This window comes from Brachybacterium sp. J144, from assembly GCF_036321705.1.
In the GTDB taxonomy this organism is placed as follows: Bacteria; Actinomycetota; Actinomycetes; order Actinomycetales; family Dermabacteraceae; genus Brachybacterium.
Genome location: NZ_JAZDCG010000028.1, coordinates 57,546 through 172,888, shown reverse-complemented (window position 1 = coordinate 172,888; position 115,343 = coordinate 57,546). Strand labels below are relative to the sequence as shown.

Below are 115,343 nucleotides of genomic sequence, written 5' to 3'. Positions count from 1 at the left end.
GCCGGCTACCTCATCGACGTGCTCGGCCTCGACGAGGACCCCGCAGCGCTCACCTACCCCGTGCGCGACCCCGCCTCCCCGCCCGGCGAGGAGTCGATCGGGCTGAGGATCTGAACGGCTCGAGGATCTGAGCGGGGGACGGGAAGCGCCCGCACCCGCCCTACACTGGCCCGCGTGACCGACTCCCTCCGCGCCCGCCGCCCCGAACCCACCCTCGAGCGGCTCCTCGCGGATCTCGTGCCACCGCCCCGCTTCTCCGAGGCGCGCCTGGACAACTACGTGCCGGATCCGGCGCATCCCTCCCAGGAGCAGGCGAAGCAGCTGGTCTCCGCCTTCGGCGCGTCCCTCGGCCGCCCGGCCCCCGGCGGCGGCCTGCGCGCGCTGCTCCGCCGCCGCAGCGCCCCGGCCCGCGCCCGCGGCCTCTACCTCGACGGCGGTTTCGGGGTGGGCAAGACCCATCTGCTCACCTCGCTCTTCCACGCGGTCGAGGGACAGCGCGTGTACGGGACCTTCGTGGAGTACACCGATCTCGTCGGCGCCCTGGGGTTCCAGCGCGCCGTGGAACTGCTGGGCGACTCGGTGCTGGTGTGCATCGACGAGTTCGAGCTCGACGACCCGGGCGACACCCTGCTGATGACGCGCCTCATCCGGGAGCTGTCCGATCGGGGCGTCGCGGTCGCCGCGACCTCCAACACCCTGCCCGACGCCCTCGGCGAGGGGCGCTTCGCCGCCCAGGACTTCCTGCGGGAGATCCAGGCCATGGCCGAGCGCTTCGAGGTGCTCCGGATCGACGGCGAGGACTACCGCCGGCGCGACGGCGTGCGGGAGATCGCCGCCCTGCCGCGGACCGTGGTCGAGGGCCATGCCGGATCGCTCGACGGGGCGACCCTGGACGGTTTCGACGAGCTCCTCGCCCACCTGGTGACGGTGCACCCCTCGCGCTACGGCGCCCTCATCGACGAGGTCGCCGCCGCCCACCTCACGGACGTGCACGGACTCTCCCACCACCACGACGCGCTCCGTTTCGTGGTGCTCGTGGATCGACTCTACGACCGCGAGGTGCCGGTCCTCCTCTCCGCCCAGGGCGTTGGGGGAGGAGCCGGTCGCGAGGGCGAGCCGGCCGTCATCGAGGACCTGTTCTCCGCCGACCTGCTGCGCAGCGGCTATCGCAAGAAGTACTTCCGCGCCCTCTCCCGGCTCGCCTCCCTCGCCCGGGACGGCGCGGAGATGGTGGGGACGGCGGAGCGTTCCGCCGGCTGAGCCCTCCGCCGGCTGCGCTCTCCGCCGGCTGAGCTCTCGGCCGGGGGAGCCCCGCCCACCACTGACCCACCCCCGCCGACCAGGAGGTCGCCCCGCATGAGCACCCCCGGAACTCTCCACGTCGACCTCTCGGGGACGACCGCCGTCGTCACCGGCTCCACCCGGGGCATCGGCCGGGCCATCACCGAGGGTCTCCTCGCGAGCGGCGCCGAGGTGATCGGCCTGCAACGGGGCACCGACAGCCTCGGCGAGGGGCACCACCCCCTCTCCGTCGACCTCTCCGATCCCGTCGCTCGGGCGTCCGCGATCTCGCAGGTGCTCGCCGACCACGAGGTGAACCTGCTGGTCAACAATGCGGGCATCACCCGACGGCACTCCTTCGAGGACTTCCCCCTCGAGGAGTTCTCCGAGGTCATGGCCGTGAACCTCGACGCGCTCGTGCACCTCACCCAGGCCTTCGGCCGACCGATGCTCGCCCGGGGCGGCGGACGCATCGTCAACATCGCCTCGATGATGTCCTTCTTCGGCGGGGTGCAGAACGCCGCCTACTCCGCCTCGAAGGGCGCGGTCGCCCAGTTCACGCGGTCCGTCGCCAACGACTGGGCCGGCCGCGGCGTGGGCGTCAACGCCATCGCACCCGGTTACATCGCCACCGAGATCAACACCGCGCTCCGCGAGGACGAGGACCGCAACCGCGAGATCCTCGGCCGCATCCCCGCCGGACGCTGGGGCGATCCCGCGGACCTCGTCGGGATGGTCCTCTTCCTCGCCAGCTCCGCCGCGGACTACCTGCACGGGGCGGTGCTCCCGGTCGACGGCGGCTACCTGGCCCGCTGACGCCCCGCCGCGCCCTCAGCGCTCGGTGAGCCGGAGCACGGCCGCCCCGGCGCCCAGCAGCTCGATCTCGCCGTCGGCTCTGTGGTGGACCTCGCCGAACCGGGCGAGCAGCTCCCCGGCGCCCTGCTCCGGGGCGAGACGGAGCGGGCCCGGCCCGCGATGGGCGAGGACCCCGATCCCGCCGCGGCGAAGCAGCACCGCGGACTCCGAGAGCACCTCGACCGCGGTGCGGCGCAGATCTCCGCTGCCCAGATCGTCCTCCGCCCGGCGCAGGGAGAGGAGCGTGCGGTACCAGTCCAGGATCCGGGCGTGATCGCCGCGGTCCCGCTCCTGCCACCGCAGCTGCGAGGCGACGAAGGTGGCGCGGTCCTGCGGATCGGGCACCTGTTCGCTCCAGCCCATCGCGGCGAACTCCTCCGCCCGGCCCGCGCTCACCAGCGGGCCCAGTTCCGCGTCGTGATCGGTGAAGAAGGCGAAGGGCGTCGAGGCCGCCCACTCCTCGCCCTGGAACAGCATCGGCGTGCCGGGACCGAGCAGGACCAGCGCGGCGGCCGCCGCATGCTGCTCGGGGGAGAGGCGATGGTGGAGGCGATCTCCGGCCGCCCGATTGCCCACCTGGTCGTGGTCCTGGAGGAACACCACGAAAGAGTGGCCGTCGTAGTGCGGGGACGACGGATCCACCGGGGCACCCCACACCTGCTCCCGGAAGCTCGACCAGGTGCCGGCGTGCAGGAACATCCCCGTCAGCACCGTGCGCAGCACCTCGGCGTCCCCGAAGTCGGCGTAGTAGCCCGCGCGCTCGCCGGAGATCCAGGCGTGCACGCCGTGGTGGACGTCGTCGGCCCACTGCATGTCCATGCCGAGGCCGCCGGCCGCGGTGGGGGTGACGGTCGCGGGCTGGTTGCGATCCGACTCGGCGATCAGCGTGAGCGGACGCCCCGTCTCCGCCTCCCAGACCCGGACCGCATCCGACAGCTCGGCCAGCAGATGCCGCGGCGAGTCGTCGTGCAGCTCGTGCACGGCGTCGAGGCGGAGCCCGTCGAGACCGAGATCGACGAGCCACTGGCGGGCGCTGCCCAGCAGGAACGCCCGCACCTCGGCGGCGCCCGGCTGGTCGAGGTTGACCGCCTCGCCCCAGGGCGTGAGGTGCAGGGGCGTGAAGTAGGGGCCGAACATCCCCAGGTAGTTCCCGGAGGGGCCGAGGTGGTTGTGGACCACGTCGAGCACGACGGCGAGTCCGCGGGAGTGCGCCGCCGCGACGAAGCGCGCGAGCGCCGCCGGGCCACCGTAGGCGGCATGGACCGCGTACAGCCCCACCCCGTCGTACCCCCAGCCGCGGTCCCCGGGGAAGGTCGCCAGCGGCATCAGTTCGACCGCGTCGACGCCGAGGTCGACCAGCTCGTCGAGCCGCTCGATCGCGGAGTCCAGGGTGCCGGAGGCACCGTCCGGCCCGGACGCGAAGGTGCCCACGTGCAGCTCGTACAGCACGGCGCCGCGCAGGGAGCGTCCCTCCCACCCGTCGGCGGTGCGCAGCGCGGACGGATCGACGACCTCGCTCTCGCCGTGCACCCCGTCGGGCTGGGACAGGGATCGCGGGTCCGGCAGCCACAGCTCGCCGCCGTCGAGCCGGAAGGAGTAGCGGGCTCCGGGCACCGCAGGGACGCCCGGCAGCTCGAACCAGCCGTCCGCCGACGGGGTCATCGGATGGACCGCGCCGTCGACGCGCACCTCGACGCGCGCGGCGGCAGGAGCCCAGACGGCATAGCGGGAACGGTCCACGGAGAGGCTGCCGGCGCTCATGCGCGGGTCCCGCCCTCGATCGCCGCCCCCGCCTCCGGGCGCACCAGCAGCGCGACGGGCCAGGTGTCGAGCAGGTCGCCGAGCGGGGTGCGGCCGCCCGCCACGACGGTTCCCGAGAGGAGGTCCTGCCACTCGCCCTCGGGTAGCGAGATCCAGGCCTCGCCCCAGCCGCCGCGCTGGGCCAGGCCGTGCGCAAGGCGGGTGACGACGGTGACCGCCTCGACGGGGCCGTCGCCGACGGCCCGGCCGAAGGCCACCGCGTGCCCGGTCGTGGTCGCGAGCGGCAGATACGCCGCGTCCCGCCCGCGGAACAGCTCCGGCCGCTCGCGGCGCAAGCGCAGCGCCCGATGGGTCAGCCACAGCTTCTCGTCGTCGAGCCCGTCCGGCCCCGCGCCTGCGAGCATGCGCTCCAGCCGCTCGGCGTGCGCGCGGTGGTCGACCGGCCGACGGTTGTCGGGGTCGACGAGGGAGAGGTCGACCGTCTCGTTGCCCTGATAGACGTCCGGCACACCGGGCATGGTCAGCTGCACGAGCTTCTGGCCCAGGATCGCGGCGCGCTGGGCGGGGAGCGTGCGCCGAGTCCACTCGGTCAGGAGCGCCTCCACCTCCGCGCTCCCGAGCGCCGCCCGTCCCAGGGCGAGCACCTGCCGCTCGTACTCCTCGTCCTGCTCGGTCCAGGTGGTGTGGGTCTTCGCCTCCCGCATCGCCTTGGGGAGATAGCCGTCCAGGCGCTCGCCGTCGATCCGTGCGGCGCGCGAGCCCGGCAGGTCCCAGCAGGCGGCGAGTGTCTGGGCGAGCAGCAGTCCGATCGCCCCGTCCACCCGGTCGCCGCGCTCGCCGGCGAGGGCCCGCTCCAGATCGAGCACGAGGAGGGACCACTCCCGGGGTGCCTCGGTCAGCACCGCGAGACGCGCCCGCACGTCCTCGCTGCGCTTCGTGTCATGCGTGGACAGGGTGGTCATCGAATCCGGCCGCTCGCGGACCATCGCGAGGGCGTGGTCGTGCAGCTCATCCGGCTCGACCCCGATCCGTTCCGGATCCGCGCCCACCTCGGTGACGGGCAGGAAGCGCGGGTAACGGTAGAAGGCGGTGTCCTCGTGGGCCTTGGCATGGACCGGTCCGCAGGTCTGCGCGAAGCGGATCACCACCTCCGCCCGATCGGCCTCGGCGCGGCGACCCGCGCTGCCCACCTCGTCCCCGCAGACCAGGGCGACGACCGTCTCGAGGGTGCCGCGCACGTCCTCGTCCTCGCCCAGCTCGAGCAGGGCCCGCTCGGCGGCGGCCTCGATCACGGCCCGCTCGGCACCGGGCGCGGCCTCGCCGGGGACGATGTACGCACGGTAGCGGTCCATCGCGCCGAGCAGCGCGATCACCACCCGCTGGATGTGTCGCCGGGTCGTGTCCCGCAGCCGGATGTCCTCCTGGCAGATGCGGTGGATGAGCGAGGTCAGCCGCTCGATCTCCGCCCACAGGCTCGTGGTGATCACGAGATCCGTCGCCTCGCGGGCGACCTCCTCGAAGGGGCGCAGGTCGCCGGTGCGGCGCTGCCAGAGGTGGGTGAGCGCGGGGGCGCCGTGTGGGTCATGGAACAGCCCGCCCACCCGCCACAGAGCGTCGTATCCGGTGGTGCCCGCGCACGGGAAGTCGCCCGGCAGCCGCTCCTCGCCCTCGAGGATCTTCTCCACCACGGTCCAGGCGCCGTCCGTCGCCCGGTCGAGATCGCGCAGGTAGCCGCGCGGATCGGCGAGCCCGTCGGGATGATCGATGCGATAGCCGTCGATCACGCCCTCGCCCTGCAGCCGCAGCAGCGTCGCATGGGTCGCGGTGAAGACCTCCGGCAGCTCGACCCGCACGGCGGCGAGGGTGTTCACGTCGAAGAAGCGGCGGTAGTTCAGCTCGTCGTCGGAGACCTTCCAGTACGCGAGGCGGTACCACTGCCGATCCAGCAGGTCGGCGAGGCCCAGGTGCTCGGTGCCGGTGGCGACCGGCAGCACGTGGTCGAAGTAGCGCAGCACCGTCTCCTCGCGCAGCGAGCCGTCGGCCTGCGGGATCTCGTCGGTGGCGACGGTGATCTCGCCGTCGGCGAGCACGGCCCCGATCGGTCGGCCCAGCACCGGCATGAGGATCGAGCGCTCCGCCGTCGGATCCACGTCGAACCAGGACGCGAAGGGGGAGTCGGCCCCGTCCCGGAGCACCGACCACAGGGCGTGGTTGTGGTGGATCGGGGTGGGGATCGCCATGTGGTTGGGGACCACGTCGACGATCAGGCCCATCCCGTGCTCGTGGGCGGCCGCTGCGAGGCGGCGCAGTGCCTCCTCCCCGCCGATGTCCGCGGAGATCCGACCGTGGTCGACCACGTCGTAGCCGTGCATCGAGCCGGGCGCCGCCTGCAGGACGGGGGAGCAGAACACGTGGCCGACGCCCAGCCGGGCCAGATACGGGACCAGAGCCGCTGCATCGTCGGCCGTGAAGCCGGCGTGCAGCTGCAGCCGGTAGGTCGAGGTCGGGACGGGGCGGGCTCCGCGCGGGATGGGACCCCGCTCCCGCGTCGAGGGTCGGGGGCGGTGCTCACGGTCCGTGCTCACGATCGCTGCTCTCCTGGAACGCTGGGGGACGGGGCCGGTGGGGTCAGGCGCGGATCGAGAGGCCCGGATTCTCGCCCGGACCCGCCTCCTCCTCGGCCGCCATCGGGGGCCGCAGGAGGATCAGCAGCGAATGGCTGGGCCGGGAGACGCTCTGCCCCGCCTCCAGGGTGGTGCCCATCTCGATGGTGTCGCCCGTGCCGAGGGCGACCTCCCAGCTCGTCCCGTACTCCGCCGGCGGGAGCACGAAATCGACCTCGTTGCCGGAGGCGTTGAACATGACCAGCGCCGAGTCGTCCTCGATCCGCTCGCCGCGGCCGTTGGGCTCGGGGATCGCCGAGCCGTTGAGGAACATGGTCAGGCACTTGTTCTGCGCATCGCCCCACTCCTCGTCGGACATCGGCGCGCCGTCCGTCCCCAGCCAGTCCACGTCCTTCAGCACCGAGTCGGCGTCGTCCCGCACCACACCCTGCAGGAAGCGGCGGCGGCGGAAGATCGGGTGCTCGCGGCGCAGGGCGATCATGTGCCGGGTGAACCAGAGCATCTCCTCCTGGTGAGGGTCGAGGTCCCAGTCGACCCATGACAGCTCGTCGTCCTGGCAGTAGGTGTTGTTGTTGCCCTGCTGCGTGCGGCCCATCTCGTCCCCGTGCAGCAGCATCGGCACGCCCTGACTGAGCAGCAGGGTAGCCATGAGGTTCTTCGCGCGGCGCTTGCGCAGCGCGAGGATCTGCGGATCGTCGGTCTCGCCCTCGACACCCGAGTTCCAGGAGCGGTTGTGGCTCTCGCCGTCGTTGCCGCCTTCCTGGTTCGCCTCGTTGTGGCGCTCGTTGTAGGAGACCAGGTCGCGCATCGTGAAGCCGTCGTGCGCGGTGACGAAGTTGATCGAGGCGATCGGGGTGCGGCCCGTGTGCTGGTACAGGTCGGAGCTGCCCGCGAGGCGCGAGGTGAAGTCGCCGATCTTGCCCGGCTCGGAGCGGTGGAAGTCGCGGACCGTATCGCGGTAGCGGCCGTTCCACTCCGACCACAGGGGCGGGAAGCCGCCCACCTGGTAGCCGCCCTCGCCGAGGTCCCACGGCTCGGCGATCAGCTTGACCTGGGAGATGACCGGATCCTGCTGGATGATGTCGAAGAAGGCCGAGAGCCGGTCCACCTCATGCAGCTCGCGCGCGAGGGTCGAGGCGAGGTCGAACCGGAATCCGTCCACGTGCATCTCGGCGACCCAGTAGCGCAGCGAGTCCATGATCAGCTGGAGCACGTGCGGAGTTCGCATCAGCAGCGAGTTCCCGGTGCCGGTGGTGTCGTAGTAGTGCGCCTGGTCGTCCTCGACGAGGCGGTAGTACGCCCGGTTGTCGATGCCGCGGAAGCAGAGGGTGGGGCCGAGCTGGTTGCCCTCGGCGGTGTGGTTGTAGACCACGTCGAGGATCACCTCGATGTCGGCCTCGTGGAGGTTCTTCACCATCTGCTTGAACTCCTGGACCTGCTGGCCCAGGTCCCCCGCGTACGAGTACTCGTTGTGCGGGGCGAAGAAGCCGATGGTGTTGTAGCCCCAGTAGTTCCGCAGGCCCTTCTCCACCAGGTGGCCGTCCTGCACGAACTGGTGGACCGGCATCAGCTCGACCGCCGTCACCCCGAGGTTTTTCAGGTGCTGGATGATCGCCGGATGGCCCATCGCGACGTAGGTGCCGCGGATCGACTCGTCGATCTCCGGGTGCTGCATCGTCAGGCCCTTGACGTGGGCCTCGTAGATCACGGTGTCGTGGTACTGGTGGGCCGGGGGATGGTCGTTGCCCCAGTCGAAGTAGGGCGAGACCACCACGGAGTGCATCGTGTGCTCGGCGGAGTCGTCGCTGTTGCGCAACTCCGGGTTGTCGAACTCGTAGCTGTACAGCGAGGGGTGGTTGCTGGCCATGCCCGCGATCGCCTTCGCGTACGGGTCCAGCAGCAGCTTCGAGGGATCGCAGCGGTGGCCGCTCGCGGGGTCGAAGGGGCCGTGCACGCGGTAGCCGTACTTCTGGCCGGGCTGCACGGCGGGGAGGTAGACGTGCCACACGAAGGCGTCGACCTCGGTGACCTCGATCCTCGTCTCGGTCCCGTCCGTGTCGAACAGGCACAGCTCGACCCGCTCGGCGACCTCCGAGAACAGGGCGAAGTTGGTGCCGGAGCCATCGAAGGTGGCGCCGAGCGGGTAGGGCTGACCGGTCCAGATCTGCATGGGCTCAGGGTACTGGCAGGCAGGGCCTCGACAAGTACGCGCGGGTCACGGTGCGGGAACGACGACGGCCCCGGATCCGTGAGGGATCCGAGGCCGGGTGGTGGGCGATACTGGGATCGAACCAGTGACCTCTTCCGTGTCAGGGAAGCGCGCTACCGCTGCGCCAATCGCCCATGCGCCGTGAGGCGGGGAGGAATGGAGCGGACGACGGGACTCGAACCCGCGACCCTCACCTTGGCAAGGTGATGCTCTACCAACTGAGCCACGTCCGCATATCGGCTGAGCCGACGAGGGACGACTGTAGTGCCGGATCGGTCACCGGCGCAAACCGATCGGGGTCGAGGTGGCCGACGTCACCGCCGGGGTCGGGGCCGGTTCGTGGATGGCGATGTTCGGGGGGAGCCGGGGGAGCGAGTCAGGGGTGGGTCGAGGGTCGGTAGGGCGCCGGTCGGAGGTTGGTCGGCGAGGGGTCTAGGGTCGCGAGCGGGAGGGTGCGGGATGCCCGGAAGCACCTCGGATGTACGTCACATCCCAGGTGGCGCTACCCTCGGTGAACCTCGTGTAGGCTTCTTCGAGTTCGCCCCGCGGGGCGGCATCAGGGCGATTGGCGCAGGGGTAGCGCGCTTCCTTCACACGGAAGAGGTCACTGGTTCGATCCCAGTATCGCCCACGCAGGATCCTCGGATCCCTGTATGCGGACGTGGCTCAGTTGGTAGAGCATCACCTTGCCAAGGTGAGGGTCGCGGGTTCGAGTCCCGTCGTCCGCTCTCCGGGACGGCGCGCCCGACGTTCTCGTCGGACGCGCCTTTCTCGTCGAGGGGTGCATCGCACTCCGCGGTGGGTTGGCCGAGAGGCGAGGCAACGGCCTGCAAAGCCGTGTACACGGGTTCGAATCCCGTACCCACCTCCACCGCGTCCCCCGGGTCGCGGCGCGGGCGATTGGCGCAGCGGTAGCGCGCTTCCCTGACACGGAAGAGGTCACTGGTTCGATCCCAGTATCGCCCACCATCGATGCGAGCCCCGGTCCTCGGACCGGGGCTCGCGTGCTATCCGCTGCTGGTCCGTGCTGTCGGGTGCTGTTCGGGGTTCCGAGCGATCCGCTCCCGATAAGATGCCTGGCGGAGCCGGCATCGTCGGCCGGCTCGACCCGCACAGCAAGGAGCATTCCGTGGCACAGATCGCCATCACCCTCGACGGATTCCCCCAGCGGATCGAGGAGGGGACCACGGGCACCGAGCTCTTCGCGGGGACCACCACGATCATCGCCCTCCGCGTCGACGGCGAGCTGCGCGACCTCGCGACCGCGCTCACGGACGGGCAGGGCGTCGAGGGCGTGGACATCTCGAGCCCCGACGGCCTCTCGATCCTGCGCCACTCGACCGCGCACGTGCTCGCCCAGGCGGTGCAGAAGATCAACCCCAACGCGAAGCTGGGCATCGGACCGCCCATCACCGACGGCTTCTACTACGACTTCGACGTGGCCGAGCCCTTCACCCCCGAGTCGATCAAGGCGCTCGAGAAGGAGATGGGCCGGATCGTCAAGGAGGGGCAGCGCTTCGTGCGTCGCGAGATCAGCGACGACGCCGCCCGCGCCGAGGAGGCCGGCGAGCCGTACAAGCTCGAGCTGATCGGCCTGAAGTCCACCGCCGCGGACGCCGGCGAGGGCGCGAGCGTCGAGGTCGGCGAGGGCGGGCTGACGATGTACGACAACGTCAACCGGCGCGACGAGGTGGTCTGGACCGACCTGTGCCGTGGCCCCCACCTGCCCTCCACCAAGCTCATCGGCAACGGCTTCGCCCTGACCCGCTCCGCCGCCGCCTACTGGCGCGGGAGCGAGAAGAACCCGATGCTGCAGCGCGTCTACGGCACCGCCTGGCCCTCGAAGGAGGAGCTGCGCGCCCATCAGGAGCGGATCGCCGAGGCCGAGCGCCGCGACCACCGCCGCTTGGGCAGCGAGCTCGACCTCTTCTCCTTCCCGGACGAGATCGGCTCGGGCCTGCCGGTGTTCCATCCCAAGGGCGCCATGATCAAGATGGAGATGGAGGACTACTCGCGCCGCCGCCACGTCGAGGCCGGCTACTCCTTCGTCTCCACCCCGCACATCACCAAGAAGAACCTCTTCGAGACCTCGCGGCACCTCGAGTGGTACGCCGACGGGATGTACCCGCCCATGCACATGGACGAGGAGGTGGACGCGGAGGGCAACGTCACCAAGCAGGGCCAGGACTACTACCTCAAGCCCATGAACTGCCCCATGCACAACCTCGTCTACCGCTCCCGCGGGCGCTCCTATCGCGAGCTGCCGCTGCGGCTGTTCGAGTTCGGCAGCGTCTACCGCTACGAGAAGTCCGGCGTGGTCCACGGCCTGACCCGCGCCCGCGGCTTCACCCAGGACGACGCCCACATCTACACCACCCGCGAGCAGATGAAGGAGGAGCTCGCGAGCCTGCTGCAGTTCGTGCTGGACCTCCTGCGCGACTACGGGCTCGACGACTTCTACCTCGAGCTGTCCACCCGCGATCCCGAGAAGTCCGTCGGCGACGACGCGACCTGGGAGGAGGCGACCCGCACCCTCGAGGAGGTCGCCACCGCCTCCGGCCTCGAGCTGGTCCCCGATCCGGGCGGCGCCGCCTTCTACGGCCCCAAGATCTCCGTCCAGGCCAAGGACGCGATCGGCCGCACCTGGCAGCTGTCCACCATCCAGCTGGACTTCTTCGAGCCCGAGCTGTTCGAGCTCGAGTACACCGCGTCCGACGGCACGCGGCAGCGTCCGGTGATGATCCACCGCGCCCTGTTCGGCTCGATCGAGCGCTTCTTCGGCGTGCTGCTCGAGCACTACGCCGGGGCCTTCCCCGTGTGGCTCGCCCCGGTGCAGGTCGTGGGCATCCCGGTCGCCGCCGAGTACGCGCCCTATCTCGAGGAGGTCGCCCAGAGGCTGCGCGCCCGCGGCGTGCGCGTGGTGGTCGACGACTCCGACGACCGGATGCAGAAGAAGATCCGCACCCACACCAAGGAGAAGGTCCCCTACCTGCTGATCGCCGGCGGCGAGGACCAGGCCGCCGGCGCCGTCTCCTTCCGGATGCGGGACGGCAGCCAGGACAACGGCATCGCCGTCGACGAGGCCGTCGAGCGGATCGTCGCGGCGATCCGCGACAAGGCGCAGGTGTGACGGGGTCCGCCGAGCAGGGCGACGAGCCCGTCGTGATCGAGGACGCCCGCGCCTTCGCGGGCGTCCCCGACACCACCCAGCGCCTGTGGACGCCGCACCGCATGGCGTACATCGGCGGGCAGGACAAGCCCGAGGACCCCGACGACGCCGCGCAGTGCCCCTTCTGCGCCGGACCGGCGCGCGACGACGAGGACGCCCTGATCGTGCACCGCGGTCGGGTCGCCTACGCGATCCTGAACCTGTACCCGTACAACTCCGGCCATCTGCTGGTGTGCCCCTACCGGCACGTCTCGGACTACACGGAGCTCACCGACGACGAGGTCGCCGAGGTCGCCGAGATCACCCGCACCGCCATGCGCGTGATCCGCGAGGTCTCCTCCCCGGCGGGCTTCAACCTGGGCATGAACCAGGGCGAGGTCGCCGGTGCCGGGATCGCGGCCCACCTCCATCAGCACGTCGTGCCGCGCTGGCCGGGGGATGCGAACTTCCTGCCCGTGGTGGGTCGGACCAAGGCCCTCCCGATCCTGCTCTCGGACACGCGGCGCCTCTACGCCGAGGCGTGGCCGACGTGACCTGGGCTACCATCGGACGGTCCGGTCGGGGGAGCGGGAGGAACAGGGCGGCATGAGCATCACCGGGGCACCCAGCGTGCCGAGCGCACCGCTCCCGCAGGGGGCACCGTCGCAGCGGACCGGCCCGTCCGGTCCGGGATCCAGCGGGTACGGCTACGACATCGAGCGCAGCGACCCGCGCGCCCCGGGGCGCCTCGGGTCGGGCCGCGAGCCCCGACGGAAGCGATCCCGCCTCTGGCGGATCATCTACTGGGCGCTGGTCTTCCTGGGACTCGCCGCCACCGCGGTGGTCCTCTATCTCCTGGTGATCCTGCCGCTCGGCTTCGGCACCTCACTCGTCGCCTTCACCGCGGCGCTCGTCCCGGTCGCCCTGGTGTTCTCCGCCGTGTGGTGGCTGGACCGCTACACCCCGCAGCCCCGCACCTCGCTCGTCTACGCCTTCGTGTGGGGTGCGATCGGCTCGGTGGGACTGACCTTCATGATCGGCGGCGCCTTCCAGAACTGGATCAGCCCTGAGGAGCCTGCGGACATCGTCGCGAGCTTCCTCGGCGCGGTCATCCAGGCGCCGGTGATCGAGGAGGCGATGAAGTCGCTCGGACTCGTCGCCCTGCTGATCTGGGGACGCAAGTACATCGCAGGACCGATCGACGGCGTCGTCTACGCCTCGCTCATCGCGGGCGGCTTCGCCTTCACCGAGAACATCCTCTACTTCGGCAGCTCCTTCCATCAGTCGCAGGCCGCGGGCGAGGTCGCCGTCTTCTGGCAGACCTTCTTCCTGCGCGGGCTGCTCTCGCCCTTCGCCCACGTCTCCTTCACCGCGCTGTGCGGACTGGGTCTGGGTATCGCCGCCGAGCGCCGCTCGCTGATGCTGTACTTCGGCCTCGGCATCGGGGGACTGTCCTTGGGCATGCTGCTGCATGCGCTGTGGAACGGCTCGAGCTTCTTCCTCCCCGTCGATCCCGAGGCCCCGCTCGCCGGCTTCCTGCGGTACTACGTCACGGTGCAGGTGCCGATCTTCGCGCTTCTGGTCGGCATCGCCCTGTTCCTGCGGCTGCGGGAGCGCCGCATCCTGCGCCGGCGGCTGTCCGACTACGGCCGTGCCGGCTGGTTCTCCCCCGAGGAGGTCGACCTGCTCGTCGCGATGGGCAGGCGCCGCCGCGCCGAGCGCTGGGCCGCCCGGCACGGTGCCATCGCCCGGATGGCGATGCGGGACTTCCTGCGCACCGCGATCGCGCTGGGCATGGAGCGGCACAGCGTGCTCCACGGGCGTCCGACGGCGCGCACGCGGGCGATGGAGCGCGAGCGGCTCGAGCGGCTCACCGCCGACCGTCGGCTGATCGGCGCTCTCACGTCCCCCGTCGTCCGCGGCTGAGGCGTCCCGTCGGCAGGCCGCCGACACCCGCCGGACCGGCACCCTCGGCCCTGCCCCTAGAATGGGGCGGCATTCCGCCGGCACGTGGCGGGAGATGTCGGAGGGAGAGACATGTCAGGGCATTCCAAGTGGGCGACCACGAAGCACAAGAAGGCCGCCATCGATGCGAAGCGCGCGAAGTCGTTCGCGAAGCTGATCAAGAACATCGAGGTCGCCGCGCGTATTGGAGGCCCTGATCCCGCCGGCAATCCGACGCTCTTCGACGCCATCCAGAAGGCGAAGAAGACCTCCGTGCCCAACGACAACATCGATCGCGCGGTCAAGCGCGGCGGCGGGCTCGACGGCGGCGGCGTCGACTACGAGACCCTCATGTACGAGGGCTATGCACCGGGCGGCGTCGCAGTCCTCGTCGAGTGCCTCACCGACAACAAGAACCGCGCGGTCTCGGAGGTGCGGCTGGCCTTCAACCGCAACGGCGGCAACATGGCGGACTCCGGCTCGGTGTCCTACCTGTTCTCCCGTCGCGGTGTCGTGACGGTCCCCAAGGGTGACCTGACCGAGGACACGCTGCTCGAGGTGGTTCTCGATGCGGGCGCCGAGGAGATCACCGACGAGGGCGACTCCTTCGAGATCCTCTCCGAGGCGACCGACGTGGTCGCCGTGCGCACAGCGCTCCAGGAGGCCGGGATCGACTACGACTCGGCCGAGGCGCAGTTCGTGCCCACGATGCGCACACCGGTGGACCTCGAGGGAGCGCAGAAGGCGCTGCGCCTCATCGACGCCCTCGAGGACAGCGACGACGTGCAGAACGTCTACTCGAACCTCGACATCCCGGACGACGTCGCGGCGCAGCTCGACGACTCCGAGTGACCATGCTGCGGGTGCTCGGCGTGGACCCGGGTCTGACCCGGTGCGGGATCGGCGTGATCGACGCCCTCGGCGGGCGCCGAGCCCGCCTGGTCCACGCCGGCGTCATCCGCTCCGCCCCGGGCGACCCGATCGACCAGCGCCTGCTCGCCATCGCCCGGGGCCTGCGGGCCGCGCTCGACGAGCACGGCCCAGACGCCGTCGCCGTGGAGCGCGTGTTCAGCCAGAACAACACCTCCACGGTCATGGGCACCGCGCAGGTCTCGGGGATCGCGATCCTCGAGGCCGCAGAGCGCGGCATCCCGGTTGCGATGCACACCCCCTCGGAGGTCAAGGCGGCGGTGACCGGCAGCGGCCGCGCGGACAAGGCGCAGATCCAGACCGTGCTCGTGAAACTGCTCGGCCTGGACGCCCCGCCGCAGCCCGCCGACGCCGCCGACGCGGTCGCGATCGCCCTCACGCAGCTGTGGCGCGGCGGGGGAGGGGTCGCGCTCGACGCGACGGGCGCGGCACGGACCAGCGCCCAGGAGGTCTGGGCCCGTGCCGAGCGCGAGGCCCGACGCGCCCGGGAGCGCTCCACCTCCCGCCTCTGATCGAACACTCGTTCTATGGTGGTGGCGTGATCGCATCCCTGACCGGGCGGGTGGCCCGCCTCGACCTCGACGCCCTCGTGCTCGAGGTCGGCGGCGTCGGCTATCTCGTCCGCACCACGCCCCAGGCCCTGACCTCCACCCGGCACGGCGCCGAGCTGACCCTGCACACCGAGCTGGTGGTCCGCGAGGACTCGATGACCCTGTTCGGGTTCCCGAGCGCCGAGGAGGCGGAGACCTTCCGCATCGTCCAGTCCGTCTCCGGCATCGGCCCGCGCACCGCCCTCGCGGTCCTCGCCGTGCTCGACCCCGAGGAACTCCGCCGGGCGGTCGCCGAGCAGGATGCGAAGACCATCACCCGCACCCCGGGCATCGGGCCCAAGGTCGCCTCGCGCATGCTGCTCGAGCTGGGAGGGAAGCTGCCGGCCCCCGCAACCCAGGCCGCGACGGGCTCCGCCAGCGCGGAGCCGGGCGGCGCTGCCCGGCCCGGGGTGGACGCCGATGTCGTCGAGGCGCTACTCGGACTCGGCTGGCCCGAGAAGACGGCGACCGCCGCCGTGGACCGCGTGCGCGAGGGTGACGGCGGCGCCGATCTGGACGCCGCGGCGCTGCTGCGTGCCGCGCTGCGGCACCTGGGCGGCAGTCGATGACCGATCCGGGAGCCGATCCGTCGCTCACCAGCCCCGAGTCCCTCCCGCCCGAGCGCACCGCGGAGGCCGCGCTGCGTCCGCGCCGGCTCGAGGAGTTCGTGGGCCAGCAGGTCGTGCGCGAGCAGCTCTCGCTGGTCCTCGACGCGGCCGCCGCGCGCGGCCGAGCCCCCGAGCACATGCTGCTCTCGGGGCCGCCGGGTCTCGGCAAGACGACCCTCGCGATGATCATCGCCGCCGAGCTCGGTGCGGCGCTGCGCATCACCTCCGGTCCCGCGATCCAGCATGCCGGGGACCTCGCTGCCATCCTCTCCTCCCTCGACGAGGGCGAGGTGCTGTTCATCGACGAGATCCACCGCCTGGCCCGGCCCGCCGAGGAGATGCTCTACATCGCCATGGAGGATTTCCGGGTCGACGTGGTGGTCGGCAAGGGCGTGGGCGCGACCTCGATCCCGCTGGACCTGCCGCCCTTCACCGTCGTCGGCGCGACGACCCGCGCCGGGCTGCTGCCGGCCCCGCTGCGGGACCGCTTCGGCTTCATCGGCCACCTCGACTTCTACGCCCCGGGGGAGCTGCACGAGGTGGTGCGCCGCTCGGCGATCCGACTCGAGGTCGAGCTCGAGTACGAGGCGGCCGCGGAGATCGCCTCCCGCTCCCGGGGCACGCCGCGGATCGCCAACCGGCTGCTGCGGCGCGTGCGCGACTGGGCACAGGTCAAGGGGAGCGGAGCCCTCGACCTCGCCGCGGCGCGTGAGGCGCTGCGGGTCTACGAGGTCGACGAGCGGGGGCTGGACCGGCTGGATCGTGCGGTGCTCTCGGCGCTCTGCCATCGCTTCGCGGGAGGCCCGGTGGGCCTGTCCACCCTCGCCGTCGCGGTGGGGGAGGAGACCGAGACCGTCGAGACCATGGTCGAGCCCTATCTGGTGCGGGAGGGGTTCCTGCTCCGCACCCCGCGCGGTCGTGCGGCGGCCCCCGCCGCCTGGATCCATCTCGGGCTCGAGCCGCCCGCAGGTCCCGAGGGCGCGGTCCCCATGCTGGGCCGCTTCTGAGCGACGCGCCACCCCTGGGAGGGCGGCGCGGCGGTGGCGGGTACAGTGGGCGGGTCAGTCGCCCGCGGCAGGCGCACGTCCGGGACCGGGATCCCGACGGGGCGACCTCACCGCCGAAAGGAACCTCGTGGAACTCCTCCCCCTCCTGCTCATCTTCGCCGTCATGATGCTGCCCCTGATGTGGATGTCGAGCCGGCAGCGCAAGGCCCAGCAGAAGCAGCGAGATCTCGTCGGCGCGCTCGGCGTCGGCGACGAGGTGCGCACCCACTCCGGCTTCTACGGCCTGATCGTGGAGGCGTACGACGACGTCGTGGTGCTCGAGTCCGAGGATGGCACCCAGAGCAAGTGGGCGCGTCAGGCGATCGCCATGGCCGTCGAGGAGCCCGCCGCGGAGCCGACCGAGGACGAGGCCGGCACCGAGGACCAGGCCGTCGCCGCAGGCACCGTCGACGGCTCCGAGCAGGAGCGCACCGAGGGGTCCTCCGCCGCGAGCGAGGTGCCCGGCGTGACCGTCACCGAGGACGTCGCCCGCGACGCGGACCGTCGCGACCGCTGATCCCGACCGGATCCCCCTCCCACACCGCCGCACCCTGAGGATCGCCTCCCCATGCCCGCACGCCGCATCGCCCTCCTCGCCCTCGCGCTGCTGATCCTGCTGCTCGGCGGCGGGATCGGCGCCGGAGTCTGGAAGGGCGGCTGGGATCCGGCCCCGAAGCTCGCCCTCGACCTCGAGGGCGGGACCCAGATCATCCTGCAGGCGCAGTCCAGCGACGGCGCGGCGATCGATCCCACCGCCATGGAGCAGGCGCGGCAGATCATCGCCCAGCGCGTGAACGCCATGGGCGTGGCGGAGACCGAGATCACCGTGCAGGGCGGCACCAACATCGTCATCGACGTGCCGGGCCAGCTCGACGAGGCCACCTCGCAGGCGCTGCGCCAGACTGCGTCGATGTCCTTCCGCCCCGTGCTGGGGATCGTGGCGCCCGAGGGCACCGGTGATCCTGCGGCGTCCGACGGCGGAGGGGAGTCCGACGCGGGCGGCGCCTCCGACGCCGGCGGCGCGGGCGAGGCGTCGGAGGAGAGCTCCGCCCCGCCCGTCGACCCCGCGGAGCAGAAGTTCTCCGGCACCCTCGGCGAGGACGCCTCGCTCGCCCCGCCCGCCGAGGGCGAGCTGGCCTACCCCGCGTGGTCGCTCGACTGGCTCACCCCCGAGCTGCAGACCGAGCTGATGACCGCGGACTGCACCGATCCCCGTGCCCAGCAGGAGAAGATGGCGGACGCGGCCCCGGACGAGGCCGTCGTCGCCTGCGACCCGGACGGCACCCAGAAGTTCCTGCTCGGCCCCGAGGTGGTCGCCGGATCCTCGATCCAGAACGCCCAGGTCAGCTCCGAGACCACCCCCACCGGCCAGGCCACGGGGTACTTCGTGGTGAACATGTCCTTCCAAGACTCGGGTGCGCAGGCCTTCTCCGACATGACCTCCGCGCTGTACAACGGCGAGGGGGCGAGCCCGATGTTCGCCATCGTGCTCGACGGCCTGGTGATCTCCTCGCCCCAGGTGCAGGAGCCCTCCCCGAACGGTGAGGCCTCCATTTCCGGCAGCTTCACCCAGGAGCAGGCCAGCCAGCTCGCGGACCAGCTGCGCTTCGGTGCGCTCCCGCTCGAGTTCGAGGTCGCCTCGGAGCAGCAGATCTCCGCGACCCTCGGCAGCGACCAGCTCGAGATGGGCCTGATCGCGGGGCTCATCGGTCTCGCCCTCGTGGTCGTCTACGCCTTCTTCCAGTACCGCGTGCTCGCGATCGTGACCACCACGAGCCTGCTCGTCATGGGCGCCCTCACCTACGGCATCCTCACGGTCCTCTCGAACATCCCGGAGATCGGCTACCGGTTGTCCCTCGCGGGCGTGGTCGGCCTGATCGTCGCGATCGCCTTCACAGCCGACTCCTTCATCGTGTACTTCGAGAGGGTCCGCGACGAGATCCGCGAGGGGCGCGGGATCGTCGCCGCCGTCGACCATGGCTGGGACCGGGCCAAGCGGACCATCCTCGCCTCCGACGCGGTGAACCTGATCGCTGCCGTCGTGCTGTACGCACTGTCCACGGGTGGTGTGCGCGGCTTCGCCTTCGTGCTCGGCGTGACCACCATCCTCGACCTCGTGGTCGTGTTCCTGTTCACCCACCCGCTGCTGCAGTCCCTCGTGCGGACCCGCTTCTTCGGGAAGGGCCATCCGCTGAGCGGTCTCGATCCGGCGTTGCTGGGCCGGGACGTCCCCGCCTATGCGGGCCGCGGTCGGTTCCGCTCGGTCGCGGAGCGCCCCGCCCGTCGCGGACGGGTGGAGGAGGGGACCGTCGAGCGCGAGCCCCTCGCCGCCCGCAAGGCGCGGCTCGCCCGTGAGGCCGCCGAGACGCGGGCCGCGGGGGAGGATCCCGGCGGTCCGGCGCCGGACCCGGACAGCACCAGCGCCGACAGCGCCGAGACCACCGAGGAGGAGGGCCGATGACCGCCGTGTTGTCCCGTCTCGGGAACGACCTGCACGAGGGCCGACGCGTCGTCCCCATCGTGCGTCGACGCCGCACCTGGTACCTGATCAGCGTCATCGTCCTCGTGGTGCTCGGCTCCCTCGCCGGGCTCCGCGGCCCGAACCTGGGCATCGAGTTCACCGGCGGCTCCGAGTTCCAGGTCGCCGGGGTCGCCGACACCGAGCAGACCTCCGCCCGCGAGGTCGTGCGGGAGGTGCTCCCCGACTCCGAGCCGAAGATCACGGTGCTCGGCCAGAACACCCTCCGGGTCCAGACCGACCAGCTCGACTCGACCCAGACCGCGGAGCTCGCCGCCGACCTCGCTGACGCCTACGGGGTGGAGGTCGACGCCGTCTCCACCTCGTACATCGGTCCGGTGTGGAGCGGCGACATCACGCAGAAGATGCTGCGTAGCGTGGTCGTCTTCCTCGCTCTGGTCGCGATCACCATGGCGGTGTACTTCCGCAACCTGAAGTCCTCCGCGGCGGCGCTGATCGCCCTGGTCCATGACATGCTCGTCACGGCGGCCGTCTACCTGGTCAGCGGCTTCGAGATCACCCCGGCCGCGGTGATCGGCTTCCTCACCGTCATGGGCTACTCGCTCTACGACACCATCGTCGTGTTCGACAAGGTCCGCGAGAACACTTCGGGGCTCCTGCAGCAGACGCGCCACAGCTTCGCCGACCAGGTGGAGCGGGCGGCGAACCAGACCCTGGTGCGCTCGATCAACACCTCCGTGGTGGCGCTGCTGCCCGTCGGCTCGATCCTGGTGATCGGTGCCTTCCTGCTCGGTGCCGGCACGCTGAAGGACATCTCGCTGGCACTCTTCATCGGCATCCTCGCCGGCACCTACTCCTCGGTCTTCCTCGCTCCGGGCCTGCTCGTGGACCTCCGGCGCGGCGAGAGCGAGCTCCGGGCCCACACCGCTCGCGTCGAGCGGACACGTCGCTCCGGCACCGTCGTGGAGGCGGCGCCGCGGGTCGAGGACGCCGACGACGGCCTCGGGCGCGAGGACGTGCGGGACGAGGAAGACGACGCGGACGAGGTCGAGATCGCCGCGGCCGGTGGGGCCACCGGCTCGACCCGCGGATCCCGCCCCGCGGCTCCCCGCACCCAGCCCCGTCGGACCACCCGTCGGCGGCGCACCTCCGATCGACGAGGACAGCGATGACCGTCACCCCCGAGAACCCTGACATCCCTGAGGACTCGGAGGGCGCCGTGAACCCTGCGGTGATCGAGGAGCTCCGCCGCACCCACATCGCCGAGTACCCGGACTTCCCGCAGCCGGGAGTGCTCTTCCGCGACATCACGCCCCTGCTGCGCGACGGTGCGGCGCTGCGCGCGGTGATCCGCCACTGGGCGAGCAGGCTCCCCGAGGGGATCGAGTACGTCGTCGGCACCGAGGCCCGTGGCTTCGTGCTCGGCGCCCCGCTCGCCTACGAGATCGGCGCGGGGTTCGTCCCCGTGCGCAAGGCGGGCAAGCTGCCCGGGAACCCGGCGACCCTCGAGTACGACCTCGAGTACGGCAGCGCCGTGATCCAGATCCCCGAGGGGTCCCTCCCCGCGGGGGCGCGCACCCTCGTGGTCGACGACCTGCTGGCGACCGGCGGGACGGCCGCCGCGACCATGGCGCTCGCGGAGCAGTTCGGCGCGGAGATCCTGGGGGCCACGTTCCTCATCGAGCTCGAGGGCCTGAACGGGCGGGAGAAGCTCGGCGACGTGCCCGTCTCGGCGGTCTGGTCCTTCCCCAACTGATCCGCTGATCCGCCAGCGAGTTGTCGTGGACGCGACCACCCCGGGGCGTGCGTAGACTTGACCTCCCAGCAGGAGGTGCGCAGTGCAGGAGCAGAGCGGGACCACGAGGCCGGGTGCCGAGATCGAGGCGACCCGGGAGGGGACCGCGCCCGCCACTCCGGGAACACCGGTCTCGCCCGTTTCGTCCGCGCCCTCCGGGGCTGATCCGGGGAGCGCTCCCAGCACCCTGCCGCGCCGCGCCCGCTCGCGGCTGTCCTTCTTCGGCGGCCGCTCGGCTCCCGTGACCGACCCGCTCCTGGCTCCGCTGCTGGAGACCATGGCGGCGGCGAGCCCCAAGGAGTCCCTCGCCCTCGTGCAGCGGGCGTACACCGTCGCCGAGCAGGCCCACCGCGGCCAGATGCGCAAGAGCGGGGACCCGTACATCACCCATCCGGTGTCGGTCGCGACGATCCTCGCCGAGCTCGGCTCCCCGGCGGACGTCGTCGCCGCCGCGCTGCTGCACGACACGGTCGAGGACACCGACTACTCCCTCGACCGGCTCCGTGAGGAGTTCGGCGAGGTGATCGCGGTGATGGTCGACGGCGTCACCAAGCTCGACAAGGTCACCTACGGGGAGGCCGCCCAGGCCGAGACCGTCCGCAAGATGATCGTCGCGATGAGCCGCGACGTGCGGGTGCTGCTGATCAAGCTCGCCGACCGTCTCCACAACGCGCGCACCTGGAAGTACGTGCCGGCCGCCTCCGCGGAGCGCAAGGCCAAGGAGACTCTCGAGATCTACGCTCCGCTCGCGCACCGGCTCGGGCTGAACACCATGAAGTGGGAGCTCGAGGACCGCTCCTTCCAGGTGCTCTACCCCAAGGTCTACGAAGAGATCGTGGCCCTCGTCGCGCAGCACGCACCGGCCCGCGACCAGTACCTCCGCACCGTCTCCTCGCAGATCCTCGAGGACCTGCGCAAGGCGCGGATCAAGGCGGAGGTCACGGGGCGCCCCAAGCACTACTACTCGATCTATCAGAAGATGATCGTGCGCGGCCGGGACTTCGCGGACATCTACGACCTGGTGGGCGTGAGGGTCCTGGTCGACACGGTCCAGGACTGCTACGGGGTGCTCGGCACGTTGCATGCCCGCTGGTCCCCGGTGCAGGGCCGGTTCAAGGACTACATCGCGCTGCCGAAGTTCAACCTCTACCAGTCGCTGCACACCACGGTCATCGGACCCACCGGCAAGCCGGTGGAGATCCAGATCCGCACCTGGGAGATGCACCGCCGCGCCGAGTACGGGGTCGCCGCGCACTGGAAGTACAAGGCCATGGCCGGGCAGTCCAGCGGCGGCGAGACCCGACCGATCGGGAACGACGCCGCGTGGCTGCGTCAGCTGATGGACTGGCAGAAGGAGACGACCGACTCCGGGGAGTTCCTGGACTCGCTGCGCTTCGAGATCACCACGCAAGAGGTGTACGTCTTCACCCCGAAGGGGGACGTGCTCGCCCTCCCGCAGGGCTCCACCCCGGTCGACTTCGCGTACAGCGTCCACACCGAGGTCGGCCACCGCACCATCGGCGCCCGCGTCAACGGCCGCCTGGTATCTCTCGAGTCGACCCTGTCCACCGGTGACGTGGTCGAGGTGTTCACCTCGAAGTCCCCGGAGGCCGGGCCGAGCCAGGACTGGCTCGGGTTCGTGAAATCGCCGCGGGCGCGCAGCAAGATCCGCCAGTGGTTCTCGAAGGAGCGTCGCGAGGAGGCGCTCGAGCGGGGCAAGGACGAGCTCGCCAAGGCGCTCCGTCGGCAGGACCTGCCGATGCGGCGCCTGCTCACGCACGACACCCTCGCCACGGTCGCCTCGGATCTGAACCTGCCGTCCGTCGACTCGCTCTACACCGCGATCGGGGAGGGGCACACGAGCGCCCAGCACGTCGTGGAGCGTCTGCGCGCCTCCTTCGGCGGCACCATCGGCGCCGAGGAGGACGTCGCCGAGATGACGCTGCCCTCGCGGGCGAAGTCGCGGCCCTCGCGCTCGGCGCAGCACATCGCGGACACCGATCAGGGCGTCGTGGTCGACGGCCAGTCGGATCTGTGGGTGAAGCTCGCCAAGTGCTGCGCCCCGGTTCCGGGCGATCCGATCGTCGGCTTCGTCACCCGCGGATCGGGGATCTCCGTCCACCACGCGACCTGCACGAACGCCCTGCAGCTGCGGGAGCAGCAGCCGGATCGGATCGTCGCGGTGACCTGGTCGGGTCGGCACAGCACCGCCTATCTGGTGCACATCAAGGTCGAGGCGCTGGACCGGCCCCGGCTGCTCACCGATCTGGCCATGGTCGTCGCGGAGCAGCAGGTCAACCTGCAGTCCGCCTCGGCGCAGACCAACTCGGACCGGCTGGCCACGGCGTTCTTCTCCTTCGAGCTCGCGGATCCCTCGCATCTGCAGTCGGTCCTCTCGCAGGTGCGACGGGTCGAGGGCGTGTACGACGTGTATCGGGTCACGGCCGACGGCAAGGCCGTGAATGCGGGGGAGCCTCTCGCCGCGGGGTGAGTGCCGCCGCTCACGCCGCCGCTGTACCGGTCCGTTCCAGGGTTTCGAAGCGCAGCCGCGCCTGCGCCAGCCCGGGATGACGCGAGGAGATCCGCCCCAGACTGCCAGCGATCTCGGCCTCGGTGACGTGACCGCTCTCGAGCAGCGCGCCGACGAGCGCCGCCGCGCTCTCGGCCGGAGCGAAGCGCAGCAGATCCACGCAGGTGCGGGTCGGCACCGTCAGCGGCGCACCACCGAGAGTCTCCACCTCCCGGGGGAGCAGCCGGGCCGTGCGCACCACCACGCCGGAGAGGACCATCCGGTGCGCGGAGGAGAGCAGCTCCGCCGGGTGGGGCGGCGTGCCCCCGAGCAGCACCCAGGCGGCAGAGGCGCCCGCCACGACCTGCGTGGAGTGCAGGTGCTCGCCGAGCGCGCAGCCGAGGGCCAGGACCCGCGAGATCGCGCCGGAGAGGAGATCCGGGGGCATCAGCACGCCCGGCAGGATTCGGGTGAGCAAACCGTCCCGCACCATCGACTCCACGGCCGGACTCTCCGGCCAGCGCTCGAGCTGCGCCCCGAGCGGGACCGCGAGCTCAGCGGCATGGGAGGACCAGGCGGCGCAGAGACCCAGCCGGACGAACACCGGGGGATCCCATGCCGTCGGCGGATCCGGGGAGGCTGGAGCGACGGAGATCATGGACCGAGCGTGGCAAGCGACCCGGCGGACGGCAACGCCCCGCCCGTCACTGTGGACGGAGCGGGGCGGGGGAGGAAGGATCCCGGCCCGGGGACGCGACCGTGCGGGCGCGCCCCGGGCGAGGGGTCAGCCGAGGTCGCGAGCCGAGCGCTCAATCACGGCGAGCCACTCCTTGCGGGCCTCGAGGGCGGCCTCGGCCTCGGCGATCTTCTTCGGATCGCCGCCCGCGCGGGCCTTCTCGAGGGCCTCCTCGTACGAGGCGATCGCCGAGTGCAGCTGCGAGGACGCCCCCTCGACACGCGCCTTGGTACGCGGGTCGGTGCGTCGCCACTCGGCCTGCTCGGCGTCCTTCACGGCACGCTCCACGGCGCGGAGGCGGTCGTCGACGCGGCGCATGTCCGCGCGCGGCACCTTCCCCGCCTCCTCCCAGCGGTCCTGGATCGAGCGCAGCGCGGCCTTGGCGGCGTCGAGGTCCTTCACCGCGTCGATGGCCTCGGCCTCGACCAGCAGGGACTCCTTCACCTCGAGGTTCTTGCGCTGCTCGGCCTCGGTCTCGTGGAGATCCGCGTTGCGGGCGGCGAAGAAGGCGTCCTGGGCGGCCTTGAACCGCTTCCACTGCGCGTCGTCCTTCTTGCGGCTGCCACGTGGGGCGGCGCGCCACTCGTCCATCAGGTCCTTGTACGCGCGGACCGTCGGACCCCAATCGGTGGAGTCCTGCATGGCCTCGGCGCGGCTGATGAGCTGCTCCTTAACGGTGGCCGCCTCGGAGTGCCGCTCGTCGAGCTGCGAGAAGAACTGCTTGCGGAGGCGGTCGAAGGTCGCGCGCGCGGCGGAGAGCCGCTTCCACAGCGCCTCCTCGGTGGGACGGTCCAGGGAGACGTCCTCGGACTGCATCTGCTTCCAGGTCGGCACCATCTGGCGCATGGTGTCGCCGGCGTTCTTCCAGGAGATCTGCTCCGGATCGGTCGCGACGAGAGCCTCGATCGACTCGACGAACTCGGTGCGGCGCCGGGTCGCCTCTGCGCGCCCCTCGGCCCGCTTCGCCTCGAGCGCCTGGATCTTCTCCTTGGCGTTCTCGCGCAGCTCGTGGGCGCGCGCCCGCAGCGCCGGGATGTCGCCGACGACCTGCGGCTCCTTCATATTCTTGCGCAGGTTCTCCAGGAGCCGGTTGAGCTCGTTCTGGGTGTGCTCGGGGGCGTTGAGGGTCGACTGGGTGAGGTCCAGGAAGGCGACCAGGTCGAGGTAGGCATGGACGAAGGGCTCCAGCGCCTTCTCCGGATCGGACTCGGTGCTGGTCCCGACCGCGCGGACCTGCGTGCCGTCCTGCACGGAGACGGTGCCGTCCTCGCCGAGGGTGCCGAAGGCACGGGCGGCGGCGACGGCCTCGGGATCGTGCGTGGAGACCGGAGGAGCGATCGGGACCAGCGGCGCGGCGGCCCGTCGGCCGGCGAGCGCGGCGGGGGAGGGCAGGCCGGGCTTCGGGGCCGACGGACGCGGGGCGGCGGCGGGCGTCGCCGGGGCCTCGGGCGCGTCGGCAGCGGCAGCGTCGTCCGTCTCAGCGGTCACGGTCGGCTCGGCGGACTCGGTCTGCTCGGCCGACGGATCCGCGGGTGCGGCAGCGGCGGTCTCGTCCGCCGGAGCCTCGACGCTCGGGGCGGTCTCGCCCGGGGGCACGGTCTCCGGCGTCGTCGACTCCGCCGTGGGCGCGACCTCTGCGGCGGCGACCGGATCGGCGGGGGTGGAGGCGGGGACGGGAGTCTCGGACTCGCTCACGATTGAGCTCCTTCGAAGGGATCCGCTGCAGGGCGGGACACTGCCGTCGCGGGGACGGCCGGGCGGGTACGGGGTCCTGGCCCCGACCGGGGAGAACCACGTCACGGAACTCTACAGGGGTGCGGCCGCCTGCTCGGCACGGTCCGCGCGGTGCCCCCGGGAGGTCCGGGCGATAATGGGTGCTCCCGTCTTCCGCGACCGAGAAGGATGTGCCCCGCATGGCGAAGATCGCCGCCCTGTCCGGATTCCCCGAGTGGCTCCCCGCCGAGCGGCTCGTGGAGCAGCACGTGATGGACGTCTTCCGCGAGGTCGCCGAGCTGCACGGGTTCTCCGGCATCGAGACCCGGGCGGTCGAGCCGCTCGAGCAGATGCTGCGCAAGGGGGAGATCGACAAGGAGGTGTACGTCCTGCGTCGCCTCCACGCCGAGGACGACGGAGGCGACGACTCCGGCGCCGACGCTTCCCGCACCCTCGGGCTCCACTTCGACCTCACGGTGCCGCTGGCCCGCTACGTCCTCGAGCACCAGAACGATCTCTCCTTCCCCTTCCGACGCTTCCAGATCCAGAAGGTGTGGCGCGGGGAGCGCCCGCAGGACGGTCGCTTCCGCGAGTTCTACCAGGCCGATCTCGACGTGATCGGACAGGACTCCCTGCCCGGGCACGTCGAGGCGGAGGTCGCGATCGTGATGGCGGAGATCCTCTCCCGGCTGCCGCTGCCGCAGGTGAGCATCCACGCGAACACCCGCCGGCTCTCCGAGGGCTTCTTCCGCGCGATCGGCTTCGAGGACCACACCGCGGTGCTGCGCGCCCTCGACAAGCTCCCCAAGATCGGTGCCGAGGCGGTGCGGACGCTGCTCGTCGACGAGTCGGGCGCGAGCGCGGAGCAGGCAGACCGTGCCCTCGCCTTCGCCTCCATCCGCACCCGTGACGCCTCCTTCGGCGACCAGGTGCGCGATCTCGGCGGGACCGGCGAGATGGTCGAGCAGGGCATCGCCGAGCTGACTGCGGTGATCGAGCGGGTCGAGGCCGCCGTCCCCGGGATGATCCTCGCCGACCTGTCGATCGCCCGCGGGCTCGACTACTACACGGGGACCGTCTTCGAGAGCTTCCTCGAGGGCCACGAGTCGCTCGGCTCGATCTGCTCCGGCGGCCGCTATGACCGTCTCGCGGCGGACAACCGCCACACCTATCCCGGGGTGGGGCTGTCCATCGGACTGTCCCGGCTGGTCTCCCGGATGCTGTCGACGGGGATCGCCGTCCCCACCCGGTCGGTGCCCACCTGCGTGCTGGTCTCCGTCGGCGAGGAGGAGAGCCGCGGCCGGAGCGAGGCCGTGGCCCGGGCCCTGCGTGCCCGTGGCATCCCCTGCGAGGTCGCGCCCACCGCCGCGAAGTTCGGCAAGCAGATCCGCTACGCCGACCGCCGCGGCATCCCTTTCGTCTGGTTCCCCGGCGCCGACGGCGCCGCGGACGAGGTGAAGGACATCCGCAGCGGCGAGCAGGCCCCGGCCGACGCCGGCACCTGGGAGGCGCCCGCCGAGGACCGGCTGGTCCGCGTGGTCGCCGCCCCGTCCGCGGACGCCTGAGGAGTGGGTCTCCTCACCGCTGTCGATGACCTGGCCCACACCGTGAGAGAGTGGGAATGACTTCGAGCCCTACGACGTTGGAGCGCACATGGCTACCGTCACCCTGACCACCGAGAACCACGACACCACCGTCGAGGACGGCATCGTCCTGATCGACTTCTGGGCGGGCTGGTGCGTTCCCTGCCAGCGCTTCGCCCCGATCTACGACGAGGCGTCCGAGAAGCACGAGGACGTCACCTTCGCGAAGGTCGACACCGAGGACCAGCAGCAGCTGGCGATGCGCTACGGCGTCACCTCGATCCCGACCCTCGTCGCCTACCGCGAGGGCATCCCGGTCTTCTCCCAGGCCGGCGCGCTGCCCCAGTCGGCCCTCGAGGACCTCATCGGCCAGGTGAAGAACCTCGACATGGACGAGGTCCGCAAGGCCTACGCCGACGCCCAGGCCGAGCAGCAGGGCTGAGCCCGCCGCCTCGTCGGCGCACAGAGCGCAACGAACAGAGGACCCCGCACCGAACGGTGCGGGGCCCTCTGCGTCTCACCGGCCCGGCATCCCGAGGATGCCGGGCCGCGTGCTGGTCTCAGCCCTCGTGGGAGCGGCGGAAGCCCTTGCGCTTGGCGTCGAACTTCCCGCCGTCGCGGCGGGGGCGGTCCTCGAAGCGTCGGCCGCCCCGATCGCCCCGATCACCACGGTCGCCGCCCGAGCGGAAGCCGCCGCGGTCGGAGCTGCGGTCACCGCGATCGCCCCGGTCGCCCTTGCCGCCGCGGGGGCCGGAGTCCGGGCCGATGCGCAGCGCGCGGCCGCCCACGCGAGCCTTGCCGATGCGCCCCATCTGCTCGTCGTCGAGACCGCCGCGGATCTGGACCAGCGAGAAGCTGCCGAAGATCTGGATCTTGCCGACGTCCTTGCCGTCGAGGCCGCCCTCGCCGGTGATCGCGCCGACGATGGCCGGCGGGCGCGCCCCGTGGGAGTGGCCGATGCCGAGGCGGTAGGAGGTGTAGCCGGCCTCGGTGCGGGGCGAGGAGCCGCGGTCCCCGCGGTCGAACCGGTCCCCGCCGCGACGGTCGTCCCGGCGGTCGTCCCGCTCGAAGCGCCCGGTCTGCTGGGTGAACTCCTCGTCCTCGGTCGGGGCGCCGGGGCCCTCGTCGCCGACGGTCATCGCGCCGAGCACGGCGGCCAGCTCGAGCGGATCGATGCCCTGCTCGGCCACGAACTCGCCCACGAGCTCGCGGTAGAGCTCGAGACGGCCGCGCTCGCGGCGCTCGGGGACCTGGGTGAGCAGGGTCGCGAGGCGGTGCTTGGAGACATCCCGCGGCGTGGGGATGACCGCCTCCTCGAGCGTCTGCTTGGTGGCGCGCTCGATGTTCTTCAGCGCGCGACGCTCGTGGGGGCCGATGAAGGTCAGCGCCTCGCCGGAGCGCCCCGCACGGCCGGTCCGGCCGATGCGGTGGACGTAGGCCTCGGGCTCGCGGGGGACGTCGAAGTTGACGACCAGGCCGATGCGCTCGACGTCGAGGCCGCGGGCCGCGACGTCGGTCGCGACCAGGACCTGCAGGGAGCCGTCACGCAAGCGCTCGACGATCTTCTCGCGCTCCTTCTGGGGGACGTCGCCGCTGATCGACGCGGCGATCACGCCGCGGGCGACGAGCGCCGAGCCGACCTCCTCGGCGGCGGCACGGGTGCGGACGAAGACGATCGCCGCCTCGGCCTCCGAGGTCGCGAGCACCCGGGCGAGCGCGCCGGTGCGGTGCTTGAAGGGCACCACGGCGAAGGTCTGGTGGACGCTCTTGACCGTGGAGGACTGCGGGGTGACGCTCACCCGCACCGGGTCCTGCATGTGGTCGCGGGCGACCCGCTCGATCGCGGGCGGCATGGTCGCCGAGAACAGGGCGACCTGACGGGTCGCGGGGGAGTGGGAGAGGATCTCCTCGACGTCCTCCGCGAAGCCCATCCGGAGCATCTCGTCGGCCTCGTCGAGCACCGCGAAGCGCACGGTGTCCAGGCGCAGCGTGTTGCGGCGCATGTGGTCCATCACGCGGCCGGGGGTGCCGACGACCACCTGGGCGCCGCGGGCGAGGGCCCGCTCCTGCGGGTGGTACGGGGAACCGCCGTAGACGGCGACGACCTCGAGGCCGCCGATCGAGGTGGCGAACGAGGAGATCGCGTCGGCGACCTGCATCGCGAGCTCACGGGTGGGGGCCAGGACGAGGCCCTGGACCTCGCGGAGCGAGGGGTCGACCGCGGCGAGGAGGGGGAGGCCGAAGGCCGCGGTCTTGCCGGTACCGGTCTGGGCGACGCCGATCACGTCACGGCCCTCGAGCAGAGCGGGGATCGCGCGGGCCTGGATCGCGGAGGGGCGGGTGAAGCCCAGGTCATCGACCGCGCGACGCAGCGCCGGGGGCAGGTCGATGTCGTCGAACGTGGGTTCTGCCTCAGCCTCAGCCTTCGCGGGGGCCGCGGGCTCGGCGGGGGCCTCGAACGCCGACGGGGCGTCGCCCTCGGCGGAGTCCTGGGCGGGGGCGATCGGCTCGACGGGCGCGTCGCTCACCTGGTCGGCGGGGGCAGTGCTCTCCACGGGGGCGGCAGGCGTGCTCTCGTCCTCGACGGCAGGATTCTGGGCAGGGGAAACGTCGTTCATGGCGTCCTCGGATAGTGGGGGATGCGGTCCTCGCGAGATCGCGGGACATGAGCGCCCCGACACATCGCGAACGGCATCTCCCGCCTTCCAGGGCGGGGCACTAGCGACAAGGGGCGAACCAGACCTGCGTGATCGCAGGTCGCACGAGGGTCCACTGTACGGGGGCGCCCCCGGCGAGGGCCAGGCCGGCCCGGGCGAGATCGCTCACCCTCCACGGTAGGCTGGGCGCTCCACGCCGGCGGCGGCGTGGACCCCTGGACCCCATCGTGAAGGACACCTCGTGCTGCGCACCCATACCGCCGGCGAGCTCCGCTCGGAGCACATCGGACAGACCGTCACCCTCACCGGCTGGATCGGCCGTCGCCGTGACCACGGCGGCGTGACGTTCCTCGATCTGCGCGACGCGAGCGGCGTCGCTCAGGTCGTCGTGCGTGAGGACGAGGCGATGCACCTGCGCAACGAGTACGTGCTGAAGGTCGTCGGCAGCGTCGACCGGCGCCCCGAGGGCAACGAGAACCCGGCGCTGCCCACGGGCGAGGTCGAGGTGACCGCGTCCGAGGTCGAGGTGCTCTCCGCCTCGGCGGCGCTGCCCTTCCAGCTCGACGAGCACACCGAGGTCGGCGAGGAGACGCGACTGCGCTACCGCTACCTCGACCTGCGCCGTCAGGGCCCTGCCCGCGCGATGCGGCTGCGTTCGGCCGTGAACCGTGCCGCCCGTGACACCCTGCTGGACCAGGACTTCGTCGAGGTCGAGACCCCGACCCTGACCCGCTCCACCCCCGAGGGAGCCCGCGACTTCCTGGTCCCGGCGCGCCTCGCGCCCGGCTCCTGGTACGCGCTGCCCCAGTCCCCGCAGCTGTTCAAGCAGCTGCTGATGGTGGGCGGCATCGAGAAGTACTTCCAGCTCGCCCGCTGCTATCGCGATGAGGACTTCCGTGCGGACCGCCAGCCCGAGTTCACCCAGCTCGACATCGAGATGAGCTTCGTGGACCAGGAGGACGTGATCGCGCTCGCCGAGCAGATCCTCACCAACGTGTGGGCGACCGCCGGGCACGAGATCACGACTCCGATCCCGCGGATCACCTATGCGGAGTCGATGCGCCGCTACGGCTCGGACAAGCCCGACCTGCGCTTCGACCTCGAACTGGTCGAGATGACCGAGTACTTCGCCGAGACCCCGTTCCGGGTCTTCCAGGCGCCCTACGTCGGTGCGGTGGTGATGGCGGGCGGTGCCTCCCAGCCCCGTCGCCAGCTCGACGCCTGGCAGGAGTGGGCGAAGCAGCGCGGGGCGAAGGGACTCGCCTACGTCCTGGTGCAGGAGGACGGCTCCCTCACCGGCCCGGTCTCCAAGAACATCTCCGACGCGGAGAAGGCGGGACTGCTCGAGGCCACCGGCGCCGCGCCCGGCGACTGCGTCTTCTTCGCCGCGGGCGAGCCGAAGAGCTCCCGCGCCCTGCTCGGCGCGGCGCGCGGCGAGATCGCCGAGCGCCTCGGCCTCATCGACCACGACGCCTTCGCCTTCGTGTGGGTCGTCGACGCGCCGATGTTCGAGCCGGCGGCCGACGCCCGCGCGGCCGGGGACGTCGCCGTCGGCGGGGGTGCCTGGACCGCGGTGCACCACGCCTTCACCTCGCCGAAGCCCGAGTTCCTCGACACCTTCGACACCGATCCCGGCAGCGCCCTCGCCTACGCCTACGACATCGTCTGCAACGGCAACGAGATCGGCGGCGGGTCCATCCGTATCCACTCCCAGGACGTGCAGCAGCGCGTCTTCCAGGTGATGGGCATCGGGGAGCAGGACGCGCAGGAGAAGTTCGGCTTCCTGCTCGACGCCTTCCAGTTCGGCGCCCCGCCGCACGGCGGCATCGCCTTCGGCTGGGACCGCATCGTGGCCCTGCTCGCCGGGGAGGAGTCGATCCGCGAGGTCATCGCCTTCCCGAAGACCGGCAACGGCTACGACCCGCTCACCGCCGCTCCGGCGCCGATCACCCCGCAGCAGCGCAAGGAGGCGGGTGTCGACACCAAGCCCGCCGCGAAGGGCGAGAAGGCAGCCGAGGCGACGCCGGAGGCCGACGCCTGACCCCCGGGAGCCCCCGAACGAACTGCGGCCCGCACGTCGAACGTGCGGGCCGCAGTCTGTTCGCGGGGGAGGGGCGCGCTCAGCGCAGCGGCACCTCGCCGTGCTTCACCTGCGGACGGGGCAGACGGAAGCGGCGGATCTGGATCGCGCGCATGATCCCGTAGCCGACCAGACCCCGCTCGACGTCCGAGAACTCCGCCTCGAGCCGGCGCCGCAGCAGGCGGCGGATGAGGAAGCCGTCCACCACGCACAGGGCGATGCCGCCCCAGAGGACCACCAGCATCGCGGTGCTCATGACGGCCGTGAGATCGGGGCGCACCAACGGCAGCACCAGGGCGATCAGCATGATCACGAGCGCGACCGGGAAGAAGAACTCGCCGACGTTGCGCCGGGAATCGACGAGGTCGCGCACCAGGCGGCGCTGCGGACCGCGATGCTGCGCGGGCATCTTCTTCTCATCACCGGTCATCAGGGCCTGCTGGGACTCGATGCGCTGCTGGTTCGCCCGCTCCCGATCGCGACGACGGGCCTCCTTGCGGTCGTCGACCACGAGCGGGCGCCGCCGCGCCGCCTCGGCCTCCTTGCGGGACCGGGTGGGGCGGCCCTTGGAGCCGGGACGCACGGGAGGCGTCGGCTCGGAGGACTGCGAGGGCTGAGAGGAGTCGGACTTCCGGAAGATCACCGGGGCATTCTAGGCGGTCTGCCCGGGACCTCTCTGCACGAGCTGTCGGGCAGGACGGCGGTGCGCGGCCGTCGGCTCCGGAAGCACATTCGGGCGGCGGCGGTAGGTTGGGACCATGACGACTCCGCAGGACCCTCAGCACATCGCGCCCGTCGGCGCCGCGTCCGATCCCGACGCCCTCCGCACCCGCCTGGACGCGCTCCTCCCGCAGGCGATCAAGGATCTCGAGGCGCTCGTGCGCATCCCCTCGATCGCCTTCCCGGGCCACGACCGCGAGCCCGTGCAGCGCAGCGCCGAGGCCGTCGCCGAGCTGCTTCGCGGCGCGGGTCTGGAGCAGGTGAGCCTCGAGTCGGTCGCCGGTGGGGCCCCTGCCGTGATCGGTCGTCGACCCGCCGCCCCCGGCCGCCCCACCGTGCTGCTCTACGCGCACCACGACGTCCAGCCGACGGGTGACCCCGCGGAGTGGACCACGCCGCCCTTCGAGCCGACCCGCCGCGGCGAGCGCCTGTACGCCCGCGGCGCCGCCGACGACAAGGCGGGCGTCATGGCGCACGTGACCGCGCTGCGCCTGGTCGGCGAAGAGCTCTCCGCGGAGGGCATCGGCGTGACCGTCTTCGTCGAAGGGGAGGAGGAGGCGGGCTCGCCGACCTTCCGGCCCTTCATCGAGGCGCACCGGGACGCCCTCGCCGCCGACCTCATCGTGGTCGCCGACTCCGCGAACTGGGCCGTCGGCGTCCCGGCGCTGACCACGAGCCTGCGCGGCGTGGTCGACGCCATCGTCGAGGTGCGGGTGCTCGAGCAGGCGGTCCACTCCGGGCTCTTCGGGGGTCCGGTCCTCGATGCTCCGACCCAGCTCGCCCGGCTCCTCGCGACGCTCCACGACGAGAACGGCGAGGTCGCGATCCCCGGCCTGGTCCGCGCCGCGGACCCCGAGGTCGAGATGACCGAGGAGGACTACCGGCGCGATGCCGGCGTCCCCGCGGGGCTCCCGCTCTCCGGGACCGGATCGATCGCCGCCCGGCTGTGGACGAGGCCCGCGCTGTCCGTCATCGGGATCGACGCCCCGACGGTCCGCGACGCGTCCAACACGCTCGTCCCCGTGGCGAGGGCGAAGGTCTCCCTGCGCATCCCGCCCGGCCAGGAGCCCGCGGCCGCGATGGACGCGCTCGTCGCCCATCTCGAGGCGCACGCCCCCGCGGCCGCCCAGGTCACCGTGCACCGCGGCGAGCAGGGCCAGCCCTACAGCGCGCGCCAGGACTCCCCGGCGATGGAGCTCGCCCGCGGGGCGCTCGCCGATGCCTGGGGTCGTCCCGCGGTGGACACCGGTCTGGGCGGCTCGATCCCCTTCATCGCGGACCTGCTCGAGGTGTTCCCCGCCGCCGACGTGCTCGTCACCGGCGTGGAGGATCCCGAGTCCCGCGCCCATGGGATCGACGAGTCGCTGCACCTCGGCGAGTTCGCCAAGGTGTGCCTCGCCGAGGCGCTGCTGCTGCTCCGTGCGGGCGATCTCCGACGGGAGGACCGATGAGCCCCGCCGCGAGATCCGAGAAGGGGACCGAGCAGACGCCGGGAGGGTCGACCCCCGTTTCCCCGCTGACGATCCCGCTGCTCACTGGCACCCTCGTGCTCGGTTTCCTGTCCGGCTACTTCGGCCTCTGGTGGGGCCTGCTCGTCGTCGCCGCGGTGCTCCTGGGCGCCTTCTCCGCCGTGCTCGCCGGACGCAGCCGCGATGCCGCCACCGCCGCGGTCCTCGGCATCGTCCTCGGTTACGGGGGAGTGATGCTCCTCGCGGCCTTCCGCGGAGTGCTCTGAGGAACCGGGGTCGCCCGGAGCCGCAGACCTCGATCGCCCGCGTGGGCGGGCCCACTCCCCACGGCGAGGTGCCGAGGCGTATCCTGGCGGGACAAGAGCTTCGAGGAGGACCGCATGACCACCCCCACCACCGAGCGTCCCACCGCGGCGCACGGCGTCACCCTCACCGACGTCGCCGCCGGCAAGGTCTCGTCCCTGCTGGAGCAGGAGGGCCGCGACGACCTCCGCCTTCGGATCGCCGTGCAGCCCGGCGGCTGCTCGGGCCTCATCTACCAGCTGTACTTCGATGAGCGGACGATGGACGACGACCTGGTCGTCGACTTCTCCGGGGTCGAGGTCGTGGTGGACAAGATGTCCAGCCCGTACCTCACCGGCGCCGTGATCGACTTCGCGGACACCATCGAGAAGCAGGGCTTCACGATCGACAACCCGAACGCCCAGAGCTCCTGCGCCTGCGGCGACTCCTTCGCCTGAGACAACTCCGCAGCATCCGCCCCGCCGCCCACGGCGGAGGCGCCCGACGGGCCCGTCCCCGATGACTATCGCGTCACGGGAGCGGGCCCGTCGCGTGCGTCGGGAGCGAGGTGTCCCGATCACGGTGCGGTGACGGACCCGGAAAGGGGGCGCGCCGTGGGCGAAACCGCCGCTCGGAGGCCGTATGATGACGAGGTGCCGTCAAGAGTCGGACCCCTCGGTTCGGCCCGGCCCGCTCCCCGGAGCAGGTGCGGCACTGTGGGCATGTCCCCGCCCACATCAGTACCCACTCCGCTCCTCGGAGCCGGATCCGCCTGACGCGGAGCCGGTGTCGGAGGGCGGGGACGACGAGCGGAAGGTCATTCCCTGTGATCCCCCAGGTTCTCCAGCCTTCGCGGCACGGACGTCGCGCTCTGGCCGCCGGACTCGCCCTGGCCGTCCTGGTCCTCTCGGGCTGCACGGAGCAGCAGCTGCGAGGCTTCCTCCCCGGATACTCCGACGGCGAGGTCACCGACCGCACCGGGATGATCACCGACCTGTGGGTCGGCTCGTGGGCCGTGCTGATCATCGTGGGACTGATCATCTGGGGCTTGACCATCTGGTGCGCGGTCGCCTACCGCCGCCGCAAGAACGACACCGGCTTCCCGACGCAGCTGCGCTATCACGTGCCGCTCGAGCTGATGTTCACGCTCGTCCCCGTCGTCATGGTGCTCACCTTCTTCTACTTCACGCAGCGGGACGCGCGAGAGGTCGAGATGCACGTCGCCGAGCCCGACGTCACCGTGAACGTCGTCGCCAAGCAGTGGAGCTGGGACTTCAACTACGTCGAGGCCGACGTCCACGAGCCCGCGGGCGTGCAGTCCTTCGCCACCGGTGAGGAGGGGGCGGCCGAGACGCTGCCGACCCTGTACCTCCCGGTCGGCCAGACCGTCGAGTTCCGCCTGGACTCGCGCGACGTCATCCACTCGTTCTGGGTCGTGGACTTCCTCTACAAGAAGGACATGATCCCCGGGCGCACCACGACCTTCCAGGTGACCCCGACCCGTGAGGGCACCTACGCCGGTAAGTGCGCCGAGCTGTGCGGCGAGTACCACTCGGACATGCTCTTCAACATCGAGGTCGTCTCCCAGGAGGAGTTCGACGCCCACATGCAGGAACTGCGCGACCAGGGCTACGACGGCCAGCTGGGCGTGGACCTCAACCGCAATCAGGAGGACTGGAGCATGCGCGAGCGTCATGACGACGCGGGCCCCCGTTACTCTGAGTCCACCTCCACCGAGGGAGAGAACGAGTGAGCGCCGAGACCGTCACCGCGTCGCCCGCGCGCCCGGCGCGATTCGTCGAGCAGCGGAAGCACAGCCTGGGCAGCCAGTTCTTCCAGCTGCTGACTACCACCGATCACAAGCTGATCGGCAAGATGTACATGGGCTTGGCCTTCGCCTTCTTCGCCTTCGGCGGCCTGCTCGCGCTCGGCATCCGTACCGAGCTGTGGGAGCCCGGCCTCCAGGTCGTGGTCTCGAAGGACCAGTACAACCAGCTGTTCACCATGCACGGCACGATCATGCTGCTGATGTTCGGCACCCCGCTGTTCAACGGTTTCGCGAACTACCTGGTGCCGCTGCAGATCGGCGCCGTGGACATGGCGTTCCCGCGTCTGAACATGTTCGCCTTCTGGATCACCCTCTGGGGCTCCCTGATCGTGGTCGCCGGCTTCCTCACCCCGCAGGGGGCCGCATCCTTCGGCTGGTTCGCCTATGCGCCGCTGTCCGACACCACGTTCACCCCGGGACTGGGTGGTGATCTCTGGGTCTTCGGCCTCGCCTTGCAGGGCTTCGGCACGATCCTCGGCTCGGTCAACTTCATCACCACGATCCTGTGCATGCGCATGCCCGGCATGACCATGTTCCGTATGCCGATCTTCACGTGGAACGTGCTGATCACCGGTGTGCTGGTGCTGATGGCCTTCCCGCCCCTGGCCTCCGCCCTGCTGGCGCTCGGCGCCGACCGTCGCTTCGACGCGCAGGTCTTCAACCCGGAGAACGGCGGCCCGATCCTGTGGCAGCACCTCTTCTGGTTCTTCGGCCACCCCGAGGTGTACGTGCTCGCGCTGCCCTTCTTCGGCATCGCCTCGGAGATCATCCCGGTCTTCTCCCGCAAGCCGATCTTCGGCTACAAGACGCTGATCGGCGCGACCATCTCGATCGCCGCCCTCTCCGTCACCGTGTGGGCGCACCACATGTACACCACCGGTGCGGTCATGCTGGAATTCTTCGCCTTCATGACGATGCTCATCGCGGTGCCGACGGGTGTGAAGTTCTTCAACTGGATCGGGACCATGTGGCGAGGGTCGCTAACTTTCGAGACGCCGATGCTGTTCACCCTCGGCTTCCTCACCACCTTCATCTTCGGTGGTCTCACCGGCGTCATCCTCTCCTCGCCGGTGCTGGACTGGCCGCTGTCCGATACCTACTTCGTGGTCGCGCACTTCCACTACGTGATGGCCGGGACCGTGGTGTTCGAGATGTTCGCGGGCTTCTACTTCTGGTGGCCCAAGATGTTCGGCTACAAGCTCTCGGAGGGCATCGGCAAGCTGCACTTCTGGCTGCTGACCATCGGCTTCCACATGACGTTCCTGATCCAGCACTGGCTCGGCGTGCTCGGCGCTCCCCGCCGCTACGTGAACTACCTCGCCGAGGACGACTTCACCTGGCTGAACCAGATCTCGACCGTCGGTGCGTTCATCATGGGCGCCTCGACCCTGCCCTTCCTGCTCAACGTCGTCCTCACCCACATCAAGGGCAAGAAGATCGAGGTCGACGATCCGTGGGGCTACGGCGCCTCGCTCGAGTGGGCGACGTCGTGCCCGCCGCCGCGCCACAACTTCCACTCCCTGCCCCGTGTGCGTTCGGAGCGTCCCGCCTTCGACCTCCACCACCCGGAGGTCGGCCTGCAGGACCACATGCTGCACGCGGAGCCCATCGAGCACCCCAGGAGCAACTGACATGAAGGCCGCAGCCAAGATCTTCTACATCGTCGGCGTCTTCCTCCTCGTCGTCGGTGCCGCCTACGGCTATCTCACCTGGCGCTACGAGCCGATGGGCATCGAGGGCGCGGGCTTCCCGGCGATTCTCGCCACCTCGGGTCTGAGCTTCATGATCGCCGTGCTCATGACGATCACCCTGCGCAAGCATGACCAGGGTGCCGCCGGTGACGAGAACGCCGAGGTCTCCGACGAGGCCGGTGTGCAGGGCAGCTTCGCCCCGTACAGCTGGGCACCGCTGTGGCTGTCCATCGGTTGCGCGATGGCCTTCCTCGGCGTCGCCGCCGGCTGGTGGATCCTCGCCATCGGCGTCGTGTTCGTCATCTACGGCATCATCAGCTGGGTCCTCGAGTTCTCCGTCGGCCAGCACCAGCACTGAGTCGGCAGCTCGCTACACTCTCCTCGCACCCCCGCACTGGATCTCCGGTGCGGGGGTGCGGTGCATCTGGGCGGAGGAGCCGTGTCCCCCTCGGGGAGGCCGCTCCGCGGGGCACGCATGCTCGAAGGAGCACGTCCTGTCCACTGAGCACTCGCGGGCCACGGTGCACGCCCGCTCGGCGAAGCACGCTCCGCTCGGTGGAGCACGCCCGCTCGGCGAAGCACGCTCGGTCCAGTGAGCATTCGCGACCCGAGGGTGTACTGGCAGAAACTGTGCAATAACGCTGTATGAAGAGAGTCCTTCGTCCCGCACGTATGGCGCAACTGGCTGAGCGGTAGACGGACCGACGCATTCCTGCTGTCTCCCCGGGCCGAGGAGCACCCGGTGCTAGCGTGGGCGACGGAGCGGACACGCAGACCTGCTGTCCCTCCGAGCCGCGCGGCATCGCCCTGCATGCCGCTCATGACAGGAGGGGCCACGATGATCGGTGGCAGCATCGACCCGGCCGGGCGCGCAGAGCGCGAGGTCCGTGGACTGTTCGCGGACGACGACGCCATGGATCGCGCGGTGGCGTGGGCGCGCGAGATCCTCGCGGTCCGCGATCTCGATCCGTCCGCCCAGCAGTTGCGCTCCCTCCGGGAACTCCGACGAGCCGACCGCCGGCTCAGTCTCGTCGCGGCGCGGTTCCTCGTCGAGGCGGCTGCCGGACGCGGAGAGACGCCTCCGCGGCGGACCAGCCCCGTGCTGCGCTGAGGTCCCTCTGAATGCGTGGGGACGGTCCTGCGTCTCGCGCCCCGCAGTGCACTGACGTCCCCTCTGCGCTGGAGAGTGACGCTCGCCCGCCCGGAAGCTCCGTCCGTCGAGCGCCGACCCTGCGCCCTGCGAGTCCTGTCGCCGCGCGCTGTCCGACATGACGAGGGCCCAAGAGCAGAAGCTCTCGGGCCCTCGTCAGGGTGGGGGAGGGGATGGCCTCAGTGGCTGGCCTTCTCCGCCGGGGTCCGGTAGTCGCCGCCGGTGAGCTCGTCGATGACGTGGCGCTCGTGCCCGGCATGCTCCATGGCCTCACGCAGCTCGGCCGGGGAGACCGGCTCGATGCGGTCCTTGAAGAAGAAGCTCGTCGCCTTCGCGCGGAGCGAGGAGACGCCGTTCCCGGCCTGCAGCGGACGGTAATCGTCGTGCTGCACGAGGACCCAGCGGTCGTACTCGTTGAGCGGCGCGTGGATCTCGATCATGTCGCCGGTCTCGGTACGCACGATGCGGGAGGTCTCGCGGCCGTGCAGGACGAGCTCGCGCTTCTGGCGCTGCAGCGCCAGGCAGAGCCGCTTCGTCACGTAGAACAGCAGCACCGGGATCACGAAGATGCCGATCCGGAACGCCCAGGTGAGGTCGTTGATGGAGAGGTGCAGGGCGATCGCGATGAGGTCGTTGGACGCAGCCAACGCCAGGATCACGTACAGGCTGATCCACGCGACGCCGAGGCCGGTACGGACCGGGGCGTTGTACGGGAGGTCGTTGAGGTGGTGCTCTCGATCGTCACCGGTCACCCAGGCCTCGATGAACGGGTAGAGAGCCAGGACGGCCAGCATCCCGCCGTAGAGGGCCATCGGGATCAGCATGTTCAGCGAGATCACGTAGCCGAAGATGGTGAACTCCCAGCCCGGGATGAGGCGGAGGCCGCCGTCGGTCCAGAGCATGTACCAGTCAGGCTGCGAGCCGGCGGACACGGGGGAGGGGTCGTAGGGGCCGTACACCCACATGGCGTTGATCGAGGTCGTCGCCGAGATGAGAGTGATGATGCCGAAGACCAGGAAGAAGAAGCCGCCCGCCTTGGCCGCGTACACCGGGAAGACCGGGAAACCGACGACATTGCGCTCGGTGCGGCCGGGCCCGGGGTACTGGGTGTGCTTGTGCAGCACGAGCAGCACCATGTGGATCGCGATCAAGCCGAGGATCAGCGCGGGCACCAGCAGGATGTGCATGGTGAAGAAGCGCGGGATGATCTGCGTGCCGGGGAACTCGCCGCCGAACAGCAGCATCGAGATGTAGGTGCCGACCACCGGAATCGACTTCATCAGGCCGTCGACCACGCGCAGACCGTTGCCGGAGAGGACGTCGTCGGGCAGCGAGTAGCCGGTGAAGCCGGCGACCATGCCCAGGACCATGAGGGCGAAGCCGACCAGCCAGTTGAGCTCGCGCGGCTTGCGGAAGGCGCCGGTGAAGAACACGCGGAACATGTGCACGAAGATCGCGACCATGAACACCAGCGCGGACCAGTGGTGCATCTGGCGGAAGAGCAGGCCGCCCTTGACCTCGAAGGAGATCTGCATCGTCGACTCGAACGCGCGGGACACGTGAGCGCCCTGCAGCGGCTCGTACGGCCCGGTGTAGATGACCTCCTCCATGGAGGGGTCGAAGAACATCGTGAGGAAGACGCCCGAGATCAGCAGGATCACGAAGCTGTACAGCGCGACCTCGCCGAACATGAACGACCAGTGGTCGGGGAATATCTTGCGCGCGATGAAGCGGACGAAGCCGCCGCCGGAGGTGCGCTGGTCGAGCCAGTCGCCGCCGACCGCGCCGAGCTTCTGGATGCGCGAGGTGCCGTTCGCCGCCGGGGCGGTCTTCGGGGAGCGGGAGGTGGTGGTGGTCATGGGGGTCACCGGTCCTTGTGGATGTTCCAGAAGCTGGGACCGATGGGCGAGTTGAAGTCGCCGGGGGCGACGAGGTAGCCCTCGTCATCGACCTCGATCGGCAGCTGGGGGAGCGGGCGGTGGGCCGGGCCGAAGATCACCTTGGCGCCGTCGGTGACGTCGAAGGTGGACTGGTGGCAGGGGCACAGCATGTGGTGCGTCTGCTGCTCGTAGAGAGCGACGGGGCAGCCCACATGGGTGCAGATCTTGGAGAACGCGAGGACGCCCTGGACGCCCTGGCTCATGCTCTCCTCGTTCTTGGCGAGCTTCGGGTCGATGCGGACGATGACCGCCGCGGCCTTGGCGCGCTCCTCGAGGAAGTGCGGGGTCTCCTGGGTGAGCCCCTCCGGCATCACGTGGAAGATCGAGTTCATCGCCACGTCGGAGAGCTTGATCGGGGTGCCGTCGTGGTCCCGCGCCAGGCGCTGACCGGGGTTGTGGCCCCAGAAGGTGTGGTGGAGCTTGTTGCCCGGCAGCGGGCCGAGGGTCGACAGCGGCGCGAGGACCGCTATGGGGAGCGCGGCGAAGGCCGCGACCATCGCGGTGACGATCACGGGCCGACGGGCGATGCCCGACTCCGCGAAGCCGTCGGTGATGATGCCAGCGGCGACCTCGCGGGTCTCCTCGGAGCTGCGGATGTCGTGGCGCTCCTCGACCATCTCCTCGTCAGGCATGAGCGTCTTGGCCCAGTGCACGGCGGCGGCGCCGATGAAGAAGACGGCGATCGCGAGGCCGAGACCGGTGACCAGGTTCGACCACCACAGGGCGCTGGGGGTGCCCTCCTCGGCGAAGATGTTCCGCCCGGTCGGCGTGACCAGGAAGTAGGCGGCGATGAAGACCGCGGTCCCCAGCACCGACAGCAGGAACATGCCGGCGACGAGGCGCTCGGCGCGCTTCTCCGCAGTCTTGGAGTGGTCCGCCTGGCGGTGGACGTGCGGGGGCAGGCCCGGGTTCGGGAAACCGCCGTCCTCCTTGGGCGCGACGGCGCTCACGCCGCGCGCAGGGTTGGTGCCATCGAGGTTGGTGTTCATGCTCGCGTTCACTTGGCCTTCGCCCCCAGCCACACGGCGCAGGCGGTCAGCAGGGACAGGACGATGGTCCAGGCGTACAGACCCTCGGTGACGGGACCGAGGGAGCCCAGGGAGATGCCGCCGGGCGAGCCGACCTCATCGATCGCCTCGAGGTAGGCGATGACGTCGCGCTTGTCCTCGGGGGACAGGTTGGTGTCGTTGAACACCGGCATGTTCTGGGGGCCGGTCTCCATCGCCTCGTAGACGTGCTTGGCCTCGAGCCCGGTCACCTCCGGGGCGTACTTGCCGCGGGTGAGGGCGCCGCCGGCGCCGGCGGCGTTGTGGCACATGGCGCAGTTGATGCGGAAGATCTCGCCACCGCGCTCCGCGTCGCCGAGGGAGGCGTCGAGGTACTCCTCGTCGGGCACCGCGGGGCCGGGGCCCAGCGACGCGACGTAGGCGGCGAGCTGCCGGGTCTGCTCCTCGTTCATCTGCGCGGGCTTGCGCTGCGCCTGAGGACCGGAAGCTTGCATGGGCATGCGGCCGGTGCCGACCTGGAAGTCGACCGCGGCGGCGCCGACGCCGATGAGGGAGGGGCCGAGGGTCGAGCCGTCGGCCTCCTGGAGGCCCTCTGCGCTGCGGCCGTGGCAGGTCGCGCAGTTGGCGAGGAAGAGCGCCTCTCCGGCCTCCACATCGTCCTGCGTGTAGGCCTCGGCCTGCGCCGACTGCGGCTGGAAGGCGGCGTACAGCCCGCCGGTCGCAACGAGCGCGAGCAGCAGTATCACGAGGAGCGCCATCGGATGATGACGTCGGGCGGCGAGTGCCTTCACGGTTCGGACCTCGATTCGTGGAGGAAGAAGACGGGCGAGACGGGGGAGTCGGGGGAGGGAGGGGGCGCGGACTGCGGTCCGAGGGGAGGGATCCGACCGGGGATCAGAACAGCCTCCAGACGAAGTCGACCGGGACCATGTGGTCGCCGTTCAGCATCGTGGACAGCGGATCGAGCAGGTAGACGATGAAGAACAGCACGATCCACACCACGTCCACGAAGTGCCAGTAGTACGAGATGCAGATGGCCGAGACCTGCTCGTGCTGCGAGAAGGAGTCCGCGGCGAAGGCGCGCATCAGGACCATCAGGAAGGCGATCAGGCCGCCGAGGACGTGCAGCCCGTGGAAGCCGGTCGAGAGGTAGAACACCGAGCCGAAGGGCGAGGACGACAGCGTCACGCCCTTGCGCACCAGCTCCGCGTACTCGAAGGCCTGACCGGAGACGAAGACAGCGCCCATGGCGAAGGTGAGGATGTACCACTCGACCATGCCCCAGCCGGCGATGTTGAAGATCGAACCGGTGCGGTGCTTCCGCGGGGTGAAGGTGCGGCCGCCCGGGAGGCGGCCCTCGGCGATCCACACGCCCATCTGGCAGGTGAAGGAGCTCGCGACCAGGATCACGGTGTTCAGCAGGGCGAAGCCGTGCGTGAAGTGGGCCTGGCCGTCCGCGAAGGTCTCGGGGACCATCGAGCGGAGGGTGAAGATCATCGCGAACAGGCCGCCGAAGAACATCAGCTCGCTCGCGAGCCAGACGATCGTGCCGATCTGCGTCGGGTTGGGTCGGCCGACCGCCGGCAGGGCGGCGGCGGGGCGCTCAGGCAGGGTCGCAGTACTCACGTCACCATTATGTCGTGCGGTCAGAATCGGCGGCCCGGATCACGACGTCCGGGCACGCCGCGGGGAGCACCCCGGGCGGACCGTCCCAGCATAGCCCTCCTGACGAGGTGTCACGAACCGGGACACGCGCCCTCTGTGCAGGTGAGGGGTCGGGTCGCTCCGTCGTGACCGTTCCGTGACGCGCTCCGCCCGGGCGGGATGGAGCGGTTCGGTGGGCGGGCCGTCGTGCGCGCGGCACGGCGCAGGTGCGATCATCGGGAGCATGAGCGAGAACACCCCGACCTGGTCCCGGCTCACGGCGCGCCTCGTGCGCGGCGAGGATCTGGAGGCCGCACAGGCGGGGTGGGCGATGGACGAGGTCTTCTCCGGCAGCGCGTCCGCTGTGCAGCTCGCCGGCTTCCTGGTCGCCCTGCAGGCGAAGGGGGTCACGAGCGAGGAGCTCGGCGCCCTGGCCGACTCGATGGTCGCCCATGCCCGCCCGGTGCGCGCCACCGACCGTGCGATCGACATCGTCGGCACAGGCGGCGACCTCGCGCAGACCGTGAACATCTCCACGATGGCGTCCGTCGTCATCGCCTCGACCGGACGCACCGTCGTCAAGCACGGCAACCGGGCCTCGACCTCGAGGTCCGGCTCCGCCGATGTCCTCGAGGCGCTCGGAGTCCGCCTGGACCTCCCGGTCCCCGCCGTCGAGGCGCTCGTGGAGCAGGTCGGCATGACCTTCCTCTTCGCGCAGGTATTCCATCCCTCGATGCGGCACACCGCCGAGGCGCGCAAGGGGCTCGGGATCCCGACCGTGATGAACGTCCTCGGCCCGATCACGAACCCGGCACGGCCGCGGGCGAGCGCCGTCGGCGTCGCCGATCCCCAGATCGCGCCGATCGTCGCCGGGGTCTTCGCCTCCCGCGGGACGAGCGCCCTCGTGTTCCGCGGGCAGGACGGGCTCGACGAGCTCACCGTCACCGCCCCGTCGGACGTCTGGGAGGTGCGCGGTGGCGAGGTGCGCGAGCACGTCCTGGACCCCGAGGTGCTCCTCGGCATCCCCCGCAGCGGTCACGATGCGCTGCGCGGCGGGTCCGCGGAGGAGAACGCTCAGGTCGCCCGTGAGGTGTTCGCCGGGTCGTCCGAGGGCCGGCTGGGCCCGGTCCGCGATGCGGTGCTGCTGAACGCCGCGGCGGGGGTGGTGGCTTTCGACGGCATCGACCAGCCGGCGTCCGCGGACTTCGCCGAGCGCTTCGTCGCTGCCCATGCCGAGGTCACCGCGGCCCTCGACTCGGAGCGCCCCGCGGAGCTCGTCTCCCGCTGGGCGGAGGCCTCCCAGGCCGCAGTCGACAACCGGAGCTGAGTCCTCCCGCCTACGGGCGGCAGGCCCTCCGCCCGGGTCGGGCTTCAGCCCTCGTTGCCGAGGTCGAAGGCCGCGTCGAGATCACGGCCCGAGTAGGTCTTGAAGGCGATGTTGGTGGTGGTGTCCAGGACGCCGTCGACCTTCGAGATCCGATCGGCGATCACGTCGGCCAGCTCCTCGTGCTCGCGCACGCGCACCACCACGATCAGGTCCACGTCGCCGGTGACGGAGTAGACGTGGTCCACGCCGTCGAGGTCGACGATGGTCTCGGCGACCTCGGGGATGCGGGCGGACTCGACGAGGATCGAGACGATGGCGGTGATCATGGCTGCTCCTGGCGCGGTCGTCGGACGGGTGCGTGCTCCCGAGCCTATGCCCCGTCGGCCGCCGCGGTGCGGGCGAAGCGAGCGGCGAGATGCTCGGCGTCGAAGCGGGCCCGGGCGGGGACGGCCCAGGTCCCCTCGACGAGCACCGTCCTCACGCCCTCGCCCTCGAGCCATCCGAGCAGGATCTCCGCCTCCTGGTGATAGCCCTGGCAGAGCGGCGCGGCCAGCTCTGCCTCCCCGACCCCGATCAGGGCGAGCGACCGGGCGGCGGCGAGCGGATCCGCGCGCTGCGGCACCAGAGTCGTGCCCGCGAAGCGCCCGTGCCGCACCGACAGCAGCTCCCAGCCCCGCCCGCCGATCACGCCCTCGGTGCTCGGGCGGGCGGCGATCAGCAGCGGCACGGCGGCTAGGGCGCGCAGGCGACCGGCGCGGTGCGCGGCCTCCAGATACAGGTGGGCGAGCCGCCGCATCCGCTCCGCCTCCTCGTAGCGGCCGGCCGTGACCTGAGCCCGCAGACGGATGGCAACATGGTCGAGGACCTCGGTCGGGTCCTCCACCAGCGCGCGTCGCAGCCTCCCGCGAGCCCCGCTCCCGAGGACCTCCGGCCCGTCGGCCCCGTGCTCGAAGGCGGCCCCGCGCCCGAGGATCGCATCGTGGAGCAGGCCGCGCAGGGGCTCGACGTCGTGCCGGGATCGGAGCGGCCCGATCTGGGCGGAGCCGTCCGACTCCGCGCGGGCCAGGCGCGCCGCGCGCAGTCCCTCCCGGCCGGTGCCGAGCCGCAGCCAGTGAGCCTTCTCGGGGTGCAGTCCGTGCCGGTTCGAGGGCGGCTTCTCCGCGGCGATGATGCGCAGCTCGCGCACCGCGGCCTCCGTCGGCGTCGCGCACTCGAGCACCCGGATCTCCTCCGCGCGCGGCAGCATGTCCAGAACCTTGCGCCGGGTCTCGGCGGCGGTGAAGTAGGTCCGCACCCGGGTGCGGAGGTTGCGGGAGGTGCCGACGTAGAGCACCGCCCCGGCGGCGTCCAGGAACTGGTACACCCCGGGCACCGCGGGGATCGTCTCGGCGAGGTGCTTCTTCCGCAGCTGGACCGGGGTCGCCCGCCGGTGCGCCCCCGCGAGATCCTCGAGGGTCGCGGCGCCCTGCTCGCCGAGACGGGAGATGATCGCGTGGAGCACGTCCACGGTCGCGCGCGCATCGGAGAGAGCCCGGTGATCGGGGGTGATGCTGGCGCCGACGTGCGCGGCGAGGGTCGAGAGACGATGGTCGCGCACCTCGTCCCGCCGGTACACGCGCCGGGCGAGGGCGAGCGTGTCCAGCACCGTCGGCCGCGGCCATCCCACCCCGAGACGGGCGGCCTGCGCGGTGAGGAAACCGACGTCGAAGCGGGCGTTGTGCGCGACCAGCGCGGCGTCGCCCACGAAGTCCAGGAACATCGGCAGCACGGCACGGATCGACGGGGCGCCCGCCACCGTCGCGTCGGTGATCCCCGTGAGCGAGGCGATGTAGGCGGGGATCGGCCGCTCAGGATCCACGAAGCTGCGGAACTCGCCGAGGACCTCGCCGCCGCGGACCTTCACCGCACCGATCTCGGTGATCGCGTCGGCCGAGGGATCGGTCCCGGTCGTCTCGAGATCGACCACCACGAGGGTCGCCTCCGCGAGCGGGGTGCCGAGGTCCTCGAAGCTGAGCTGGCGGCGTGCGGGCATGGGGGCCAGGGTACGGCGCGGCCCCGACCCGCGAGATCCCGGACGCGGGCGTCGGGGAGGCGGATCGGGGCCGGGCCGGCGCCGCGGATCAGGAGGCGGGCTTGGAGCCTCCGTAGATGCGGTCGATGACCTCGGACATCTCCTGGACCACCACGTTGCGCTTGAGCTTGAGCGACGGGGTGAGGTAGCCGTTCTCCTCGGTGAAGTCGGTGTCGATGACCTCGAAGGCGCGGATGGACTCCGCCCGGGAGACCGAGTCGTTCGCGGAATCGACGACGGTCTGCAGCTCGGCGCGGATCCGCTCGTCCTGCGCGGCTTCGGCGATGGTCATCTCCCGCAGGCCGTTGTTCTTCAGCCAGGTGGGCAGCATCTCCGCGTCGAGGGTGAGGATCGCGGCGACGAACGGCTTCTGGTCGCCGACCACGATGCACTGGCTGATCAGAGGGTGCGCGCGCAGCTGGTCCTCGAGCTGCGCCGGGGAGATGTTCTTGCCGCCGGCGGTGACCAGCACCTCCTTGGAGCGGCCGGTGATGGTGAGCGAGCCGTCCGGGCCGAGCGAACCGAGGTCCCCGGTGTGGAACCAGCCGTCCTTGAGCGCCTCGGCGGTCGCCTCGGGGTTGTTGCGATAGCCCTTGAACACCATGACGCCCTTGACCAGGATCTCGCCGTTCTCGGCGATCGCGACGGTCGCGCCGGGCAGCGGCGGGCCGACGGTGCCGGGCTTGACCGCCCAGGGGAGGTTCACGCCCACGGGGGCGGTGGTCTCGGTGAGGCCGTACCCCTCGAGGATGGTCACGCCGATGCCGCGGAAGAAGTGGGCGAGCCGCTCGCCGAGCGGGGCGCCTCCGGAGACGGCCCACTTCACGTCCCCGCCCATCGCCGCACGGAGCTTCCCGTAGACCAGACGGTCGAAGAGGGCGTGCTTGGCCTTGAGCGTGAGCGGCACCCTCCCGGTCGAGACCGCCCGCGACCAGTCGATCGCGGTCTGCGCGGCCGCGGAGAAGATCTTGCCGCGTCCGCCCGCGATGGCCTTGGCCTCCGCGCCGTTGTAGACCTTCTCGAAGACGCGCGGCACCGCGAGCAGGAAGGTGGGCTTGAACTCCGCGAGATCGGGCAGGAGGTTCTTCGTGTCCGGGGTGAAGGCGGTGGTCACCGGCCAGGCTGCGGCGAGGACCGTGAGCAGGCGGGCGAAGACGTGCGCCATCGGCAGGAACATGAGCATTCGGGAGCCGGGCGGCAGCACGGACTCGCCGAGCAGGTTGACGGCGCTGCGCGTGGTGTCGACGAAGTTCGCGTGGGTGAGCTCGGCACCCTTGGGACGTCCGGTGGTGCCCGAGGTGTAGATGATGGTCGCGACGTCGGCCATCCCGCGCGAGGTGCGCCGCGCCTCGAGCTCCTCATCGCTCACGGAGGCCCCGCGCTCGGTCAGCTTCGCGAAGATGCCGTCCTCGATCACGCCGATGTGCTCGAGGGCCGGCAGCTCGCCCCGCACGGACTCCATGTCCTCGCGGTGACGCGCCTGCTCGACGAGGGCGAAGCGGGCGCCGGAGTCGGAGGCGATCCACTGGATCTGGCTGGGGGAGGAGGTCTCGTAGATCGGGACGCTGATCCCGCCGGCCCACCACACGGCCCAGTCGGCGAGCGCCCACTCGTAGCGGGTGCGGGAGAGGATGGCGACGACGTCGCCCGTCCCGACACCGCTCGCGATCAGACCCTTGGCCACCCCGTGCACCTCCGCGAGGAACTCGTCCACGCTCATCGGGGAGTAGCCGCCGCCCGGGAGGGTGCGCTCGAAGATCGGCACGGTCGGGTCCTGGCGCCGACGCCCCAGCAGGAGATCGGTGGTGTTCTCCTCCGGACGGCTCTCGTGCTGCTGGGGAGTGCTGAACTGCTGCATCGAATCTCCTTTGATCCGGGCGGTGCGCCAGACGCCGACATGCCGGACGCCTGCCCGGAAGCGCTGGTGGGGTCGGGTCGATCGTACGGCAGGCGGCACTACGATGGGCGCGGGCAGGCGGTGCATCGCCCTGATCCAAGGTCACGATCGGCTGGGAAGAGAAGGAGCGGCATGCTCTCCATCGGAGTGGACATCGGCGGGACGAAGATCGCGGCGGGGGTGGTCGACGAGGAGGGCACGATCGTCGCGACCACGACGCGCAGCACACCGGCCACCGATCCGGAGCTGATCGAGGCCGCCGTCGCGGAGGCCGTCGCCGAGCTGCGCACGGGCCACGACGTCGTCGGCGTCGGCGTCGGAGCGGCGGGCTTCGTGGGATCCGACCGCCGCACCATCAACTTCGCGGCCAACCTCTCCTGGCGCCATCGGCCGCTCGCCGACGAGCTCGAGCAGCTGATCGGCCTGCCGGTGATCGTCGAGAACGACGCCAACGCGGCGGGCTGGGCCGAGTACCGCTTCGGCGCCGCGCGCGGGGCGAGCCACATGCTGATGCTCACCGTCGGCACCGGCCTCGGGGGGGCGATCGTCCTGGACGGCAGGCTCGTGCGCGGCGCGGCGGGCTTCGCCGGGGAGGTCGCGCACATGATCGCGGTCCCCGACGGGCAGTGGTGCGGCTGCGGGAACCGCGGCTGTCTCGAGCAGTACACCGCCGGCACCGCGCTCGTGCGCACGGCCAAGCGCCGCGCCGCGACCGGTGACCCCGCGATGGGCCCGCTGGTGCAGGCCGCCGGCGGGGCGAAGAAGGAGATCGACGGGCCGCTGATCACCCATCTCGCCCAGCAGGGCGATCCGGGGGCGCGCGAGCTGATCGCGGAGCTGGGCCGTTGGCTCGGCTTCGGCACGGCCTCGATCTGCTCCCTGCTGGATCCCGACGTGATCGTGGTCGGCGGCGGCGTGGTCGCCGCCGGTGATCTGCTGCTGGATCCGGCGCGGGAGTCCTATGCGGAGCACCTGACGGCGCGCGCGCATCGGGAGCTGACGCCCTTCGTGCCCGCGGCGATGGGGAACCGGGCGGGCATCGTCGGCGCCGCGGACCTCGCGCGCTGAGCGGGCCCGCGGACGGCGCCGGGGCTCAGACCTCGGCGCCGTCGTCGTCCTCGTCGCGTGATCGGGGCGCGCGCAGCAGCAGGGCGACCAGCCCGCCGATCGCGCAGAGCCCGCCCGCCCAGCCGAGGATCGTCGGGACCACGACGGTGAGCGCCGCTGCGAGCATCAGCGCGAAGCCTCCCGCGAGGGCCGTCCAGGCCCACAGCGTCCCGGTGGTCGGGGCCGGAAGGTCCGGGTCCGGCGGCTCGAAGTCGCCGTAGAGCACCTCCTCGTCGTCGAGCTCGCGGGGCCCGGCCGCTCCGCGGATGCCCGCACCGGGGTCGCCGAGCGCCGGATGGGCGGCCCGGGACCGGGCGCGGTCCTCGTCCGACGGTGGCTCCGCGGGGGACTCGGGGCCGATATCCCAGGGGTCGTCCCGCTGCGGCTCCTCGGGGGCGGCCGGCTCCTGCGGGGCGCGACCGGGACGCACGACCATGCCCTCGCCCTCGAGCATCCGGGCGAACTCGGCGTCGACGTCCCGGGGATCCGAGGGGCTGCGCCCGGTGCTCATCGCCGTGCCCCCGGGAGCGGCACGTGCCGGTCCAGGAACCGCGCCGAGGATTCGAGCAGCAGCTCCGCATCGTGATCGAGCGTCGCCAGGTGGTAGCTGCGGGGGAGGGGGAGGCGCTCGACGGGCCCGCGCACCCCCGCCGCGACCAGGTCGCTGTCCCGGGCGGGCACGGTGTGGTCCTGCGGCGAGGTCGCCAGGAGCAGCGGAACCTCGACCGCGCCCAGCTCACGACGGGTGACGGCGAACAGCTCGCGCAGCTGCGCGACGGCCCGCAGCGGGGTGCGCTCGTAGGCCTCCTCGCTCGCTCCCGGCAGGGCGACGTCCGAGCCGATCCCCGGGATCGTGGGGACGATGCGGCCGAGGACACCGGCGAACCGCGCGACGGCAGGCAGGGTCATCCCGGGGTTCACCGCGACGATCGCGGCGATCCGACCCCGGAGGTCGGGGTCCTCGGCCAGGGCCAGGGTGAGCGCACCGCCCATCGACAGCCCGCCGATCGCGATCGGGCCCGTCTCCTCGGAGAGCGCCAGGGCAGCGCTGCGGACCGTGCAGTACCACTGCTCCCAACGGGTCGAGGCGAGCTCCTGCCAGGTCGACCCATGGCCGGGCAGGAGCGGGAGCTCGACCTCCCAGCCGAGCGCGGCATGGTGCTCGGCCCAGGGCCGCAGCGACTGCGGCGAGCCGGTGAATCCGTGGCACAGGAGCAGCCCGCCGCGCGGGTTAGAGTGTCCCCGCGCGCGCCAGGGGCGGGACAGTTCGCTGAACGCCATGGGTACATCGTCGCACCCTCCGCCGGGGAACTCATCCCGAGCCCCGCAGGCCCACCGCGAGGAGTCCTCCGTGCTGTACGAGATCGCCAAGCCCGTCGTCATGGGCGTGGTGCGCGTACTGTGGAACCCCTCCATCAGCGGCGCAGAGCGGATCCCGGCCTCGGGCCCGGTGATCCTCGCGTCGAACCACCAGGCGTACTCGGACACCGTCTTCCTGCCCGGTCAGGTGCTCCGCAGCGTGCACTTCCTCGGCAAGTCGGACATCTTCTCCGGGCGCGGACCGCTGCAGCGGATCGCCGCCGCGGTGATGCGCGGACTGCGCGTCATGCCGGTGGACCGCACGGGCGGCAGCGCCTCGGCCGCGGCGATCGAGGCGGGCCTCGCGGTGCTGCGGGACGGCGGCGTGCTCGGCATCTACCCCGAGGGCACCCGCAGCCCGGACGGCCGCCTCTATCGGGGCAAGACCGGTGTCGCCCGCCTCGCGCTCGCCTCCGGGGCGCCGGTCGTGCCGGTGGCGATGCTCGGTGCCCACGAGGCGCAGCGCGGCCGGAAGTACTTCCCGCGCCGCTCCCCGCGGATCCGTGCGGTCGTGGGCGAGCCGATCGACGTGCGGGCCCTGGCCGCGTCCCTCGGTGAGGCGGGGGAGGCGGAGCGGCTCCGGGCCGTCACCGATGCGGTGATGGACCGCATCGCCGAGCTGTCGGGCCAGGAGCGCAGCGACGAGTACGCCGCCGACGTCAAGCGCCGGCTGCGGGCCTCCGGCCGAGGCTGACGCCGGGGAGCGGAGAGACGCGGAGGCGCGTCCGCTCGGTGCGTGAGCGAGTCTCCGGGGGTGTCGCCTTCCGCACCGCGGGACGCGGCGAGGGCACAGGGCCGCACTGAGTACCCTGTGCGGGTGACTCAGTTCAGCCCCGATGCCCCCGCCCGCGCTCACTCCTTCTCGCTGTCCTCGGCTGACGAGGGACTGGCGGCGCTCGGGAGCTGGCGCGAGCGTCCCCGGGTGCAGCAGCCGGTGTGGCCCGACGAGGCACGTCGGGCCGAGGTCTTCGATGCCCTGCGCGCGGCGCCGCCGCTGGTCTTCGCCGGCGAGGTCGACGTGCTGCGCGAGCGCATCGCCGCCGCCGCCCGCGGAGAGGCGTTCATGCTCGCCGGCGGCGACTGCGCCGAGACCTTCGCGGAGTCCGGTGCCGACCGGATCCGCAACAAGATCCGCACCATCCTGCAGATGTCGGCCGTCCTCACCTACGGCGCCTCCCTCCCGGTCGTGAAGATGGGGCGGATGGCAGGGCAGTTCGCGAAGCCCCGCTCGGCCGACGAGGAGACCCGCGACGGCGTCACCCTGCCCACCTACCGCGGCGACGCGGTCAACGACTACGCCTTCACGCCGGAGTCGCGCATCCCGGACCCGCAGCGGCTGTGGCGGACCTACACCACGAGCGCCTCGACCCTGAACCTGCTGCGGGCCTTCACCGGCGGCGGCTTCGCGGACCTGCGCGAGGTGCACTCCTGGAACCGCGGCTTCACCGCGGGGAGCGGGTACGACCGCTACGAGGAGCTCGCCGGTCAGATCGACAAGGCGATCCGCTTCATGGACGCGATCGGGGCCGACTTCGACGCCCTGAAGGTGGTCGAGTTCTACGCCTCCCACGAGGCGCTGCTGCTGGACTACGAGGAGGCGCTCGCCCGCATCGACTCCCGCACCGGGGAGATCTACGGCTGCTCGGGCCACTTCCTGTGGATCGGCGAGCGGACCCGCCAGCTCGACGGGGCGCACGTCGAGTTCATGTCCCGCCTGCGGAACCCGATCGGGGTGAAGATCGGCCCCACGGCCACGGTCGACGACACCCTGCGTCTGATCGACACGCTCGATCCGGAGCGCGAGCCCGGTCGCCTCACCTTCATCACCCGCATGGGGGCGGGGACCATCCGTGATCGCCTGCCCGCCCTGGTCGAGGGGGTGCGGGCGTCCGGGGCGCAGGTCGCCTGGGTCACCGATCCGATGCACGGCAACACCATCACTTCCTCCAACGGGTACAAGACCCGCCGCTTCGAGGACATCCTCGACGAGGTGGTCGGCTTCTTCGAGGTCCACGAGGCGGCTGGGACGGTTCCGGCCGGACTCCACATGGAGCTCACCGGGGACGACGTCACCGAGGTGCTCGGGGGCGCCGGGGAGATCGACGAGGAGGGCCTGACCCGCCGCTACGAGACCCTGGTCGATCCGCGGCTGAACCACTCCCAGTCCCTCGAGCTCGCCTTCCTCGTCGCCGAGCGGCTCGCCCGGCGCTGAGCGGCGTCCTGCGCGGCGCGTGTCGACCCCAGCGGATCGGCGCGCGTCGCTCGCTTCCAGAGCTGAGCCTCGCCGCGGCGCTCAGAAGACGGTCAGCGTGACGGTGGAGCCCTTGGCGAGCTCGGTCCCCGCGGTCGCGGACTGCTGGTAGACCAGGCCGAAGACGGGATCGCCGCGGTCGTACTGGACGGCGACCACGAATCCGGCCGCCTCGAGCGCGGCCCGGGCATCGGCCTCCGGCTGCTGGAAGACGTCGGGGACGGTGACCATCTCGGGCCCGAGCGAAGTCACGATGCTTATCGTGTCCCCCCGGTATCCCGTGCCGGAGGCAGGAGACTGCGAGATCACGGCGCCGGCAGGCACCGACGAGTGGTGGGCGGAGGAGACCGAGACGTCGAAGCCGGCGTCCTGGAGGGTGGAGCGGGCAGCATCCCCGCCGCGACCGGTCTGGTCGGGGATCGTGATCGGCATCCGGCCCTGGGAGACGACGACGTGCACCTCGCCGCCGGCGGGGAGCGCCTCGGCCTCCTGGGACTGGGAGATCACCTCGCCCTCGGGCACCGTCTCGGAGTACTGCCGCTCGTCCTCCACGAGTTCGAGGCTCGCCGCCTCGACCGTGGAGCGCGCTTCCTCGAGGGAGAGTCCCGTGAGTGCCGGCACCGGGAAGGTCTCGACGCCCTTGGAGACGACGACCTCGACGGCGGTGCCCTTCTTCACGGTGGAGCCGGGGGAGGGGTCGGCGGAGATCACCTGTCCCGCGGGGACGGTGTCGTCGAAGCGCTCGACGGTGCGGGTGGTGAGATCGGCAGCGCCGAGCACCGCCTCGGCGTCCGCGAGATCGCTGCCGGCAACGGCGGGAATGGTGCGGTCCGCTCCCGGGCCGGAGTTGAGGTACCAGTCGCCGCCCGCCCAGCCGCTCGCGCCGAGTGATGCGATCAGGCTCAGGGTGGCCAGCGCGGCGACCGCGCGCGAGCGGCGCCGCGCTCCGAGCGGCAGGTGCCGTCCGCGGCGGGCGCGGGGAGTGCGCAGCGCGACTTCCCGCGGGCTGGAGGCCGCGGTGTCGGCATCCACCACGGGCGCGTCGGAGCCGGGCTCCGTCTCGCCGTCCGCGATGACCGCGCTGCCGGGCTCTGCTGCGGCGTGCTGCACTGTCTCCCCGTCGGCGTCCTGGACGGCCTCGCCGAGCAGGCCGACGGGGAAGGCGCGCGGATCCCCGTCGAGCGAGGAGACGACCTCCTCGAGCGGGGTGGTCAACTGCGGGATCTCGCCGGTCGAGAGGTCCTCCGGGGCCTCCCGCGGCGTGGGACGCGCGTCCAGGACCGCGGCGGGGAGGGTGCTCTGCAGCTCGCGGACGGCGCGCAGCAGATCGGCGGCTGTCGCGGGGCGCTGCTCGACGGGGCGGGCGGCGGCCCAGGTCACCAGGGAGTCGAGCTCCCGCGGTACCCGGGTGACCAGGGTGGACGGCGCGGGGATGTCTTCGTGCACGTGCTGGAAGGCGATGTGGACCGGCTGCTCGCCGACGAAGGGCTGACGGCCGGTGAGCATCTCGAAGAGCACGACCCCGAGGGAGTACAGATCGCTCCGCTCGTCGCAGTGGCCCCGGGTGACCACCTCCGGGCTGATGTAGGCGACCGTGCCCAGCAGCGTGGTGGAGGCGGAGGAGTTGGACGTGCCGATCGCCCGGGCGAGGCCGAAGTCCGCGACCTTCACCACCCCGTGCGGGTCGATCAGGATGTTCTCCGGCTTGATGTCGCGGTGGACGATCCCCGCGCCGTGCGCCGCGACCATCGCCTCGAGCACCTGTGCGGTGACGTCGAGCGCGGCGCGGACCGTGAGCCGCTCCTCCTCGGCGATCCGGGCGCGGAGGGTAGGACCTTCGATCAGCTCCATCGCGAGGTAGATGCGGTCCGCGTCGGCCCCCTGGTCGAAGACCCCCACCACGTTGCGATGCGCGAGCCGCGCCGCAGCGCGGGCCTCGCGCCCGAAGCGACGGCGGAAGTCCTCGTCCATCGCGAGATGCGGGTGCATGATCTTGAGCGCGACCACCCGGTCCAGGCGCAGGTCATGGCCGCGGTGGACGGTCGCCATTCCGCCGCGCGCGATCGGCTCCTCGACCCGGTAGCGGTCGTCGAGGAGCTGGCTGATGCCGGGGGAAGTCGACGTCGCCGAGCTCACCTGCTCACTGTAGGTCTCCGGACCGCACAGGACGGGGATCGACACACGGCGCGCCGGGGTGTGAGGTGCGGCGCGCCGAGCGGGGGAGCGACGCGGGGTCGGGCGGGTTCCGGGAACGGCGAGGTGCGCACGCGGGCTTCGTCGTGGCACTCTTGCCGGGTGAACGAGCTCGAGGAACTGATCACCGACTGGCTGACCCTCCCGGATGTCGCAGAGCGACTGGACGTGGAGGTGTCCAGGGTGCGTCGCCTGGTCGACGAGGGCCACCTGATCGCGATGCGGCGCGGCGAGCCCGTGGTGCGGATGATCCCGGCGCTGCTGCTGGTCGAGGACGAGATCACGCCGCATCTCGCGGGGACCATCACCGTGCTGCGCGACGGTGGCTACGACGACGTGGAGCTGCTCACCTGGCTGTTCTCGGAGGACGACACCCTCCCGGGGCGGCCCATCGATCATCTGCGCCAGGGCCAGCGCGGCGAGGTGCGCCGTCGGGCCCAGGCGCTCGCCTTCTGAGCTCCGCGCCCCGACCGCGCACGGTGGCGCAGGTGCCCGTCGGGCCCACCAGGCTCGTCGGGCTCGTCAGCCTCGTCAGGCGGTGAGGGTCTCGACGTCGGTCGCGTGATCCGCGATGCGCTGCAGCCCGGCGACCCCGAGTGCTCCGAGCCCCGGCGTCCGCTCGAGGATCCGCCGCCCGCGGAGCGCGCCGTCGCGCACGTCCTGGGCGACGGCGGCGACCGCACCGGTGCGCACCATCAGCTCGTGCACCTGCTCGATCTGCGGGGCGCTCGCCCCCGCGCGCCCCACCACCTCGTCGAGCAGGGTACGGCCGGCGTCGTCGGCCGCCTGCTCGGTGCGGGCCAGCAGCACGGTCCGCTTGCCCTCGACGATGTCGCCGCCGATCGGCTTGCCGGTCGCGTCCTGCGCCCCGACCACGCTCAGCAGGTCGTCGCGCAGCTGGAAGGCGGTGCCGATCTCGACGGCCCAGTCGGACAGTGCCGACAGCACGGCATCAGGGGCGCCCATCAGCGCGGCACCGGTGCGCACCGGCCGCAGCACCGTGTAGGGGACGGTCTTCCAGCGGATCACCGCGAGGGCGGCGTCGACGGCGTCCGGGGCGCTCGCGAAGCCACCCGCCTGATGGAGGATGTCGAGGTACTGGCCGGTCATCACCTCGGTGCGCAGCGCGTCGAACTCTGCGCGGCCCGCGGAGAGGGCGGCCGGCTCCCCGCGAAGGGTGGCGGCGAGCTGCTCGGACCAGCTCAGCGCGAGGTCGCCGAGGATGATCGCGGCGGCGACGCCGAACTCCTCGTCGGAGCCGTCGAGCTCCAGCTCTCGGTGGCGCGCGGCGGCCGCGACGTGCGCGGCGGGCCGGCCCCGGCGCAGGGGGGAGTGGTCGATGACGTCGTCATGCAGCAGAGCGGCGGCCTGCACCAGCTCGATCGCCGCGCCGGCGCGCGCGAGGGAGTCCACTTCCTGGGGATCGGGCTCCCGGTCCAGGGCGGCCACCCCGCCCCAGAACACGAAGCGGGGGCGCAGCAGCTTCCCACCCTCGAGGTACGTCTCGAGATGGTCGATGAGCTGCACCGCCTCGGGGGCGATGGGCTCGAGCAGCGCGCGCCGCGCTGCCAGCTCCGCGTCGAGGACCGCCCCGACGGCGTCGACGAGACCGGCGTCGAGAGCGGCGAGCTGCGCTGCGGACAGATCCTCAGGGGACACGGGCATGACACTCCTCCAGTCGACGGTCGGGATGATCCTCCCACGCGGGCCAGAGAGCCCCGGACCCGGGTCGTGATCGTTCCTCCCCACGCCATGGCCATCCACATCGGGGCGGCGCGGCTTCCGCCGAGAGGATCGCCGCGAGAGCGTCGGGACATGAGCACACACCTCTCCGCCGCGGGCGCCGGCCGCCCCATCCGCCCCGCCCCCGATCCCGCCGAGCTGCTCGCCACCGCGCGCCTGGCCCTGCACCGCATCCCGTGGGACGAAGTGATCGTCGTCGGCCGGGGAACCACCACCTCCTCGCCGATGGTGACCTCCTCCCCGCTCTCCGAACTGCTCGCGCCGCGGGGTGCAGAGCAGATCCGCCGTCATCTCGAGGCGCTGAGCGGGCACGGCGTACGCACGGCCCTGGTCCTGGTGGTTCTCGGAGACGGACAGCGGGGAGAGCCGCACGCCGAGGAGGTGACGGCGATCGCCGCACGGATCGGCGCCCTCCTGCCCGCTCCCGCCGCGGCTGACGGGGGAGGGCTTGCACTCGAGTCCACCTGGGTGCTCGCCGGCGGCCGCTCCGCGCGGCTGTCCACCGGACCGGTCACGGAGGCCGGGGAGCTCCCGGTCCCCGAGCGGCCCCAGCCGCTGCGGGACTTCACCGAGACCCACACGGCCGCCCGTGCTGTCCTCGACGGCCACGAACTGCCCTCCGAGGACGCGAGCCCCGCGGATCTCGCCGCCCTCACGACCCTGGGCGCCTCCCTCGTCGTCCCCGCCGGAGACCTCGCCTCTGCCGAGGACCCGGGGCTGTTGCTCGAGGAAGCCGCCAGCGCCCTCGAGCGCCTGCGTGCCGGGAACGCCGGGCCGCAGGACGACGCCGATGTGACGGACTGTGAACGCATCGCGCGAGTGCTCTCCGCGCTCGCCGTGGACCGGCTCCACTGGGAGCTCATGGCCCAGCTCGTCGAGCGCGGCCAGTCGCGCCGCATCGATCGCGAGCGCCTCCTGCAGGTGCTCGTCAGCGATCCCGAGTGGAGGCCGGACCCGAGTGTCTGCGCAGGTGGAAGGCACTTCCGAGTGCTCAGCGCGCTGCGCGTCGTCGCAGCGAGCGCCTGGGACGCCGCCCCGCCCGGAGCTCGCGGCGGACCGCGCGACGCCTGGCGCGGTCTGACCGCGCTGCTGGTCCTGCTGTCCTGGTGGAACCACCGCTACGCGAGCGCCGGCGCGCTCGTCGACGACCTGCTCCGGCGTGAACCCGACTCGACTCTGGCACCCTTGCTGGGACGCATGACCGACACCCCGATCCCCCCGGCGTGGTGGCCAGCCCCCTGACCGGGCGCCTCCGCCGACCCGGGCCGTGTCGGGGACGAAGGAGGAACAGCTGCCGATGATCGTTCTGGGAGCGCAGGAGCGCAGCGACGCCACCGAGCGGGAGGGCGCGGCCCCGACCACTGCCCGACCGGGGCGCAGCAGCGGAGCCTGGCATCCGTCCCTCGGGGACGGTGAGCGGCGCTTCGCCGCGCTCGGAGCGCTGCCGCTGGAGAGCGGGGAGCACCTCCCCGAGGTCACCCTCGCGTACGAGACCTGGGGGACGCTCGCCGAGGACGGCTCCAACGCCGTCCTCGTGCTCCACGCCCTCACCGGCGACTCCCATGTGCGCGGACCGGCGGGCCCGGCCCATCCCGGCCCCGGCTGGTGGGAGGAGATGGTCGGCCCCGGCCGCCCCCTCGACACCGACAGCTGGTTCGTCATCGCCCCGAACGTGCTCGGCGGTTGCCAGGGCAGCACCGGTCCCAGCAGCCCGGCGGCCGACGGCCGCCCCTGGGGCTCCCGTTTCCCCTCCCTGACCGTCCGTGACCAGGTCGAGGCCGAGCGCCGGCTGCGCGACCAGCTCGGCATCTCCCGCTGGGCTCTCGTCATCGGGGGCTCGATGGGCGGGATGCGCGCCGTGGAATGGGCCGTCACCCATCCCGACGAAGTCGAGCGCCTGGCGGTCATCGCGAGCTCAGCCCGCGCGACCGCCGATCAGATCGCCTGGAACATCGCGCAGATCGGTGCGATCGAGCTCGACCCCGGATTCCGCGGCGGCGACTACTACGACGCACCCGAGGGAGAGGGGCCCGAGCGCGGACTCGGCATCGCCCGCCGTATCGCCCACACCACCTATCGCACCGCGCGCGAGCTCGAGGAACGCTTCGGGAACCGTCCGCAGGGCACGGAGGACCTCCTGGGTGCGGGTGGCCGGCACCAGGTCACCAGCTATCTCGACCACCACGCGGTGAAGCTGTCCCGCCGCTTCGACGCAAACTCCTATCTGGTGCTGGCTCGGTCCATGAACACCCATGACGTGGGTCGGGGCCGTGGTGGGGTCGCGGCCGCCCTGGGGCGCGTGCGCGCTCGCACCCTCGTCGTCGCGATCGACACCGACCGGCTCTTCCCGCCGGACCTGGTGCTGGAGATCGCCGAGCACGTGCCCGGAGCGGTCGGCCACGTGGCACGCTCCCCGATCGGGCACGACGCCTTCCTGCTGGCCCACCCGGATCTCGACGAGTGGATCGCCTCCCTGCTGGAGGACTAAGGTGATCCGGGCGGGCGCACCGATGTCGACGCCCCGCCGTGACCATCGCAAAGGAGAGGTCGCATGACCGTCGTCGTGGGGTACTCGCCCTCGAGCCAGGGCCGCGCCGCGCTCGCCGCCGCGGTGCGCCGTGCGCGTCGCACCGGGGAGGGCCTCGTCGTCGCCTCCCACCAGTACCACGATCCCGAGCTGGGCCTGCGGGCAGCAGGGGAGCCCGCAGTGCGCGAGGCGCTCGGCGAGGACGCCGCGGACCTCGAGGTGAGCGTGCGGCTCGGACCCGAACAGGACATCGGCGAGTTCCTGCTCGAGATCGTCGAGGAGACCTCCGCGAGCCTGCTGGTGATCGGACTGCGCCGAAAGTCGCCCATCGGGAAGCTGAACCTCGGAGCCTCCGCGCGCCGCGTCGTGCTCTCGGCCCCTTGCCCGGTGCTCACCGTGAAGGACGACGCCGCGCGCGAGGCCGTGGCCGGTTCCGCCTGAGCGGCATTCCGTCGGAGGAATATGGGGCCGGATCTCTGCCGGGCTCGCAGGACGCACAGCCCGGCGATCCGCGCCGCCGACCCGTCGATCGCTCGCAGGTCGATCGCCCGCGTTCAGGCACCGGGAATATCCGCCTCCGCGAGGTGGTTATACTCGTGAGGCTTGACGGCACCGTGCCTTTTTGCGCCATCACACCGGTTTCGGACCGGCGAGGCGGGGGAGCGGGGACCGCGAGCCGCGCCGTGAAGACCGAACGCCCGAGTGCGGTGCTCCCCTCCCAGAGGGGGCGCTGCCGGAAGAAGGAACTCTGTGACCTCCTCCAAGACCGCTGAGACCACGACCGACACGACCGCTGCGGCGGTGGAGTCCGAGGTGGAGGCGAGCTCGTCGAGCGGGACGACCGCGAAGGGCGCCTCCAGCTCGCGCAAGGCCGCCGCCAAGAAGACCACCGCGAGGAAGAGCTCGACCAAGACGCCGAGCAAGACCGCGTCGAGCAAGGCCGCCAAGGCGACCGCGAGCGACGAGGACGCCTCCGAGGATCTCGAGGAGGACGCCGAGCCGACCGGTGAGGCCAAGGAGGCCGACGACAAGGTCGAGGAGTCCGGCGGCTTCGTCTTCAACGCCTCGGAGGACGACGCACCGGCGCAGCAGGTCGTCACCGCCGGCGCCACCGCTGATCCTGTCAAGGACTACCTCAAGCAGATCGGCAAGGTCGCGCTGCTCAACGCCGCCCAGGAGGTCGAGCTCGCCGAGCGCATCGAGGCCGGCCTCTTCGCGGAGCAGCTGCTCAAGCGCGACGAGTCGATCGTGAAAACCAAGCAGGGGCGCGAGCTGGCGATCATCGCCGAGGACGGCCGCGCCGCGAAGGATCACCTGCTCGAGGCGAACCTCCGCCTGGTCGTCTCCCTCGCCAAGCGCTACACCGGCCGCGGCATGCTCTTCCTGGACCTGATCCAGGAGGGCAACCTGGGCCTGATCCGCGCCGTGGAGAAGTTCGACTACTCCAAGGGCTACAAGTTCTCGACCTACGCGACCTGGTGGATCCGTCAGGCGATCACCCGCGCGATGGCCGATCAGGCCCGCACCATCCGCATCCCGGTGCACATGGTCGAGGTCATCAACAAGCTCGCCCGCGTCCAGCGGCAGATGCTGCAGGACCTCGGGCGCGAGCCCACCCCGGAGGAGCTCGCCAAGGAGCTCGACATGACCCCCGAGAAGGTCGTCGAGGTCCAGAAGTACGGCCGCGAGCCGATCTCCCTGCACACCCCGCTGGGCGAGGACGGCGACAGCGAGTTCGGCGACCTCATCGAGGACTCCGAGGCCGTCGTCCCGGCCGACGCCGTGAGCTTCACCCTCCTGCAGGAGCAGCTCCACTCGGTGCTGGACACCCTCTCCGAGCGCGAGGCGGGCGTCGTCTCCATGCGTTTCGGTCTCGAGGACGGCCAGCCCAAGACGCTCGACGAGATCGGCAAGGTCTACGGCGTGACCCGCGAGCGGATCCGCCAGATCGAGTCCAAGACCATGAGCAAGCTGCGTCACCCCTCGCGCTCGCAGGTCCTGCGCGACTACCTCGACTGAGTGAGGACCGCGCACGAGCACCTCGACGGCGCCGGCACCCCGGGAACGGGGGCCGGCGCCGTCGGCGTGGAGATCCATCGCGTCGGCCCCGAGGACTGGGCCGCCCACCGTGCGCTGCGTCTCGAGATGCTCCGCACCGATCCGGACGCCTTCTGGGCGAGCCTCGCGGAGCTCGAGGGCTGGACGGAGGAGCAGTGGCGGGCGGACGCCGCCGGTCCCCGCCTCCACCTGCAGGCGCGGTCCGGGGAGGTCGTGCTCGGCGGGATCGGGGTGCTGCCCGAGGGGTACACGCCCGAGCACTTGCTCCCCGAGGATGCCGCGCACCTGGTCTCGATGTGGGTGCATCCCGCAGCCCGCGGCCGCGGGGTCTCCGCGCTCCTGCTGCGGGGCGCGGCGCAGGTCGCGCTCGAGCTGGGCCGGCCGCGTCTGCTGCTCGACGTCGACGCCCGCAACCTCACCGCCCGACGCAGCTACGAGCGCAGCGGCTTCCGCGCCACCGGCGCCACGGATCCGCGCGACGGGACCGACAGCCACTGGGTCGAGTACGCCGCCGACGCGGCGGAGCTGCTCGGACGCTGAGCCGACGGGTCCGCACCCTCTGCGGAGTCGGCGGACCCGCCCCTGAACGCACGACGGGGCGCCCACCAGAGGGTGGGCGCCCCGTGCGTCGTCCGCGCGGCGGTCGCTCGGAAGGACGGGTGAGGTCAGTCCTCGACGGGCTCCGGCTTGGCGTGCAACCGCTCGGTCTCGTCGATGACCTCGGCGGCGATGCCCTGGAGAGCATCCTGGTGGGCGCGGGCATGGTGGGCGCAGAACATCAGCTCACCGCCGGCCTCGAGGAGCACCTTGACGTACGCCTGGGCGCCGCAGCGGTCGCAGCGGTCGTGGGCAGTCAGCCGGGGGGCTTCGAGAGTCAGGTTCATGGGGTCTTTTGTAGCACCCGGAGGCCCCGCTCGGCTGGGACGGGGATCACGGTTCGCTCGCGGCGCAACACCGGCGCATCAGGGCGGGCATCGGGCCGGGCGCCGGCCGGACTCAAGACGGCCGTCGGACGGCTCGTGGAGCTGTGAGCGGCCACGCAGCCCCGGCCTCCCGGGTTCTGAGCGTCCTGCCACGTAGGATCCCAGGGTGTCCACCACCAGCACCGCGAAGAGCACCGCCTATGACGCCCGCAACCTTCAGGTCCTCGAGGGCCTCGAGGCCGTGCGCAAGCGACCGGGCATGTACATCGGCTCCACCGATTCCCGGGGCCTCATGCACTGCCTCTGGGAGATCCTCGACAACGCCGTGGACGAGGCGCTCGGCGGCAACGGGGACTCGATCGCCGTGATCCTCCACCCCGACGCGTCCGTCGAGGTGCGGGACACCGGCCGCGGCGTCCCCGTCGACGTCGAGCCCCGCACCGGGCTGACTGGCGTCGAGGTGGTCTACACCAAGCTGCACGCGGGCGGGAAGTTCGGCGGCGGCTCCTACGCCGCCTCCGGCGGCCTCCACGGTGTCGGCGCGAGCGTCGTCAACGCCCTCTCCGCACGTCTCGACGTCGAGGTGGACCGCGCCGGGAAGACCTACGCCATGAGCTTCCAGCGCGGCCAGGCCGGTGTCTTCGCCGACGACGGCGAGCCGAGCCCCACCGCGCCGTTCACCCCGGCCGACGGCCCGGCCGAGCTGCGCGTGATCGGGAAGGCCAAGCGCGGCGTTACCGGCACCCGCGTGCGCTATTGGGCCGACCCGCAGATCTTCGTCAAGGGCTCCCACTTCTCCCTCGACGACCTCACGCGCCGAGCTCGTCAGACGGCCTTCCTGGTCCCGGGGCTCGCGATCGCGGTCACCGACCACCGCCCCGAGGCCTCGCCCGACCAGCCCGCGACCCGCACTTACCGCTACGAGGGCGGTATCGGCGAGTTCGTGGAGTACCTCGCCCAGGACCAGCGGATCACCGACGTGCTCCGCCTGCAGGGCAGCGGCGACTACACCGAGACCATCCCGGTGCTCGACAGCAAGGGCCACATGGTCTCGACCGAGGTGCAGCGGACCTGCGAGGTCGACGTGGCGCTGCGGTGGGGCTCCGACTACGAGTCCACGACCCGTTCCTTCGTCAACATCGTCGCGACTCCCAAGGGCGGGACGCACCTGACCGGCTTCGAGCAGGCGCTCGTCAAGGTGATGCGCAAGCAGGTCGAGAACCAGGCGCGGCGGGTCAAGTTCAACGCGAAGAACGAGAAGATCGAGAAGGACGACACCCTCGCCGGCCTCACCGCGGTGGTGAGCGTCCGCATCGAGGAGCCCCAGTTCGAGGGGCAGACCAAGGAGGTGCTCGGCACCCCGGCGATCCGCCAGATCGTGGCCAAGGTGGTCGAGGACCGCCTCACCGACTTCCTCACCTCCACGAAGAAGGGGGAGAAGGAGCAGGCTGCGCTGGTCATCGACAAGGTGGTCTCCGAGATGCGGGCCCGCATCTCGGCCCGCATGCACAAGGAGGTCTCGCGCCGCAAGAACGCGCTCGAGTCCTCGACCATGCCCACCAAGCTCGCCGACTGCCGCTCGACCGACGTGGAGCGTTCGGAGCTGTTCATCGTCGAGGGCGACAGCGCCCTCGGCACGGCGAAGAACGCCCGCGACTCCGAGTTCCAGGCGCTGCTGCCGATCCGCGGCAAGATCCTCAACGTGCAGAAGGCCACGATCACCGACATGCTGAAGAACGCCGAGTGCGCGGCGATCATCCAGGTGATCGGTGCGGGCTCCGGGCGCACCTTCGACCTGGACGCTGCTCGCTACGGCAAGATCATCATGATGACGGACGCGGACGTCGACGGCGCCCACATCCGCACCCTGCTGCTCACCCTCTTCCACCGCTACATGCGGCCGCTGGTCGAGGCGGGGCGGGTGTACGCCGCGGTGCCGCCGCTGCACCGGGTGGAGATCGTCCACGGCGGGTCGAAGAAGAACGAGCTGGTCTACACCTACTCCGAGGCGGAGCTGCAGAAGCTGCTGACCTCCCTCGAGCGGCGCGGCAAGCGGTACAAGGAGCCGATCCAGCGCTACAAGGGTCTCGGCGAGATGGACGCCGATCAGCTCGCGGACACCACCATGGATCCCCGTCAGCGGACCCTCCGCCGCGTGCGGATCGAGGACGCGGAGGCGGCCAGCGCCATGTTCGAGCTGTTGATGGGCTCCGAGGTCGCTCCGCGCAAGCAGTTCATCATCGAGGGCGCCGAGGAGCTGGACATGGAGAGGATCGACGCATGAGCGTGTCCGTGAGGGTCATCCCCTGCCTGGACGTCGACGCGGGCCGCGTCGTCAAGGGCGTGAACTTCCAGGGCCTGCGCGATGCCGGTGATCCCGTCGAGCTCGCCGCCCGCTACGGCTCCGAGGGCGCCGACGAGCTCACCTTCCTGGACGTCACCGCCTCCTCCGGCGGCCGCGACACGATGATCGACGTGGTCCGCCGCACCGCCGAGCAGGTGTTCATCCCCCTGACCGTCGGCGGCGGGGTGCGCTCGGCAGAAGACGTCGACCAGCTCCTGCGCGCCGGGGCCGACAAGTGCGGGGTCAACACCGCGGCGATCGGCCGCCCCGAGGTCGTCTCGGAGATCTCCCGGCGCTTCGGCAATCAGGTGCTGGTGCTCTCGATCGACGCCCGCCGGGTCACCGACGAGACCCCGGAGGGCTCGGCCCGCACCGGCTCCGGCTTCGAGGTCACGACCCATGGTGGACGGCGCGGCACCGGGATCGACGCGATCGCGTGGATCCGGGAGGTCACCGAGCGGGGAGCAGGCGAGATCCTGCTCAACTCCATGGATGCCGACGGCACGAAGAACGGCTTCGACCTCGAGCTGATCCGTCTCGCCCGCGAGGCGACCTCGCTGCCGCTGATCGCCTCGGGCGGCGCGGGAGCCCCGGAGCACTTCGCGCCCGCCGTGCGGGCGGGAGCCGATGCAGTGCTCGCCGCGAGCGTCTTCCACTTCCAGGAGTTCACCATCGCCGAGGCGAAAGCGGCGATGGCGGCCGAGGGCATCACGGTCCGCTGACCCGCAGAACGACGGCCCGCCCTGTCCCCGCGAGGGGCGGGCGGGCCGTCGTCCTGCGGTGGCCCCCGGCGAGCTCGCCGGGCGAGCCGAGCGAGCACTGCGACCCCGGCGGGATCGCACGGTCGCGCGGATCATCGATGCAGCAGCCCGGTGACGAGCAGGGTGCGCTGCAGGATCGCCTCCTGCTCCGCACGGGCCTGCCGAGCGGCCTGCTCGCGGCGCGCGCGGCGGATCGCCAGCAGCCGGGTGAGGAGGGCGCGCGCCCTCTCCACCTCGATCACGTCCGTCTCGGAGGCGAACGCGGGGGCCGACGTGGCGGGACGCGGTGCGGGGCGGGGAGTGGGGAGGGGACGGACGGTGGTGGTGGGTGAACGGGTGGTCGTGGTGGTCATGGCATCTCCTCGGGATGATGCATCGAGTCTTCGGGGGAGGGAGGACGGGATCCGTCCTCGAACCGGGCCCATGCCCCGACCAATTCGGGGACGGGCGGAAGCCCACTGGGGCCTCAGGCGGAGTCCGCTCGCCGGGCAGGCGGGCGCGACGGAGCGCTCGACGAGGTCGAGAGAATCAGGGATGGTCGGGGTCGGGGACCGCGCCGACCAGCGGCGGGGCGGGTGCGCCTCAGCCGGCGGTGATGCGGCCCGCCGGACCCCCGACGAGCACCGTCGGGGTCGGGTTCGGGGTCTGCAGCATCTCCATGACCCCAGTCGACCACGGGGACGTTCAGCGACGCCAGCGATTAATCGGGCGCCGACGCCCGCGGACAGCGAAAGGGCCCGGCCGCTCCGTGAGGCGCGGCCGGGACACACCACCCCACCCCCCCCCCCCCCAAAAAAAAAACAACCCCCCCCCCCCCCCCCCCCCCCCCCCCCCCCCCCCGGGACCGAGCAGATGGGGTCAGTGCTCGATGCGGTAGGTGACGCCGAGGGTGTGGGTCTCTCCCGCGGCGAGGGCGACGAACCCGTCCTTGGCGGCGGCCGGCTCGACGCACACGAACTCGGGCCAGGCCACGTCGGGCACGTCCGGGAGACCGGTGACGAGGGTGTCGAAGGGGTTCCACACCACGGTGCGGGAGGTGCCGCGGGCCGCAGAGACGATCCGTCGGCCGCGCCGGGGATCGTCCACGACGACCTCCGCGGTGGAGTCGACGACCCGATCGGACGCCTCGGTCAGGCGCAGCGGCTCCTCCGGGAGCACGGCCGGGGCGAGGCCGCGGGTGTTGTCGAGATAGTCGGCGCCCTCGAGTCCCCCGATCGTGATCTCGCGGACGTCGCCGACGGCGAGATAGGTGTGGAGCGCGGCCTCGAGCTCGAGCCCCTGCTCGCCCGCGGTGATCGCGAGGTCGAGGGACAGCTCGGCCCCGATCCGGACGGTGAGGGAGGCCGTCAGATCCGGTCGATCGGCGGGGGAGTCGAGCACGAGCACGGTCTCCTCGCCCTCGCGGGTCGCGGAGCGCAGCTCCCAGCGGACGTTCCGCAGCCAGCCGTGCTTGACCTCCTGGTCGCCGTCTCGGCCGGGCCCGAACCAGGGGCCGACGAGCGGTACGCCGCCGCGGACCGCGACGCCGGGACCGAAGCCCGAGGTGGGGCTGAGCCACAGGAGATCCTCTTCGCCCGCCAGCACGGCGCTGACCAGGTGCGCGCCGTCGAGCAGCAGGACCGCGGTCGCTGCGGGAGTATCCACCAGCACGGCATCGACGCCGTGGGCGGTGCCGAGGCGCACGCCGTCGGGGAGGGAGAGGGACGAGGGAGCAGGGTGCTCGGTGCTGTTCATGGCGTCATCGTGCCACGGGGACCGGTGACCGCCGGAGGACGGTCAGGGAGTTGTCGGCGCGGCGTCGGCTCGGGCGGGCTCGGCGGGCACCTCCGCGGTCTCCGTCCCCTCGGCGGCCGCGGAGACGGTCCGGATGAACAGCAGCAGCCACACGTACATGGTCACCGCCGCGCCCATTTCGAAGGCGGTCATGTTCAGGTAGCCGACCACCACGAACAGGACGATCAGCATGATCAGGATCGCGAAAGCGATCGCAGTGAACACCAGCAGCCCTCCCGGGAGCCGTCGCAGCAGGAGCGGGAAGACGATCAGGGCGAGCCCGAACACCACCACGAGCAGTTGGGCGACGACATTGTGCCAGGGCACGGAGACCGCCCGGGAGATCAGGGCGACCAGCGCGAGCAGCAGCCCGAGCACGACGAGGGTCCCGCGCACCACGTGGACGATCCAAGGCGCGGCCCCGCTCGCGGCCGCCCACCGCTCCAGGTCGTGGGCGACGAAGTCACCCACCGCCACGAAGGCGAGCCCGGTGAGCAGGAGGGTCAGGTTGAAGGTGCGCCCCGCAGAGCCCGGATCCTCGCCGAGCCGGGAGAAGTAGCGCTCCCACCAGTAGGGGTCGGGGGAGAGCATCGCGGAGGCGAGCACACCCACGGTCAGGAACACCATCAGCAGCGTCGCGAGGCTCCGCCCGTCGAGCGCGGCGGCGCCCGCGGAGACGATGTACGCCCACAGACCCGTCGTGGCCGCGACCCAGAAGGTGCTCGCGAAGTGGTCCAGGGCGACGCCCAGGAACGCCTGCTGCAGCAAGCCGTACATCGCGCTCGTGAGCAGGAGGGCGAGGGCGGCGAACACCAGCGCCGGACCGACGATCGTGAGCGCCCGGCGCAGCAGCGGCACCGTCCGTACCCAGGGGTGGCGACGGGGGAGGAGCACCGCCATGGACACGGCGGCGACCGCGCCCGCGGTGAGGGCCGAGGAGGCCGCGGCGACCTGTCCGATCGAGCGGTCCCCGGAAAGGGGAGCGGTGCCGTCCAGGGCGAGCAGTCCCACGGCCACTCCGACGACGGCCCCGCCGAGCCCGAGAGCGAGGGCCGAGGACTCGGTGCGGCTCGCCGCCGTCGGACGGGGGTGCCCCGGACCCGAGCGCGGCGAGGGCTCGGAGCCGACGGGGCGCCCGGCGGTCACGGCCCGGGCCCCGGTCAGCCGACCGCGGCGATCGGGACCGGCACCGGGGTGCCCGATCCGTCGCGTCGTCCGGTCGGCTCCGGCAGATCGATGGGCTGACCCGCCTCGGAGGAGGCTCGCGCCGGATGCGGCACGACCCACGCGCCGATCAGCTCGTCCTCGCCGCGCAGGAAGCGGTGGCAGCGCATCCCCGCGGTGGCCCGGCCCTTGGCCGGGAAGTCGGTCAGCGGGGAGACCTTGAGAGAGCCGGTCTGCAGCAGCGGCAGCGTCGCGGAGCTGCCGGCCACCGTGACCACGTCGGCGGGAGCGGTGACGTCGATCGCCCCGAAGCTGATCACCCGCGCGCCGTCGGCGAGCTTGATTCCGGCCACGCCGCCCGCGGCCCGGCCCTGGGGTCGGATCCCGGAGGCCGGGAAGTGGAGCAGCTGGGCGTCGGAGGTGACGAACACGAGATCCAGGTCCGCGTCGACCTCGAGATCGACCACTCCCACCACGGCGTCCCCGTCCTTCAGGGAGATGACCTCGAAGCCGTCGGTGCGGGGGAAGTCGAGCTGGACCCGCTTCACCACGCCCTGACGGGTGCCGAGCGCGATCGCCCCGCCGCGGGAGAGATCGTCCTCCGCGACGCGGACCAGCGCGAGGGCCCGCTCGTCCCGCCCGAGGTCCACGAGATCCGCGAGCCGGGTGCCGCCGGCGAGGGACGGCGCCCCCGCCGTCGGGGCGAGCGTCGGCAGGTCCACGACGGCAAGGCGCAGCAGACGGCCGCGATCGGTGACCACGCCCACCGCGGAGCGGGTCGAGGTGAGCACGTCCGAGACGATCACGTCATGCGCCCCCCGCTGCCCGTCCCGGCGCAGCGTCTCCTCCCCGGCGGCCCGGGCGACCAGGCCCGTGCCGGTGAACAGCACGCGGCAGGGCTCGTCGGCGACCTCGAGCGACGCCCCCGCGGTGGGAGCCGGGGCGGCGGAGGACTCCAACAGCACCGTGCGCCGGGCATCGCCGTGCTCCGCGGCGACGGCGGCCAGCTCGTCGGAGACCAGCCGGCGCAGCACCTCGTCGGAGCCCAGGATCTCCTCGAGCGCCTCGATCTCCCGGCGCAGCTCGTCGCGCTCCGCCTCGAGGTCGATCTGCGAGAACTTGGTCAGCCGCCGCAGGCGCAGCTCGAGGATGTACTCGGCCTGCACCTCGGTGAGGTCGAAGACCTGCATCAGACGACCGCGCGCGATCTCCGCGTCGTCGCTGGTGCGGACGATCTGGATCACCTCGTCGATGTCCAGGATCGCGAGCAGCAGGCCCTCGACCAGGTGCAGCCGTGCCTTCCGCTTCGCCAGCCGATGCTCGGTGCGGCGGCGCACCACGGTGATCCGGTGGTCGACGAAGACCTCGAGCATCTGCTTGAGGCCCAGGGTGCGCGGCTGCCCGTCCACGAGCGCCACGTTGTTGATCCCGAAGGACTCCTCGAGCGGCGTGTACCGGTACAGCTGCTCGAGCACCGCCTCGGGCTCGAAGCCGGACTTCACGGTGAGCACGAGCCGGAGGCCGTGATGACGGTCCGTGAGGTCCTGGTAGTCGGTGATGCCCTGGACCCGCTTCGCCTGGACCGCGTCGCGCAGCTTCTCGGCGACCTTCTCGGGACCGACCTGGTAGGGCAGCTCGGTGACGACGATGCCCTTGCGCCGCGAGGTGATGTTCTCGATGCGGGTGGTGGCGCGCATCTTGAAGGAGCCGCGTCCCGTGCGGTACGCGTCCCGGATCCCGTCCAGCCCGATGATCCGCCCGCCGGTGGGGAGATCCGGACCGGGGACGAAGCGCATCAGCTCCTCGAGCGTCGCCTCCGGGTGATCGATCAGGTGCCGCGCCGCCGAGATCGCCTCCACGAGGTTGTGCGGGGCCATGTTCGTGGCCATGCCGACGGCGATCCCCGAGGCGCCGTTGACCAGCAAGTTCGGGTACTGGGCGGGGAGCACCTCGGGCTGGGTGAGCTGATTGTCGTAGTTCGGGACGCGGTCCACGACGTCCTCGTCCAGCGACTCGGTCATCAGCAGCGCCGCCCGGGCCAGACGCGCCTCGGTGTAGCGCGGCGCCGCCGGACCGTTGTCGAGCGAGCCGAAGTTGCCGTGCCCGTCCACGAGCGGCAGGCGCATGTTGAAGCTCTGCGCCATCCGCACCAGGGCGTCGTAGATGGCGGTGTCGCCGTGAGGATGGAGCTTGCCCATCACCTCGCCGACGACGCGCTGGCTCTTGACGTGGCCGCGGTCGGGGCGCAGGCCCATCTCGCTCATCATGTAGAGGATGCGGCGCTGCACGGGCTTGAGGCCGTCGCGCGCGTCCGGCAGGGCCCGCGAGTAGATCACCGAGTAGGCGTACTCGAGGAACGAGGACTCCATCTCGCTGGTGACGTCGATGTCGACGATGGTCTCGTCGACCGCATCTCCCGCGCCGGGGGGCTGGGTGCTTCGTGATCGGGCCATGGGGGACATCATCGCGCATGACCGGCACCGATCCCGGCAGACGGGGCCGTCCGCGGGACGTGAGAACCGTCCCGCGCGCGGCCTGCGACGATAGGATCCGGACATGGTCGAGCGACGTGAGGACCGGCGCCCCGGACGCCGCCGCCCGGGGACCGCGAGCCCGGGAGGTCCTGCCGAGGGCCGCCGTCCGCGGCTCGCCTATCCCGCCCACTGGGAGGCGGACATCGCCCTGCGCGACGGCACCGCGGCGCACCTGCGCCCCATCCGGCCCTCCGACGCCGATGCCCTCCAGGCCTTTCACGTCGCCCAGTCCGAGCAGTCCCGTTACCTGCGGTTCTTCGCGCCGATGCCGCGGCTGTCCCCTCGTGACCTGGCGCGCTTCACCGTCGTCGACCATCGCGACCGGGTGGCCTTCGTCGTCGAGGTGGGCGAGGAGATCATCGCCGTCGCCCGGTACGACCGCACCGGACCGGGGGAGGCCGAGGTCGCCTTCAACGTGGCCGACTCGCGACAGGGGACCGGGCTAGGCTCGGTGCTGCTCGAGCATCTCGCGGCCGCCGCCCGCGAACGGGGGATCGGGGTCTTCGTCGCCGAGGTGCTCCCGCAGAACGCACGGATGATCGGGGTGTTCACCGATGCCGGCTTCGACGTCGAGCGCACCCTCGACGACGGGGTCGTGCAGGTCACCTTCCGCATCGATCCCACGGCGCGCTCCCTGCAGGTCATGGCCGAGCGCGAGCATCGTGCCGAGGCACGGGCCATGGAGCTCCTGCTGCATCCCCGCTCGGTGCTCCTCGTCGGCGTCTCCTCCCGGGACGACTCCGTCGGCGGGCGCTTCCTGACCGCGCTCGAGCGGTCCGGCTACACCGGGGCCGTGCACGTCGTCTCCCGTGAGTCGTTCGAGCTGCGCGGGCATCGCACCCGCGCCCGGATCGGCGACGTCCCGGGACCGGTGGACCTGGCCGTGATCGCCCTGCGCCCCGAGGCCTGTCTCGGGGCGATCGAGGAGTGCGTGGAGATCGGCGTCCGATCCGTCGTGATCCCCACCGAGGGCTTCTCCGACAGCGACGGCGGACGGGCCCTGCAGCGGGAGCTCGTCGCCCGCGCCCGACGCCACGGCATGCGCCTGCTCGGCCCCGGATCGCTCGGTTTCCTGCGCACGGGCGAGGACGCCATCAGCCTCTCCCTCGCCCCCGCCATGCCGCGTCCCGGCCGCGTCGCGCTCGCCGGGCAGTCAAGCGCCCTCTCCGCCCTGCTGCTCGCGGGGGCCGACACGCGCGGCATCGGACTGCACGAGTTCGTCGGCGCCGGCAATCGGGCGGACGTCTCCCTCAACGACACCCTGCAGTACTGGGAGGACGCCGAGGAGGTGGGGGTGATCGCCCTGGCGCTCGAGTCGATGGGCAACCCCCGCAAGTTCACCCGTCTCGCCCGTCGCATCACGCGGCGCACGCCCGTGATCGTGCTGCGCCCACCGGGCCTCGCGACGAGCGGACCGCCCGGGCACGACGTCCGGCTCTCCGAGCTCCCGCGCCGCGCCCTCGACCAGGTGCTCGACTCCGCCGGGGTGGTGCAGGCCCAGGGGGTGGACCACCTGCTCGACGTCGTCGACGCGCTCGGACGCCAGGGCCTCCCGCCGGGGCCGCGCACCGGACTGCTCTCCAACACCGCTGCGCTCGGTGCGGCACTGCGCGGAGCGGCCGACGAGGCCGGGCTCGACGTGGTCGCCGACAACCGCTCGGTCCCGCTCGCCCCGGACCCCCGCCTCGTGCAGCGCGCCTTCACCTCGATGGCGGCGCTCGGCGAGGTGGACCTGGTGATCGCCGGGGTGCTCGACCCGCTCACCTCCGATCCGACGGAGCTGATCCGGCAGATGGCGCAGATCGCCCGGCACTCCGAGGTGGTCCTGCTCGTCTGCCTGATCACCAGCGCCGAGCGCTTCGCCGCCGTGCAGGCCGCGGTGCGCGCCGATTCGGAACTCCCGCCCGTCCACGCGACGCCCTTCGGCGTGGTGCGCGCCGGAGCCGGCATGCTCGCCGCCGCGCTGCGGCCCGCGGCAGACGACGACGAGCCCGCGCGACGGGAGGACGTCGACCGCGCGGCGGCCCGCGCCCTCGTCGACCGGCTGCTGCCCGAGGGCGCGACGGCCGAGGTCGACCTCACCGCCGAGGACCTCGCCGAGCTGCTGGCGGCGTACGGCGTGCCGCTGCTCGAGGCCGTCCCGGTGCGGGACGACGAGGAGGCGGTCGAGGTCGCGGCGCGGATCGGCTATCCCGTCGCCCTCAAGAGCACCGACCCGGTGCTGCGTCATCGCGCGGACCTCGGCGGGGTGCGGCTCGAGATCCCCGACGAGGTGCAGCTGCGCCACGCTCTCGAGTCCATGCGCCGGGACCTGTCCTTCTCGAGCGCGGCCCTCGCCGTGCAGGCCATGGCCCCGCCCGGGGTGGCGATGGTGGTGCGCAGCATCGAGGACCCCTCGCTCGGGCCCGTCGTCAGCCTCTCCGTCGCGGGCGACGCGACCGATCTGCTCGACGACATCTCCTACGCGATCCCGCCCTTCAGCGAGGCCGCCGCGGCGCGCCTGACGCGCGCCCCGGCCTCGGCGGTGAAGCTCGACGGCACCCGCGGGCTGCCCCCCGCGGACCGCGCGGCGCTCGCCGATCTGCTGGTGCGCATCGGGATGCTCGCGGAGGACCTCCCGGAGCTCTCCCGCCTCGACCTGTACCCGGTCCTCGTCGGGCAGGACGGGGTCGCCGTCGTCGGCGCCGAGGGACGGCTCGCCCCCGCCCCGAACCGCACCGACGGGATCCGGCGCGCGCTCGCCGGCCCGGCCGGGTTCTGAGGGCAGCGCTGCCCGCCTGCTCGCACCCGGTCCGGACCGGTCGTGCCGCCCGTCGAGGAGCCCTGCACCGTGCCGGAGGAGCGTGACAGACTGGGCCGATGACCTCCGTACTGCCCGACGACCTGATCGACCAGCTCGAGAGCGCCGGTTACTTCCCCCACATCGCGGGGCAGAGCATCGAGCGCTCCCTGCGCGGTGCCCCTGTGCTCGCCCATCTGGTGCGTCCCGAGACGACCTTCGACGGTCCCGAGGTCCGGAGGCATCTCACCGTGGTGGTGCTGACCGCCGCCCATCTCCTGGTCACCCATCTCGACGACGACCCCGAGGATCAGCTCAATCCGAGCCAGGTGGTCTCCACCACCGAGCGGATCCGTCTGCGCCGGGTATCGGCGACCGGTCTCAGCCAGGTCTTCGACACGGACGGCCAGAAGGCGCCGGGCACGGAGGCCGAGATCACGCTCGGCATCTCCTGGAGCGGCTCCCACCGCGTGGATCTCGAGCGCGCCGTCTGCGACGATCCGTCGTGCCAGATCGACCACGGGTACACCGGCACCGTCGCCCCCGCCGACCTCGCCCTGCGGGTGAGCGCCCTCGCGGACGGCCCTCGCGCCGTGCAGGAGGCGCTCCGCTTCCACCGAGCCCTGCTCGACGCGGTCGACGCCCTCGACGACTGACCGCGCCGGTGACCGCATCGACCCTCCCCGGCCCGGTGGAGTGGCCGGGGGACCTGCTGCCCCCGCCGTTCGCCGAGGGGGCGCACCCCGGACTGCTCGACGTGCTGCCGCCCCTGCTGCACCGCCCGCAGCCCGGTCGGGACCTCGTGCTCCTGCTCGACGGCGTCGGGGCGGACCTGCTCCGCGAGCACCGCTCGCTCACCCCCACGCTGAGGCGCCTGGAGGGAGAGGTCCGCCGCATCCGGACGGTCGCCCCGTCGACCACGGCGAGCGCCATGGTGTCGCTGCACACCGGACTCAGCCCGCTCGAGCACGGCGTGATCGGCTATCTCACCCGCGATCCGGCGACGGGCACGGTCGTGAACCAGCTGACCGGGGACCCGCGGGTCCGGTCGGAGGAGTGGATGCCGCTGCCCACCCCGGTGGAGGCGGGGACGAGGTATGCGGTGCAGGTCGCGCCCGCGAAGCATCAGCGCTCGCACCTCACGGGAGTGGCCTACCGGGGGTGGGACTTCCTGGCGCACGGCCGCGGCGACCGGGTCGAGGCGGTGCGCATCGCGTTGCACCGTGCCGGGTCCGATGGGCTCGTGCACCTGCACCACGACGCAGTCGATCACGCCGGACACCATCACGGGATCGACTCCGAGGCGTGGCGGGATGCGCTGGCCGAGGCGGACGCGCTGCTCGGTGCCCTGCTGCGTCGCCTGCCGCGCGGCACGCGTATCCACGTCACCGCGGATCACGGCATGGTCGACACCTCGCCGCAGCGCACGATCGACCTGGCCGAGCATCCGGCGGTCCACCGCCTGATCGCGGAGGTCGCGGGGGAGCCGCGGGCGGCGACGCTGTTCGCGGTGCCCGGGGCGGAGGCGGATCTGGCCGGCGCCCTGCGGAAGCTCCTCGGCGAGCGGGCGCTCGTGCTCGAGCGGGAGGAGGTCCTGCGCATCGGACTCCTCGGCCCGGCGGGACGCGCACCGGACCCGCGCGTGGCCGGGCGCCTCGGTGACGTGCAGCTGCTCGCCCGGGGTCGGTGGAGCATCGAGGACTCCTCCCGGCGGCCCGCCGGGGCGCCGACGCTGATCGGCGTCCACGGATCGCTCACCGCGGCGGAGTCCTGGGTGCCGCTGCTCACCGTGACGGTCTGAGCGAGGGCGGGTCCGCGCGGGGGCTGGTCAGAGCCAGGGCAGATCCGAGACGAGGCGGACCGGCCGCCCTCAGCTCTGCCGGCCTCAGTCGTGCTTCGAGCCGAAGACGATCTCGTCCCAGCTGGGGATCGAGGAGCGCTTGGACTTGGAGCGCGCGGGGCGCGCCGGCTTCGCGGGGGCGTCCTCCGCGGCGGGGTCCTCGGACTCGTCCGAGGCGCTCTGGGCTGACGGGAGATGGTCGAAGCCGGGCAGCGGCGTGAGGTCGACCGTCTCCTGGTGGTGCACCGCGCCGATCGGGGCGGAGCCCTCGGCCGACTCCTCCTGGTCCGCCGACGTCTCCGGTGCGGTCTCGTCCGCGTCCGGCCCGGCGGCCTCGATGTCGTCCTCGGCCACGGGATCCTGGTCCTCGTCCCGCTCGGAGATCCCGGTCCCGGGGCGCGTGGCGTCGTGCTCGGCGAGCGCCTCACGGTCGGCGGTCTCCTCGAGTTCCCCCGGCTCGTCGGTGCCGGTGGCGTGCGCGGGCGCCGTCTCCTGGGTCTCCTCGTCCGCGAGGCTCGACCACACCGTGCCGCCGTCGTCCAGCGGCGGCACCGAGCGCAGTCCGCGACGGGCGTTGAGCGCCTCGAGCTCGTCCTCCTCGAAGGCCGAGGGCCGCCCCGGCTGATCGGTCCGGCCGGGGCGCGCGCCGGGCCAGGTGTTCCGGCTGCGACGTGGAGCGCCGGTGGTCTCGTCGATCGAGTCGTCACTCTCCACGTCGTACACCGCGCTCTTGACGGCCATCAGGCGGGCCGGGCCGCGGGTGGGCGCGGGAGGGGCGTCCTCATCGCTGATCCAGCGGGCCTCGTCGTCGATCGGGGTCACGGTGCGGGTCTCGAGGTCGGCGATCCACTGCGCCTGACGGGTGCGTCCCCCCGCCGCGAAGGTCAGCTCGAGGGTCCAGGTGCCGTCGGGGCGGCGCCAGGCGTCCCAGGCGGTATCGCCGGCGGCCTCGCGGGCCAGGAGACGCTCGCGCACCACCTCGAGCAGGGCGGGTCCGCCCCGGCCGACGGGGAAGGTGCCGGCGCGCTGCGCCGTCCACTCGCGCTCGGCGAGCACGGGCCCCTCGTAGCGGCGCACGTGCTCGAGCGGGATGTCGGCGGACTCGGAGATCTCCTCGGCGCTGCGGCCCGCGCGGAGCATCGCCTGGATCTCGCGGGGGCGCACCGGAGCGGAGGAGGCCGCCTGGATCGCACCGAGGGCGGGGCGGTCGGTGCGGACGGCGGCGCGCAGGGCGGCGTCGATGCGCACTGTGAAGCGGGTCCCCTCCGAGTCGACGAGGATCAGGTGCTCCCCGTCGTCATGGATCCCGTCGAGTTCGAGCTCTCGCATCGTCGTCCTCTCCGTCGCTGCCCTGGCCTGCGTCCTGCGGTCGCCGTGTGCGCACCCACGTCGGGGCGCTGTGGGGCGTGGGCACCCCGCGGGCCGTGCGTCCGCTAGGCCGCGACCTTACCGCGCGAGCCTGCTCACCGGGCCCGCTCAAGGGCTCGGATCGCCGCGTGTCGTGCTCCGGGTGGCATCCTGTTGAGTCCCGCAGGCCTCTCTGCAATAATGCCGCCGCATTCCGCGTTGGGAAGCGCGTCGACCACCGGGGGACCGGCCGGCGTTCCACGACGACGGACGGCCCCCGCCCCACAGGTCGCACGACCCTCCGAGAACACTCGAGACAACCCAGAACGGACCGTAGATGGCCACTGATTACGACGCACCGCGCAAGAACGACGACGAGTCCGGCGAGGACTCGATCGAGGAGCTGAAGGGTCGCCGGAACGAGGCCGCGACCCCGGTGGTGGATGAGGACGAGGCCGAGGCCGCGGATTCCTACGAGCTGCCGGGCGCCGATCTCTCGGGCGAGGAGCTCTCCGTCCGGGTCCTCCCGCGTCAGGCCGACGAGTTCACTTGCGCGAGCTGCTTCCTGGTGAAGCACCGCAGTCAGATCGATCACGTCGAGGGCACCCTCATCATCTGCAAGGAGTGCGCCGCCGCCTGAGCGAGCACCCGCCCCGATCACGGCGCCGTCCCCCTGAGGGGCGGCGCCGTCGTCGTCTCCGGTCCGGGCCGGCCCCGTGCTCCGGAGCCGGGCTCGAGTTCCCGGGCGGAGTCGGCGCCTCAGCGGGCGGTGGCGGCCTGCGCGGTGCGCACCGCGAGCGCGAGGTCCTCGGGCCGACGGGTGGAGGCGACCCACGCCGTCGTGGGGTCCTCGGTGTCGAGCACCGCGATGCGCAGGCCCCGTGCGACCCAGGGCCGCGTGCAGTGGTGGGCGAGGGGCTCGAAATCCTGCCCCATCGTCCGTTGCCAGTCCTCGCCGCGGAGCACCTCCGGCTCGCCGAGCAGCTCTGTGGGGATGTGCGCCCGGCCCAGGCGCAGCTCGCCGCCAGCGACCTCGAGCACGGGCGAGGCTAGGACGATGACTACTGCTCCCACGATCAGGGCGAGGACGCCCGCGACGAGGGCCCCGATGGTCCCGAGCGGCGCCACGGCGATGCCGACCACCGCGGCCAGCAGCACGACGACCGCCGCGGTGCCGGGTCCGGGTAGCAGGCGCTCATGGAAGAGCCGACCGTCCTCCCCGATCGCGGGGGGATCTCCTGCGGGGCGCGGGGACACGGCATCGGCGGGATCGGCGGACATGCCGCCATGTTCTCACGCCCGTCCGGGGTGCCCGCGGGGAGGTCCCGGGCACAGGTCGCCGAGGGCCGTCGCGCGCACCGGTCGTCCCAGCGCCTACCCTGGACCCCATGCCCGAGATGCCCTCAGCCCCCGGCTCCCCGGATCCGCGCGGCACGACCCTGCGGGTCCGTCGCGCCCCCGGGACTCCTCTGCCCCATCGCGCCCATCACGACGACGCCGGCCTCGATCTCGCGAGTGCCGAGGACGTCGTGATCCCGCCCGGAGGTCGCGCCCTGGTCGACACCGGCCTGGCCATCGCGCTCCCGGCCGGCACGGTCGGCCTCGTCTGCCCGCGCTCCGGGCTCGCGGCGAAGCACGGCGTCACGGTGCTCAACGGCCCCGGCGTCGTGGACGCCGGGTATCGCGGGCCCGTCAAGGTGGCCCTGCACAACACGGACCTCGAGCAGTCGGTCACGCTGCGGGTCGGGGATCGCATCGCACAGCTGGTCGTGGTGCCCTTCCTTGCCCCCGTGCTCGAGGACGTCGAGGACCTGGACGAGACGGACCGGGCGCAGGCGGGCTTCGGCTCGAGCGGCGGGCTCGCCGCCGCCCTGTCCGACCGCGAGCAGCAGCAGAAGGGATGAGGATGGGACTGTTCTCCCGCAGGAAAAAGGCCGAGGTCGAGGAGATCGAGGGCCTGGACGCGCTGGACACCGACGACCCCGGGACGCCGGGCGAGGAGGCCGACACCGAGGGCGAGACCCGGTCCGAGGGCGCGGACGGACCCGCCGACGGCGACGACACCGTCGAGCGACCGGATCACCTCGACGCGGGGCCTTTCGACGCCCACGAGGCCCCCGAGGAGGACCGGATCGACCTCGGAGCGCTGCTCGTCCCCACCATCGACGGTATGGAGCTGCGCATGGAGGTCGACCAGCGCAGCGGCAACGTCACCGGCGCGAACCTCGTGATCGAAGGATCCTCCCTCCAGGTCCAGGCCTTCGCCGCCCCCAAGTCCCGCGGGCTGTGGGACGAGGTGCGCACCTCGCTGCGCGACTCCGTGGTCAAGCAGGGCGGCACCGCCGAGACCCGTCCCGGCGTGTTCGGCACCGAGCTGATCACCCGCCTTCCCGTCAAGCGCGCCGACGGACGCACCGGCTACCGCCCGGCGCGCTTCCTCGGCGTCGACGGTCCGCGCTGGTTCCTGCGCGCGATCCTCACCGGGAAGGCTCTCGGTGACCGCGCCCAGGCCGAGCGCTTCGAGACCCTGATCTCTCGCCTGGTCGTCGTGCGCGGCACCGAGGCGATGGCCCCTCAGGAGCTGATCCCCCTGCACCTTCCAGGCCAGCGTCCCGGCCTCGCCCAGATCGCCGAGGGCCCGCTCGACCCGCTGGCCCGCGGCCCCGAGATCACCGAGGTCGGATGAGCGCCCCCGGCACCGAGCCGCAGCACCCCGGGGCGACTCCCGCGCCGGAGCCGTCGGCGGAGGGCTCGTCGGCCCCGAGCACGGGCCTCGCCGGCGTGCTGCGACAGGAGGAGTTCTCGGTCGCCCAGGCGATCGGAGGGCCGCGCGGCGTCGCCGAGTCGGTCCTGCCGACCCTCGTCTTCCTCGTGCTGTACCTGGTGACCCGTTCGGTGATGGCCGCCGCCCTCGCCGCGGTCGGGGTCGTGGCCGTGCTGCTCGTGGTGCGCCTGGTCCAGCGGCAGAGCCCGGCCACGGTGCTCGGCGGTCTGCTCGGGGTCGCCCTCGGCGCCGTCCTCGCCATCCGCTCGGGCGACGGCACCGACTTCTACGCCCCGGGGATCGCGATCAACGCCGTCTCCGTGCTCGTGCTGCTGGTCTCGCTGCTCGCCCGGCGGCCCCTCGTGGGTCTCGTGGTCGGGGTGCTGGACCCGCGGGTGCAGGACTGGGCCGAGGACCCTGACGCGCGCCGCGTCTACACCCGGGCGACACTGCTCTTCCTCGGGCTCTACGTCGCCAAGCTCGCGGTGCAGGTCCCGCTGCTCCTCACCGGCCAGGTCGCCGCCCTCGGCGTCGCCAAGCTGGTCATGGGCCTGCCGGCCTTCGCCGTCATCGCCTACCTGGTGTGGCTGCTCCACCGGGCGCTGCTCGCGCGGCGCGCGGCCGCCGACGCGGGCTGAGCGGACGCGCCGGGCGCCGGATGTCCCCGCGACGCCCGCGGTGGTGGGACACTGGTCGCCGACATGACCGCTGTCAGAACCCAGCGGAGCAGCCACCTGATCGACCGGAGCCGGTCCCGCGACGTCCAGACGCGGGCGGAGAGGGAGTGGACCGATGAGCACGGACCCCGAACGCGACGCGAGCGGCCCGGCGCCGGACGGACGACTCCTCACCCTCTCCGTCGGCGCGCCCGCCGCCGGGGGCACCTTCGTGGCCCGCCATGAGGGCCGGGTCGTGTTCGTGCGCGGGACCGCACCGGGGGAGACGGTGATCGCGCGCCTCCTCGACGATCCGGCCGAGAAGCCCGATGCGCGCTTCTGGCGCGCCGAGGCGGTCGAGGTCCTCGAGCCCGGGGTCGATCGCGTCCCGACGGTGTGGGAGGAGGCCTCCGCTGAGGGGATCGGCGGTGCCGAGTGGTCCCACATCGCCCTGCCCGCGCAGCGCCGCATCGCGAGCGAGGTCATGCAGGAGCTCCTGCGCCGCGCCGGGGTGAGCAGCTATCCCATCGAGGAGGTGCAGGTCGAGCCAGCCACCCACGACATGGACGGACTCGGCTGGCGCACGCGCATGCGCTTCGCAGTCGACGAGCAGGGGCACGTGGGGATGCGCGGCTGGCGCTCCCACGACGTGCACCCGCTCGGGGCGAACCCGCTCGCGGCCCGCGCGATCCGCGATCTCGACCTCGGAACCTGGACGGCGCCGGAGGGCGTGGAGGCCATCGACGCGGTCGCCCCCTCCGTCGGCCCCGCCTCGGTGGTGCTGGTGGGCCGGGACCTGGACCCGGCGATGATCCGCATCCCCGAGGAGTGGGGTGACGTGGACGTGTCCGTGCGGACCTCGCGGGGGCTCGTCCCCCTCCGCGGCGACGGCATGGTGCGCGAGCGCGTCGGCGATCGGCTGTTCGCGGTCTCGGCGACCGGGTTCTGGCAGTCCCATCGCCGGGCCGCCGAGCTGCTCAGCGAGGCCGTCTTGACGGCGCTGCGCGCACCGCGCGGCGGCAGCGCCTGGGACCTCTACGGCGGGGTGGGGCTGTTCGCCGCCGTCGCCGCCGAGCAGGTGGGGCGGGACGGCACCGTCGTCTCCGTCGAGGGGAACCGCCGGGCCTCCCAGCTCGCCGCGGAGAACCTCCAGGACCTCCCGCAGGTGTCGACCGGCACGGCCGACGTCACCGACTGGGTGCGCGCCCGGCGCGGCGGGGTCGACGTGGTGGTCCTGGATCCGCCGCGCAACGGCGCCGGGCTCGAGCTGATGGACCTGCTCGCCGCCGCGGTGCGGCAGCGGATCGTCTACGTGTCCTGCGAGCCCTCGACCCTCGCCCGGGACCTCGCCGCGATCGAGAAGAAGGGATGGGGCCTCACCGAGCTGCGGGCCTTCGACCTCTTCCCGCACACGCACCACATCGAGTCCGTCGCGGTCCTCGAGCGGGTCTGAACCGCTCTGGGCAGGCGGCCGACCCGCCCCGGGCCGAGCTGACGACCTGTCAGCTGGAGGCCCCGATCCGTGGTAGAATTTATCTTGACTTCAAGATATCTGCCGGGGTCGCCCCTGCAGACCACCACCTCACCTGCACACTCGTCCGGATCGGCGGTCGGCGCGTTCGCCTGCCGCCGTCGGTGCGCGCGCCTACGATGAGGGGGTCGCCCATCAACCGAGGAGTTCTTCCATGAGCACCATCGACTCGTTCCACGCGAAGCAGCAGCTCGCCGTCGGCGGGACCGACTACGAGATCTACGCCCTCGACGCCGTGCCGGGCGCCGAGAAGCTGCCCTACAGCCTCAAGGTCCTGCTCGAGAACCTGCTGCGCACCGAGGACGGCGCGAACATCACCGCCGATCACGTCCGCGCTCTGGCCTCGTGGGATCCCTCCGCCGAGCCCGCGACGGAGATCCAGTTCACCCCGGCCCGCGTGATCATGCAGGACTTCACCGGCGTGCCCTGCGTCGTCGACCTCGCCACCATGCGCGAGGCGATGGAGGACCTCGGCGGCGACCCCGAGAAGATCAACCCGCTCGCCCCGGCCGAGATGGTCATCGACCACTCCGTCATGATCGACGTCGCCGGCCGCCTGGACGCGCTCGAGAAGAACATGGAGCTCGAGTACGAGCGCAACCGCGAGCGCTACCAGTTCCTGCGCTGGGGCCAGACCGCCTTCGACGACTTCAAGGTCGTCCCCCCGGGCACCGGCATCGTCCACCAGGTCAACATCGAGTACCTGGCCCGGACCGTGATGACCCGTGAGGTGTCCGTCAACGGGGAGGCGCCGGTCCTGCGCGCGTACCCGGACTCTTGCGTCGGCACCGACTCCCACACCACCATGGTCAACGGCCTGGGCGTGCTCGGCTGGGGCGTCGGCGGCATCGAGGCGGAGGCCGCGATGCTGGGCCAGCCCGTGTCGATGCTGATCCCCAAGGTGGTCGGCTTCAAGCTCACCGGCGAGATCCCCGCCGCGGCGACCGCGACCGACGTCGTGCTCACCATCACCGAGATGCTCCGCCAGCAGGGCGTGGTCGGCAAGTTCGTCGAGTTCTACGGCGAGGGCGTCTCCCAGGTCCCGCTCGCGAACCGCGCGACCATCGGCAACATGAGCCCGGAGTTCGGCTCGACCTGCGCGATCTTCCCGATCGACGACGTCACCGTCGACTACCTCCGCCTCACCGGCCGCTCCGAGGAGCAGCTCGCGCTCGTCGAGGCCTACGCCAAGCGCCAGGGCCTCTGGCACGACCCGAGCATCGAGGTCGCCTACTCCGAGTACCTCGAGCTGGACCTCTCCACCGTGGTCCCCTCGATCGCCGGCCCGAAGCGTCCCCAGGACCGCATCATCCTCACCGAGGCCAAGGAGTCCTTCCGCGAGGTGCTGCCCTCGTACGCCGCCGATCATCCGGTGCAGGCGAACGGCGACGGCTCCTTCCCGGCCTCCGACCCGGCCGCCCCCGAATCCGACAACGAGTCGGGCGGCGCCCCGCCCGAGCACCAGCACGTCGTCGGCCGCGCCTCGAACCCCGTCCAGGTCAAGGGGAGGGACTTCGAGATCGACCACGGCATCGTCTCGATCGCCTCGATCACCTCCTGCACCAACACCTCGAACCCCTCGGTGATGATGGCCGCCGGCCTGCTGGCCCAGAACGCCGTGGACCGCGGCCTCGCGGCCAAGCCGTGGGTCAAGACCTCCATGGCCCCCGGCTCGCAGGTCGTCACGAACTACTACACGAAGGCCGGCCTGTGGCCCGCCCTCGAACAGCTCGGCTTCCACCTGGTGGGCTACGGCTGCACCACCTGCATCGGCAACTCCGGCCCGCTGGATGCGGAGATCTCCGAGGCCATCGCCGAGAAGGACCTCGCGGTCACCGCGGTGCTCTCGGGCAACCGCAACTTCGAGGGCCGCATCAACCCCGACGTGAAGATGAACTACCTGGCGTCCCCGCCGCTGGTCATCGCCTACGCGCTCGCGGGCACGATGGACTTCGACTTCGAGAACGACCCGCTGGGCACCGACAAGGACGGCCAGGACGTCTACCTGCGCGACATCTGGCCGAACCCGACCGATGTCGAGCGTGTGATCGGCGAGAACATCACCCAGGAGATGTTCTCCGCCGACTACCAGGACGTCTTCACCGGCGATGAGCGCTGGCGCGGGCTGGAGACCCCCGAGGGCGCGACCTTCGACTGGGATGCCGAGTCCACCTACGTGCGCAAGCCCCCGTACTTCGAGGGCATGGGCCAGACCCCCGAGCCGGTCGAGGACATCCGCGGTGCGCGGGTGCTCGCCAAGCTCGGCGACTCCACCACCACGGACCACATCTCGCCCGCGGGTTCCATCAAGCTCGACTCCCCGGCCGGGAAGTACCTGCAGGAGCACGGCGTGGCCCGCAAGGACTTCAACTCCTACGGGTCGCGGCGCGGCAACCACGAGGTGATGATCCGCGGCACCTTCGCGAACATTCGCATCAAGAACCAGCTGCTCGACGGTGTCGAGGGTGGGTACACGAAGAACTTCCTGACCGGCGAGCAGGAGTTCATCTACGACGCGGCGCAGGCGTACGCGGCGGAGGACATTCCGCTGGTGGTGCTGGCCGGCAAGGAGTACGGCACAGGCTCCTCGCGCGACTGGGCCGCCAAGGGCACCAAGCTCCTGGGCGTCAAGGCCGTCATCACCGAGAGCTACGAGCGCATCCACCGCTCGAACCTCATCGGCATGGGCGTGCTGCCGCTGCAGTTCCCGGCGGGGGAGAGCGCCGACTCGCTCGGGCTCGACGGGACCGAGACCTTCGACATCACGGGCGTCACCGCGCTGAACGAGGGCACGACCCCGAAGACCGTGGCCGTCACCGCCACCAAGGAGGACGGCTCGGTCGTCACCTTCGACGCGGTGGTCCGTATCGACACCCCCGGGGAGGCGGACTACTTCCGCAACGGCGGCATCCTGCAGTACGTCCTGCGCTCGCTCGTCGCCTGATCGACGTACTGCGAGGGACGAGCGGTAGGAGGTCAGGCAGAGGGTGACCGCCTGATCGACGTACTGCGAGGGACGAGCGGTAGGAGGTCAGGCAGAGTTTGACAGCCTGATCGACGTACTGCGTGACAGACGGCGCCCCGTCCGGCAAACGCCGGGCGGGGCGCCGTCGTCGTGGACGGGTCCGCGCGGGTCTCCAGCGCCCCGCACGAGCACCCCTGATCACCCGATCTGCACGCCATTGCAGACGCCGGACGGTGACCGTGAAACCCCGGTGAAGATGTGCACAGATGTGACCATGTCGGCCGTCGATCCTGGTCAGCACGACGTACTCTGAGGGAGTCCCGCCCCCCGCACCCCAGGGAGGACCGCGCGTGCCCACCACTCAGCAGCGCTCCCTCACCGGACCTCCGCGCCCCCGGACGACACCGCAGTCGTCGGCCGCCGCGGCACCCGTCGACGTACCGATCCCGTCGGACCCGGAGGCCCTCCGTCGGCTCCCCGCCGACCGGCTCCCCGGTCTCGCCCGCACCCTCCGTCGCCGCCTGCTCGAGATCTGCTCGCGCACCGGCGGACACCTGGGCCCGAACCTCGGCGTGGTCGAGCTGACGATCGCCCTCCACCGCGAGTTCCGCTCACCGGCCGAGCCGATCGTCTTCGACACCGGGCATCAGGCCTACGTGCACAAGATGATCACCGGTCGTGCCGACCTCTCCGGCCTGCGCAGCGCCGGCGGCGTCTCGGGCTATCCGGATCGCTCCGAATCCCCGCACGACGTGGTCGAGAACTCCCACGCCTCCGGGTCGATCGCCTGGGCTCACGGTCTGGACCGCGCTCATCGGCTCGCCGGGGTCGACGGGGCGACGGTCGCCGTGATCGGCGACGGGGCGCTCACGGGCGGCGTCGGACTCGAGGCGCTCAACGAGCTCGCCACGGACCGCGGCTCCCGCACCGTCGTGGTCCTGAACGACAACACGCGCTCCTATGCCCCGACCGTCGGAGGTCTCGCCGCGCATCTCGCGGCGCTCCGCGCCGGGGACGTCGCCCCGGGCGAGGACGTCTTCACCGCCCTCGGGCTGGGCTACGTCGGCCCCGTGGACGGTCATGACCTCGGAGCGCTCGCGCAGGCGCTCACCCGCGCCCGGGTCCTGGCCGAGGCCGAGGACCGTGCCGGAGTGCTGGTCCACGTCGTGACCCGCAAGGGCGCCGGCTTCGCCCGCGCCGAGTCCGACCTCGTCGACCAGTGGCACTCCACCGGGCCCTTCGCCCTCGATGACCAGCAGGAGGCCGCCCCGGCCGCAGACACCTGGACCGCCCGGTTGGGACGAGCGGTGCTCGACGCCGCCCGCGCCGACGAGCGCGTGGTCGCCCTCAGCGCCGCGATGATCGACCCCGTCGGCCTCACCCCGATGCAGCGGGAGATGCCCGAACGCGTCCTCGACGTCGGCATCGCCGAGCAGCTCGCCCTCGACACCGCTGCGGGCCTCTCGTCCGGCGGGCGCCGACCGCTGGTCGCCCTCTACGCGACCTTCCTCAACCGTGCCCACGACCAGCTGCTCCTGGACATCGCCCTGCACCACGAGGACGTCGTGATCACCCTCGATCGCGCCGGCGTGACCGGCGACGACGGCCCCAGCCATCACGGCATCTGGGACCTCGCCCTCGCGGCCCAGGTCCCCGGTCTGTCGCTGTGGGCACCGCGCGATGCCGAGCGGCTCGAGGAGGCGGTCCCCGCCGCGCTCGACACTCCGGGACCCTCGATCGTCCGCTTCCCGAAGGGCGCTTGCCCGCCCGTCCAGCCGGCCCGCACGCGGATCCCCGCGGGGGACGTGCTCGCCGGCGACCACGAGGCGCCGATCGACCTGCTGCTGGTCAGCATCGGCGCCCTCGCACCCCGCGCCATCCTGGCCGCGGAGGAACTGCTCGCCGAGCGGACGGACCTCAACGTCCTGGTGATCGATCCCGTGCAGGCCCTGCCGCTCGCGGAGCCGCTCCTGGAGCTCGCCGGTCGTGCCCGCGCCGTCGTCACCCTCGAGGACGGCCTCGCCGAGCGCGGCGTCGGCGCGGCTCTCGCCGTGCGGCTCCAGTCCCGTGCGACCCTCGCGCATCCCGCTCCGGTGGTGCGCACCCTGGGCGTCGCGGGGGAGTTCATCGCCCATGCCAAGCGCGACCAGATCCTGTCCGCTCAGGGCCTCGACGCCGACGGGATCGTTGCGACCCTGCGCGCCGTGCTCGGCTGAGCGCGCTCAGCCCAGCGAGCTGCGCGGGGAGGGGTCGTCCGCCCGAGCGGTGAGCACGATCGGCGCCCCGTCGGTGACCTGCAGGGTGTGCTCGGCGTGCGCGCCGCGGGACCCGTCGGCGGAGAGCTGGGTCCAGCCGTCGCGCTCGTCGACCCGGAGCTCCGAGGTGGTCGGGACGAGGAAGGGCTCGACCGTGATCAGCTGCCCGGCGACCAGCTCGGCGCCCGAGCCGGGGGTGCCGTGGTTCGGGACGAACGGCGCCTCGTGCATCGTGCGGCCCACGCCGTGCCCACCGAAGCGGTCGTTGATCGTGTAGCCCAGCGCGTGGGCCCGGTGCATGACCGCGTTCCCGATGTCGCCCACGGTTGCCCCGGCGGTGACCTGGTCGATCCCGGCCCACATCACCTGCTCGGTGTCTCGGATGAGCTGGAGGTCCTCCTCCCGCGGGGTGCCGACTGGGATCGTCAGGCAGGAGTCGGCGACCCAGCCCTCGAGCGAGACCGCGAAGTCGAGGGAGAGCAGGTCGCCGTCCTCGAGCACCCGGTCGTAGGGGCGTCCGTGCAGCACGCCGTCGTTGAGCGAGGTGCAGATGACGTACCCGAAGGGGGAGGCGCCGAAGGCCGGGTGATAGTCGAGATAGCAGCTCGTCGCCCCCGCTTCGCGGATCAGGCGGTGCGCCTCGGCGTCGACCTCGAGCAGGTTCCATCCGACCTCGACGGTCTCCCGCAGGTGCGAGAGCACCGAGGCCACGAACTCGCCGGCGGGCCGGGCCTGCTCGAGGGTGGGCAGCTCGGCGGTGGAGGAGCGACGGCGGCGACCGAGGATCATGCCGTCGCCTCCTGCCAGGTGACGAGCCGTGCCCCGACCCAGGCGATGGCGGCACCGAAGAGGGCGGCCCCGATCAGGTGCAGGAAGACCACGATCTCGGGGAGCCCGGTGAAGTACTGGACGTAGCCGATGACGCCCTGGATCAAGGTCATGCCCAGCAGCCACCACGCGGCGACCCGGGCCTCGCGGCGGGCTCCGGTGCGGACGAGGACCACGAGCAGGGCGATCAGGAGGGCGCAGAAGAGGTAGACCGAGAGCGCATGCACCCGGGAGATCAGCACCGGGTCGAGCATGATCCGGGTGACGTCCCCGGCATCGCCCGAATGCGGCCCGGTGCCGGTCACGATCGTGCCGAGGACCAGCACCAGGAAGCCCACCGCGGCGAGGGGGACGTAGATCCACACCGCTGCACGGGGCACGGCCCGGCGCACGGGGCCGTCCCCGTCGTAGAGCCGGACGAGCAGCACCATCGAGGTCGCCGCCAGCACGGGGGAGATCAGGAAGTGCGGGCTGACCACCCCGGGGTGGAGGTCGGCGAAGACCACCACCATGCCGATCAGCGCCTGCAGGATCGTGCCGAGCAGCGGAACCCAGGCCAGGCGACGGAAGCCGACGCCCTTGTGGGACAGCCACCGCCAGGTCACCAGCAGCAGCGCCGCGGCGAAGACGCACAGCACGCCGGTCAGCATCCGGTTCCCGAACTCGACGAAGGGATGGATCCCCGACTCGAGGGTCAGCTCGGGCGTGAAAGTGCCCGGCTCGCAGTTGGGCCACGTCGAGCAGCCCAGTCCGCTGCCCGTCAGCCGCACCGCTCCGCCCGAGAGGATGATGCCCATCTGGCTGATCAGGTTCCCCCAGAACACGACCTGGGCGAGACGGCCCCGGCGCCGCGGCCCCCAGTCCAACCGGGTGTCGGGAAGGGTGGTCACGCTGCCGTGGCGCTCGGGAGCGCGCGCGGCAGCCGCGGGGGCGACGGGGGCGGAGGGCATGCCCTCGATTCTAGGGAGCCCGCCCGTGGATCCGCTGTGCCCCGCGCGGTGACCCGGGGCACGTCGGACGAGCCCTCAGGCGTCCGTCCAGCGGAACCAGCGGATCACCGCGAGGCTCGCGCCCACGGCCCAGATCACCAGCACGAGCGCGGAGCCGATCGAGAACGGGGAGCCCGCGAGGCAGGCCCGCAGCAGCTCGCCGAGAGCGCCCGAGGGGAGCAGGTCGACGAGGCCGCGCAGGAAACGGGGGTACTGCGCGACCGGGAAGGAAATGCCTCCCACCACGAACAGCACGAAGACGAGGTTCGAGGCGGCGAGCACGCCCTCGGTGCGCAGCCGACCCGCGAGCAGCAGGCCGAGGGCGCCGAACGCCACCGTGCCGACGAGCCACACCGGAAGGGCGGCGAGCAGTCCCCACAGCTCCGGACGCCAGCCCAGGGCCAGAGCGAGCAGGCCGAGCACCGCTCCCTGCAGCACGTGCACCAGCAGGGTCGCCAGCACCTTCCCGGCGAGATAGCCGTCCCGGCCGAGCGGGGTGGTGGCGACCCAGCGCAGCACGCCGTTGCGCCGGTCGAAGCCGGTCTGGATCGCCTGGGAGGTGAAGGAGGTCGAGACCAGCGCCGTCGCGAGAGTCGCAGCGACCGCGGTGTCGATCGGCGCGACACCCTCGAGCCGGCCGACCGGCAGCAGCCGCAGACCGATCAGCACGAAGGCCGGGACGGCGATGGCGACCATCAGCTGTTCACCGTTCGTCAGCAGGGTGCGCGCCTCCAGACGCGCATGGGCGAGGATACGGCGAAGTCTCGGGGCCGGTGCCGGGCCGGAGGACGGGGCGTTCGACGGGGCCTGGGAGGTCGGGGAGGCGGGATCGCCCGCCCGGGAGTCGGCGGAGAGGTCGGGGGCGGTCATCGGATCTCCTCCGTCGTCGGCGCGGCGGACGTCAGGTCGAGGAGCACCGCTTCGAGGTCCGCCGCCCCGGCGGCGCCCAGCTCGAGTCGCGCGCCGTGGCGGGCGGCGAGCGCGCGGAGATCCTCTTCGAGGGTCGCCCGGGCGGTGGGGGCGATGCCGCTCAGCCGGGCGGTCACCGACCCGTCGGCGCCGGAGCCGCGGTGGTCCTCGATGACCTCCGCGACCGTCCCGGCGGCCACCGTGCGGCCCCGCGCGATCACGCACACCTCGTCGGCCAGCCCCACCACGTCCTCCATCAGGTGGGTGGTGAGGACCACGGCGGTGCCCTGCTGGGCGAGGCCGCGCACGAGGGTGCGCACGCGGCGTCGGATCTCGGGGTCCATGCCCGCCGTCGGCTCGTCGAGGAAGACGAGGCGGGGCCGCCCGATGATCGCGAGCGCGAGGGCGAGCCGCTGGCGCTGACCGCCGGAGAGACGGCGCACGAGGGTGTCCGCGAAGTCGGTGATCCCCAGGTACTCGGCGACCTCGTCGACGTCGAGGGGGTGGGCGTGCAGCGAGGCCCCGTAGCGCAGGAGCTCGAGGGTGCGCGCGCCGGAGGTGAGCCCGCCGTCCTGGATCATCACGCCGACCTGCGCGCGGTGCTCGGCGGTGGAGCGCCAGGGGTTGACCCCGAGCACCCGTACGGTACCGTCCGCAGGTCGCAGCAGGCCCGTCGCACAGGAGATGGTGGTCGTCTTGCCGGCACCGTTGGGGCCGAGCAGCGCGGTGACCCGCCCGTGACGGGCGACGAGGTCGACCCCGTCGAGGGCGCGGACGGGGCCGAAGGAAAGGGCGAGGTCCTCGACGACGAGGGCGGGGGAATGGTCGGTCATGGCGCCGCCCATGCTAGGCCCCCGTCGTCGGTCGGCGGCTCAGCGACCGGCGACGTGCAGGGGCGTGTGCGCGGGATCGACGACCTCGGCCGCGAGCGGCGGCTCGGGGGCGGTGCCTCCCGGCCCCCACGTGTCGGTCTCGAGGCGATCGCGATCGTGGGGCACCATCAGCGGCTCGAGCGCCGGGCCGAGCGGCACGATCTGCGTGGGGTTGAGGTCCTCGTGCACGTAGTAGTAGTGCCGCTTGATCTGCTCGAAGTCGACGGTGTCGCCGAAGCCGGGGGTCTGGAAGAGGTCCTTGGTGTAGCTCCACAGGTTCGGCATGGAGGCGAGGGTCTGCCGGTTGGCCTTGAAGTGGCCGTGGTAGACGGGATCGAAGCGGATGAGGGTGGGGAAGAGGCGCACGTCCGCCTCGGTGATCGAGGGGCCGAGGAGGTAGCGGCTGCGGCCGAGGCGCTCCTCGAGCTCGTCCAGCGCCTCCCACAGCAGGGCGTACTCGCGCTCGTAGTCCTCCTGCGAGCCGGCGAAGCCCACCTTGTACACGCCGTTGTTGACGCGGTGGAGCATCCACTTGGTCAGCGCGTCGATCTCCTCGCGCAGCGGCTCCGGGTAGAGGTCCGGGGCACCCTCGCGGTGGTGCTCGGTCCACTCGGTCGCGAAGTCGAGGGTGATGCGCTGGAAGTCGTTGGTGACGACGGCCCGGGAGGGCACGTCGACGACGGCGGGGACGGTGATCCCGCGCGGGTAGTCGGGGAAGCGGGCGAAGTAGGCCTGCTGCAGGCGTTCGTAGCCGAGCACCGGGTCGACGCCGCCGGGATCGAGATCGAAGGTCCAGGAGCGCTTGTCGTGCGTGGGGCCGGGCATGCCGACGGAGATCACGTCCTCGAGGCCCAGGAGCCGCCGGGAGATGAGGGTGCGATTCGCCCAGGGGCAGGCGCGGGCCGCGATCAGCCGGTAGCGACCGGCCTCGACCGGCCAGCCGTCGCGGCCGTCGCGCGTGATCCGGTCATCGATGTAGGTCATGTCGCGGTCGAAGGCCTTTCCCGCGCTCACGTAGGCGCCTCGCGTCGAATGCTCCTCGCCGTTCTTGGGTGCGGTGGCCTCGTGCTCTGGCCGGCTCTCGGTGCTGCTCATGGTTCCCTCCGGTGCTCGACGGCGCGGTGCGCGGGGCGGGCCCGCATCCGCGGACTGTCCCCAATATAGTTGAAATGCGTAGCAGTTGGGGGCGAGACGCGTCACCTCCGGGTAAGGGCACCCTGGGTGGTTCGTGGCACATGGGTGGGCAGGGTTTTGGAAAGTGTCATGTTGTAAAATCGGTGGGGTCGCCGACGGTCGAGACGGAGGAGGCGCCGAGGACATGACGACTCCCCAGCAGGAGCCCGCCGGGCCGCACGCCACCCGGGACCGGCTGATCGATGCGATCTCCGCGCACGGGCCGATCACCGCCCGCCAGCTGGCCGAGCGCTTCGAGCTCACCAGCGCCGCCGTGCGTCGGCACCTCGCCCTCCTCGAGGCCGACGGGGTGATCGAGGAGCACGAGGTCCCGGTCGCCCATCGCGGGCGTGGCCGCCCGTCGAAGACGTTCGTGCTGTCCAAGGCGGCGCACGATAAGCTCCCCGGGGGCTACGACGAGCTCGCCGTCCTCGCGGTCGCCGAGCTCGCCCGCCGCGGCGGGGAGGACGCGGTCGCCCGGCTCGCCGCCCGTCGCATCGCCGACTGGGAGAGCGCGCTCTCCGCGGAGGTCGAGCGCCGGGAGGCGGCGGGGGAGAGGATCACCCGCTCGCGGCGGATCGAGCTGCTCGCCGAGCTGCTCACCGAACGCGGTTACGCCACCACCGTCCGCCCGCTGCACGTCCCGCTGCCGACCGCCGGCGGACGTCCGGGGGAGATCCCGCGTACGCTCGTCACGGCCCAGCTCTGCCACGGCCGCTGCCCCGTCCTGGACGTCGCGGCCGATCATCCCGAGCTGTGCGAGGCCGAGTCCGAGCTCATCTCCCGCATCATCGGGGCCCCCGTCCAGCGCCTGGCCACCCTGGCCCAGGGCGCCCACGTCTGCACGACTCATATTCCGCTCACCGAGGGAAGGACATCATGACGAGCGCACCAGAGAAGCTCACACAGGACGAGATCATCGACTCCATCGGCAATTACGCCTTCGGATGGCACGACGAGGACTCGGCCGGGGCCAGCGCGCGCCGCGGTCTGTCCGAGGACGTCGTGCGCGACATCTCCGCCCGCAAGAGCGAACCCGAGTGGATGCTCGAGCGTCGCCTCAAGGCGCTGCGGCTCTTCGAGAAGAAGCCGATGCCGACCTGGGGCCCGGATCTCTCCGGGATCGCCTTCGACGACATCAAGTACTTCGTCCGCTCCACCGAGAAGCAGGCCACCTCCTGGGAGGACCTGCCCGAGGACATCCGCGAGACGTACGACCGCCTGGGCATCCCTGAGGCGGAGAAGCAGCGCCTCGTCGCCGGCGTCGCCGCGCAGTACGAGTCCGAGGTCGTCTACCACCAGATCCGTGAGGACCTGGAGGAGCAGGGCGTCATCTTCCTCGATACCGACACGGCGCTCAAGGAGCACCCCGAGCTGTTCCGGGAGTACTTCGGCACCGTCATCCCCTCGGGCGACAACAAGTTCTCGGCGCTGAACACCGCCGTGTGGTCCGGCGGGTCCTTCGTCTACGTCCCCAAGGGCGTGCACGTGGAGATCCCGCTGCAGGCCTACTTCCGGATCAACACCGAGAACATGGGTCAGTTCGAGCGCACGCTGATCATCGCCGACGAGGGCTCGTACGTGCACTACGTCGAGGGCTGCACCGCGCCGATCTACAAGTCCGACTCGCTGCACAGCGCCGTCGTCGAGATCGTCGTGAAGAAGGACGCCCGCGTCCGCTACACGACCATCCAGAACTGGTCGAACAACGTCTACAACCTGGTCACCAAGCGCACCACCGTCGAGCAGGGCGGCGTCATGGAGTGGGTCGACGGCAACATCGGCTCGAAGGTCACCATGAAGTACCCGGCCGTGTGGCTCATGGGCGAGCACGCCCGCGGGGAGACCCTCTCCGTCGCCTTCGCGGGCGAGGGCCAGAACCAGGACACCGGGTCGAAGATGGTGCACATGGCGCCGCACACCTCGAGCTCGATCGTCTCGAAGTCCGTCTCGCGCGGCGGCGGCCGCAGCTCCTACCGCGGCCTGGTCCAGGTCATGCCCGGTGCCGAGCACTCCGCCTCGACCGTGCTGTGCGACGCGCTGCTGGTGGACACCATCTCGCGCACCGACACCTACCCCTACGTCGACGTGCGCGTCGACGACGTCCAGATGGGCCATGAGGCCACCGTCTCCAAGGTCTCCGAGGAGCAGCTCTTCTACCTGATGAGCCGCGGCATGGAGGAGACCGAGGCGATGGCGATGATCGTGCGCGGCTTCATCGAGCCCATCGCCCGCGAGCTCCCGATGGAGTACGCCCTCGAGCTGAACCGCCTGATCGAGCTGCAGATGGAAGGAGCAGTCGGCTGATGACCTCGACCGATGTCACCGATGTGAAGGGCCCCGAGAGCGCCGGGGACCCCACCGCGAACGAGGCCGTGGGCCATGCGGCGGGGGCTGCCCCCGTCGCCGCCGGAACCGCCCTCGAGGGCACCGACACCACGGCCGCTCCCGAGCTGGAGGCGGAGAACCTCTCGCTCCCCGGCCAGGGGCTGTCCGCCGCGCACGCCGCGGCGAACCGCGGCGCTCGGCTGCGCTCCTTCGAGGTCGCCGACCACGCCGTGCCCCGCAGCGACGTCGAGGAGTGGCGCTTCTCCCCGCTGCGCCGCTTCGCGCCGCTCTTCGAGGACGTCGCCACCGACGACCGCGAGGGCGATCTCGCCGTCGACTACGCGGTGAGCGTCCCCGAGGGCGCCCCGGAGCCGGGAGTCCTGGCCCCCGGTCAGGCGCCGCGCGGCACCGTCCTGGTGCCCGAGGACCGCACCTCCGCCGTCGCCTCCGCCCGCACCGAGCAGGCGCTGCACCTCGTGGCCGCGAAGAACGCCGCGTACGACACGCCGTTCCGCGTCGACATCACCGGGCGCGGTGCCGAGCGGCGCGGCAACGCCCACCTCGTGCTCGAGGCCGAGGAGTCCTCCTCCTCGATCGTGGTCCTGAACCACACCGGCGCCGCGCAGTACGCGCAGAACGTCGAGATCGTCGTCGGCGACAACGCGCAGATGACGGTCATCTCGGTCCACGACTGGGACGACGACGCCGTGCACATCGCCCAGCACCACGCCCGCGTGGGCCGCGACGCCCGCCTGAAGCACGTCGCGGTCACCCTCGGCGGCGGTGCGGTGCGCCTGAACGCGATCGGCGAGTACGCCGCCCCCGGCGGCGAGATCGAGAAGCTCGGCCTGTACTTCTCCGACGAGGGCCAGTTCTTCGAGAACCGGCTCTTCATCGACCACAGCGCCCCGAACTGCACCTCCAACGTCGCCTACAAGGGCGCGCTGCAGGGCAAGGGCGCGCGGTCCGTGTGGGTCGGCGACGTGCTGATCCGCAAGTCGGCCGAGGGGACGAACACCTACGAGCTGAACCGCAACCTGGTGCTCACCGAGGGGGCGCGCGCCGACTCGGTGCCGAACCTGGAGATCGAGACCGGTGAGATCGAGGGCGCCGGGCATGCCGCGGCGACCGGTCGTTTCGACGACGAGCAGCTGTTCTACCTGCGCGCTCGCGGCATCTCCGAGGTCGAGGCCCGCCGCCTCGTGGTGCGCGGCTTCTTCGCGGAGATCATCCAGCAGATCGACGTCCCCGAGGTGCGCGAGCGCCTCTCGGCCGCGATCGAGGACGAGCTCGCCCGGAGCATGAACTGATGTCGGACGCCTTCGTCCCCGTCGCCGCCCTCGCCGACCTCGACCCCGGTGAGGCGATCGACGTCGTCGCCGGCGGCATCGAGATCGCGCTGGTGCGCGACGAGGACGGCGGCGTCCACGCCCTCGAGGACCTCTGCTCGCACGACGAGATCGCGCTGAGCGACGGCGAGGTCGAGGGGTGCACCATCGAGTGCTGGAAGCACGGCAGCCAGTTCGACCTCGTCACCGGTCGTCCCCTGCAGCTCCCGGCCGTCCGGCCCGTGCGGGTCTTCCCCGTGCGCATCGACGAGAGCAGCGGCGCGATCCTCGTGGATCCGACCGCCGCCCCCGCCACCTGATCCTCCGGGTGCCCCGCGGCGCCCGACCCCAGCCCCCACGTATTCACCAGCTTCCTGGTCAAGGAGAACCCCACATGTCGATCCTGGAGATCAAGAACCTCCACGCCACCGTCGAGACCCCTGAGGGCACCAAGGAGATCCTCAAGGGCGTCGACCTGACCATCAAGGGCGGCGAGACCCACGCGATCATGGGCCCCAACGGCTCGGGCAAGTCCACCCTCGCCTACGCCATCGCCGGCCACCCCAAGTACGAGATCACCTCCGGCGAGGTCCTCCTCGACGGCGAGGACCTGCTCGAGATGAGCGTCGACGAGCGCGCCCGTGCGGGTCTCTTCCTCGCCATGCAGTATCCCGTCGAGGTCCCCGGCGTGACCGTCTCGAACTTCCTGCGCACCGCCAAGACCGCGGTCGACGGCGAGGCACCTGCCCTGCGCACCTGGGTCAAGGACGTCAAGGGCGCCATGGACGACCTCAAGATGGACCCGGTCTTCGCCGAGCGCAACGTCAACGAGGGCTTCTCCGGCGGCGAGAAGAAGCGCCACGAGATCCTGCAGATGCAGCTGCTCAAGCCCTCCATCGCGATCCTCGACGAGACCGACTCCGGCCTCGACGTCGACGCGCTGCGCATCGTCTCCGAGGGCGTCAACCGCGCCAAGGAGAACACCGAGGTGGGCATCATGCTGATCACCCACTACACCCGCATCCTCAACTACGTGAAGCCGGACTTCGTCCACGTCTTCGTGAACGGCAAGATCGCCGAGCAGGGCGGCCCCGAGCTCGCCGAGCGCCTCGAGGCCGAGGGCTACGACCGCTTCCTCGTCGGCGCCGACAGCTGACCCCCGTCCGTCGGTCCGGACCACCGCGTCCGGACCGACGGAACCCATCCCACGCCGCGGGCCGAGCGCTCGCACCCCACCGGGAGGACCCATGACCGACCAGCAGACCCCGGCCTCGACGGTCACCGTCGAGGACGTCACCGAGGCCATGAAGGACGTGATCGACCCCGAGCTCGGGATCAACGTCGTCGACCTCGGACTCGTCTACGGCATCACCGTCGAGAACGGCAGCGCCGTCATCGACATGACCCTGACCTCCGCCGCCTGCCCGCTGACCGATCTGCTCGAGGAGCAGACCTTCGCGGCGCTGGATCCCATCACGGAGTCCCACCGCATCAACTGGGTGTGGATGCCGCCGTGGGGCATGGAGAAGATCACCGAGGACGGCCGCGAGCAGCTGCGCGCCATCGGCTTCAACCTCTGAGCCGCCCTCCCCGCCCACCGCGCGCGGTGACCGGCGGGTCATGCCACAGACTTGGGGGAATTCGCGAAGAATTCCCCCAAGTCTGTGGCATTTCTGCGGCGGGGCGGGGCCGCGGAGCCCCTGGGGCGGGGGCGGGGCAGCGGAGCCTCCGGTTTGGGTCAGCCGATGACCGTGGTCGCCTCCGTGATCTCCAGCTCGTGCGCCTCGGCGGTGCCCGCATGGGTGAGCGCACCCTCGTGGGTGTGCAGGCCCAGGGCGAGCGCGCCGTCGGCCCGCAGCGCGTCCCGCCAGCCGGAGGCGGCCAGACGCAGGATGTAGGGCAGGGTCGCGTTGTTGAGCGCCGCGGTCGCGGTGACCGGCACCGAGCCGGGCATGTTCGCGACGCAGTAGTACACCGCGTCGTGCACGCGGAAGGTCGGATCGGAGTGCGTGGTGGGCCGGGAGTTCTCGAAGCAGCCGCCCTGGTCGATCGCGACGTCCACGAGGACGGACCCCGGCTTCATCCGGGACACCATCTCGTCGGTCACGAGCTTCGGGGCGCGCTTGCCCGGGATCAGCACCGAGCCGACCACCACATCGGCCCGCTCGACCTGCTCGGCGAGGTCCAGGGTGGTCGAGTAGCGGGTGAGGATTCCGCCGTGGTGCATCGTCGCGATCTGGCCCAGCCGTGCGACGTTCAGATCCATCACGGTGACGTTCGCGTGCAGTCCGTGCGCCATCATCGCGGCCTGTTCGCCGACCACGCCACCCCCGACGACCAGCACGTTCGCCTCGGAGGTGCCGGGGACCCCGCCCATCAGCACGCCCGACCCGCCGAGCGGGGCCATCAGGTGGTACGCGCCGACCTGTGCCGCGAGCCGTCCGGCGATCGCGCTCATCGGGGCCAGCAGCGGCAGGGAGCGATCCGGCAGCTGCACCGTCTCGTAGGCGATCGCGGTGGTGCCGGAGGTGAGCAGGGCCTCGGTGAGCCCGTGATCCGCCGCCAGATGCAGGTAGGTGAAAAGGATCTGGCCCGTCCGCAGGCGCCCGTACTCCTCGGGGAGCGGCTCCTTCACCTTGACGATCATCTCGGCCTGCTCCCAGACCTCGTCGGCCGTCGGCAGGATCCTCGCGCCCGCCGCGACATAGTCCTCGTCGCTCACGCGCGAGCCGAGACCGGCTCCGGTCTCGACGAGGACCTCGTGCCCGCGCACCGCGAGCTCGTGGACGCCGGCGGCCCCCAGACCCACCCGGTTCTCGTTGTTCTTGACCTCGCGGGGCACCCCGATGCGCATGTCCAGCCTCTCTGCTGAGCCTCCGTGGCCGTGGTCACGACCACGCACCCAGGATGACATCACGGAGCGCTCCGGGGCGTCGGATCCCCTGTGGTCCGCGGCACCGTCGGCGGGAATCGGCGGGACCCCGCGCCGCCCCGGCCCTAGACTCGATCCGGCCCTCCTCCGGGCCGCCCCCGCTCGCTAGGAGTACCCGCCGTGATCACCGTGCACGACCTCGCCGTCCGCGTCGGCGCCCGACTGCTCATGAGCGAGGTGTCCTTCCAGATCACCGACGGCGACCGCGTCGGGCTGGTGGGCCGAAACGGCGCCGGGAAGACCACGCTCACGAAGGTGCTCTCGGGGACCCTGCAGCCCACCGAGGGGAGCGTCGAGGTGAGCGGGGAGCTCGGCTACCTCCCGCAGGACACCCACTCCGGCGACGACACCGAGCCGGTGCTGCACCGCATCCTCTCCGCGCGGGGTCTCGACGACGTGCTGCGCCGTCTGCGCCGAGCCGAGGAGGAGATGGGGGACATGTCCCTCTCCGAGGCCAAGCGCGAGAAGGCGATGAACCGCTATCCCCGCCTCGAGGCGGAGCTCGACGCCGCCGGCGGCTACGCGGCCGAGGCGGAGGCGAAGCGCATGGCGGCGAACCTCGGCATCCCCAACCGCCTCCTCGAGCAGCCGCTGGGCACCCTCTCCGGCGGCCAGCGCCGTCGCGTCGAGCTCGCCCGCATCCTGTTCTCGCAGGCGACGACGATGATCCTCGACGAGCCGACCAACCACCTCGACGCCGACTCGATCGTGTGGCTGCGCGAGTACCTGATGACCTACCGCGGCGGGCTGATCATCATCAGCCACGACGTGATGCTCGTCGAGCAGGTGGTCAACAAGGTCTTCTACCTCGATGCGAACCGCCAGGTCATCGACATCTACAACATGGGCTGGAAGCAGTACCTGCGCCAGCGCGAGGACGACGAGAAGCGGCGCCGGCGCGAGCGCAGCAACGCGGAGAAGAAGGCCAGCGCCCTCACCGCGCAGGCCGAGAAGATGCGGGCGAAGGCCACCAAGGCCGTCGCCGCCCAGAACATGCTCAAGCGCGCCGAGCGGATGCTCGACGGGGTCGAGGAGGAGCGCCGCAGCGACAAGGTCGCCTCGCTCCGCTTCCCCAAGCCGGCCGCGTGCGGCAAGACCCCGCTCATGGCGAAGGGGCTCTCGAAGTCCTACGGCAGCCTCGAGATCTTCACGGACGTCGACCTCGCGATCGACCGCGGCTCGCGGGTCGTGATCCTCGGTCTGAACGGCGCGGGCAAGACCACCCTGCTGCGGATCCTCGCCGGCGCCGACGAGTCCGACACGGGCGAGATCCTGCCCGGGCACGGGCTGCGCGTCGGCTACTACGCGCAGGAGCACGACACCCTCGACCTCGAGCGCACCGTGCTCGAGAACATGATGACCGCGGCCTATGAGCTCCCCGAGGTCGAGGCGCGCAAGATCCTGGGTTCCTTCCTCTTCACCGGCGAGGACGTGCACAAGCCGGCCGGCGTGCTCTCCGGCGGCGAGAAGACGCGCCTGGCGCTCGCGACCCTCGTCGTCTCCAGCGCGAACGTGCTGCTGCTGGACGAGCCGACGAACAACCTCGACCCGGCCAGCCGCGCCGAGATCCTGGGGGCGCTGTCCGCCTTCGAGGGGGCCGTCATCCTGGTCTCCCACGACCCGGGTGCCGTCGAGGCGCTCTCCCCGGAGCGGGTGCTGCTCATGCCCGACGCGGTCGAGGACCTCTGGAACGCCTCGTACATGGAGCTCATCGAGCTGGCCTGATCGGCCCGGCGCGTCCTCGAGAGGTCAGCGGGTTTTCGCTGTATCGTCCGGCACAGCGGCAGAGCGCCGTCCGTGCCGGAGGAGGCCGCCTTGCACCTGCTGTCCCTGACCGCGACCCGGGCGCTCCGTCGCCGCGGCGGCGAGGACCCGGTCCCCGCGCTGCTCGCGGCCCTCGCCCCGTTGCCGCTCGCCCTGCCGGCCGAGCGCACCGCCGGATGGCACGTCCTCGCACTGGCCCCGCGCTCCGAGATCGCCCTCGAGGTCCTGCTGCGGACCCTCGAGACGGGCGGTTTCGCCGTCGGCCTCGGGATCGGGGCGGTGCCCGCGCCGCTGCCCGCCTCGGTGCGGGAGCTCACCGGGGGAGCGGCCTCCGCCGCGGCCGAGGCCCTCCGCGCCGCGGAGGTCACCTCCACCGTGCCCGTGGCCGTGCGCGCCGCCGATCCGCGCCAGGCCGGCACCGTCGAGGACGCCGAGGCCGTGCTGCGCCTGATCGGCTGGATGGTCCGCACCCGCAACCGCGGTCAGTGGCGGGCGGTGCGGGCCCTGCGCGAGGATCCGACGGCCACGCAGGCCCAGCTCGCCGAGCGCCTCGGCGTCACGCAGCAGACCGTCTCCCGCGCCGTGCAGACCGGAGGGTGGCGGGAGGAGAGCGCCGCCCATCCGCTCGCCGAGCGACTGCTCAGCATGATCGACCTCACCTCCGAGCGCTGATCCACCGGGAGCCCCGGGGGAGCGGGGCGGCGTGACGCTATCCTTGGGGCCGCCCCGACGACTTCCGAGGAGACCCATGGCGACGACGAACGACCTCAAGAACGGAATGGTCCTCAAGCAGGACAACGGCCTGTGGAGCGTGGTCGAGTTCCAGCACGTCAAGCCCGGCAAGGGCCCGGCCTTCGTGCGCACCAAGCTGAAGAACGTCCTGTCCGGCAAGACCGTCGACAAGACCTTCAACGCCGGCGTCAAGGTGGAGACCGCCACCGTCGACCGCCGCGACATGCAGTACTCGTACCTCGACGGCGAGATGTACGTCTTCATGGACCCCAGCAACTGGGAGCAGACCAATGTCTCCGGCGAGACCGTGGCCGACGCCAAGGACTTCATGCTCGAGGGCCAGGACGTCATCATCGCCTTCCACGAGGGCGAGGCGCTCTTCGTCGAGCTCCCGGCCTCGGTCGTGCTGACCATCGAGTTCACCGAGCCGGGCCTGCAGGGCGACCGCAGCAGCGGCGGCACCAAGCCCGCGCGCCTGGAAACCGGCCGCGAGATCCAGGTGCCCCTTTTCCTCAACCAGGGCGACAAGGTCAAGGTCGACACCCGCTCCGGCGACTACATCGAGCGCGTCAAGTGACCGATGCCCCCCGCCCCGAGGGGGCCCCGGCCCCCAAGGGACCCGGCCTCCCGCTCCCGGTGACGGAGGGGGAGGTCGAGTTCGAGCGCACGATCCCGGCGCCCGCGGATCGTCTCGGCGCGCGCTCGCGCGACCGGATCCGCGCGCTGGACGTTCTCTTCGAGGCCGACGCCCAGCGCCGTGATGTCCTCGACGTGCTGCGGGACCGGCTGCGGATCACCGCGGCGCAGACCCCGCTGCCGGTGCGCTCGCGCGACCTCGTCGAGCTGTACGCGCCCTATGCGACCGACATCGACGAGGACCTCGAGACCCACTCGCGGGACTGGCCGCTGCACCGCATGCCCGCCGTGGACCGCGCGATCCTGCGCCTGGGCAGCGCCGAGGTGCTGTACGGCGAGGAGAGCACCGGTCGCGGGGCGATCATCGGTGAGTACACCAAGATCGCCGAGGTGCTCTCGACCGACGACTCGCCGCGCTTCGTCAACGGCCTGCTCCAGCGCCTGCTCGACATCCGGGGCCTGACGTCCTGAGGACCTCCCGGCCCCTCCTCCCCGCCCCGTCCGAGGGGCGGGCGAGGTCGGGGCGCCGCCGCGGCGGACGCTAGACTCAGCCGCGCAGCACGGCTCGCACGGGTCCGCGCACCGGGTCACCCCGGGACGGCCCGGCAGAGCATCACCACCCTTTAACGACACGTCCCGTGAGGCGTGGAAGGGAGACGCATGACCACCCCGCACGACACCGACGCCCCTCCGGGTCCGGAGGCCTCGCGCGTCCTGGGCGCCGAGGAGATCCGCCGCGCCCTCACCCGGATCGCGCACGAGATCCTCGAGAGCGGCCACGGCGCGGACGACCTCGTCCTCCTCGGCATCCCGCATCGCGGCGTGCCGCTCGCCCATCGGCTCGCCGAGCGCATCGCCCGCTCCGAGGGCGGGGAGCGTCCCCTCGAGGACCTCGTCGGCAGCCTCGACATCACCATGTACCGCGATGACCTGCGCACCCAGCGCACTCGGGTCCCCGGTCCCACGCGGATCCCGAAGGGCGGTATCGACGGGCGCACCGTCGTCCTGGTCGACGACGTGCTCTACTCGGGCCGCACCGTCCGCGCCGCCCTCGACGCCCTCGGGGCCATCGGCCGGCCCGCCGCCGTGCGCCTCGCCGTCCTCGTGGACCGCGGCCACCGGCAGCTCCCCATCCGCGCCGACCACGTCGGCAAGAACCTGCCCACCGCGCGCAGCGAGCGGGTCCACGTGCAGCTCGCCGAGACCGACGGGATCGACGCGGTCGACATCGTCCGTCCCGCGGCACCCCCGGGGGAGGCGCGCGCATGAGGCACGTCATCTCCATCGCGGACCTCGACCGCACCGAAGCCCTCGACCTGCTCGCCACCGCCGAGCACATGGCCGAGACCCAGTCCCGGCAGATCCGCAAGCTGCCCACGCTCGTGGGCACCACGGTCGTGAACCTCTTCTTCGAGGACTCGACCCGCACCCGGATCAGCTTCGAGGCGGCCGCGAAGCGGCTCTCCGCGGACGTCATCAACTTCTCCGCCAAGGGCTCGAGCCTGTCCAAGGGGGAGTCGCTCAAGGACACCGCGCTGACCCTCCAGGCGATGGGGGCCGACGCCGTCGTGGTCCGCTCGGCCTCCTCGGGCGCGGCGCACCAGCTCGCCCACGCCGGCTGGATCGACCAGCCGATCGTCAACGCGGGGGACGGCGCCCACGAGCATCCCACCCAGGCGCTGCTCGACGCCTTCACCCTGCGCCGCCACCTCCGCCCCGGTGATCCCCGGGCGGACCTCGCGGGCCTGCACGTGGTCATCGTCGGCGACATCCTCCACTCGCGGGTGGCCCGCTCGAACGTGCTGCTGCTGACCCTGCTCGGGGCCCGGGTGACCCTCGTCGCCCCGCCCGCGCTGGTCCCCGTCGGCGCGGGCGCCTGGCCCTGCGAGATCACCTACGACCTCGACGCGGCGCTGGCCACCGGGCCCGATGCCGTGATGATGCTCCGCGTCCAGCGGGAGCGGATGGTCGGCGGCGGCTTCTTCCCCACCGAGGGGGAGTACGCCCGCCGCTACGGGCTCACCACGGCCCGCGCCGCCGCGCTGCCCGAGCACTCCCTCGTGCTCCACCCCGGGCCGATGAACCGCGGCTTCGAGATCGCGGGGGACGTGGCCGACGGACCCCGCAGCGTCATCGTCGAACAGGTCGCCTCGGGCGTGTTCGTGCGGATGGCGGTCCTGTACCACCTGCTCGCCACCGACACCCGGGAGGACGCCCGATGAACGCCGCCGTCTCCACCACCACTGCCGTGCCCGTCGTGCTGATCCGGGGCGGCCGCCCCTACGGCGAGGACGTCGCCGACCTCCTCCTCGAGGGCGGGGAGATCACCGCCGTCGGAGCGGACCTGGAAGCGCCCGCGGACGCCGAGGTGGTCGACGCCGACGGCTGCATCGTGCTGCCCGGTCTGGTCGACCTCCACACCCACCTGCGCGAGCCCGGCGGTGAGGAGGCCGAGACCGTCGAGACCGGCACCCGCGCCGCGGCCCGCGGCGGATACACCGCCGTGCACGCGATGGCCAACACGACCCCCACCGCGGACACCGCCGGCGTGGTCGAGCAGGTCGCGAGCCAGGGCGAGACGGCCGGATGGTGCACCGTCCGGCCCGTCGGCGCCGTCACCGTCGGCCTGCAGGGCGAACGCCTCGCCGAGCTGGACGCGATGGCCTCCTCCCGCGCCCGGGTGCGGGTCTTCAGCGACGACGGCAAGTGCGTGCACGACCCGGTGCTGATGCGCCGCGCCCTCGAGTACGTGAAGTCCTTCGACGGAGTCATCGCCCAGCACGCCCAGGACCCGCGGCTCACCGAGGGCGCCCAGATGCACGAAGGCGTCGTCTCTGCGGAGCTCGGCCTCGCGGGCTGGCCGGCGGTCGCCGAGGAGTCGATCATCGCCCGCGACGTGCTGCTCGCCCAGCACGTCGGTTCGCGCCTGCACGTGTGCCACCTGTCGACGGCGGGCAGCGTCGACATCATCCGTTGGGCCAAGCAGCGCGGCATCGAGGTGACCGCCGAGGTCACCCCGCACCACCTGCTCCTCACCGACGAGGAGGTGCGCGGCTTCGACGCGGTCTTCAAGGTGAACCCGCCGCTGCGCACCGCGGCGGACGTCGAGGCGGTGCGGGCGGGGCTCGCCGACGGCACGATCGACATCGTCGCGACCGACCATGCGCCGCACCCGCGGGACGCGAAGGACCGCGAGTGGGACCAGGCCGCGATGGGCATGACCGGGCTCGAGACCGCCCTCTCCCTCGTGCAGGCGACCATGGTCGACGAGGGGCGGCTGAGCTGGCGGGACGTCGCCCGGGTGATGAGCGAGAAGCCCGCCGAGATCGGTCGCGACGAGGACCAGGGCCGACCGCTCGAGCCCGGCTCCCCGGCGCATGTGCTCGTCTGGGACCCGCGCCCCTCGCAGCCCGTCGACCCCGCCGAGCACGCCTCCCGCAGCCGCAACTCCCCGGTCGCGGGGCGCGAGCTGCCGGGCCGCAACCGCCTCACCGTCCACGCCGGACGCATCACCGTCCGCGACGGCGCGCTGGCGGGCGCCTGATGGACCGCCTCGTCCCGGTCCTGCTCCTGGTCCTCGTCTTCCTCCTGCTCCTGGGGCTGATGGTGATCGGCTGGCGCGGACGACGCCGCTCGCAGCAGCATCTCCCGGCGCCCGACAGCCGCGATCTCGCCGCCCTTGGCGAGCAGCGGGCGGCGGGACCCTTCGACGGCGTCTACGTCGACACGGTCCTCGCCGAGCAGCCGCTCGAGCGGGTCGTCGCCCACGGGCTCGGACAGCGCGCCACCGCCTCGGTCGAGGTGGGGGAGCAGGGCACCTGGCACATCCGACGTCAGGGCCTCGCCCCGCTGACCGTGCCCTCCTCCGCCCTCGCCGAGATCACCACGAGCCCCGGCATGGCCGGCAAGTTCGTCGGCGGTGACGGGCTCCTCGTCCTTCGCTGGCGCCTCGGCGACCAGCTCCTCGACACCGGCCTGCGGCTCGCCCGTCGCGCCGACCACGACCTCCTGCTCTCCCGGAAGGAGCACGCATGACCACCGCCACCGCCCCGAGGGACCCCGCGTCCCCGTCCCGCCGCGCCCGTCGCGAGCGCGCCCTGCTGATCCTCGAGGACGGCACCGTGCTGCGCGGCTCCGCCTACGGCGCCCGCGGCGCCCGCCTCGGCGAGGTCGTCTTCTCCACCGGCATGACCGGCTACCAGGAGACCCTCTCGGATCCCTCCTACGCGGGCCAGATCGTGGTCCAGACCGCCCCGCACATCGGCAACACCGGCGCGAACTCCGAGGACATGGAGTCCCGCACCGTGTGGGTGCGCGGCTACGCCGTGCGCGAGGCGAGCCGCCTGGCCTCCAACTTCCGCGCCGAGCAGACCCTCGACGAGCTGCTGGTCGGCGCCGACGTGGTCGGCATCAGCGACATCGACACCCGCATGCTCACCCGCATCCTGCGGGAGACCGGCTCCCTCCGCGGCGGCATCTTCTCGGGCGACGCCCTCGAGGCGGGGGAGGACGCGCTGCTCGCGCAGGTGCGCGCGCAGCCCGAGATGAGCGGATCGAGCTTCGTCGACGAGGTCACGATCGCCCAGCCGATCGTCCTCGAGCCCGAGGGCGAGGCGATCGGCACCATCGCCGCCGTCGACCTCGGCATCAAGGGCGCCTCACCGCGCAGCATGCTGCAGCGCGGCCTCCGCGTGCACCTGCTGCCCGCGAGCACCTCCCTCGAGGACCTGCTCGCGATCCAGCCCGATGCGGTGTTCTTCTCCAACGGCCCCGGCGATCCCGCCGCGGCCGACGCCCAGGTCGAGCTGCTCCGCGGCGTCCTCGACGCGGACCTGCCCTTCTTCGGCATCTGCTTCGGCAACCAGCTGCTGGGCCGCGCCCTCGGCTTCGACACCTACAAGCTGAAGTTCGGCCACCGCGGCATCAACCAGCCCGTGCTCGACCGCGAGACCGGCAAGGTCGAGATCACGGCCCACAACCACGGCTTCGCCGTGGACGTCCCCCTGGAGGGCGAGCACCTCGCCCCGCACGACGGCGGTCGCTATGGCCGCGTGGTCGTCTCCCACGTCGGGCTGAACGACGATGTCGTCGAGGGGCTGCGCTGCCTCGACCGCCCCGTCTTCTCGGTCCAGTACCACCCCGAGGCGGCCGGCGGCCCGCACGACGCCTCGTACCTCTTCGACCGCCTCGCCGACCTCGTCCGCGAGCGCCGCGCCTCCGCCTCGGCCGCGGATGTCCAGACCTCGCAGAAGGAGTCCTGATGCCCCGCCGCACAGACATCCAGTCCGTCCTCGTCATCGGCTCCGGCCCGATCGTCATCGGCCAGGCCGCGGAGTTCGACTACTCCGGCACCCAGGCCTGCCGCGTGCTGCGCGAGGAGGGCCTCCGGGTCATCCTGGTCAACTCGAACCCGGCCACGATCATGACCGACCCCGAGGTCGCCGACGCGACCTACGTCGAGCCGATCTCCCCGGACATCATCCGCTCGATCATCGCCGCGGAGCGCCCCGACGCGATCCTGCCGACCCTCGGCGGCCAGACCGCCCTCAACGCCGCGATCGCGCTGGCCGAGAACGGCACCCTCGAGGAGTTCGGCGTCGAGATGATCGGCGCGAGCCTCGACGCGATCCAGAAGGCCGAGGACCGTCAGAAGTTCAAGGAGGTCGTCGAGCGGGTGGGCGGCGAGTCCGCGCGCTCGCGGATCTGCCACACCATGGACGAGCTGCTCGAGGCCGCCGAGGAGCTCGGCTACCCGATGGTGGTGCGCCCCAGCTTCACCATGGGCGGGCTCGGCTCCGGCATGGCCTACGACGAGGCGGACCTGCGCCGGATCGGCGGCGACGGGCTCCACTACTCGCCGACCACCGAGGTGCTCCTGGAGGAGTCGATCCTCGGCTGGAAGGAGTTCGAGCTCGAGCTGATGCGCGACCGCAACGACAACTGCGTGGTGGTCTGCTCGATCGAGAACGTCGACCCCGTCGGCGTGCACACCGGCGACTCGGTGACCGTGGCGCCCGCCCTGACCCTCACCGACGTGGAGCTGCAGCACCTGCGCGACCTCGGCATCGGCATCATCCGCGAGGTCGGGGTCGACACGGGCGGCTGCAACGTCCAGTTCGCGACCCACCCCGAGACCGGCCGCGTCGTGGTCATCGAGATGAACCCGCGCGTGTCCCGCTCCTCGGCGCTCGCCTCGAAGGCGACCGGGTTCCCGATCGCGAAGATCGCCGCGCGCCTCGCGATCGGCTACACACTCGACGAGATCCGCAACGACATCACCGGCACCACCCCCGCGAGCTTCGAGCCCGCGCTGGACTACGTGGTCGTCAAGGTGCCGCGCTTCGCCTTCGAGAAGTTCCCGGCCGCCGACCCGACCCTCACCACCACCATGAAGTCGGTGGGCGAGGCGATGGCCATGGGACGCAGCTTCACCGAGGCGCTCGGCAAGGCCCAGCGCTCCCTCGACGTGAAGACCGCGGTGCCCTCCTACCTCGGGGAGCCGCCCGCCCCCGCCGAGGTCGCCGAGCTGATCGACGCCTCCCGCACCCCGACCGACGGACGTCTCGTGGCGATCGCCCGCGTGCTGTGGTCCGCGGCCGAGGGGATCCTCGATCCCGAGGAGACGCTGGACCGTCTCGTGGAGGCCACCGCGATCGACCGCTGGTTCCTCGATCAGATGCTGCAGGTCGCCGAGCTGGCGGCCGAGATCCGCTCCTCCTCCGTGCTCGACGCGGAGCTGCTGGCCCTCGCCAAGCGCCGCGGCCTGAGCGACGACCAGATCGGCCAGCTGCGCGGACAGAGCGGGGACGTCATCAAGGGGGTCCGCGAGGCGCTCGGGATCAACCCGGTCTACAAGACCGTCGACACCTGCGCGGCCGAGTTCGCCTCCCGCACCCCGTACCACTACTCGACCTACGATCAGGAGACCGAGGTCGAGCCGCGCGAACGTCCGGCCGTGCTGATCCTCGGATCGGGCCCGAACCGCATCGGCCAGGGCATCGAGTTCGACTACTCGTGCGTGCACGCCGCGATCGCGCTCGGCGATCGCGACCTGCCCGGCGGCGGCTACGAGACCGTGATGGTCAACTGCAACCCGGAGACGGTCTCGACCGACTACGACATCGCCGATCGCCTCTACTTCGAGCCACTCACCTTCGAGGACGTGGTCGAGGTGTACGAGGCGGAGAAGGCCGCCGGCCCCGTCGCGGGCGTCATCGTGCAGCTCGGCGGGCAGACCCCGCTGGCCCTCGCCCGCCGCCTCGAGGCCGCGGGCCTGCCGATCATCGGCACCAGCCCCGCCGCGATCGACCTCGCCGAGGACCGCGGTCACTTCGGTGCCGTCCTCGCCGAGGCCGAGCTGCCCGCCCCGCCCTACGGCACCGCCTGGGGCCTCGCCGACGCGATCGAGGTCGCCGAGGAGGTGGGCTACCCCGTGCTGGTCCGCCCCAGCTACGTGCTCGGCGGTCGCGGCATGGAGATCGTCTACGACCAGGACGGCCTCGTGGACTACGTGAGCCGGAACCTGCCCGAGGGCGGCCGTGCGGAGGCCCCGATCCTGCTGGACAGCTTCCTGGACACCGCGATCGAGATCGACGTGGACGCCCTGTACGACGGCGAGGAGCTGTACCTCGCCGGGATCATGGAGCACATCGAGGAGGCCGGGGTGCACTCGGGCGACTCGGCCTGCACCCTGCCCCCGGTGTCCCTCGGCGACGAGGTGCTCGAGCGCATCCGCACCTCGACCCTCGCGATCGCCGCCGGCGTGGGCGTGCGCGGCCTGCTCAACGTGCAGTACGCCCTCTCGCAGGGCATCCTCTACGTCCTCGAGGCGAACCCGCGCGCCTCCCGCACCGTCCCCTTCGTCGCGAAGGCCACCGGGGTGCGCCTCGCCCAGGCCGCGGCCCGGGTGATGGCGGGGGAGACGATCGCCGGGCTGCGCACCGCGGGCGTGCTGCCCGAGGGCGACGGCGCCGACCTGCCCGACGACGCCCCGATCGCGGTCAAGGAGGCCGTGATGCCCTTCAAGCGCTTCCGTACCCGCGAGGGTCGCGCCGTCGACTCGGTGCTCGGCCCCGAGATGCGCTCCACGGGCGAGGTGATGGGCCTGGACGCGACCTTCCCGCTGGCGTTCGCGAAGTCGCAGCTGGCGATCTCCGGCACCGGCCTGCCGACCTCCGGCGCCGTCTTCGTCTCGGTCGCCGACCGCGACAAGCGCGCCCTCGCCCTGCCGGCCGCCCGTCTCGCCGCGCTCGGCTTCGAGATCCTCACCACCGCCGGCACCGGCCGGGTGCTGCGTCGCAGCGGCATCCCCTGCCGCGTGCTGCGCAAGGCCTCGGAGAGCGGCGAGGACGCGAGCGTGATCGAACTGATCGAGTCCGGGGAGGTGGCGCTCGTGCTGAACACCCCCTCGGGCTCCAACGCGCGAGTCGACGGCTACGCCATCCGCGCGGCCGCGACCAGCATGGACGTCCCGCTCGTGACGACCCTCCAGGAGTTCCAGGCCGCCGTCCAGGCGATCGAGGCCCGCCCGGAGGAGCCGTTCAGCGTCGGCAGCCTGCAGGCGCACACTCGACGGCTCGTCGAGGCGCGCGCCGCGGCGGTGACGGCATGAGCGGGCGCACCGTCCCGAGCCCGACGGGCGGGGCCTTCGGCGCCCGCCTGCAGCGGGCCGTGGCCGAGCACGGGCCGCTCCTGGCCGGCGTCGACCCGCACGCCGCGCTGCTCGAGGCCTGGGGACTCCCCGACTCGGCCGAGGGCGTGCGCGAGTTCTCCCGCGCGGTGCTCGCGGCGACCGCGGGACGGGTCGCGGCGATCAAGCCGCAGTCGGCCTTCTACGAGCGTCACGGCTCGGCCGGGATCGCGGCCCTCGAGGAGCTCCTCGCCGGGGCTCGCGAGCAGGGTCTGCTGACCATCCTCGACGTCAAGCGCGGCGACATCGGCTCGACCATGGACGCCTACGCCGAGGCGTTCCTCCGGCCCGGCGCGCCGCTCGAGGCCGATGCGATCACCGCGAGCCCGTATCTCGGGGCGGAGTCCCTCGACCCCGCCGTGGACCTCGCCCTCGAGCACGGCAAGGGCGTCTTCGTCCTCTCCCTGACCTCCAACCCGAGCGGCCCGCAGGTGCAGCACGCGGTGGACGAGCAGGGCAGGCCGGTGGCGCTGACCATGGCGCGACACGCCGAGGCGCGCGGAGGCGGCGACGACTCGACCTGGGGCTCCCTGGGCCTCGTCGTCGGGGCGACGGTGGGCGACGCCTATCGCCGGCTCGGGATCGACACGGCCGCGCCGCACGTCCCGCTGCTCGCCCCCGGCTTCGGAGCCCAGGGGGCAGGACCCGCAGAGCTCGCCGAGGTCTTCGGTGAATCCGCAGGTCAAGTGCTGGTCTCGGTGTCCCGTGCGCTGCTCGCAGCCGGCCCGGACGTGGCCGCGCTCGAGCAGCGCCTGGCCGCGCTGCGCGCCGAGTACTCCTGAGCCCCGCGGCGGCCCCGCCTCCCGCGGCCCCTCCCCGGACCGGGGGAGGAGCCGACGGGGCCGGGCCGCAAGCCTCTGATCTGCGACACCTTTGCCGATGAGTGTGCCTCGCCACGTCCGAGGGGTTACAGTCTTCCCACGTGCGGGGTCCTCTCGGATCCCGCTCCTCACCAGCGACAGAACAAGAGGTAAGAACAGTGGCTCTCCCTCCCCTCACTCCTGAGCAGCGGGCCGATGCCCTGAAGAAGGCCGCCGAGGCCCGCCGCGAGCGCGCCGCGATCAAGGCCCGTCTCAAGGACAGCGCCGGCCGTCGCGGCGAGGAGATCACGAAGGTCCTGGCCGAGGCCGAGACCAACGAGATCGTCGGCCGCCTGCGCGTCTCCGCGCTCCTGGAGGCCCTTCCGGGCGTCGGCAAGGTCAAGGCACAGCAGATCATGGAGGAGATCGGCATCTCCCCCTCCCGCAAGATCCGGGGCCTCGGCTCCCATCAGGCGGAGAAGCTCGTCGCGCACTTCTCCGAGTGACGACCTCCCACGGGGCCGGTGCCGCGTCGGCACCGGCTCCGGTGACGGTCCTCGCCGGCCCCACCGCGGTGGGTAAGGGAACGGTCTCGGCCGCGATCCGCGCCCGCTACCCCGAGATCTGGCTCTCCGTCTCGGCGACCACCCGCGCCCCGCGCCCGGGGGAGGTCGACGGCGTCCACTACCGCTTCGTCAGCGAGGCGGAGTTCTCGCGCCTGATCGAGGACGGGCAGATGCTCGAGTGGGCCGTGGTCCACGGCCGGAACAAGTACGGGACACCGCGCGGTCCGGTCGAGGAGATGGTCGCCGCGGGGCGCCCGGTGCTCCTCGAGATCGACCTCGCCGGTGCCCGGCAGATCCGTGAGACGCTCCCCGAGGCGCACTTCGTCTTTCTCGCGCCGCCCGACTGGGACACGCTCGTGCAGCGTCTCGTCGGGCGCGGCACGGAGGACGAGGAGGAGCGCACCCGGCGCCTCGAGACCGCGAAGGTCGAGCTGGCCGCGGAGAGCGAGTTCGACGTCACCATCGTCAACGACGAGGTGGACCGCGCGGCCGACGAGCTCGCCGCGCTGCTCGGCGTCCGCCGCTGAGCGCGGGAGAGGGCCCCCAGGTTCTCTGCCTTCGCGCTGTTCTCCCCAGTTCTCCACACCGGTGCCGGCGTGCGCGGTCTCACGCGGCCGGTCCCCGGGCGCCCTCGCGCCCCGGGGGGTCCAGGGCGTATCCTGGTCAGTCGCACGCACACTTTCGATGAAGGGACTTCCGTGGCCGGAACCGTCGCCCAGCCCGAGGGCATCACGAACCCGCCGATCGACCGTCTCCTGGAGACCGTCGACTCGAAGTACGCCCTGGTGCTGTACGCCTCCCAGCGCGCCCGCCAGATCAACGCCTACTACTCGCAGCTCTCCGAGGGCCTGCTCGAGTTCGTCGGCCCCCTGGTGGATGTCGACAACCAGGAGAAGCCGCTCTCGATCGCGCTCCGCGAGATCGACGAGGGCCTCCTGACGGTCCGCGAGATCGACGAGGAGGAGTACGCGGCGCAGAACGAGCCCGATCCCAACGCGCCCGCGCCGCTGCTGCTCGGCGACGACGCCCCCGAGATCCCCCCGTCGGATTTCACCTTCTGATCCGTCCACCCCGCCGGGAGCACCGATGAGCAGCGAGCTGCGCACCCTAGAGGGAGCGCGTGTCCTGGTGGGGGTGGGAGGCGGCATCGCCGCGTACAAGACCGCGCACCTGGTGCGCGGTCTCGTCGCATCCGGGGCCTCGGTGCGCGTCGTCCCCACCGAGGCGTCCCTCGCCTTCGTCGGGGCGGCCACCTGGGAGGCGCTCAGCCATCACCCGGTGCTCACCTCGGTCTTCGAGGACGTCGACGAGGTGGCGCACGTCCGCCACGGCCAGCAGGCCGATCTGGTCGTCATCGCCCCCGCGACGGCCGACCTCCTCGCTCGGATGCGGATCGGCCGCGCCGATGACCTGCTGACCGCCTCGCTGCTCGTCACCCGCGCCCCGGTCGTGGTCGCCCCGGCGATGCACACCGAGATGTGGGAGCACCCCAGCACCCGCGAGAACGTCGCGGTCCTGCGCGAACGGGGCCTGGTCGTGCTCGAGCCCGCCGTCGGCCGGCTCACCGGGCCGGACTCGGGCCCGGGCCGCCTCCCCGAACCGGAGGCGATCTTCGAGGCGGCCCGCGCGGCGATCGCCGCGCCCCGCACGGCCGACGGCGCCGTCCGCCGCGACCTCGTCGGCCGCGAGCTGCTGATCAGCGCGGGCGGGACCCGCGAGAGGCTCGACCCGGTGCGCTATCTCGCCAACCACTCCTCGGGGAAGCAGGGCTGGGCCCTCGCCCACGCCGCCCTCGTGCGCGGTGCCCGGGTCCACCTCGCCGCCGCGAACGTCGCGCTCGACACGCCGCCGGGCGCCGCGCGGACCGACGTGGGCGACGCCGCCGAGCTCGCCGCGACGATCGCCGCGCACCGCTGCTCCGTCGACGCGCTCGTGATGGCGGCCGCCGTCGCCGACTTCACCGCCGCGGAACCCGCGGGCCACAAGATCAAGAAGGACGAGTCCTCAGCGGACTCGGTGCCGGTGATCTCCCTGCGCCGCACCGAGGACGTGCTGCGCAGCAGCGTGCTGGCCCGCGGGGACGCGCAGCGGCCGGTGATCGTGGGCTTCGCCGCCGAGACCGGCGGGGAGGGGGCCAGCGCCCTCGAGCTCGCCCGCGCGAAGGCGCGCCGCAAGGGCGCCGACCTGCTGGTCTTCAACGACATCACCACGGGCGTCTTCGGCGCCGACGAGAACGCGGTGCGGATCCTGGACGCCGAGGGCTCCGACCGTGCCGCGGCCGCCGGCTCGAAGACCGCCGTCGCCCACGCCGTGCTCGATGAGCTCGTCGGTCTGCTCGCCGACGTATCC

99 protein-coding genes and 6 tRNA genes (2 of these 105 cut by a window edge) are annotated in these 115,343 nt (G+C 72.0%); 72 read left to right on the top strand and 33 right to left on the bottom strand.

Annotated features, from left to right (window positions below):
- The 3 genes from V1260_RS11240 to V1260_RS11230 all read left to right on the top strand — a co-directional run.
- Positions 1-114: the 3' portion of an alpha/beta hydrolase family protein gene (locus tag V1260_RS11240; protein WP_329746903.1), read on the top strand. The gene continues 1,242 nt to the left of window position 1, outside the view; 114 of the gene's 1,356 nt are visible here — the last part of the coding sequence; its start codon lies beyond the left edge, outside the window; the stop codon is at positions 112-114.
- Positions 115-174: 60 nt separating this feature from the next.
- A complete protein-coding gene (zapE, locus tag V1260_RS11235; RefSeq protein ID WP_329746902.1) occupies positions 175-1,260 on the top strand; it encodes a cell division protein ZapE in 1,086 nt (361 codons plus the stop codon).
- 96 nt (positions 1,261-1,356) lie between these two features.
- On the top strand, positions 1,357-2,097 hold the full coding sequence (locus V1260_RS11230) for an SDR family oxidoreductase (RefSeq protein WP_329746901.1): 741 nt from the start codon (positions 1,357-1,359) through the stop codon (positions 2,095-2,097).
- A gap of 15 nt (positions 2,098-2,112) precedes the next feature.
- Here V1260_RS11230 and treZ read toward each other — a convergent pair whose 3' ends face one another.
- From treZ to V1260_RS11205, 5 genes are all read right to left on the bottom strand, one after another.
- Entirely contained in the window at positions 2,113-3,897 is a 1,785-nt protein-coding gene (gene treZ, locus V1260_RS11225; RefSeq protein ID WP_329746900.1) for a malto-oligosyltrehalose trehalohydrolase, read from the bottom strand.
- Complete coding sequence (gene treY / locus V1260_RS11220) at positions 3,894-6,482, bottom strand: malto-oligosyltrehalose synthase (protein ID WP_442878154.1); 2,589 nt, start codon at positions 6,480-6,482, stop codon at positions 3,894-3,896. Before treY ends, treZ begins: the two co-directional genes overlap by 4 nt.
- A 43-nt stretch (positions 6,483-6,525) precedes the next feature.
- Positions 6,526-8,691, bottom strand: a complete 2,166-nt coding sequence (glgX, locus tag V1260_RS11215; RefSeq protein WP_329746899.1) for a glycogen debranching protein GlgX — start codon at positions 8,689-8,691, stop codon at positions 6,526-6,528.
- A 98-nt stretch (positions 8,692-8,789) separates the two neighbouring features.
- Positions 8,790-8,864, bottom strand: a tRNA-Val gene (locus V1260_RS11210).
- A 23-nt stretch (positions 8,865-8,887) separates the two neighbouring features.
- Positions 8,888-8,963 (bottom strand) — tRNA-Gly (locus tag V1260_RS11205).
- A gap of 326 nt (positions 8,964-9,289) precedes the next feature.
- Between V1260_RS11205 and V1260_RS11200 the strand changes: the two genes are divergently transcribed.
- The 16 genes from V1260_RS11200 to V1260_RS11125 all read left to right on the top strand — a co-directional run bounded on the left by V1260_RS11200 (position 9,290) and on the right by V1260_RS11125 (position 23,761).
- Positions 9,290-9,361: transfer RNA gene (locus tag V1260_RS11200), tRNA-Val, on the top strand.
- Positions 9,362-9,385: 24 nt separating this feature from the next.
- Positions 9,386-9,458 (top strand) — tRNA-Gly (locus V1260_RS11195).
- A gap of 69 nt (positions 9,459-9,527) precedes the next feature.
- A tRNA-Cys gene (locus V1260_RS11190) sits at positions 9,528-9,601 on the top strand.
- Between the two features lie 23 nt (positions 9,602-9,624).
- Positions 9,625-9,699: transfer RNA gene (locus V1260_RS11185), tRNA-Val, on the top strand.
- A gap of 160 nt (positions 9,700-9,859) precedes the next feature.
- Positions 9,860-11,860, top strand: a complete 2,001-nt coding sequence (gene thrS / locus V1260_RS11180; RefSeq protein WP_329746898.1) for a threonine--tRNA ligase — start codon at positions 9,860-9,862, stop codon at positions 11,858-11,860.
- On the top strand, positions 11,857-12,432 hold the full coding sequence (locus V1260_RS11175) for an HIT family protein (RefSeq protein ID WP_329746897.1): 576 nt from the start codon (positions 11,857-11,859) through the stop codon (positions 12,430-12,432). The genes thrS and V1260_RS11175 overlap by 4 nt, the downstream gene beginning before the upstream one ends.
- Positions 12,433-12,484: 52 nt before the next feature.
- Positions 12,485-13,804, top strand: coding sequence for a PrsW family intramembrane metalloprotease (locus V1260_RS11170; protein ID WP_329746896.1), 1,320 nt, complete (start codon positions 12,485-12,487; stop codon positions 13,802-13,804).
- Between the two features lie 111 nt (positions 13,805-13,915).
- Entirely contained in the window at positions 13,916-14,674 is a 759-nt protein-coding gene (locus tag V1260_RS11165; RefSeq protein ID WP_329746895.1) for a YebC/PmpR family DNA-binding transcriptional regulator, read from the top strand.
- A 2-nt stretch (positions 14,675-14,676) separates the two neighbouring features.
- Positions 14,677-15,264 carry a crossover junction endodeoxyribonuclease RuvC gene (ruvC, locus tag V1260_RS11160; protein ID WP_329746908.1) on the top strand — a complete coding sequence of 196 codons (588 nt, stop codon included), beginning with the start codon at positions 14,677-14,679 and terminating at the stop codon, positions 15,262-15,264.
- Positions 15,265-15,290: 26 nt separating this feature from the next.
- The gene (gene ruvA / locus V1260_RS11155) at positions 15,291-15,911 is read left to right on the top strand and encodes a Holliday junction branch migration protein RuvA (RefSeq protein WP_329746894.1); all 621 of its coding nucleotides are present in this window, start codon (positions 15,291-15,293) and stop codon (positions 15,909-15,911) included.
- Positions 15,908-16,957 carry a Holliday junction branch migration DNA helicase RuvB gene (gene ruvB / locus V1260_RS11150; RefSeq protein ID WP_329746893.1) on the top strand — a complete coding sequence of 350 codons (1,050 nt, stop codon included), beginning with the start codon at positions 15,908-15,910 and terminating at the stop codon, positions 16,955-16,957. The genes ruvA and ruvB overlap by 4 nt, the downstream gene beginning before the upstream one ends.
- A gap of 127 nt (positions 16,958-17,084) precedes the next feature.
- Positions 17,085-17,513 (top strand): preprotein translocase subunit YajC, encoded by a 429-nt coding sequence (yajC, locus tag V1260_RS11145; protein ID WP_329746892.1) that lies wholly within the window; start codon positions 17,085-17,087, stop codon positions 17,511-17,513.
- A gap of 51 nt (positions 17,514-17,564) precedes the next feature.
- Complete coding sequence (secD, locus tag V1260_RS11140) at positions 17,565-19,457, top strand: protein translocase subunit SecD (protein WP_329746891.1); 1,893 nt, start codon at positions 17,565-17,567, stop codon at positions 19,455-19,457.
- Complete coding sequence (secF, locus tag V1260_RS11135; RefSeq protein WP_329746890.1) at positions 19,454-20,647, top strand: protein translocase subunit SecF; 1,194 nt, start codon at positions 19,454-19,456, stop codon at positions 20,645-20,647. The genes secD and secF overlap by 4 nt, the downstream gene beginning before the upstream one ends.
- The gene (locus tag V1260_RS11130) at positions 20,644-21,231 is read left to right on the top strand and encodes an adenine phosphoribosyltransferase (RefSeq protein WP_329746889.1); all 588 of its coding nucleotides are present in this window, start codon (positions 20,644-20,646) and stop codon (positions 21,229-21,231) included. Before secF ends, V1260_RS11130 begins: the two co-directional genes overlap by 4 nt.
- A gap of 121 nt (positions 21,232-21,352) precedes the next feature.
- Positions 21,353-23,761: a RelA/SpoT family protein gene (locus V1260_RS11125; protein WP_442878156.1), complete on the top strand. Its 2,409-nt coding sequence runs from the start codon at positions 21,353-21,355 to the stop codon at positions 23,759-23,761.
- A 10-nt stretch (positions 23,762-23,771) separates the two neighbouring features.
- Here the strand turns inward: V1260_RS11125 and V1260_RS11120 are convergent, their stop codons facing one another.
- Positions 23,772-24,437 (bottom strand): hypothetical protein, encoded by a 666-nt coding sequence (locus tag V1260_RS11120; RefSeq protein WP_329746888.1) that lies wholly within the window; start codon positions 24,435-24,437, stop codon positions 23,772-23,774.
- Positions 24,438-24,563: 126 nt separating this feature from the next.
- Positions 24,564-26,210: a DUF349 domain-containing protein gene (locus tag V1260_RS11115; protein ID WP_329746887.1), complete on the bottom strand. Its 1,647-nt coding sequence runs from the start codon at positions 26,208-26,210 to the stop codon at positions 24,564-24,566.
- Positions 26,211-26,428: 218 nt separating this feature from the next.
- Between V1260_RS11115 and hisS the strand changes: the two genes are divergently transcribed.
- Positions 26,429-27,793: a histidine--tRNA ligase gene (gene hisS, locus V1260_RS11110; protein WP_329746886.1), complete on the top strand. Its 1,365-nt coding sequence runs from the start codon at positions 26,429-26,431 to the stop codon at positions 27,791-27,793.
- 88 nt (positions 27,794-27,881) lie between these two features.
- Positions 27,882-28,253: a thioredoxin gene (gene trxA, locus V1260_RS11105; protein WP_329746885.1), complete on the top strand. Its 372-nt coding sequence runs from the start codon at positions 27,882-27,884 to the stop codon at positions 28,251-28,253.
- 118 nt (positions 28,254-28,371) lie between these two features.
- Here the strand turns inward: trxA and V1260_RS11100 are convergent, their stop codons facing one another.
- Positions 28,372-30,429 (bottom strand): DEAD/DEAH box helicase, encoded by a 2,058-nt coding sequence (locus V1260_RS11100; protein WP_329746884.1) that lies wholly within the window; start codon positions 30,427-30,429, stop codon positions 28,372-28,374.
- 280 nt (positions 30,430-30,709) lie between these two features.
- Between V1260_RS11100 and aspS the strand changes: the two genes are divergently transcribed.
- Positions 30,710-32,509: an aspartate--tRNA ligase gene (aspS, locus tag V1260_RS11095; RefSeq protein ID WP_329746883.1), complete on the top strand. Its 1,800-nt coding sequence runs from the start codon at positions 30,710-30,712 to the stop codon at positions 32,507-32,509.
- A gap of 79 nt (positions 32,510-32,588) precedes the next feature.
- On the opposite strand, the gene V1260_RS11090 is transcribed toward aspS, so the two are convergent.
- Complete coding sequence (locus V1260_RS11090) at positions 32,589-33,191, bottom strand: DUF3043 domain-containing protein (RefSeq protein ID WP_329746882.1); 603 nt, start codon at positions 33,189-33,191, stop codon at positions 32,589-32,591.
- Between the two features lie 115 nt (positions 33,192-33,306).
- Here V1260_RS11090 and V1260_RS11085 point away from each other — a divergent pair, with 115 nt between their 5' ends.
- From V1260_RS11085 to V1260_RS11055, 7 genes are all read left to right on the top strand, one after another.
- Positions 33,307-34,719 (top strand): dipeptidase, encoded by a 1,413-nt coding sequence (locus V1260_RS11085; RefSeq protein ID WP_329746881.1) that lies wholly within the window; start codon positions 33,307-33,309, stop codon positions 34,717-34,719.
- A complete protein-coding gene (locus V1260_RS11080; protein WP_329746880.1) occupies positions 34,716-35,003 on the top strand; it encodes a hypothetical protein in 288 nt (95 codons plus the stop codon). Before V1260_RS11085 ends, V1260_RS11080 begins: the two co-directional genes overlap by 4 nt.
- A 114-nt stretch (positions 35,004-35,117) precedes the next feature.
- Positions 35,118-35,477, top strand: a complete 360-nt coding sequence (gene erpA, locus V1260_RS11075; RefSeq protein ID WP_329746879.1) for an iron-sulfur cluster insertion protein ErpA — start codon at positions 35,118-35,120, stop codon at positions 35,475-35,477.
- A 368-nt stretch (positions 35,478-35,845) separates the two neighbouring features.
- A complete protein-coding gene (gene ctaC, locus V1260_RS11070) occupies positions 35,846-36,772 on the top strand; it encodes an aa3-type cytochrome oxidase subunit II (protein WP_329746878.1) in 927 nt (308 codons plus the stop codon).
- Between the two features lie 65 nt (positions 36,773-36,837).
- Positions 36,838-38,478, top strand: coding sequence for an aa3-type cytochrome oxidase subunit I (gene ctaD, locus V1260_RS11065; protein ID WP_442878155.1), 1,641 nt, complete (start codon positions 36,838-36,840; stop codon positions 38,476-38,478).
- A gap of 1 nt (position 38,479) precedes the next feature.
- Entirely contained in the window at positions 38,480-38,896 is a 417-nt protein-coding gene (gene ctaF / locus V1260_RS11060; RefSeq protein ID WP_329746876.1) for an aa3-type cytochrome oxidase subunit IV, read from the top strand.
- 480 nt (positions 38,897-39,376) lie between these two features.
- Complete coding sequence (locus tag V1260_RS11055; protein WP_329746875.1) at positions 39,377-39,649, top strand: hypothetical protein; 273 nt, start codon at positions 39,377-39,379, stop codon at positions 39,647-39,649.
- A 218-nt stretch (positions 39,650-39,867) separates the two neighbouring features.
- Here the strand turns inward: V1260_RS11055 and qcrB are convergent, their stop codons facing one another.
- The 4 genes from qcrB to ctaE all read right to left on the bottom strand — a co-directional run bounded on the left by qcrB (position 39,868) and on the right by ctaE (position 44,261).
- Positions 39,868-41,547, bottom strand: a complete 1,680-nt coding sequence (gene qcrB, locus V1260_RS11050; RefSeq protein ID WP_329746874.1) for a cytochrome bc1 complex cytochrome b subunit — start codon at positions 41,545-41,547, stop codon at positions 39,868-39,870.
- A gap of 5 nt (positions 41,548-41,552) precedes the next feature.
- Positions 41,553-42,617: a cytochrome bc1 complex Rieske iron-sulfur subunit gene (qcrA, locus tag V1260_RS11045; protein WP_329746873.1), complete on the bottom strand. Its 1,065-nt coding sequence runs from the start codon at positions 42,615-42,617 to the stop codon at positions 41,553-41,555.
- Between the two features lie 8 nt (positions 42,618-42,625).
- Entirely contained in the window at positions 42,626-43,426 is an 801-nt protein-coding gene (gene qcrC / locus V1260_RS11040; RefSeq protein WP_329746872.1) for a cytochrome bc1 complex diheme cytochrome c subunit, read from the bottom strand.
- Between the two features lie 103 nt (positions 43,427-43,529).
- Positions 43,530-44,261: an aa3-type cytochrome oxidase subunit III gene (gene ctaE, locus V1260_RS11035; protein WP_329746871.1), complete on the bottom strand. Its 732-nt coding sequence runs from the start codon at positions 44,259-44,261 to the stop codon at positions 43,530-43,532.
- 262 nt (positions 44,262-44,523) lie between these two features.
- On the opposite strand from ctaE, the gene trpD reads away from it, so the two are divergent.
- Positions 44,524-45,606: an anthranilate phosphoribosyltransferase gene (gene trpD, locus V1260_RS11030; protein ID WP_329746870.1), complete on the top strand. Its 1,083-nt coding sequence runs from the start codon at positions 44,524-44,526 to the stop codon at positions 45,604-45,606.
- A 44-nt stretch (positions 45,607-45,650) separates the two neighbouring features.
- Here trpD and V1260_RS11025 read toward each other — a convergent pair whose 3' ends face one another.
- The 3 genes from V1260_RS11025 to V1260_RS11015 form a co-directional block, all read right to left on the bottom strand.
- Complete coding sequence (locus V1260_RS11025; protein WP_329746869.1) at positions 45,651-45,932, bottom strand: Lrp/AsnC family transcriptional regulator; 282 nt, start codon at positions 45,930-45,932, stop codon at positions 45,651-45,653.
- 44 nt (positions 45,933-45,976) lie between these two features.
- Positions 45,977-47,638: a DEDD exonuclease domain-containing protein gene (locus tag V1260_RS11020; RefSeq protein ID WP_329746868.1), complete on the bottom strand. Its 1,662-nt coding sequence runs from the start codon at positions 47,636-47,638 to the stop codon at positions 45,977-45,979.
- An 88-nt stretch (positions 47,639-47,726) separates the two neighbouring features.
- Complete coding sequence (locus V1260_RS11015; protein ID WP_329746867.1) at positions 47,727-49,535, bottom strand: AMP-dependent synthetase/ligase; 1,809 nt, start codon at positions 49,533-49,535, stop codon at positions 47,727-47,729.
- A 171-nt stretch (positions 49,536-49,706) separates the two neighbouring features.
- On the opposite strand from V1260_RS11015, the gene V1260_RS11010 reads away from it, so the two are divergent.
- On the top strand, positions 49,707-50,642 hold the full coding sequence (locus V1260_RS11010) for an ROK family glucokinase (RefSeq protein ID WP_329746866.1): 936 nt from the start codon (positions 49,707-49,709) through the stop codon (positions 50,640-50,642).
- A 25-nt stretch (positions 50,643-50,667) separates the two neighbouring features.
- Here the strand turns inward: V1260_RS11010 and V1260_RS11005 are convergent, their stop codons facing one another.
- Positions 50,668-51,192 carry a hypothetical protein gene (locus V1260_RS11005; RefSeq protein ID WP_329746865.1) on the bottom strand — a complete coding sequence of 175 codons (525 nt, stop codon included), beginning with the start codon at positions 51,190-51,192 and terminating at the stop codon, positions 50,668-50,670.
- The gene (locus V1260_RS11000) at positions 51,189-51,962 is read right to left on the bottom strand and encodes an alpha/beta hydrolase (protein ID WP_329746864.1); all 774 of its coding nucleotides are present in this window, start codon (positions 51,960-51,962) and stop codon (positions 51,189-51,191) included. The genes V1260_RS11005 and V1260_RS11000 overlap by 4 nt, the downstream gene beginning before the upstream one ends.
- 70 nt (positions 51,963-52,032) lie before the next feature.
- Here V1260_RS11000 and V1260_RS10995 point away from each other — a divergent pair, with 70 nt between their 5' ends.
- Together V1260_RS10995 and V1260_RS10990 are read left to right on the top strand one after the other, a co-directional pair.
- On the top strand, positions 52,033-52,734 hold the full coding sequence (locus tag V1260_RS10995) for a lysophospholipid acyltransferase family protein (RefSeq protein ID WP_329746863.1): 702 nt from the start codon (positions 52,033-52,035) through the stop codon (positions 52,732-52,734).
- Positions 52,735-52,857: 123 nt separating this feature from the next.
- Positions 52,858-54,252 carry a class II 3-deoxy-7-phosphoheptulonate synthase gene (locus tag V1260_RS10990; protein WP_329746862.1) on the top strand — a complete coding sequence of 465 codons (1,395 nt, stop codon included), beginning with the start codon at positions 52,858-52,860 and terminating at the stop codon, positions 54,250-54,252.
- 81 nt (positions 54,253-54,333) lie between these two features.
- On the opposite strand, the gene pknB is transcribed toward V1260_RS10990, so the two are convergent.
- Positions 54,334-56,427 (bottom strand): Stk1 family PASTA domain-containing Ser/Thr kinase, encoded by a 2,094-nt coding sequence (pknB, locus tag V1260_RS10985; protein ID WP_329746861.1) that lies wholly within the window; start codon positions 56,425-56,427, stop codon positions 54,334-54,336.
- Positions 56,428-56,586: 159 nt separating this feature from the next.
- Here pknB and V1260_RS10980 point away from each other — a divergent pair, with 159 nt between their 5' ends.
- A complete protein-coding gene (locus V1260_RS10980; RefSeq protein WP_329746860.1) occupies positions 56,587-56,940 on the top strand; it encodes an Rv2175c family DNA-binding protein in 354 nt (117 codons plus the stop codon).
- Positions 56,941-57,015: 75 nt separating this feature from the next.
- On the opposite strand, the gene V1260_RS10975 is transcribed toward V1260_RS10980, so the two are convergent.
- Positions 57,016-58,149, bottom strand: coding sequence for a polyprenyl synthetase family protein (locus tag V1260_RS10975; RefSeq protein ID WP_329746859.1), 1,134 nt, complete (start codon positions 58,147-58,149; stop codon positions 57,016-57,018).
- Positions 58,150-58,299: 150 nt separating this feature from the next.
- Between V1260_RS10975 and V1260_RS10970 the strand changes: the two genes are divergently transcribed.
- From V1260_RS10970 to V1260_RS10950, 5 genes are all read left to right on the top strand, one after another.
- Positions 58,300-59,469, top strand: a complete 1,170-nt coding sequence (locus V1260_RS10970; protein WP_329746858.1) for a hypothetical protein — start codon at positions 58,300-58,302, stop codon at positions 59,467-59,469.
- A gap of 55 nt (positions 59,470-59,524) precedes the next feature.
- Positions 59,525-60,715 carry a homoserine O-acetyltransferase MetX gene (metX, locus tag V1260_RS10965; protein ID WP_329746857.1) on the top strand — a complete coding sequence of 397 codons (1,191 nt, stop codon included), beginning with the start codon at positions 59,525-59,527 and terminating at the stop codon, positions 60,713-60,715.
- Between the two features lie 63 nt (positions 60,716-60,778).
- Positions 60,779-61,195: a universal stress protein gene (locus V1260_RS10960; protein WP_329746856.1), complete on the top strand. Its 417-nt coding sequence runs from the start codon at positions 60,779-60,781 to the stop codon at positions 61,193-61,195.
- Between the two features lie 309 nt (positions 61,196-61,504).
- Positions 61,505-62,773, top strand: coding sequence for an RNA polymerase sigma factor (locus tag V1260_RS10955; protein WP_329746855.1), 1,269 nt, complete (start codon positions 61,505-61,507; stop codon positions 62,771-62,773).
- Complete coding sequence (locus V1260_RS10950) at positions 62,774-63,352, top strand: GNAT family N-acetyltransferase (protein WP_329746854.1); 579 nt, start codon at positions 62,774-62,776, stop codon at positions 63,350-63,352.
- 125 nt (positions 63,353-63,477) lie between these two features.
- On the opposite strand, the gene V1260_RS10945 is transcribed toward V1260_RS10950, so the two are convergent.
- Positions 63,478-63,696, bottom strand: coding sequence for a DUF7455 domain-containing protein (locus tag V1260_RS10945; protein WP_329746853.1), 219 nt, complete (start codon positions 63,694-63,696; stop codon positions 63,478-63,480).
- A 205-nt stretch (positions 63,697-63,901) separates the two neighbouring features.
- Here V1260_RS10945 and V1260_RS10940 point away from each other — a divergent pair, with 205 nt between their 5' ends.
- Both V1260_RS10940 and hisF read left to right on the top strand, forming a co-directional pair.
- Positions 63,902-66,019, top strand: a complete 2,118-nt coding sequence (locus tag V1260_RS10940; RefSeq protein ID WP_329746852.1) for a DNA gyrase/topoisomerase IV subunit B — start codon at positions 63,902-63,904, stop codon at positions 66,017-66,019.
- Positions 66,016-66,801, top strand: coding sequence for an imidazole glycerol phosphate synthase subunit HisF (gene hisF, locus V1260_RS10935; RefSeq protein WP_329746851.1), 786 nt, complete (start codon positions 66,016-66,018; stop codon positions 66,799-66,801). The genes V1260_RS10940 and hisF overlap by 4 nt, the downstream gene beginning before the upstream one ends.
- Positions 66,802-66,932: 131 nt before the next feature.
- On the opposite strand, the gene V1260_RS10930 is transcribed toward hisF, so the two are convergent.
- The 4 genes from V1260_RS10930 to V1260_RS10915 form a co-directional block, all read right to left on the bottom strand.
- On the bottom strand, positions 66,933-67,193 hold the full coding sequence (locus V1260_RS10930; protein ID WP_329746850.1) for a hypothetical protein: 261 nt from the start codon (positions 67,191-67,193) through the stop codon (positions 66,933-66,935).
- Positions 67,194-67,698: 505 nt separating this feature from the next.
- A complete protein-coding gene (locus V1260_RS10925) occupies positions 67,699-68,574 on the bottom strand; it encodes a D-hexose-6-phosphate mutarotase (protein WP_329746849.1) in 876 nt (291 codons plus the stop codon).
- 42 nt (positions 68,575-68,616) lie between these two features.
- Positions 68,617-69,759: a DUF998 domain-containing protein gene (locus tag V1260_RS10920; protein WP_329746848.1), complete on the bottom strand. Its 1,143-nt coding sequence runs from the start codon at positions 69,757-69,759 to the stop codon at positions 68,617-68,619.
- Between the two features lie 14 nt (positions 69,760-69,773).
- The gene (locus V1260_RS10915; RefSeq protein WP_329746847.1) at positions 69,774-72,230 is read right to left on the bottom strand and encodes a DNA gyrase/topoisomerase IV subunit A; all 2,457 of its coding nucleotides are present in this window, start codon (positions 72,228-72,230) and stop codon (positions 69,774-69,776) included.
- Between the two features lie 103 nt (positions 72,231-72,333).
- Between V1260_RS10915 and V1260_RS10910 the strand changes: the two genes are divergently transcribed.
- The 3 genes from V1260_RS10910 to V1260_RS10900 all read left to right on the top strand — a co-directional run bounded on the left by V1260_RS10910 (position 72,334) and on the right by V1260_RS10900 (position 76,891).
- A complete protein-coding gene (locus tag V1260_RS10910; RefSeq protein WP_329746846.1) occupies positions 72,334-75,072 on the top strand; it encodes a GNAT family N-acetyltransferase in 2,739 nt (912 codons plus the stop codon).
- A gap of 98 nt (positions 75,073-75,170) precedes the next feature.
- The gene (locus V1260_RS10905; protein ID WP_329746845.1) at positions 75,171-75,746 is read left to right on the top strand and encodes a DUF5998 family protein; all 576 of its coding nucleotides are present in this window, start codon (positions 75,171-75,173) and stop codon (positions 75,744-75,746) included.
- A gap of 8 nt (positions 75,747-75,754) precedes the next feature.
- A complete protein-coding gene (locus V1260_RS10900; protein ID WP_329746844.1) occupies positions 75,755-76,891 on the top strand; it encodes an alkaline phosphatase family protein in 1,137 nt (378 codons plus the stop codon).
- An 84-nt stretch (positions 76,892-76,975) separates the two neighbouring features.
- On the opposite strand, the gene sepH is transcribed toward V1260_RS10900, so the two are convergent.
- Positions 76,976-78,259 carry a septation protein SepH gene (gene sepH / locus V1260_RS10895; protein WP_329746843.1) on the bottom strand — a complete coding sequence of 428 codons (1,284 nt, stop codon included), beginning with the start codon at positions 78,257-78,259 and terminating at the stop codon, positions 76,976-76,978.
- 355 nt (positions 78,260-78,614) lie between these two features.
- On the opposite strand from sepH, the gene V1260_RS10890 reads away from it, so the two are divergent.
- On the top strand, positions 78,615-78,917 hold the full coding sequence (locus tag V1260_RS10890) for a DUF4193 domain-containing protein (RefSeq protein WP_329746842.1): 303 nt from the start codon (positions 78,615-78,617) through the stop codon (positions 78,915-78,917).
- A 119-nt stretch (positions 78,918-79,036) separates the two neighbouring features.
- Here V1260_RS10890 and V1260_RS10885 read toward each other — a convergent pair whose 3' ends face one another.
- Entirely contained in the window at positions 79,037-79,558 is a 522-nt protein-coding gene (locus V1260_RS10885) for a DUF3093 domain-containing protein (RefSeq protein ID WP_329746841.1), read from the bottom strand.
- Between the two features lie 107 nt (positions 79,559-79,665).
- Here V1260_RS10885 and dut point away from each other — a divergent pair, with 107 nt between their 5' ends.
- The 6 genes from dut (at position 79,666) to V1260_RS10855 (ending at position 88,409) form a co-directional block, all read left to right on the top strand.
- A complete protein-coding gene (dut, locus tag V1260_RS10880; protein WP_329746840.1) occupies positions 79,666-80,181 on the top strand; it encodes a dUTP diphosphatase in 516 nt (171 codons plus the stop codon).
- 2 nt (positions 80,182-80,183) lie between these two features.
- Positions 80,184-80,963: a DUF3710 domain-containing protein gene (locus V1260_RS10875; RefSeq protein ID WP_329746839.1), complete on the top strand. Its 780-nt coding sequence runs from the start codon at positions 80,184-80,186 to the stop codon at positions 80,961-80,963.
- On the top strand, positions 80,960-81,679 hold the full coding sequence (locus V1260_RS10870; RefSeq protein WP_329746838.1) for a DUF3159 domain-containing protein: 720 nt from the start codon (positions 80,960-80,962) through the stop codon (positions 81,677-81,679). The genes V1260_RS10875 and V1260_RS10870 overlap by 4 nt, the downstream gene beginning before the upstream one ends.
- 154 nt (positions 81,680-81,833) lie before the next feature.
- The gene (locus V1260_RS10865) at positions 81,834-83,150 is read left to right on the top strand and encodes a class I SAM-dependent RNA methyltransferase (RefSeq protein WP_329746837.1); all 1,317 of its coding nucleotides are present in this window, start codon (positions 81,834-81,836) and stop codon (positions 83,148-83,150) included.
- Positions 83,151-83,382: 232 nt separating this feature from the next.
- Positions 83,383-86,172: an aconitate hydratase AcnA gene (gene acnA / locus V1260_RS10860; RefSeq protein WP_329746836.1), complete on the top strand. Its 2,790-nt coding sequence runs from the start codon at positions 83,383-83,385 to the stop codon at positions 86,170-86,172.
- A 371-nt stretch (positions 86,173-86,543) separates the two neighbouring features.
- On the top strand, positions 86,544-88,409 hold the full coding sequence (locus tag V1260_RS10855) for a 1-deoxy-D-xylulose-5-phosphate synthase (protein ID WP_329746835.1): 1,866 nt from the start codon (positions 86,544-86,546) through the stop codon (positions 88,407-88,409).
- Positions 88,410-88,415: 6 nt separating this feature from the next.
- Here V1260_RS10855 and map read toward each other — a convergent pair whose 3' ends face one another.
- The 5 genes from map to V1260_RS10830 all read right to left on the bottom strand — a co-directional run bounded on the left by map (position 88,416) and on the right by V1260_RS10830 (position 93,141).
- Positions 88,416-89,237: a type I methionyl aminopeptidase gene (map, locus tag V1260_RS10850; RefSeq protein WP_329746834.1), complete on the bottom strand. Its 822-nt coding sequence runs from the start codon at positions 89,235-89,237 to the stop codon at positions 88,416-88,418.
- Positions 89,234-90,226, bottom strand: a complete 993-nt coding sequence (locus V1260_RS10845; protein WP_329746833.1) for a COX15/CtaA family protein — start codon at positions 90,224-90,226, stop codon at positions 89,234-89,236. The genes map and V1260_RS10845 overlap by 4 nt, the downstream gene beginning before the upstream one ends.
- Positions 90,227-90,301: 75 nt before the next feature.
- Positions 90,302-91,135, bottom strand: coding sequence for an ABC transporter permease (locus tag V1260_RS10840; RefSeq protein WP_329746832.1), 834 nt, complete (start codon positions 91,133-91,135; stop codon positions 90,302-90,304).
- The gene (locus tag V1260_RS10835; RefSeq protein WP_329746831.1) at positions 91,132-92,007 is read right to left on the bottom strand and encodes an ABC transporter ATP-binding protein; all 876 of its coding nucleotides are present in this window, start codon (positions 92,005-92,007) and stop codon (positions 91,132-91,134) included. Before V1260_RS10835 ends, V1260_RS10840 begins: the two co-directional genes overlap by 4 nt.
- Positions 92,008-92,046: 39 nt before the next feature.
- On the bottom strand, positions 92,047-93,141 hold the full coding sequence (locus V1260_RS10830; protein WP_329746830.1) for a glutathione S-transferase family protein: 1,095 nt from the start codon (positions 93,139-93,141) through the stop codon (positions 92,047-92,049).
- A 223-nt stretch (positions 93,142-93,364) separates the two neighbouring features.
- On the opposite strand from V1260_RS10830, the gene V1260_RS10825 reads away from it, so the two are divergent.
- The 6 genes from V1260_RS10825 (at position 93,365) to V1260_RS10800 (ending at position 98,455) form a co-directional block, all read left to right on the top strand.
- Positions 93,365-94,102 carry a helix-turn-helix transcriptional regulator gene (locus V1260_RS10825; protein ID WP_329746829.1) on the top strand — a complete coding sequence of 246 codons (738 nt, stop codon included), beginning with the start codon at positions 93,365-93,367 and terminating at the stop codon, positions 94,100-94,102.
- Positions 94,099-95,526 carry a Fe-S cluster assembly protein SufB gene (gene sufB / locus V1260_RS10820; RefSeq protein ID WP_329746828.1) on the top strand — a complete coding sequence of 476 codons (1,428 nt, stop codon included), beginning with the start codon at positions 94,099-94,101 and terminating at the stop codon, positions 95,524-95,526. Before V1260_RS10825 ends, sufB begins: the two co-directional genes overlap by 4 nt.
- Positions 95,526-96,857: a Fe-S cluster assembly protein SufD gene (gene sufD / locus V1260_RS10815; RefSeq protein ID WP_329746827.1), complete on the top strand. Its 1,332-nt coding sequence runs from the start codon at positions 95,526-95,528 to the stop codon at positions 96,855-96,857. Before sufB ends, sufD begins: the two co-directional genes overlap by 1 nt.
- On the top strand, positions 96,857-97,195 hold the full coding sequence (locus V1260_RS10810) for a non-heme iron oxygenase ferredoxin subunit (RefSeq protein ID WP_329746826.1): 339 nt from the start codon (positions 96,857-96,859) through the stop codon (positions 97,193-97,195). Before sufD ends, V1260_RS10810 begins: the two co-directional genes overlap by 1 nt.
- Before the next feature lie 74 nt (positions 97,196-97,269).
- A complete protein-coding gene (sufC, locus tag V1260_RS10805) occupies positions 97,270-98,031 on the top strand; it encodes a Fe-S cluster assembly ATPase SufC (protein WP_329746825.1) in 762 nt (253 codons plus the stop codon).
- 91 nt (positions 98,032-98,122) lie between these two features.
- Entirely contained in the window at positions 98,123-98,455 is a 333-nt protein-coding gene (locus tag V1260_RS10800; RefSeq protein ID WP_329746824.1) for a metal-sulfur cluster assembly factor, read from the top strand.
- Between the two features lie 158 nt (positions 98,456-98,613).
- Here V1260_RS10800 and ald read toward each other — a convergent pair whose 3' ends face one another.
- Positions 98,614-99,729, bottom strand: a complete 1,116-nt coding sequence (gene ald, locus V1260_RS10795; RefSeq protein ID WP_329746823.1) for an alanine dehydrogenase — start codon at positions 99,727-99,729, stop codon at positions 98,614-98,616.
- Positions 99,730-99,927: 198 nt separating this feature from the next.
- On the opposite strand from ald, the gene V1260_RS10790 reads away from it, so the two are divergent.
- From V1260_RS10790 to coaBC, 15 genes are all read left to right on the top strand, one after another.
- Positions 99,928-101,532 carry an ABC-F family ATP-binding cassette domain-containing protein gene (locus V1260_RS10790; protein WP_329746822.1) on the top strand — a complete coding sequence of 535 codons (1,605 nt, stop codon included), beginning with the start codon at positions 99,928-99,930 and terminating at the stop codon, positions 101,530-101,532.
- A 90-nt stretch (positions 101,533-101,622) separates the two neighbouring features.
- A complete protein-coding gene (locus V1260_RS10785; protein WP_329746821.1) occupies positions 101,623-102,243 on the top strand; it encodes a MarR family transcriptional regulator in 621 nt (206 codons plus the stop codon).
- Positions 102,244-102,319: 76 nt separating this feature from the next.
- Positions 102,320-102,880, top strand: a complete 561-nt coding sequence (efp, locus tag V1260_RS10780) for an elongation factor P (RefSeq protein ID WP_329746820.1) — start codon at positions 102,320-102,322, stop codon at positions 102,878-102,880.
- The gene (locus V1260_RS10775) at positions 102,877-103,410 is read left to right on the top strand and encodes a transcription antitermination protein NusB (protein WP_329746819.1); all 534 of its coding nucleotides are present in this window, start codon (positions 102,877-102,879) and stop codon (positions 103,408-103,410) included. Before efp ends, V1260_RS10775 begins: the two co-directional genes overlap by 4 nt.
- A gap of 189 nt (positions 103,411-103,599) precedes the next feature.
- A complete protein-coding gene (pyrR, locus tag V1260_RS10770) occupies positions 103,600-104,208 on the top strand; it encodes a bifunctional pyr operon transcriptional regulator/uracil phosphoribosyltransferase PyrR (protein ID WP_329746818.1) in 609 nt (202 codons plus the stop codon).
- Positions 104,205-105,161 (top strand): aspartate carbamoyltransferase catalytic subunit, encoded by a 957-nt coding sequence (locus V1260_RS10765; protein ID WP_329746817.1) that lies wholly within the window; start codon positions 104,205-104,207, stop codon positions 105,159-105,161. Before pyrR ends, V1260_RS10765 begins: the two co-directional genes overlap by 4 nt.
- Positions 105,158-106,483 carry a dihydroorotase gene (locus V1260_RS10760; RefSeq protein ID WP_329746816.1) on the top strand — a complete coding sequence of 442 codons (1,326 nt, stop codon included), beginning with the start codon at positions 105,158-105,160 and terminating at the stop codon, positions 106,481-106,483. Before V1260_RS10765 ends, V1260_RS10760 begins: the two co-directional genes overlap by 4 nt.
- Entirely contained in the window at positions 106,483-106,974 is a 492-nt protein-coding gene (locus V1260_RS10755; protein WP_329746815.1) for a PH-like domain-containing protein, read from the top strand. The genes V1260_RS10760 and V1260_RS10755 overlap by 1 nt, the downstream gene beginning before the upstream one ends.
- Positions 106,971-108,200, top strand: coding sequence for a glutamine-hydrolyzing carbamoyl-phosphate synthase small subunit (gene carA / locus V1260_RS10750; RefSeq protein WP_329746814.1), 1,230 nt, complete (start codon positions 106,971-106,973; stop codon positions 108,198-108,200). The genes V1260_RS10755 and carA overlap by 4 nt, the downstream gene beginning before the upstream one ends.
- Positions 108,200-111,550 carry a carbamoyl-phosphate synthase large subunit gene (gene carB, locus V1260_RS10745; protein WP_329746813.1) on the top strand — a complete coding sequence of 1,117 codons (3,351 nt, stop codon included), beginning with the start codon at positions 108,200-108,202 and terminating at the stop codon, positions 111,548-111,550. The genes carA and carB overlap by 1 nt, the downstream gene beginning before the upstream one ends.
- On the top strand, positions 111,547-112,410 hold the full coding sequence (pyrF, locus tag V1260_RS10740) for an orotidine-5'-phosphate decarboxylase (RefSeq protein ID WP_329746812.1): 864 nt from the start codon (positions 111,547-111,549) through the stop codon (positions 112,408-112,410). The genes carB and pyrF overlap by 4 nt, the downstream gene beginning before the upstream one ends.
- 197 nt (positions 112,411-112,607) lie before the next feature.
- The gene (gene mihF, locus V1260_RS10735; RefSeq protein ID WP_329746811.1) at positions 112,608-112,934 is read left to right on the top strand and encodes an integration host factor, actinobacterial type; all 327 of its coding nucleotides are present in this window, start codon (positions 112,608-112,610) and stop codon (positions 112,932-112,934) included.
- Positions 112,931-113,521 carry a guanylate kinase gene (gene gmk / locus V1260_RS10730; RefSeq protein WP_329746810.1) on the top strand — a complete coding sequence of 197 codons (591 nt, stop codon included), beginning with the start codon at positions 112,931-112,933 and terminating at the stop codon, positions 113,519-113,521. The genes mihF and gmk overlap by 4 nt, the downstream gene beginning before the upstream one ends.
- 171 nt (positions 113,522-113,692) lie before the next feature.
- Positions 113,693-114,055, top strand: coding sequence for a DNA-directed RNA polymerase subunit omega (rpoZ, locus tag V1260_RS10725; RefSeq protein WP_329746809.1), 363 nt, complete (start codon positions 113,693-113,695; stop codon positions 114,053-114,055).
- A 25-nt stretch (positions 114,056-114,080) separates the two neighbouring features.
- Positions 114,081-115,343, top strand: the 5' portion of a protein-coding gene (gene coaBC, locus V1260_RS10720) for a bifunctional phosphopantothenoylcysteine decarboxylase/phosphopantothenate--cysteine ligase CoaBC (RefSeq protein ID WP_329746808.1). 12 nt of this gene lie beyond the right edge of the window; only the first 1,263 of its 1,275 coding nucleotides appear in the window; it begins with the start codon at positions 114,081-114,083; its stop codon lies beyond the right edge, outside the window.

Coding starts and splice junctions, on each gene's coding strand:
- V1260_RS11230 (WP_329746901.1), top strand. CDS start 1,357: ATGAGCACCCCCGGAACTCTCCACGTCGACCTCTCGGGGACGACCGCC.
- treZ (WP_329746900.1), bottom strand. CDS start 3,897: ATGAGCGCCGGCAGCCTCTCCGTGGACCGTTCCCGCTATGCCGTCTGG.
- glgX (WP_329746899.1), bottom strand. CDS start 8,691: ATGCAGATCTGGACCGGTCAGCCCTACCCGCTCGGCGCCACCTTCGAT.
- V1260_RS11170 (WP_329746896.1), top strand. CDS start 12,485: ATGAGCATCACCGGGGCACCCAGCGTGCCGAGCGCACCGCTCCCGCAG.
- V1260_RS11165 (WP_329746895.1), top strand. CDS start 13,916: ATGTCAGGGCATTCCAAGTGGGCGACCACGAAGCACAAGAAGGCCGCC.
- ruvC (WP_329746908.1), top strand. CDS start 14,677: ATGCTGCGGGTGCTCGGCGTGGACCCGGGTCTGACCCGGTGCGGGATC.
- ruvB (WP_329746893.1), top strand. CDS start 15,908: ATGACCGATCCGGGAGCCGATCCGTCGCTCACCAGCCCCGAGTCCCTC.
- secD (WP_329746891.1), top strand. CDS start 17,565: ATGCCCGCACGCCGCATCGCCCTCCTCGCCCTCGCGCTGCTGATCCTG.
- secF (WP_329746890.1), top strand. CDS start 19,454: ATGACCGCCGTGTTGTCCCGTCTCGGGAACGACCTGCACGAGGGCCGA.
- V1260_RS11130 (WP_329746889.1), top strand. CDS start 20,644: ATGACCGTCACCCCCGAGAACCCTGACATCCCTGAGGACTCGGAGGGC.
- V1260_RS11120 (WP_329746888.1), bottom strand. CDS start 24,437: ATGATCTCCGTCGCTCCAGCCTCCCCGGATCCGCCGACGGCATGGGAT.
- hisS (WP_329746886.1), top strand. CDS start 26,429: ATGGCGAAGATCGCCGCCCTGTCCGGATTCCCCGAGTGGCTCCCCGCC.
- trxA (WP_329746885.1), top strand. CDS start 27,882: ATGGCTACCGTCACCCTGACCACCGAGAACCACGACACCACCGTCGAG.
- V1260_RS11100 (WP_329746884.1), bottom strand. CDS start 30,429: ATGAACGACGTTTCCCCTGCCCAGAATCCTGCCGTCGAGGACGAGAGC.
- V1260_RS11085 (WP_329746881.1), top strand. CDS start 33,307: ATGACGACTCCGCAGGACCCTCAGCACATCGCGCCCGTCGGCGCCGCG.
- V1260_RS11080 (WP_329746880.1), top strand. CDS start 34,716: ATGAGCCCCGCCGCGAGATCCGAGAAGGGGACCGAGCAGACGCCGGGA.
- erpA (WP_329746879.1), top strand. CDS start 35,118: ATGACCACCCCCACCACCGAGCGTCCCACCGCGGCGCACGGCGTCACC.
- ctaF (WP_329746876.1), top strand. CDS start 38,480: ATGAAGGCCGCAGCCAAGATCTTCTACATCGTCGGCGTCTTCCTCCTC.
- V1260_RS11055 (WP_329746875.1), top strand. CDS start 39,377: ATGATCGGTGGCAGCATCGACCCGGCCGGGCGCGCAGAGCGCGAGGTC.
- qcrB (WP_329746874.1), bottom strand. CDS start 41,547: ATGACCACCACCACCTCCCGCTCCCCGAAGACCGCCCCGGCGGCGAAC.
- qcrA (WP_329746873.1), bottom strand. CDS start 42,617: ATGAACACCAACCTCGATGGCACCAACCCTGCGCGCGGCGTGAGCGCC.
- trpD (WP_329746870.1), top strand. CDS start 44,524: ATGAGCGAGAACACCCCGACCTGGTCCCGGCTCACGGCGCGCCTCGTG.
- V1260_RS11025 (WP_329746869.1), bottom strand. CDS start 45,932: ATGATCACCGCCATCGTCTCGATCCTCGTCGAGTCCGCCCGCATCCCC.
- V1260_RS11020 (WP_329746868.1), bottom strand. CDS start 47,638: ATGCCCGCACGCCGCCAGCTCAGCTTCGAGGACCTCGGCACCCCGCTC.
- V1260_RS11015 (WP_329746867.1), bottom strand. CDS start 49,535: ATGCAGCAGTTCAGCACTCCCCAGCAGCACGAGAGCCGTCCGGAGGAG.
- V1260_RS11010 (WP_329746866.1), top strand. CDS start 49,707: ATGCTCTCCATCGGAGTGGACATCGGCGGGACGAAGATCGCGGCGGGG.
- V1260_RS11005 (WP_329746865.1), bottom strand. CDS start 51,192: ATGAGCACCGGGCGCAGCCCCTCGGATCCCCGGGACGTCGACGCCGAG.
- V1260_RS11000 (WP_329746864.1), bottom strand. CDS start 51,962: ATGGCGTTCAGCGAACTGTCCCGCCCCTGGCGCGCGCGGGGACACTCT.
- V1260_RS10975 (WP_329746859.1), bottom strand. CDS start 58,149: ATGCCCGTGTCCCCTGAGGATCTGTCCGCAGCGCAGCTCGCCGCTCTC.
- V1260_RS10970 (WP_329746858.1), top strand. CDS start 58,300: ATGAGCACACACCTCTCCGCCGCGGGCGCCGGCCGCCCCATCCGCCCC.
- metX (WP_329746857.1), top strand. CDS start 59,525: ATGATCGTTCTGGGAGCGCAGGAGCGCAGCGACGCCACCGAGCGGGAG.
- V1260_RS10960 (WP_329746856.1), top strand. CDS start 60,779: ATGACCGTCGTCGTGGGGTACTCGCCCTCGAGCCAGGGCCGCGCCGCG.
- V1260_RS10945 (WP_329746853.1), bottom strand. CDS start 63,696: ATGAACCTGACTCTCGAAGCCCCCCGGCTGACTGCCCACGACCGCTGC.
- hisF (WP_329746851.1), top strand. CDS start 66,016: ATGAGCGTGTCCGTGAGGGTCATCCCCTGCCTGGACGTCGACGCGGGC.
- V1260_RS10930 (WP_329746850.1), bottom strand. CDS start 67,193: ATGACCACCACGACCACCCGTTCACCCACCACCACCGTCCGTCCCCTC.
- V1260_RS10925 (WP_329746849.1), bottom strand. CDS start 68,574: ATGAACAGCACCGAGCACCCTGCTCCCTCGTCCCTCTCCCTCCCCGAC.
- V1260_RS10915 (WP_329746847.1), bottom strand. CDS start 72,230: ATGGCCCGATCACGAAGCACCCAGCCCCCCGGCGCGGGAGATGCGGTC.
- V1260_RS10910 (WP_329746846.1), top strand. CDS start 72,334: ATGGTCGAGCGACGTGAGGACCGGCGCCCCGGACGCCGCCGCCCGGGG.
- V1260_RS10905 (WP_329746845.1), top strand. CDS start 75,171: ATGACCTCCGTACTGCCCGACGACCTGATCGACCAGCTCGAGAGCGCC.
- sepH (WP_329746843.1), bottom strand. CDS start 78,259: ATGCGAGAGCTCGAACTCGACGGGATCCATGACGACGGGGAGCACCTG.
- V1260_RS10890 (WP_329746842.1), top strand. CDS start 78,615: ATGGCCACTGATTACGACGCACCGCGCAAGAACGACGACGAGTCCGGC.
- V1260_RS10885 (WP_329746841.1), bottom strand. CDS start 79,558: ATGTCCGCCGATCCCGCCGATGCCGTGTCCCCGCGCCCCGCAGGAGAT.
- dut (WP_329746840.1), top strand. CDS start 79,666: ATGCCCGAGATGCCCTCAGCCCCCGGCTCCCCGGATCCGCGCGGCACG.
- V1260_RS10875 (WP_329746839.1), top strand. CDS start 80,184: ATGGGACTGTTCTCCCGCAGGAAAAAGGCCGAGGTCGAGGAGATCGAG.
- V1260_RS10870 (WP_329746838.1), top strand. CDS start 80,960: ATGAGCGCCCCCGGCACCGAGCCGCAGCACCCCGGGGCGACTCCCGCG.
- V1260_RS10865 (WP_329746837.1), top strand. CDS start 81,834: ATGAGCACGGACCCCGAACGCGACGCGAGCGGCCCGGCGCCGGACGGA.
- acnA (WP_329746836.1), top strand. CDS start 83,383: ATGAGCACCATCGACTCGTTCCACGCGAAGCAGCAGCTCGCCGTCGGC.
- map (WP_329746834.1), bottom strand. CDS start 89,237: ATGATCCTCGGTCGCCGCCGTCGCTCCTCCACCGCCGAGCTGCCCACC.
- V1260_RS10845 (WP_329746833.1), bottom strand. CDS start 90,226: ATGCCCTCCGCCCCCGTCGCCCCCGCGGCTGCCGCGCGCGCTCCCGAG.
- V1260_RS10840 (WP_329746832.1), bottom strand. CDS start 91,135: ATGACCGCCCCCGACCTCTCCGCCGACTCCCGGGCGGGCGATCCCGCC.
- V1260_RS10835 (WP_329746831.1), bottom strand. CDS start 92,007: ATGACCGACCATTCCCCCGCCCTCGTCGTCGAGGACCTCGCCCTTTCC.
- V1260_RS10830 (WP_329746830.1), bottom strand. CDS start 93,141: ATGAGCAGCACCGAGAGCCGGCCAGAGCACGAGGCCACCGCACCCAAG.
- V1260_RS10825 (WP_329746829.1), top strand. CDS start 93,365: ATGACGACTCCCCAGCAGGAGCCCGCCGGGCCGCACGCCACCCGGGAC.
- sufB (WP_329746828.1), top strand. CDS start 94,099: ATGACGAGCGCACCAGAGAAGCTCACACAGGACGAGATCATCGACTCC.
- sufD (WP_329746827.1), top strand. CDS start 95,526: ATGACCTCGACCGATGTCACCGATGTGAAGGGCCCCGAGAGCGCCGGG.
- V1260_RS10810 (WP_329746826.1), top strand. CDS start 96,857: ATGTCGGACGCCTTCGTCCCCGTCGCCGCCCTCGCCGACCTCGACCCC.
- sufC (WP_329746825.1), top strand. CDS start 97,270: ATGTCGATCCTGGAGATCAAGAACCTCCACGCCACCGTCGAGACCCCT.
- V1260_RS10800 (WP_329746824.1), top strand. CDS start 98,123: ATGACCGACCAGCAGACCCCGGCCTCGACGGTCACCGTCGAGGACGTC.
- ald (WP_329746823.1), bottom strand. CDS start 99,729: ATGCGCATCGGGGTGCCCCGCGAGGTCAAGAACAACGAGAACCGGGTG.
- efp (WP_329746820.1), top strand. CDS start 102,320: ATGGCGACGACGAACGACCTCAAGAACGGAATGGTCCTCAAGCAGGAC.
- pyrR (WP_329746818.1), top strand. CDS start 103,600: ATGACCACCCCGCACGACACCGACGCCCCTCCGGGTCCGGAGGCCTCG.
- V1260_RS10765 (WP_329746817.1), top strand. CDS start 104,205: ATGAGGCACGTCATCTCCATCGCGGACCTCGACCGCACCGAAGCCCTC.
- V1260_RS10760 (WP_329746816.1), top strand. CDS start 105,158: ATGAACGCCGCCGTCTCCACCACCACTGCCGTGCCCGTCGTGCTGATC.
- V1260_RS10755 (WP_329746815.1), top strand. CDS start 106,483: ATGGACCGCCTCGTCCCGGTCCTGCTCCTGGTCCTCGTCTTCCTCCTG.
- carA (WP_329746814.1), top strand. CDS start 106,971: ATGACCACCGCCACCGCCCCGAGGGACCCCGCGTCCCCGTCCCGCCGC.
- carB (WP_329746813.1), top strand. CDS start 108,200: ATGCCCCGCCGCACAGACATCCAGTCCGTCCTCGTCATCGGCTCCGGC.
- pyrF (WP_329746812.1), top strand. CDS start 111,547: ATGAGCGGGCGCACCGTCCCGAGCCCGACGGGCGGGGCCTTCGGCGCC.